The organism is Ruegeria sp. HKCCA5763 (genome assembly GCF_013034545.1).
Classification (GTDB): Bacteria; Pseudomonadota; Alphaproteobacteria; order Rhodobacterales; family Rhodobacteraceae; genus Ruegeria.
In genome coordinates, this window is sequence record NZ_WQGF01000001.1 from 738795 (window position 1) to 852071 (window position 113277).

General features: G+C 56.5%; 106 protein-coding genes, 3 tRNA genes and 2 pseudogenes (1 of these 111 cut by a window edge). 63 read left to right on the forward strand and 48 right to left on the reverse strand.

Going from position 1 to position 113277, the window contains the following annotated elements; all coding sequences use genetic code 11:
• The first annotated feature begins 46 nt into the window (after positions 1-46).
• Entirely contained in the window at positions 47-1591 is a 1545-nt protein-coding gene (locus GOV89_RS03600) for a trimethylamine methyltransferase family protein (protein WP_171237482.1), read from the forward strand.
• On the opposite strand, the gene GOV89_RS03605 is transcribed toward GOV89_RS03600, so the two are convergent.
• The gene (locus GOV89_RS03605) at positions 1592-1891 is read right to left on the reverse strand and encodes a DUF6477 family protein (protein ID WP_171237483.1); all 300 of its coding nucleotides are present in this window, start codon (positions 1889-1891) and stop codon (positions 1592-1594) included.
• A gap of 241 nt (positions 1892-2132) precedes the next feature.
• On the opposite strand from GOV89_RS03605, the pseudogene GOV89_RS03610 reads away from it, so the two are divergent.
• Positions 2133-3214 (forward strand): annotated as a pseudogene (locus GOV89_RS03610) (DUF6456 domain-containing protein).
• 60 nt (positions 3215-3274) lie between these two features.
• Here GOV89_RS03610 and GOV89_RS03615 read toward each other — a convergent pair.
• Positions 3275-3823, reverse strand: a complete 549-nt coding sequence (locus tag GOV89_RS03615) for a peroxiredoxin (RefSeq protein WP_171237484.1) — start codon at positions 3821-3823, stop codon at positions 3275-3277.
• Positions 3824-4084: 261 nt separating this feature from the next.
• Between GOV89_RS03615 and lipA the strand changes: the two genes are divergently transcribed.
• Both lipA and GOV89_RS03625 read left to right on the forward strand, forming a co-directional pair.
• Positions 4085-5035: a lipoyl synthase gene (gene lipA / locus GOV89_RS03620; protein WP_171174363.1), complete on the forward strand. Its 951-nt coding sequence runs from the start codon at positions 4085-4087 to the stop codon at positions 5033-5035.
• Positions 5032-6189 carry an amidohydrolase gene (locus tag GOV89_RS03625; RefSeq protein WP_171237485.1) on the forward strand — a complete coding sequence of 386 codons (1158 nt, stop codon included), beginning with the start codon at positions 5032-5034 and terminating at the stop codon, positions 6187-6189. The genes lipA and GOV89_RS03625 overlap by 4 nt, the downstream gene beginning before the upstream one ends.
• 6 nt (positions 6190-6195) lie before the next feature.
• On the opposite strand, the gene GOV89_RS03630 is transcribed toward GOV89_RS03625, so the two are convergent.
• Together GOV89_RS03630 and hpt are read right to left on the reverse strand one after the other, a co-directional pair.
• On the reverse strand, positions 6196-6552 hold the full coding sequence (locus tag GOV89_RS03630) for a hypothetical protein (protein ID WP_171174359.1): 357 nt from the start codon (positions 6550-6552) through the stop codon (positions 6196-6198).
• 123 nt (positions 6553-6675) lie between these two features.
• Positions 6676-7215, reverse strand: a complete 540-nt coding sequence (gene hpt, locus GOV89_RS03635) for a hypoxanthine phosphoribosyltransferase (protein WP_171234158.1) — start codon at positions 7213-7215, stop codon at positions 6676-6678.
• 72 nt (positions 7216-7287) lie between these two features.
• On the opposite strand from hpt, the gene GOV89_RS03640 reads away from it, so the two are divergent.
• Positions 7288-7734: a type II toxin-antitoxin system RatA family toxin gene (locus tag GOV89_RS03640; RefSeq protein WP_171174355.1), complete on the forward strand. Its 447-nt coding sequence runs from the start codon at positions 7288-7290 to the stop codon at positions 7732-7734.
• 37 nt (positions 7735-7771) lie between these two features.
• Positions 7772-9064 (forward strand): MmgE/PrpD family protein, encoded by a 1293-nt coding sequence (locus GOV89_RS03645; RefSeq protein WP_171237486.1) that lies wholly within the window; start codon positions 7772-7774, stop codon positions 9062-9064.
• Here GOV89_RS03645 and pyrC read toward each other — a convergent pair.
• Complete coding sequence (gene pyrC / locus GOV89_RS03650) at positions 9061-10098, reverse strand: dihydroorotase (RefSeq protein ID WP_171237487.1); 1038 nt, start codon at positions 10096-10098, stop codon at positions 9061-9063. The two genes, GOV89_RS03645 and pyrC, sit on opposite strands and share 4 nt — an antisense overlap.
• Positions 10099-10259: 161 nt before the next feature.
• On the opposite strand from pyrC, the gene GOV89_RS03655 reads away from it, so the two are divergent.
• Both GOV89_RS03655 and GOV89_RS03660 read left to right on the forward strand, forming a co-directional pair.
• Positions 10260-11168, forward strand: a complete 909-nt coding sequence (locus GOV89_RS03655; RefSeq protein WP_171174349.1) for a MoxR family ATPase — start codon at positions 10260-10262, stop codon at positions 11166-11168.
• 58 nt (positions 11169-11226) lie between these two features.
• A complete protein-coding gene (locus GOV89_RS03660) occupies positions 11227-12486 on the forward strand; it encodes a VWA domain-containing protein (protein WP_171174347.1) in 1260 nt (419 codons plus the stop codon).
• 4 nt (positions 12487-12490) lie between these two features.
• Here GOV89_RS03660 and GOV89_RS03665 read toward each other — a convergent pair whose 3' ends face one another.
• Positions 12491-12991 (reverse strand): hypothetical protein, encoded by a 501-nt coding sequence (locus tag GOV89_RS03665; RefSeq protein ID WP_171174345.1) that lies wholly within the window; start codon positions 12989-12991, stop codon positions 12491-12493.
• Positions 12992-13219: 228 nt separating this feature from the next.
• On the opposite strand from GOV89_RS03665, the gene GOV89_RS03670 reads away from it, so the two are divergent.
• Together GOV89_RS03670 and GOV89_RS03675 are read left to right on the forward strand one after the other, a co-directional pair.
• The gene (locus GOV89_RS03670) at positions 13220-14188 is read left to right on the forward strand and encodes an XdhC family protein (RefSeq protein ID WP_171237488.1); all 969 of its coding nucleotides are present in this window, start codon (positions 13220-13222) and stop codon (positions 14186-14188) included.
• Positions 14185-15186 (forward strand): molybdopterin-binding protein, encoded by a 1002-nt coding sequence (locus GOV89_RS03675; RefSeq protein WP_171237489.1) that lies wholly within the window; start codon positions 14185-14187, stop codon positions 15184-15186. The genes GOV89_RS03670 and GOV89_RS03675 overlap by 4 nt, the downstream gene beginning before the upstream one ends.
• 38 nt (positions 15187-15224) lie before the next feature.
• On the opposite strand, the gene GOV89_RS03680 is transcribed toward GOV89_RS03675, so the two are convergent.
• A complete protein-coding gene (locus tag GOV89_RS03680; protein WP_254451492.1) occupies positions 15225-16109 on the reverse strand; it encodes a MurR/RpiR family transcriptional regulator in 885 nt (294 codons plus the stop codon).
• A 103-nt stretch (positions 16110-16212) separates the two neighbouring features.
• On the opposite strand from GOV89_RS03680, the gene GOV89_RS03685 reads away from it, so the two are divergent.
• A complete protein-coding gene (locus GOV89_RS03685; protein WP_171237491.1) occupies positions 16213-16986 on the forward strand; it encodes a 3-keto-5-aminohexanoate cleavage protein in 774 nt (257 codons plus the stop codon).
• Entirely contained in the window at positions 16983-18299 is a 1317-nt protein-coding gene (locus tag GOV89_RS03690) for an aspartate aminotransferase family protein (RefSeq protein WP_171237492.1), read from the forward strand. Before GOV89_RS03685 ends, GOV89_RS03690 begins: the two co-directional genes overlap by 4 nt.
• A gap of 68 nt (positions 18300-18367) precedes the next feature.
• Here GOV89_RS03690 and infC read toward each other — a convergent pair whose 3' ends face one another.
• From infC to cobA, 7 genes are all read right to left on the reverse strand, one after another.
• A complete protein-coding gene (infC, locus tag GOV89_RS03695) occupies positions 18368-18916 on the reverse strand; it encodes a translation initiation factor IF-3 (protein ID WP_171176191.1) in 549 nt (182 codons plus the stop codon).
• Positions 18917-19073: 157 nt separating this feature from the next.
• Positions 19074-19907: a ferredoxin--NADP reductase gene (locus GOV89_RS03700; RefSeq protein WP_171237493.1), complete on the reverse strand. Its 834-nt coding sequence runs from the start codon at positions 19905-19907 to the stop codon at positions 19074-19076.
• Positions 19908-20014: 107 nt separating this feature from the next.
• Entirely contained in the window at positions 20015-20422 is a 408-nt protein-coding gene (locus tag GOV89_RS03705) for a DUF934 domain-containing protein (protein WP_171174330.1), read from the reverse strand.
• Complete coding sequence (locus GOV89_RS03710) at positions 20419-21180, reverse strand: phosphoadenylyl-sulfate reductase (protein WP_171237494.1); 762 nt, start codon at positions 21178-21180, stop codon at positions 20419-20421. Before GOV89_RS03710 ends, GOV89_RS03705 begins: the two co-directional genes overlap by 4 nt.
• Positions 21170-22834: a nitrite/sulfite reductase gene (locus GOV89_RS03715; protein WP_171237495.1), complete on the reverse strand. Its 1665-nt coding sequence runs from the start codon at positions 22832-22834 to the stop codon at positions 21170-21172. Before GOV89_RS03715 ends, GOV89_RS03710 begins: the two co-directional genes overlap by 11 nt.
• 66 nt (positions 22835-22900) lie before the next feature.
• Positions 22901-23215, reverse strand: coding sequence for a DUF2849 domain-containing protein (locus GOV89_RS03720; RefSeq protein WP_171237496.1), 315 nt, complete (start codon positions 23213-23215; stop codon positions 22901-22903).
• Entirely contained in the window at positions 23215-23991 is a 777-nt protein-coding gene (cobA, locus tag GOV89_RS03725; protein WP_171176188.1) for a uroporphyrinogen-III C-methyltransferase, read from the reverse strand. Before cobA ends, GOV89_RS03720 begins: the two co-directional genes overlap by 1 nt.
• A gap of 144 nt (positions 23992-24135) precedes the next feature.
• On the opposite strand from cobA, the gene GOV89_RS03730 reads away from it, so the two are divergent.
• Positions 24136-24618 carry an Lrp/AsnC family transcriptional regulator gene (locus tag GOV89_RS03730; RefSeq protein ID WP_171237497.1) on the forward strand — a complete coding sequence of 161 codons (483 nt, stop codon included), beginning with the start codon at positions 24136-24138 and terminating at the stop codon, positions 24616-24618.
• A 24-nt stretch (positions 24619-24642) separates the two neighbouring features.
• Here GOV89_RS03730 and GOV89_RS03735 read toward each other — a convergent pair whose 3' ends face one another.
• Positions 24643-25824, reverse strand: a complete 1182-nt coding sequence (locus tag GOV89_RS03735) for a cytochrome P450 (protein WP_171237498.1) — start codon at positions 25822-25824, stop codon at positions 24643-24645.
• Here GOV89_RS03735 and GOV89_RS03740 point away from each other — a divergent pair.
• The 7 genes from GOV89_RS03740 (at position 25823) to GOV89_RS03770 (ending at position 33269) form a co-directional block, all read left to right on the forward strand.
• The gene (locus GOV89_RS03740) at positions 25823-27604 is read left to right on the forward strand and encodes an ATP-binding protein (protein ID WP_253284421.1); all 1782 of its coding nucleotides are present in this window, start codon (positions 25823-25825) and stop codon (positions 27602-27604) included. The two genes, GOV89_RS03735 and GOV89_RS03740, sit on opposite strands and share 2 nt — an antisense overlap.
• Positions 27601-28830 carry a sigma-54 dependent transcriptional regulator gene (locus tag GOV89_RS03745; RefSeq protein ID WP_171237499.1) on the forward strand — a complete coding sequence of 410 codons (1230 nt, stop codon included), beginning with the start codon at positions 27601-27603 and terminating at the stop codon, positions 28828-28830. Before GOV89_RS03740 ends, GOV89_RS03745 begins: the two co-directional genes overlap by 4 nt.
• 292 nt (positions 28831-29122) lie before the next feature.
• Positions 29123-30124, forward strand: a complete 1002-nt coding sequence (locus GOV89_RS03750; protein ID WP_171174316.1) for a DctP family TRAP transporter solute-binding subunit — start codon at positions 29123-29125, stop codon at positions 30122-30124.
• 116 nt (positions 30125-30240) lie between these two features.
• Positions 30241-30918 carry a TRAP transporter small permease gene (locus GOV89_RS03755; protein ID WP_171174314.1) on the forward strand — a complete coding sequence of 226 codons (678 nt, stop codon included), beginning with the start codon at positions 30241-30243 and terminating at the stop codon, positions 30916-30918.
• Positions 30918-32294 (forward strand): TRAP transporter large permease, encoded by a 1377-nt coding sequence (locus GOV89_RS03760; RefSeq protein WP_171234173.1) that lies wholly within the window; start codon positions 30918-30920, stop codon positions 32292-32294. The genes GOV89_RS03755 and GOV89_RS03760 overlap by 1 nt, the downstream gene beginning before the upstream one ends.
• 151 nt (positions 32295-32445) lie before the next feature.
• Positions 32446-32757 carry a multidrug efflux SMR transporter gene (locus GOV89_RS03765; protein ID WP_171174310.1) on the forward strand — a complete coding sequence of 104 codons (312 nt, stop codon included), beginning with the start codon at positions 32446-32448 and terminating at the stop codon, positions 32755-32757.
• Positions 32758-32822: 65 nt separating this feature from the next.
• Positions 32823-33269, forward strand: coding sequence for a nucleoside deaminase (locus GOV89_RS03770; RefSeq protein WP_171237500.1), 447 nt, complete (start codon positions 32823-32825; stop codon positions 33267-33269).
• Positions 33270-33278: 9 nt separating this feature from the next.
• Here GOV89_RS03770 and tpiA read toward each other — a convergent pair whose 3' ends face one another.
• Complete coding sequence (gene tpiA / locus GOV89_RS03775) at positions 33279-34028, reverse strand: triose-phosphate isomerase (protein ID WP_171237501.1); 750 nt, start codon at positions 34026-34028, stop codon at positions 33279-33281.
• A 125-nt stretch (positions 34029-34153) separates the two neighbouring features.
• Here tpiA and GOV89_RS03780 point away from each other — a divergent pair.
• Positions 34154-35065: pseudogene (locus GOV89_RS03780) on the forward strand (isopenicillin N synthase family dioxygenase).
• Here the strand turns inward: GOV89_RS03780 and GOV89_RS03785 are convergent.
• A complete protein-coding gene (locus tag GOV89_RS03785) occupies positions 35062-35427 on the reverse strand; it encodes an iron-sulfur cluster assembly accessory protein (protein WP_171176184.1) in 366 nt (121 codons plus the stop codon). The pseudogene GOV89_RS03780 and the gene GOV89_RS03785 overlap by 4 nt on opposite strands.
• A gap of 215 nt (positions 35428-35642) precedes the next feature.
• On the opposite strand from GOV89_RS03785, the gene GOV89_RS03790 reads away from it, so the two are divergent.
• Positions 35643-35984 carry a hypothetical protein gene (locus GOV89_RS03790; protein WP_253284420.1) on the forward strand — a complete coding sequence of 114 codons (342 nt, stop codon included), beginning with the start codon at positions 35643-35645 and terminating at the stop codon, positions 35982-35984.
• Between the two features lie 36 nt (positions 35985-36020).
• On the opposite strand, the gene GOV89_RS03795 is transcribed toward GOV89_RS03790, so the two are convergent.
• The 3 genes from GOV89_RS03795 to GOV89_RS03805 form a co-directional block, all read right to left on the reverse strand.
• The gene (locus tag GOV89_RS03795) at positions 36021-36383 is read right to left on the reverse strand and encodes an SUF system Fe-S cluster assembly protein (RefSeq protein ID WP_171174302.1); all 363 of its coding nucleotides are present in this window, start codon (positions 36381-36383) and stop codon (positions 36021-36023) included.
• A 94-nt stretch (positions 36384-36477) separates the two neighbouring features.
• The gene (locus GOV89_RS03800) at positions 36478-36756 is read right to left on the reverse strand and encodes an NfeD family protein (protein WP_171237502.1); all 279 of its coding nucleotides are present in this window, start codon (positions 36754-36756) and stop codon (positions 36478-36480) included.
• Positions 36756-37646 carry an SPFH domain-containing protein gene (locus GOV89_RS03805; RefSeq protein ID WP_171237503.1) on the reverse strand — a complete coding sequence of 297 codons (891 nt, stop codon included), beginning with the start codon at positions 37644-37646 and terminating at the stop codon, positions 36756-36758. The genes GOV89_RS03800 and GOV89_RS03805 overlap by 1 nt, the downstream gene beginning before the upstream one ends.
• Positions 37647-37821: 175 nt before the next feature.
• Here GOV89_RS03805 and GOV89_RS03810 point away from each other — a divergent pair, with 175 nt between their 5' ends.
• The 4 genes from GOV89_RS03810 (at position 37822) to lon (ending at position 43059) form a co-directional block, all read left to right on the forward strand.
• The gene (locus tag GOV89_RS03810) at positions 37822-38733 is read left to right on the forward strand and encodes a nucleoside hydrolase (RefSeq protein WP_171237504.1); all 912 of its coding nucleotides are present in this window, start codon (positions 37822-37824) and stop codon (positions 38731-38733) included.
• A 63-nt stretch (positions 38734-38796) separates the two neighbouring features.
• Positions 38797-39927, forward strand: coding sequence for a tRNA guanosine(34) transglycosylase Tgt (gene tgt / locus GOV89_RS03815; RefSeq protein ID WP_171237505.1), 1131 nt, complete (start codon positions 38797-38799; stop codon positions 39925-39927).
• An 89-nt stretch (positions 39928-40016) separates the two neighbouring features.
• Positions 40017-40427 (forward strand): DUF6636 domain-containing protein, encoded by a 411-nt coding sequence (locus tag GOV89_RS03820; RefSeq protein ID WP_253286245.1) that lies wholly within the window; start codon positions 40017-40019, stop codon positions 40425-40427.
• A 223-nt stretch (positions 40428-40650) separates the two neighbouring features.
• A complete protein-coding gene (gene lon / locus GOV89_RS03825) occupies positions 40651-43059 on the forward strand; it encodes an endopeptidase La (protein ID WP_171174286.1) in 2409 nt (802 codons plus the stop codon).
• A 48-nt stretch (positions 43060-43107) separates the two neighbouring features.
• On the opposite strand, the gene GOV89_RS03830 is transcribed toward lon, so the two are convergent.
• Both GOV89_RS03830 and GOV89_RS03835 read right to left on the reverse strand, forming a co-directional pair.
• The gene (locus GOV89_RS03830) at positions 43108-44694 is read right to left on the reverse strand and encodes an APC family permease (RefSeq protein ID WP_171237506.1); all 1587 of its coding nucleotides are present in this window, start codon (positions 44692-44694) and stop codon (positions 43108-43110) included.
• A gap of 111 nt (positions 44695-44805) precedes the next feature.
• Positions 44806-44880, reverse strand: a tRNA-Val gene (locus GOV89_RS03835).
• A 180-nt stretch (positions 44881-45060) separates the two neighbouring features.
• On the opposite strand from GOV89_RS03835, the gene GOV89_RS03840 reads away from it, so the two are divergent.
• The 3 genes from GOV89_RS03840 (at position 45061) to uvrA (ending at position 48296) form a co-directional block, all read left to right on the forward strand.
• A tRNA-Asp gene (locus GOV89_RS03840) sits at positions 45061-45137 on the forward strand.
• Positions 45138-45182: 45 nt separating this feature from the next.
• A tRNA-Asp gene (locus tag GOV89_RS03845) sits at positions 45183-45259 on the forward strand.
• A gap of 178 nt (positions 45260-45437) precedes the next feature.
• Positions 45438-48296, forward strand: a complete 2859-nt coding sequence (gene uvrA, locus GOV89_RS03850) for an excinuclease ABC subunit UvrA (RefSeq protein WP_171237507.1) — start codon at positions 45438-45440, stop codon at positions 48294-48296.
• A 16-nt stretch (positions 48297-48312) separates the two neighbouring features.
• Here uvrA and GOV89_RS03855 read toward each other — a convergent pair whose 3' ends face one another.
• The 5 genes from GOV89_RS03855 to GOV89_RS03875 all read right to left on the reverse strand — a co-directional run bounded on the left by GOV89_RS03855 (position 48313) and on the right by GOV89_RS03875 (position 53026).
• Positions 48313-48636 carry a hypothetical protein gene (locus GOV89_RS03855; RefSeq protein WP_253284419.1) on the reverse strand — a complete coding sequence of 108 codons (324 nt, stop codon included), beginning with the start codon at positions 48634-48636 and terminating at the stop codon, positions 48313-48315.
• A gap of 106 nt (positions 48637-48742) precedes the next feature.
• The gene (mmsB, locus tag GOV89_RS03860; RefSeq protein ID WP_171237508.1) at positions 48743-49615 is read right to left on the reverse strand and encodes a 3-hydroxyisobutyrate dehydrogenase; all 873 of its coding nucleotides are present in this window, start codon (positions 49613-49615) and stop codon (positions 48743-48745) included.
• A gap of 3 nt (positions 49616-49618) precedes the next feature.
• On the reverse strand, positions 49619-50659 hold the full coding sequence (locus tag GOV89_RS03865) for an enoyl-CoA hydratase/isomerase family protein (RefSeq protein ID WP_171174279.1): 1041 nt from the start codon (positions 50657-50659) through the stop codon (positions 49619-49621).
• A 7-nt stretch (positions 50660-50666) separates the two neighbouring features.
• Positions 50667-51809, reverse strand: a complete 1143-nt coding sequence (locus GOV89_RS03870; protein WP_171237509.1) for an acyl-CoA dehydrogenase family protein — start codon at positions 51807-51809, stop codon at positions 50667-50669.
• A 101-nt stretch (positions 51810-51910) separates the two neighbouring features.
• Positions 51911-53026 (reverse strand): carboxylate-amine ligase, encoded by a 1116-nt coding sequence (locus GOV89_RS03875; protein ID WP_171237510.1) that lies wholly within the window; start codon positions 53024-53026, stop codon positions 51911-51913.
• Positions 53027-53163: 137 nt separating this feature from the next.
• Between GOV89_RS03875 and GOV89_RS03880 the strand changes: the two genes are divergently transcribed.
• A complete protein-coding gene (locus GOV89_RS03880) occupies positions 53164-54015 on the forward strand; it encodes a class I SAM-dependent methyltransferase (protein WP_171237511.1) in 852 nt (283 codons plus the stop codon).
• A 71-nt stretch (positions 54016-54086) separates the two neighbouring features.
• Positions 54087-54563 carry a fasciclin domain-containing protein gene (locus GOV89_RS03885; RefSeq protein ID WP_171237512.1) on the forward strand — a complete coding sequence of 159 codons (477 nt, stop codon included), beginning with the start codon at positions 54087-54089 and terminating at the stop codon, positions 54561-54563.
• 67 nt (positions 54564-54630) lie between these two features.
• Here the strand turns inward: GOV89_RS03885 and GOV89_RS03890 are convergent, their stop codons facing one another.
• The gene (locus tag GOV89_RS03890) at positions 54631-55215 is read right to left on the reverse strand and encodes a L,D-transpeptidase (RefSeq protein ID WP_171089788.1); all 585 of its coding nucleotides are present in this window, start codon (positions 55213-55215) and stop codon (positions 54631-54633) included.
• 201 nt (positions 55216-55416) lie between these two features.
• On the reverse strand, positions 55417-56916 hold the full coding sequence (locus GOV89_RS03895) for a CoA-acylating methylmalonate-semialdehyde dehydrogenase (RefSeq protein ID WP_171237513.1): 1500 nt from the start codon (positions 56914-56916) through the stop codon (positions 55417-55419).
• A gap of 104 nt (positions 56917-57020) precedes the next feature.
• Here GOV89_RS03895 and GOV89_RS03900 point away from each other — a divergent pair, with 104 nt between their 5' ends.
• The 3 genes from GOV89_RS03900 (at position 57021) to coaD (ending at position 58999) form a co-directional block, all read left to right on the forward strand.
• Complete coding sequence (locus GOV89_RS03900; protein WP_171234187.1) at positions 57021-57923, forward strand: LysR family transcriptional regulator; 903 nt, start codon at positions 57021-57023, stop codon at positions 57921-57923.
• A 61-nt stretch (positions 57924-57984) separates the two neighbouring features.
• Positions 57985-58422 (forward strand): CBS domain-containing protein, encoded by a 438-nt coding sequence (locus tag GOV89_RS03905; protein WP_171174266.1) that lies wholly within the window; start codon positions 57985-57987, stop codon positions 58420-58422.
• An 85-nt stretch (positions 58423-58507) separates the two neighbouring features.
• Positions 58508-58999 carry a pantetheine-phosphate adenylyltransferase gene (coaD, locus tag GOV89_RS03910; protein ID WP_171237514.1) on the forward strand — a complete coding sequence of 164 codons (492 nt, stop codon included), beginning with the start codon at positions 58508-58510 and terminating at the stop codon, positions 58997-58999.
• On the opposite strand, the gene gap (GOV89_RS03915) is transcribed toward coaD, so the two are convergent.
• The 3 genes from gap (GOV89_RS03915) to gap (GOV89_RS03925) form a co-directional block, all read right to left on the reverse strand.
• Positions 58991-59995 carry a type I glyceraldehyde-3-phosphate dehydrogenase gene (gene gap / locus GOV89_RS03915; RefSeq protein WP_171174262.1) on the reverse strand — a complete coding sequence of 335 codons (1005 nt, stop codon included), beginning with the start codon at positions 59993-59995 and terminating at the stop codon, positions 58991-58993. The two genes, coaD and gap (GOV89_RS03915), sit on opposite strands and share 9 nt — an antisense overlap.
• An 82-nt stretch (positions 59996-60077) precedes the next feature.
• Positions 60078-60221 (reverse strand): hypothetical protein, encoded by a 144-nt coding sequence (locus tag GOV89_RS03920; protein ID WP_171174254.1) that lies wholly within the window; start codon positions 60219-60221, stop codon positions 60078-60080.
• Positions 60222-60292: 71 nt separating this feature from the next.
• Positions 60293-61294, reverse strand: coding sequence for a type I glyceraldehyde-3-phosphate dehydrogenase (gene gap / locus GOV89_RS03925; protein ID WP_171237515.1), 1002 nt, complete (start codon positions 61292-61294; stop codon positions 60293-60295).
• Positions 61295-61475: 181 nt separating this feature from the next.
• On the opposite strand from gap (GOV89_RS03925), the gene GOV89_RS03930 reads away from it, so the two are divergent.
• Positions 61476-62438 carry a DUF808 domain-containing protein gene (locus GOV89_RS03930; RefSeq protein ID WP_171174242.1) on the forward strand — a complete coding sequence of 321 codons (963 nt, stop codon included), beginning with the start codon at positions 61476-61478 and terminating at the stop codon, positions 62436-62438.
• Positions 62439-62494: 56 nt separating this feature from the next.
• On the opposite strand, the gene tkt is transcribed toward GOV89_RS03930, so the two are convergent.
• Positions 62495-64519, reverse strand: a complete 2025-nt coding sequence (tkt, locus tag GOV89_RS03935; RefSeq protein ID WP_171237516.1) for a transketolase — start codon at positions 64517-64519, stop codon at positions 62495-62497.
• Between the two features lie 236 nt (positions 64520-64755).
• Here tkt and GOV89_RS03940 point away from each other — a divergent pair, with 236 nt between their 5' ends.
• From GOV89_RS03940 to GOV89_RS03950, 3 genes are read left to right on the forward strand one after another with little or no spacing between them, the layout of a single operon-like run.
• Positions 64756-65610, forward strand: coding sequence for a hypothetical protein (locus GOV89_RS03940; RefSeq protein WP_171237517.1), 855 nt, complete (start codon positions 64756-64758; stop codon positions 65608-65610).
• A complete protein-coding gene (locus GOV89_RS03945; RefSeq protein ID WP_171174235.1) occupies positions 65610-66002 on the forward strand; it encodes a cell division protein ZapA in 393 nt (130 codons plus the stop codon). Before GOV89_RS03940 ends, GOV89_RS03945 begins: the two co-directional genes overlap by 1 nt.
• Positions 66002-66349, forward strand: coding sequence for an MliC family protein (locus GOV89_RS03950; RefSeq protein WP_171237518.1), 348 nt, complete (start codon positions 66002-66004; stop codon positions 66347-66349). The genes GOV89_RS03945 and GOV89_RS03950 overlap by 1 nt, the downstream gene beginning before the upstream one ends.
• 6 nt (positions 66350-66355) lie before the next feature.
• Here the strand turns inward: GOV89_RS03950 and grxD are convergent, their stop codons facing one another.
• From grxD to GOV89_RS03975, 5 genes are all read right to left on the reverse strand, one after another.
• Positions 66356-66718 carry a Grx4 family monothiol glutaredoxin gene (grxD, locus tag GOV89_RS03955; RefSeq protein ID WP_171174231.1) on the reverse strand — a complete coding sequence of 121 codons (363 nt, stop codon included), beginning with the start codon at positions 66716-66718 and terminating at the stop codon, positions 66356-66358.
• Positions 66719-66898: 180 nt separating this feature from the next.
• Positions 66899-67135 (reverse strand): BolA/IbaG family iron-sulfur metabolism protein, encoded by a 237-nt coding sequence (locus GOV89_RS03960; RefSeq protein ID WP_039530494.1) that lies wholly within the window; start codon positions 67133-67135, stop codon positions 66899-66901.
• Positions 67136-67280: 145 nt separating this feature from the next.
• Positions 67281-69440 (reverse strand): phosphoribosylformylglycinamidine synthase subunit PurL, encoded by a 2160-nt coding sequence (purL, locus tag GOV89_RS03965; RefSeq protein WP_171237519.1) that lies wholly within the window; start codon positions 69438-69440, stop codon positions 67281-67283.
• 180 nt (positions 69441-69620) lie between these two features.
• Positions 69621-71861, reverse strand: a complete 2241-nt coding sequence (locus tag GOV89_RS03970; protein WP_171237520.1) for a mechanosensitive ion channel family protein — start codon at positions 71859-71861, stop codon at positions 69621-69623.
• A gap of 270 nt (positions 71862-72131) precedes the next feature.
• Complete coding sequence (locus tag GOV89_RS03975) at positions 72132-73040, reverse strand: LysR family transcriptional regulator (RefSeq protein WP_171174225.1); 909 nt, start codon at positions 73038-73040, stop codon at positions 72132-72134.
• A 169-nt stretch (positions 73041-73209) separates the two neighbouring features.
• On the opposite strand from GOV89_RS03975, the gene GOV89_RS03980 reads away from it, so the two are divergent.
• The 10 genes from GOV89_RS03980 (at position 73210) to GOV89_RS04025 (ending at position 84650) form a co-directional block, all read left to right on the forward strand.
• Positions 73210-76629, forward strand: a complete 3420-nt coding sequence (locus GOV89_RS03980; protein WP_171237521.1) for an indolepyruvate ferredoxin oxidoreductase family protein — start codon at positions 73210-73212, stop codon at positions 76627-76629.
• A gap of 78 nt (positions 76630-76707) precedes the next feature.
• Complete coding sequence (locus tag GOV89_RS03985) at positions 76708-77586, forward strand: lysophospholipid acyltransferase family protein (protein WP_171237522.1); 879 nt, start codon at positions 76708-76710, stop codon at positions 77584-77586.
• Positions 77587-77594: 8 nt separating this feature from the next.
• Entirely contained in the window at positions 77595-78404 is an 810-nt protein-coding gene (locus GOV89_RS03990; RefSeq protein ID WP_171237523.1) for a glutamate racemase, read from the forward strand.
• A 94-nt stretch (positions 78405-78498) separates the two neighbouring features.
• Positions 78499-79527: an N-acetyl-gamma-glutamyl-phosphate reductase gene (argC, locus tag GOV89_RS03995; protein WP_171174217.1), complete on the forward strand. Its 1029-nt coding sequence runs from the start codon at positions 78499-78501 to the stop codon at positions 79525-79527.
• Between the two features lie 7 nt (positions 79528-79534).
• Entirely contained in the window at positions 79535-79981 is a 447-nt protein-coding gene (gene ccmE, locus GOV89_RS04000) for a cytochrome c maturation protein CcmE (RefSeq protein WP_171089834.1), read from the forward strand.
• A 144-nt stretch (positions 79982-80125) separates the two neighbouring features.
• Complete coding sequence (locus tag GOV89_RS04005) at positions 80126-80737, forward strand: holin-associated N-acetylmuramidase (protein ID WP_171174215.1); 612 nt, start codon at positions 80126-80128, stop codon at positions 80735-80737.
• Positions 80728-81306, forward strand: coding sequence for a holin family protein (locus GOV89_RS04010; protein ID WP_171237524.1), 579 nt, complete (start codon positions 80728-80730; stop codon positions 81304-81306). Before GOV89_RS04005 ends, GOV89_RS04010 begins: the two co-directional genes overlap by 10 nt.
• Positions 81307-81381: 75 nt before the next feature.
• Positions 81382-83346: a heme lyase CcmF/NrfE family subunit gene (locus GOV89_RS04015; RefSeq protein ID WP_171174210.1), complete on the forward strand. Its 1965-nt coding sequence runs from the start codon at positions 81382-81384 to the stop codon at positions 83344-83346.
• A complete protein-coding gene (locus GOV89_RS04020; RefSeq protein WP_171174208.1) occupies positions 83343-83798 on the forward strand; it encodes a cytochrome c-type biogenesis protein in 456 nt (151 codons plus the stop codon). The genes GOV89_RS04015 and GOV89_RS04020 overlap by 4 nt, the downstream gene beginning before the upstream one ends.
• A gap of 75 nt (positions 83799-83873) precedes the next feature.
• On the forward strand, positions 83874-84650 hold the full coding sequence (locus tag GOV89_RS04025; protein WP_171237525.1) for an enoyl-CoA hydratase-related protein: 777 nt from the start codon (positions 83874-83876) through the stop codon (positions 84648-84650).
• An 11-nt stretch (positions 84651-84661) separates the two neighbouring features.
• Here the strand turns inward: GOV89_RS04025 and bmt are convergent, their stop codons facing one another.
• Positions 84662-85675, reverse strand: coding sequence for a betaine--homocysteine S-methyltransferase (gene bmt / locus GOV89_RS04030; RefSeq protein ID WP_171237526.1), 1014 nt, complete (start codon positions 85673-85675; stop codon positions 84662-84664).
• Positions 85676-85797: 122 nt separating this feature from the next.
• Positions 85798-86115 (reverse strand): DUF1476 domain-containing protein, encoded by a 318-nt coding sequence (locus GOV89_RS04035; RefSeq protein WP_171174201.1) that lies wholly within the window; start codon positions 86113-86115, stop codon positions 85798-85800.
• Positions 86116-86302: 187 nt separating this feature from the next.
• Between GOV89_RS04035 and purC the strand changes: the two genes are divergently transcribed.
• The 7 genes from purC (at position 86303) to GOV89_RS04070 (ending at position 95853) form a co-directional block, all read left to right on the forward strand.
• Positions 86303-87058 carry a phosphoribosylaminoimidazolesuccinocarboxamide synthase gene (purC, locus tag GOV89_RS04040; protein ID WP_171234202.1) on the forward strand — a complete coding sequence of 252 codons (756 nt, stop codon included), beginning with the start codon at positions 86303-86305 and terminating at the stop codon, positions 87056-87058.
• A gap of 236 nt (positions 87059-87294) precedes the next feature.
• Positions 87295-87525, forward strand: a complete 231-nt coding sequence (gene purS, locus GOV89_RS04045; protein ID WP_171234565.1) for a phosphoribosylformylglycinamidine synthase subunit PurS — start codon at positions 87295-87297, stop codon at positions 87523-87525.
• Positions 87526-87529: 4 nt separating this feature from the next.
• Positions 87530-88573 (forward strand): zinc-dependent alcohol dehydrogenase family protein, encoded by a 1044-nt coding sequence (locus tag GOV89_RS04050; protein WP_171234203.1) that lies wholly within the window; start codon positions 87530-87532, stop codon positions 88571-88573.
• A gap of 11 nt (positions 88574-88584) precedes the next feature.
• Positions 88585-89253: a phosphoribosylformylglycinamidine synthase subunit PurQ gene (purQ, locus tag GOV89_RS04055; protein ID WP_171237527.1), complete on the forward strand. Its 669-nt coding sequence runs from the start codon at positions 88585-88587 to the stop codon at positions 89251-89253.
• Between the two features lie 36 nt (positions 89254-89289).
• Positions 89290-91068 carry an ATP-binding protein gene (locus GOV89_RS04060; RefSeq protein WP_171174196.1) on the forward strand — a complete coding sequence of 593 codons (1779 nt, stop codon included), beginning with the start codon at positions 89290-89292 and terminating at the stop codon, positions 91066-91068.
• A gap of 12 nt (positions 91069-91080) precedes the next feature.
• On the forward strand, positions 91081-92415 hold the full coding sequence (locus GOV89_RS04065) for a sigma-54 dependent transcriptional regulator (RefSeq protein WP_050603452.1): 1335 nt from the start codon (positions 91081-91083) through the stop codon (positions 92413-92415).
• A 507-nt stretch (positions 92416-92922) separates the two neighbouring features.
• Positions 92923-95853 (forward strand): ribonuclease E/G, encoded by a 2931-nt coding sequence (locus GOV89_RS04070; protein ID WP_171237587.1) that lies wholly within the window; start codon positions 92923-92925, stop codon positions 95851-95853.
• Between the two features lie 48 nt (positions 95854-95901).
• Here the strand turns inward: GOV89_RS04070 and GOV89_RS04075 are convergent, their stop codons facing one another.
• Positions 95902-96135 carry a sulfurtransferase TusA family protein gene (locus GOV89_RS04075; RefSeq protein ID WP_171174194.1) on the reverse strand — a complete coding sequence of 78 codons (234 nt, stop codon included), beginning with the start codon at positions 96133-96135 and terminating at the stop codon, positions 95902-95904.
• A gap of 106 nt (positions 96136-96241) precedes the next feature.
• On the opposite strand from GOV89_RS04075, the gene GOV89_RS04080 reads away from it, so the two are divergent.
• The 4 genes from GOV89_RS04080 (at position 96242) to GOV89_RS04095 (ending at position 100572) form a co-directional block, all read left to right on the forward strand.
• Positions 96242-96994 carry a cytochrome c biogenesis CcdA family protein gene (locus GOV89_RS04080; protein WP_171237528.1) on the forward strand — a complete coding sequence of 251 codons (753 nt, stop codon included), beginning with the start codon at positions 96242-96244 and terminating at the stop codon, positions 96992-96994.
• A 62-nt stretch (positions 96995-97056) separates the two neighbouring features.
• Positions 97057-98271: a hypothetical protein gene (locus GOV89_RS04085; protein ID WP_171237529.1), complete on the forward strand. Its 1215-nt coding sequence runs from the start codon at positions 97057-97059 to the stop codon at positions 98269-98271.
• Positions 98268-99617 carry a cytochrome P450 gene (locus tag GOV89_RS04090; protein WP_171237530.1) on the forward strand — a complete coding sequence of 450 codons (1350 nt, stop codon included), beginning with the start codon at positions 98268-98270 and terminating at the stop codon, positions 99615-99617. The genes GOV89_RS04085 and GOV89_RS04090 overlap by 4 nt, the downstream gene beginning before the upstream one ends.
• Before the next feature lie 73 nt (positions 99618-99690).
• Entirely contained in the window at positions 99691-100572 is an 882-nt protein-coding gene (locus tag GOV89_RS04095; protein WP_171237531.1) for a fructose bisphosphate aldolase, read from the forward strand.
• Positions 100573-100699: 127 nt separating this feature from the next.
• Here GOV89_RS04095 and GOV89_RS04100 read toward each other — a convergent pair whose 3' ends face one another.
• Positions 100700-101047: a hypothetical protein gene (locus GOV89_RS04100; protein ID WP_171237532.1), complete on the reverse strand. Its 348-nt coding sequence runs from the start codon at positions 101045-101047 to the stop codon at positions 100700-100702.
• 396 nt (positions 101048-101443) lie between these two features.
• Here GOV89_RS04100 and GOV89_RS04105 point away from each other — a divergent pair, with 396 nt between their 5' ends.
• The 3 genes from GOV89_RS04105 (at position 101444) to GOV89_RS04115 (ending at position 105548) form a co-directional block, all read left to right on the forward strand.
• Positions 101444-102412: a TAXI family TRAP transporter solute-binding subunit gene (locus tag GOV89_RS04105; RefSeq protein WP_171237533.1), complete on the forward strand. Its 969-nt coding sequence runs from the start codon at positions 101444-101446 to the stop codon at positions 102410-102412.
• Between the two features lie 98 nt (positions 102413-102510).
• Entirely contained in the window at positions 102511-105120 is a 2610-nt protein-coding gene (locus GOV89_RS04110) for a TRAP transporter permease (protein WP_171237534.1), read from the forward strand.
• Entirely contained in the window at positions 105117-105548 is a 432-nt protein-coding gene (locus GOV89_RS04115) for a universal stress protein (RefSeq protein ID WP_171234212.1), read from the forward strand. The genes GOV89_RS04110 and GOV89_RS04115 overlap by 4 nt, the downstream gene beginning before the upstream one ends.
• 22 nt (positions 105549-105570) lie before the next feature.
• On the opposite strand, the gene GOV89_RS04120 is transcribed toward GOV89_RS04115, so the two are convergent.
• The 3 genes from GOV89_RS04120 to GOV89_RS04130 are packed head-to-tail and all read right to left on the reverse strand — an operon-like array spanning position 105571 to position 109659.
• On the reverse strand, positions 105571-106611 hold the full coding sequence (locus GOV89_RS04120; RefSeq protein WP_171237535.1) for a lipocalin-like domain-containing protein: 1041 nt from the start codon (positions 106609-106611) through the stop codon (positions 105571-105573).
• Positions 106601-109015, reverse strand: a complete 2415-nt coding sequence (locus GOV89_RS04125) for an FtsX-like permease family protein (RefSeq protein WP_171237536.1) — start codon at positions 109013-109015, stop codon at positions 106601-106603. Before GOV89_RS04125 ends, GOV89_RS04120 begins: the two co-directional genes overlap by 11 nt.
• Positions 109012-109659, reverse strand: a complete 648-nt coding sequence (locus tag GOV89_RS04130) for an ABC transporter ATP-binding protein (RefSeq protein ID WP_171237537.1) — start codon at positions 109657-109659, stop codon at positions 109012-109014. The genes GOV89_RS04125 and GOV89_RS04130 overlap by 4 nt, the downstream gene beginning before the upstream one ends.
• 173 nt (positions 109660-109832) lie before the next feature.
• Between GOV89_RS04130 and GOV89_RS04135 the strand changes: the two genes are divergently transcribed.
• Positions 109833-110267, forward strand: coding sequence for an ion channel (locus GOV89_RS04135; RefSeq protein ID WP_171234216.1), 435 nt, complete (start codon positions 109833-109835; stop codon positions 110265-110267).
• Here GOV89_RS04135 and cls read toward each other — a convergent pair.
• The 3 genes from cls to GOV89_RS04150 form a co-directional block, all read right to left on the reverse strand.
• Positions 110264-111676 (reverse strand): cardiolipin synthase, encoded by a 1413-nt coding sequence (cls, locus tag GOV89_RS04140; protein ID WP_171234217.1) that lies wholly within the window; start codon positions 111674-111676, stop codon positions 110264-110266. The two genes, GOV89_RS04135 and cls, sit on opposite strands and share 4 nt — an antisense overlap.
• A 21-nt stretch (positions 111677-111697) precedes the next feature.
• On the reverse strand, positions 111698-112672 hold the full coding sequence (locus GOV89_RS04145) for an HAD family phosphatase (protein ID WP_171237538.1): 975 nt from the start codon (positions 112670-112672) through the stop codon (positions 111698-111700).
• Between the two features lie 73 nt (positions 112673-112745).
• Positions 112746-113277, reverse strand: the 3' end of a protein-coding gene (locus GOV89_RS04150) for an arylsulfatase (protein ID WP_171237539.1). The gene runs 1079 nt beyond the window's last position; the window shows 532 of its 1611 coding nt (coding positions 1080-1611); the start codon falls outside the window, past its right edge; the stop codon is at positions 112746-112748.

A 113277-nucleotide genomic window follows, 5' to 3' on the forward strand; every position in this document is an offset into this window, starting at 1 on the left:
ACCTGTATCTAAAGCTTCAATCTAACCAACCAGACGGGATTTTCTCATGGCAGAGGCAAACACCCGGCGCAGGGCAAGAGGTGGCGGTGGCGCCGCCCGCCGAGCCGAGCGCACCGCAGTCAGAATAGAGACCGCGAAATACATCGAACGTAACATTCCGAATTTCGAGGTCCTTAATGAAGAGGCGCTTGAAATCATCGAAAACAACGCGGAAACCGTGTTGGAAGAGATCGGTGTTAACTTCGTCGACAACCCCGCTGCGATTGAACGTTGGCGTGAAGTCGGTGCCGATGTTGATGGGGAACGTGTTCGCATCCCGCGCGGCCTTGCGCGCGAGTTGATCAAGACTGCTCCAAGCCAGTTCACACAGCACGCCCGCAACCCCGAGAAATCGGTGGTTATCGGCGGTCGCAACATGGTTCTTGCTCCGGTCTACGGACCTCCGTTTGTGCGCGATGCGCAAGGCGGCCGTCGTTATGCGACCATGGACGACTTCAATAAGTTCGTGAAACTGGCCTATATGTCCAAATGGTTGCATCACTCGGGCGGTACCGTATGCGAACCAACCGACATTCCGGTGAACAAGCGCCACCTGGACATGCTGAAGGCGCATATGACGCTGTCTGACAAACCCTTCATGGGCTCGGTGACCGACCCCAGCCGGGCTCAGGACTCGGTCGAAATGTGCGAGATCCTGTTCGGTAAGGAGTTCGTGCAGGAAAACACAGTGATGACTTCGCTGACCAACATCAACTCACCGATGACCTTCGACGACGTGATGATGGGCTCGCTTGAGGTATATGCCCGCAACAACCAGGCGTGCATCATCTCGCCCTTTATCGTGGGCGGTGCGATGGCTCCGGTTTCGGTTGCCGGTACCCTGACGCAGGTTTTGGCCGAGGTTATGACAGGTGTGGCTTACAGCCAAATTGTCCGTCCAGGCGCACCTGCAATCTTTGGCGCATTTGTCTCGTCGATCGACATGAACTCGGGCGCGCCCACCTTTGGCACGCCTGAAGCAGCCCACATCACCTATGGTGCAGGCCAGTTGGCGCGTCGCCTGAACCTGCCATACCGGTCGTCGGGCTCGTTCTGCGGGTCGAAGCTGCCGGACGCTCAGGCCGCTTATGAAACAGCAAACTCGCTTAACATGGGCCTGTTGTCTGGTGTGAATTTCATGTTGCATTCCTGCGGCTGGCTGGAAGGCGGTCTGGTGGCCGACTTCGAGAAGTTCGTCATGGATGCAGATCAATTGGGCGTTCTGCATTCGCTGGCCAAAGGTGTCGCATATGATGACAACGCGCAGGCCATGGACGCGATCCGCGAAGTCGGCCCAGGCGGTCACTATCTTGGCTGTGCCCACACCCAGGCGAACTTCAAGGACGCCTTCTGGAAATCCGAACTGCTGGACTACAAACCTTATGAAACCTGGCAGGAAGAGGGCGCACGGGATACGCGCACGCTGGCAACTGCGCGGGTCGAACATTTGCTGGCCAATTACCAGCAACCGCAGATGGACCCGGATACAGCTGCGGCGTTGGAAGCCTATATTGGTGAGAAAAAAGCTTCCATGCCGGATGCATTCGCCTGATTACTGAAAAGCGTGGGCGCGGCTGGCTTGATACAGCTGCGCCTCACCCAACAATGCAATAAGCAAGTCCAGATGACGCACCAGTGAATAGGCAGCGTCGTCGTCTTTGCGTTGTGCATCCACTTCCTTTTCCATCTCTATCAAACGAAGCAGCGCCTGACCTGAACCCGGCAGCGAACCGTATCCCAAGATGCGTTGCAGATGTCGGTCCCGATTGTAATCCTGCGCCCCGAATTTGGCGGCCCGCGTCAGCATACGTGGACGGCGAAGGGTTGTGATCATCGTCATCAGGTCCTGCATGTGGTGTATCCCTTTTCGTGAAGAATTCTGGGGGCTTTGTGGCACAACCTAAGCGGGTGTTGCCTGAGTATCAGTCTGGCCGAACGATGGTTTCACGACTGTTTATCTTTTTGAATCAAATCTGGTTCGTGCCTTGGGCGGTTAACGAACGAGTAACGAATGGACCTCTAGTTAGAATTGGTTAACCCGCATTCCGAGGGCGAAAAGTGACAGTTTGTTTTGTCGACGAGGGCAAATAAAGATGGAAAACAACATGGCTTTCACCATTCCGGCATGGGTTCCAGAAGGGGCACAACGATACCTTGCCCATACCGAAACCGGCCGCTCGATCCGCGACATTGCGCGGTCAGCCGGATGCCATGCTTCAACGATCCTCAGGCAAATTCGGCGCATTGAGATGCGTCGCGATGATCCGTTGGTGGATGCGGCTTGCAATCGCTTGCAGAAACGCATTTTTCGGTGTCGTGTGAGGGCGGCAGGTCCTTTGCTGAGCAAGACGAGGCGGCAAAGGAAGGGGAGTTCGAAAACGAAGCCCTACGCATCCTGCGACGTCTGAGCGAGGCCGGATCTGTGCTTGCAGTGGCTGAGGAAATGGACAAGGCCGTTGTTGTCCGCGACACGGGCGATAACGCGGCAACCAGAACAGCGGTTGTCGATTGTAAAATCGCGCAGGCACTGGCTTTGAAAGACTGGATTGCCTGCGACAATCCGGGGCGTATCTCGCGATATCGGATCACGACGGCGGGGCGAACAGCGCTGAGCCACTTGATTGCGCAGGCAGAGAATAAAGCCCGGTCCGGGACAGAACCGGGCTTTGCCGAAGCGCAAAGCGGGTTTCAGACCAAACCGCTCGGTAGTTCCGCGCAGGGCGTCAGTCGCATTCGCTATAGCGCCACGGAAAGCCCCTTGACTGCGTTGGCCCGGCGCAGGGACAGGGACGGAAAACCGTTTCTGGACGACACGCTTGTCAAAGCGGGCGAACGTTTGCGCGAAGATTTTGAGTTGGCGCAAATCGGCCCTCAGGTCTCGCAGAATTGGGATCGTTTCCTGACGGCTGGGGGGCGAAATAATCACGACAGCGATGCGCATGGGGGGCGGGGCTTTTCAGATGCACGCGATCGTGTGGCACGCGCGTTGTCTGATCTGGGTCCAGGGCTAAGTGATGTTGCCTTGCGATGCTGTTGTTACCTTGAGGGGTTGGAGTTGGCAGAGAAACGTATGGGGTGGTCTGCCCGGTCCGGCAAAATTGTCCTGCGCATCGCCTTACAGCGGCTCAAACGGCATTACCTGGAACAAGCCGAACGCGACCGCATGATTGGTTGAGCGTCGTTGAAAACGCGAAAGGCCCGCCGAAAGCGGGCCTTTTCATATTCAAACAGCGGTTCAGGCCAGTTCCGGCTCGGCCGCCTTTTGCAGATGTTCCATCAGGTTTTCCGGCGACGAGACGCCGTAAGGATCTTCGGGGCAGTTGTCCATCAGGCCGGGCTCTTCGAACCAGGCCTCGACCACGCCGTCATTGACGATGGCGGCATAGCGCCACGAACGCATGCCGAAACCCAGATTGTCTTTGTCGACCAGCATGCCCATCTTGCGGGTGAACTCTGCCGAGCCGTCGGGGATGACTTTGACGTTTTGCAGACCCTGGTCCTGCGCCCATTTGTTCATAACGAAACTGTCGTTGACGGACATACAGTAAATCTCGCCAATTCCGTTGGCGGTGAAATCAGCAAAGCCTTTCTCGAATCCGGGCAGTTGGTAGGTCGAGCAGGTTGGTGTGAACGCGCCCGGCAGCGAGAACAGGATCACGCGCTTTCCAGCAAAAAAATCGGCGGTTGTCTTGTCTTCCCAGCGGAAGGGGTTCGACCCCTCGATGTTCTCGTCACGGACGCGGGTGTGAAAGGTCACGTCAGGCAGTTTTGCGCCAGATTTCATGTTCAAGCTCCTGTGATTCACTTGTGATTTTTTCGTGAGTTAAAACAGTTCTAAATCGCATTCAATCGGGGAAATGCTGCAGTCGCGAATTCTTTGGATGCGTGTTAGTTTTTGAAATATCGTATAAAAACCATTAGTGAGGTTGGTTTTGCTGCGGTTGCTTGGATACGGTGCATAGCGGCTATGCGTCGCTGGTGTAACGCTGGTAACAGGTTTATGTTATACGTAACAAAAGTTGACCCAAAGTCAGGACATCTGCCCGTGCGAGATCTCAAGATCCCAGAACAACGCCATCCGGAAAAAGCGCATCGTCCGGATAACACACAACCCAAAAAGCCAAACTGGATCAGGGTCAAGGCGCCGGGTGGCAAGGGCTATGCAGACACGCGAAAGATCATGCGTGACAACAATCTGGTGACGGTATGTGAAGAAGCGGGATGCCCCAATGTTGGCGAGTGCTGGAGCCAGGGTCACGCTACCATGATGATCATGGGCGAGATTTGTACTCGGGGCTGTACCTTCTGCAATATCGCGACCGGTCGTCCTGACGAACTCGATGCTTTTGAACCCGGTCGCGTGGCGCATGCGGTGGAAAAACTGGGGCTGAACCACGTTGTCATTACTTCGGTGGACCGCGACGACCTGAACGATGGCGGGGCTGAACATTTTGCTCAGACTATTCGCGCTGTGCGCCACCGTTCTCCCAAAACCACGATCGAGATTCTGACGCCGGACTTCCTGAAATGTGAGCCCGAGGTGCTTGAGATTGTGGTTCAGGCAAAACCGGACGTGTTCAACCACAACCTGGAAACCGTACCGGGCCTTTATCCCGAGGTGCGCCCGGGCGCTCGGTATTTCCATTCATTGCGTTTGTTGCAGCGTGTGAAAGAGCTGGATCCGTCGATCTTCACCAAATCCGGTATCATGGTCGGATTGGGCGAAGACGAACAGCAGGTCCGTCAGGTTATGGACGACATGCGCGCGGCGGATATCGACTTTTTGACCATCGGTCAGTACCTGCAACCGACCCCGAAACACCATGGTGTGGATCGTTTCGTTACGCCGGAAGAATTCGCTTCTTACGAAAAAGCGGCGTATGGCAAGGGCTTTCTGATGGTGTCGGCAACACCGTTGACCCGGTCATCGTACCACGCAGGTGATGATTTCGCCCGTCTGCGTGCTGCACGGCAAGAGAAGTTGCAGCAAGCGTGAGCCCGGAACTTTTTGCACGGCTCACCAGCCTGCGCCGCGAGCTGCACCAACATCCCGAGCTTTCGGGGCAGGAGGGTGAAACTGCTGCCCGGATCGCTGCTCTGTTGCGCAACGCCAAAGCTGATTATGTGTTAGCCGGAATCGGGGGCCACGGCGTGGCCGGTGTGTTTGAAAGCGGTCGTCCGGGGCCCACCGTGGGTATCCGATGTGAATTGGACGGGTTGCCGATTCAGGAAGTGTCTGACCTGCCTTATGCTTCAAAAACAAAAGGCAAAGGGCATCTTTGTGGACATGACGGCCATATGACGATGGTGCTGGGCGTGGCCGATGCTTTGAAATCCCAACGCCCGACATCTGGCCGCGTTGTTTTGATTTTCCAACCTGCGGAAGAGACCGGCCATGGGGCCATTGCGTTCCGGGCAGATCCCCAGTTTGGTGAGATTTCGCCTGATATCATACTGTCCCTTCATAACCTGCCGGGATTGGAGCTTGGCACCGTTGAACTTTGCACAGGCCCTGCAAATTGCGCCTCGCGCGGAATGCAGATTGTATTGACAGGCAAAACCTCGCACGCGGCCGCGCCTCAGGATGGGGTGTCACCTGCCGGTGCTCTGGCCAAACTGTTGCCGGCTTTGGCGGGGTTAGGGGCAGGCGGCGACCTGGATGATGACTATGCCCTGACCACGGTCACGCATGCCAAATTGGGTGAGCGCACAGTGGGTGTTGCGCCTGGGCGCGCTGATTTATGGGTGACATTACGAACAGTCTCAGACCGGCGGATGACGCGACTGATGACTGACGCCGAAGCGATGGTCCGTGAGACCGCGCAGGCCGAAGGTTTGTCGATCGAGATTACCTATGACGAGGTGTTCGAAGCCTGCGTCAATCACCCAGAAACGGTCTCAATCCTGAAGCAAGCCTGTGTTGATCAGGGCATTGCCTGCACGCTCGTGGAGCAGCCACAGCGATTTTCAGAAGATTTTGGCCAATTCGGCAAAAGCGCAAAAGCCGCGATGTTCTGGTTGGGATCGGGTCGGGATCACCCACAACTGCACAATCCGGACTATGATTTTCCAGATGCGTTGATACCCGCAGGTGTTGGGATCTTCCTTAACGCCATTTACGCTATTCTTGGAAGGCGATCGTCAGTTTGAATTCACTCAGTTGGCGAGATCACCAACGATTCCAATCGCTTCTATGACTGTCTTCGTGTCATCTGATATCGACAAAATCTCGTCGTCCACCCGAATATATCTTTGACCCGGGCCCAGTGGCTTGAGCTTCCAATTGTCGAGATCGTCAATGTAGTCAAATCGCAAGTCATCCGGCAACTTTTGGCCGCGCGTATATCTTTTGATTTGGCCGGGTGGCACCGCCTTGCCGTTTGACTTGATGGCTTTTTCCACCTTGTTTTTGTTGGCCCCTTGCCCTTTGCCTTTGTTGTCCTTTGCAGCCCCTGCACTGGCTAGGGCCACGATCGCCATAACAACACCAACTGTCGCGACAATACGCTTCATCAACAGACCTCCATTGTTTTAAGGAACACTAGAGGAAAAGACGAGCTTATGTCTATTTATATTCTGATAATGGAATGGCTTGTTCGGAATCCGCCCAGCAAGCGGTGAGTGATGGACAACCTATTAACCCGTAAACCGTACCTTGCCGATAAAGGGCAGGTTTCTGTTCCGCTGCGCGTAGTCGATGCCGTAACCGACTACAAATTCGTCTGGAATCTCGAATCCGATCCAGTCTGACCGGAAATCCACTTCACGACGACTGGGCTTGTCGAGCAGGGCGATTGACTTCAAGCGCGCAGGCTTGCGGCTTTGAAGCAGTTTTATGACGTGATTCAGCGTGTGACCGGTGTCAACAATATCCTCCACAACCAACACATCGCGTCCTTCAATAGCGCCGCGCAAATCTTTGAGAATTCGAACTTCTCGGCTGCTTTCCATCGAGTCTCCGTACGAGGATGCCTCAAGGAAATCTACCTCAATCGGCAAATCCAATTCACGTACCAGATCGGCGATGAAGACAAAACTGCCGCGCAACAAGCCCACGACAACCAGCTTGTCGGTGTTGCCGAATTCTGCTGTGATCTCGCGACAGAGTTCTTCAATTCTGGCAGCGATGGCCTTGGCCGAGATCATCTCATCTATCACATATGCGCGGTCAGTCATCGCAGCCCCCTTGATCTTTGGCGCGCAACATACGACATGACGCGCCATTGTCACCTGCAAATACCGGACGCCATGCCTATCCATTCGGAAACTCGTCACCTGCCATATACCGCCCAGCAGATGTATGATCTGGTGGCAGACGTGGCCAAGTATCCGCAGTTTCTGCCGTGGTGCGCTGCAGCTCGTATCCGCAAGACATATGCTGTGGGCGAGGCCGAAGTAATGGAGGCCGACCTTGTGATCTCGTTCAAAGTGTTCCGCGAACGTTTTGGCAGCCGGGTGACTCTGTTTGCAGACCAGAAGAAAATCGATACCGAATATCTGGATGGCCCCTTCAAATACATGAAGTCCGACTGGCAGTTCGAGGACGCACCGGATGGGGGCTGCAACGTCTCGTTCCATGTGGATTTCGAGTTCAAGAATGCGATTCTGCAGGGGATCATTGGCGTTGTGTTCAACGAAGCCATGCAACGGATCGTGCGCGCGTTCGAGGCGCGAGCCCAGGAACTCTACGGCTAGGTCTTTACGCGGCAAGGGCGCACGCTAGACTGCGCTCATGAAGGATTTCACAGCATCATTGGCCGCTTTTGCGGCAGGCCCGATTTCAACGACTTCGCAGGCGCGGATTGTCACATCACTGTCTGTTCTGGATTGGGTGGCTGTAGGACGTGCAGGTGCGACTGAACCTGTCTCATCCATCATTCGCAAGATGGTTTTGGACGAGGGTGGCAAGGCACAGGCCCATCTTTTTGGCGGCGACGCAGCGCCATTGCGCGGCGCAGCGCTTGTGAATGGCACCGTGTCTCATGCGCTGGATTATGACGACACGCATTTTGCTCATATCGGGCATCCGTCTGTGGCCATCTTGCCGGCAGCGCTTGCTTTGGCCGAGTGGGATGATCGTATACTAGTCGATTTGCTCGAGGCCGCTCTGGTCGGAATGGAGGCTTCGATCCGGGTCGGCCTGTGGTTGGGGCGGGGGCATTATCAGGTCGGGTTTCATCAGACAGCAACGTCCGGTGCATTTGGGGCCGCTGTCGCCGCAGGGCGATTGTTGGGCTTCGATATAAACCAGATGCGGTCCGTTCTGGGGCTTACAGCGACACGGGCTGCGGGGCTGAAGGCTCAGTTCGGGACGATGGGAAAGCCCTACAACGCAGGTCTTGCTGCCGCTGCTGGGATCGAAACTGCCTTGTTGGTGCATCACGGGTTTCGGGCCAATGCCGATGCGCTCGAAGGCCCGTTTGGATTTGGCGCAAACCATCAGGGCGCGTCGGATTTAAGCGCGCTGGAGGGTTTGGGTGATGAATGGTTGTTCGAAAGCGTCAGTCACAAATTCCATGCCTGTTGTCATGGCTTGCACGCCGCGCTGGAAGCGGCGCGTGAACTGGACATCGCCGAGCCTGAAGTGGCCGAGATCAAGATCAAAACCCATCCGCGCTGGATGAGTGTGTGCAATCAGCTGACACCTGCAACCGGGTTAGGGGCTAAATTCTCATATCGCACTGTCATCGCGATGCAGGCGCTGGGGTATGATACCGCTTTACCGGGCAGTTATACGGACAAGGTTTGCGCCGACCCACGCATTAAGTCATTGCGTGACCGCATCACGGTTGAAGCGGATGAAAGCTTGTCAGAAACGCAAGCCAAGTTGGCATTGTTGCGCCGCGATGGTATCCGCCGTGAAGCAACCCATGATCTGCTTACCCCTATGTCGTTGTCTGACCGCGAGGATCGCGTGCGCGCCAAAGCGGCCAAACTGATCGGAGCGGATAAGGCGGACGCGATCTGGTCGATGCTGCGCACCGGAGGTCGCGCCCGCGATCTGGCCGCCAAACTGTCGGGCTAGATCACGCGCCAGTGCAATGGGAAGCCGGGGTCAAAAACGGTAACGGGCCCGACTCCGGTTTCTATCTTGTCGGGGTATTCGACCGGTTCGCCCTTGGTCAGCGTAATGGTGCCTTCGTTCACGGGCAGTCGATAGAACGCGGGACCATTCAGCGACACAAAGCCTTCCAGTTTGTCCAAAGCACCTTCGCGGTCGAACATCTCAGCCACCAGTGACATGGTGTTGGTTGCCGTGAAGCAACCCGCGCAACCACATGCCATTTCCTTGTTGTCATCCGTATGCGGCGCGCTGTCGGTGCCAAGGAAATAACGCGGATCGCCCGAGGTCGCGGCTTTTAGAAGTTCCAGCCGGTGCTCTTCGCGTTTGGCGACGGGCAGGCAATAGTAATGCGGTTTGATTCCACCGACGAGAATATGGTTGCGGTTGATGATCAGGTGATGCGCCGTGATTGTCGCGCCCAGGTCTGCCTCATTGGCTTTAACATACTGAACACCGTCGCGGGTCGTGATATGCTCCATCACCACGCGAAGGCCCGGAGTCGCCTTTCGGATTGGGTCCAGAACGCGATCGATGAACACAGCCTCACGGTCGAAAATGTCGATCTCAGAATCCGTCACTTCACCATGCACGCAGAGCGGCAAGCCAATCTCAGCCATACGCTCAAGCACGGGGCGGACATTGTCGAAGTTCCGCACACCCGAATGCGAATTGGTTGTGGCCCCGGCAGGGTACAGCTTGACCGCTTTGACCAATCCGCTTGCATGAGCAGCAGCCAGATCGTCCGGGTCCGTATCCTCGGTCAGATAGAGGGTCATCAACGGCTCAAACGACATTCCGTCGGGCAGCGCGGCCATGATGCGGTCGCGATAAGCCGCGGCGTGCGCGCCGGTGACAACCGGGGGCACCAGATTGGGCATGATGATCGCACGGCCAAAATGGCGCGCGGTTTCGGGCAGAACGGCCTGCAGCATGGCGCCATCGCGCAAGTGCAAATGCCAGTCGTCGGGGCGGCGGATCGTGAGGGTATCGGTCATGGCTTTCCGCTAGCATAGCTGTTGAAAAAGACCAACCGCGACCGCGCTCATTGGCAAAAAAACTTGTCAACCAACCCGAACGTCGTAGCTGTGTCTTGGCGTGAGGTCTTGACGCACAGGTCTGTGCGTGAACTGTTTGAACGCTAAGGAGAGAGGGTTCCATGACGCAACCAAATTCAATTGACGCCGTGCAGCAGATGTTGGGAGCCCAGGGCTATGTATGCGGACGCGCCCTTGCGACGGTTGTTTTCCTGTCGCTGAAACTGGGCCGACCTTTGTTTCTGGAAGGTGAAGCGGGCGTTGGGAAAACCGAAATCGCCAAAGCCTTGGCCTCGGGTTTGAACCGTCGCCTGATCCGCTTGCAATGCTACGAAGGTCTGGACGCCTCTTCTGCCGTCTATGAATGGAACTTTCCCGCGCAGATGGTTGCGATCCGCACGGCTGAGGCGTCGGGCGGGGCGGATCGGGGTGCATTGCAGTCCGAACTGTTCTCAGACGAATACCTGATCGAACGCCCGTTGTTACAAGCCATGCGGCCAGACGAACATGGCGCGCCGGTCCTGCTGATTGACGAGCTGGACAGGACCGATGAACCTTTCGAAGCCTTCCTGCTAGAGGCTCTCAGTGATTTTCAGGTCACGATCCCAGAGTTGGGCACCGTTAAAGCACCAGAGCCGCCCGTTGTCATAGTCACGTCAAACCGCACGCGCGAGGTGCATGACGCCCTCAAACGCCGCTGCCTTTATCATTGGGTCGACTATCCCGATTTCGAGCGCGAGATCGAAATCCTGCACGCCCGCGCACCCGAAGCCGCGGATGCCCTCAGCCGGGAAGTTGTGGCCTTTGTTCAGCGTTTGCGCACCGAAGATTTGTTCAAGAAGCCCGGCGTGGCCGAGACAATCGACTGGGCCAAATGCCTGTTGGCGCTGGATGTGATGAACCTGAGCCCTGAGGTGATCGGCGACACGCTGGGAGCAATCCTGAAATACCAGGACGACATCCAGAAACTACAGGGGTCCGAGGCGAAGCGCATTCTGGACGAGGCTAAGGCCACCCTCGAACCGGCCTGATGCTTCACCTTTTCCCAAATACTCCGGGGGTATGGGGGCAGAGCCCCCATGGGTGCTGATGGCAGAACAACTCCCGCTGGAAATACCGGACAACCCGAAGCTGGCCCAGAATATCACGCACTTCGCCCGTGCTCTCAGAAAGGCTGGTTTGCCAATCGGTCCGGGGCGCGTGATTGATGCCATCAACGCTGTGCAGGCGGCAGGGTTTACCGAGAAACGGGACTTTTACTGGACGCTGCACGCCTGTTTCGTGAACCGCCCGGAACACCGCACGGTGTTTGCGCAAATCTTTCGAATGTACTGGCGCGATCCGCGATACATGGAACACATGATGGCCATGATGCTGCCCGCCATTCGCGGCGTTCAGGAAGAGCGCAAGGCCGATGCCGGTGAAAAACGCGCAGCCGAGGCGTTGCTGGATGGCGTCGAACAGGATCTGCCGGAACCCGTCATACAAGATGAGGGCGAAACCGAAATCGAGATTGACGCTACTCAGACAGCATCATCCGAAGAACGTTTGCGCAATCTCGATTTTGAGCAGATGAGCACGGCCGAAATCGCGCAAGCCAAACGCGTTTTGGCACGGATGACCCTGCCGGTTAAACCCATCGAGTCGCGCCGTGGGCAGGCCAGCCATCTTGGCCACCGTATCGACCGTGCCCGAACGTTGCGCGCGGCAATGCGACAAGGCGGCGAGCTGCGCACTATAGCCAGGCTTCAGCCCAAGCCGCGCTGGCCTAACCTTGTCGCGCTTTGTGATATTTCTGGATCCATGAGCCAATACAGCCGGATCATCCTTCATTTCCTACACACGGTGTCCAACGCCAAGGGGGCGGGGTGGGCCAAGGTTCACGCCTTCACATTTGGCACCCGTCTGACCAATATAACGCGCCATCTTCATCAAAGAGATGTGGACGCAGCGCTTGCCGCCGCTGGGTCCGAGGCGCAGGATTGGGAAGGAGGCACACGCATCGGCGACTGTTTGCACCAATTCAACCGCGACTGGTCCCGTCGTGTCATGGGGCAAGGGGCGGTGGTTCTGCTGATCACGGACGGTTTGGAACGGGGCGACCCGGAGATTTTGCAGAAAGAGATTGAACGCTTGCACCTGTCCGCAAGACGCTTGATCTGGCTCAATCCGTTGTTACGTTGGGATGGGTTCGCCCCGAAAGCACAGGGCGTTGCGGCAATGCTGCCACATGTGGACAGTTTCCGGGCAGGACATTCGATCGCCTCGCTCGAAGACCTGGCCGACGTGATCTCAGAACTCGACGACCAGGGTCAGAAAGCCCGGCTGATGGCCGCGCTTTCCGGTTAGGCACTTACGACAGCTGTTCTGCGTTGCACTTGCGCGCCATTTCCATGGCTTTGTATGTGCCAGTCAAGTCGACCGTGAACGCATACGCGGTTTCGGGGAACACGATCATGACTTTTTTCTTGGCCAGATCATCAGCGAATTGGGGGTTGTCAGACAGAACGTAACCGCCCGAATAGCCCTTGGTGATATTACCCTTCATTCCGGTGGCTTCACCCAGATAGATATTGTCGCCAATCAGGATAGCGACTTCTTGCGTTTCGCCCCGTTTGATATCGGTGTCGGCTTTGGTGAACACACCGACATAGCCAACGCCGCGGTCTTCGGTCAGACCCATCTGAACGACGTTTTCCGCATCGTCCACAGCCTCGATCAGGCAGGATTTCTTTTCATTGTCGATAAAGACCTTCCAGCCTTCGACTTCACCATAGCGTTCGAACGTATCAGCCCATGCTGCGGTCGCGGTCAAAAGACCAACCGCTGCGCCCAGTGTTAAAAAACGTTTCAACTGCTTGTCTCCGATATATAAATTTTGGATACGCGGTCTGGCAAAATACCAGTTGCGTGGGCAGGCTAAAACGCGGCCTCCAAACAATCAATCCTATGATTTATTGAATGAGGCCGAGGTTTAGCCGGGTTCGTGAAACAACCGGTATAGACCATTTGGCAAGACGGTGGCGCTTTTCATCGCGCCAATCCTGCCTATGTTGGAGTCGGACGACATCTGGAGGGTCTGATGGAGCGATTCGACAACAGCCCGGAAACGGCTCTGGACTGGCACCGCAGCGGGCGGGGCGCGGCCTTGGCTACAGTTGTCGAAACCTGGGGCAGCGCGCCACGGCGTGTAGGATCGCAATTGGTGATCGGTGGAGACGGGCGGATTGAAGGCTCGGTTTCCGGCGGTTGTGTAGAAGGTGCGGTGATCGTTGAAGCGCTTGAAGCCTTGGACGAGGGCGAAGCCCGGCTTTTGGAATTTGGCGTCAGCGATGAGGACGCCTTTGCTGTGGGGCTGGCCTGCGGCGGAAAGATCCGTGTTCTGGTCGAACCCATTGGCAAGGTCCTGCCCGAGCCCATGCTGGCAGAATTGGTCGCAGCCCGTGCTGCGCGCGCGCCCGTGGCGTATGAGGTGAACACAAATACTGGACACAGGGCCTTACGTCGCAACGCTTACGCTGATCGGTTGCGCATGGACCGGTCCGGTTTTGAAGAGGACGGCGAGACCTTTGTGGCCGTTCACAACCCGCCTTTGCGTCTGATCGTTGTGGGGGCTGTCCATATCGCACAGGCCCTTGTGCCCATGGCCCGCGTTGCAGGTTACGATCCAGCAATCATAGATCCACGCGATGCCTTTGCGTCCAGTGCACGCTTTCCTGGGGAAACGATTTTGACTGATTGGCCGGACGAAGCGGTCGCCAAGTTGGGGCTGGACGCGCGCACCGCAATTGTACTGCTGACCCATGACCCCAAGCTGGACGACCCGGCGCTGCAGGCGTCACTGGATGCTGGTGTCTTTTACATCGGTGCTCTAGGCTCGACGCGGACCCATGCCAAGCGTGTAGATCGTATGAAAGCCGCAGGGTTCACTGAGGAACAGATCTCCAGAATTCACGGCCCGATCGGATTGGATATTGGTGCTGCGGGACCTGCAGAAATCGCCGTTGCTATTCTGGCTCAGATGACGGCGGTCTTGCGGGGCAAAGCATGAGGTTTGGCCCGGTTCCCGTAGCGCAAGCCGAAGGGGCCATTCTGGCGCATTCGGTGACGGCAGACGGGCGTAAGCTGCGCAAAGGATTGGCATTGCAGCCCGAAGATATTGTGCAGTTGACGCAAGCTGGGCTAAGCGAAGTCATTGTCGCACGGCTTGATCCCGGTGACTGCCATGAGGACGAGGCCGCACGGGCTTTGGCAGCGGCCCTTGCGCCTGAAGCTGCCGCAGCCAACCTGCGCGTGACCGAGGCGTTTACCGGGCGGGTCAACCTTTTGGCCGATGGACCGGGGGTGGCCGTTCTGGATGTCGCTGCGCTTGAGCGGTTCAACCAAGTCAATCCGATGATCACAGTGGCCACGGTACCCCAGCATCAGCAAATGGGACCAGGTGGTATGGTGGCGACCATCAAGGTCATCTCTTACGCTGTGCCCGAAGAGGATGTCCAACGCGCCGCCGCTTTGGCACAGGGCGCAATCCGTTTGGCGCGTCCGGTTCACCAAACAGCCGGACTGATCGTGACGGACATTCCGGGCGGGCCATCGAATGAGAAAGGGATTGCCGCTATTCGGGGCCGGGTCGAGTTGCTGGATATGGAACTGAGTGATGTGCAGATCGTTCCGCACAGGGTCGATGCTCTGGCCAAGGCGGTGTCGCAAAGCGATGGTGATGTTCTGATGATCCTGACAGGATCAGCGACGTCGGACCCGGAAGATGTGGCGCCGTCGGCTGTGCGTCTGGCTGGCGGGCAGGTGGATCGCTTTGGAATGCCGGTGGATCCGGGAAACCTGCTGTTTTTGGGCGCCTTGCGGGATCGCCCGGTCATTGGATTACCCGGATGCGCGCGTTCTCCAGCCTTAAACGGTGCCGATTGGGTTCTGTCTCGGATCGCTTGTGGAATTGAGACTACGGGTGCTGACATAGCAGCGATGGGGGTTGGCGGGCTTTTAAAGGAAATTCCGACCAGACCGCAGCCGCGTGCCAAACGCAAAACCTAGACGTATTGACGTGCGCTGGCCGCATCTCAGCAAGGTTGTCAGAGCTTCCTGAGCTTTGGCAAAACACCGGGCCGCCAATAGGCGCCCGTGTCTTCCCGTGCTTTTTGGTACTGTTCCACGCGTGCCCGGGCGTCCTTGCCACCGGCTTCGAACAAATGCCCGAGCAAACATTCCAACACGGCCATCGCGCCGGAAAAGCTTGAAAATGGGTGCAAAGTTCGGGTGCTGACAGACAGAACCACATCCGGTTCAACCCCGGGCGCGATCACCTCGCTATCCGACAGCAACACGATGCGCATGGACCGGTCGCGGGCAAAGCGCATCGATTGTATCGTATCGGCGGAATAGGGATGGACGGTGATGGCAAACAGACAATCTTCAGCCGTGGCTTCGACCAAATCGTCAATGGCTGAGCCCATGTGACGGGGCACCAGCTGCAATCCGGGATGGGCCATGCGGCCTGCGTAGTGAAAGTAGTAGGCCAGGGCGTGGCTGGACCGTGTCGCCGTCACGTAACAGCGCCGCGCGGAAACCATGTGCCCAATGGCTTGTTGTGTCAGATGCGGATCCATCAGGCGCAAGGATCGCGAAACCACATTCATCTCGTTCTGAGCGAATTTGACCTGCGCCAGATGAAACGGGTCTTGTCCCGACGGAGCCTCCAACCAGCCTTGCCCCAGCCGGTCTTCGCTGTCAGTTGTCAGAGCGCGGCGAAATGGTTGGCGAAATGCGTCGAAGCTGTCAAAGCCCATGCGCTGCGCAAGTCGTACCAACACGTTTGAACTGATGCCGATTCTGTCCGCTGTTTTACGGATAGGGTTCAGTCCAAAGTCGCCGGGATGGTCGACGATATACTTTGCCGCGACCTGCATTTGCGCAGGCATCTTATCAATCTCGCGCCTCAACTGATCCGTGAGTGCCATCAGGGTAGGGGTCATGGCTAAAATAAAACATATGTTTTCTATAGCGTAAATTGAAAACGTATTGAGTGGAGACTAGCTGCAACCTTGTAAGAGGAAAGAACAGATGAATCCCATCCCTGCCGACGACAGCAAAACCCACTATATTCTAGTCGCGCCCAATGGCGCGCGGCGCACTAAAGCAGATCATCCTGCCCTTCCGGTCACGATAGATCAGATCGTCGAAACCGCGCGGGCCTGCCACCTTGCAGGGGCGCAGGGCATTCATGTTCATGTGCGGGACGCGAATGGTCAGCATTCGCTGGATGCTGGATCGTATCTGGAAACGATCGCCGAGTTGCGCCGCATCGCGCCGAGGTTGGATGTTCAAATAACAACCGAAGCGGCCGGAGTATTTGACGTTCCCGCGCAGCTGGCCTGCTTGGAGCAGGTGCGTCCAGACTGGGCCTCGATTTCGGTACGAGAGATTGCGCGCGACCCCAACCTTGCACCGCGTGTCTATGCGCTTTGTGCTGATCAGGGAACGCGGGTGCAGCATATACTTTACGATGAAGAAGACGCGCGGCTGTTGGACCAGTGGCAGCAGGATGACATTGTCCGTAAGGATCAGACGGACCGGCTGTTTGTTCTGGGACGCTATAGCGAAGGTCAGCAATCTGTACCGGCAGATCTGGATGCCTTCCCGAAATGTCAAAACTATTGGATGGTCTGCGCGTTTGGCGCACAAGAACACGCCTGTCTGGCCGAAGCAGCGCGGCGGGGGGGTGATGTGCGCGTTGGATTTGAAAACAGCCTGACGGGCCCGGATGGCACGCCGTGGGCGGACAACGCGGCTTCGGTCGCGGCTTTGGTTGAACTGCTTGGAAAGGCCAGAACATGAGTCACGTATTCCCACGCCACACCAAATCGGACCTACCCATCGCAGCAGGTGGGGAAGGCTGCTATCTGATCGACGCCCAAGGCAAGCGGTACCTAGACTGCGGTGACGCGGCCGTGTCTTGCCTGGGGCATTCCAACCCCGCAGTGATCCGCGCCGTGCAGGATCAGGTGGAACAGATCGCCTTTGCCCACAGCGGTTTCATGACCTCTGAACCGGCTGAGGCGCTGGCGGATCTGTTGATCCAGCACGCGCCGGGCGATTTGGACCGGGTCTATTTTGTATCGGGCGGGTCTGAGGCAACCGAGGCGGCAATCAAACTGGCGCGTCAGTACTTTCTCGAGACCGGTCAGCCCGAGCGTCGGCATGTCATCGCGCGAAAACAAAGCTACCACGGCAACACGCTGGGCGCTTTGTCTGCCGGGGGCAACGCCTGGAGGCGTGCTCAGTTCGCACCGATGCTGATTGAGATGACGCATATTTCGGCTTGTTATGAATACGCCGAAAAACCTGAAAGTGAGGGTAGCTTTGACTATGGTCAGCGCGTTGCCAACGAGCTTGAGGCTGAAATACTACGCCTGGGTCCGGACACAGTTATGGCTTTCATGGCAGAACCCGTGGTCGGTGCAACCCTGGGCGCGGTTCCGGCTGTTGAGGGGTATTTCAAACGTATCCGGGAAATCTGCAACCAATACGGGGTGCTGTTGATCCTGGATGAGGTTATGTGCGGTATGGGGCGCACAGGCCATCTGTTTGCCTGCGATCACGACGATGTTGCGCCGGATATTCTGTGCATCGCCAAAGGTTTGGGGGCCGGGTATCAACCGATCGGAGCTATGCTGTGCACCGGGGCGATATATGATGCAATTCGGGATGGGTCAGGTTTTTTTCAACACGGGCACACCTATATCGGTCACCCGGTTGCTACGGCTGCTGCACTCGCGGTGGTCCGTGAACTGACGGAACGGGATTTGCCAGCCCGAGCCGGGGTCATGGGAGACAAAGTGCAATCAGCCCTTGAGGCTGCGTTTGGACAGCACCCGAATGTCGGCGATCTGCGTGGGCGTGGCCTTTTCCGCGGGATCGAGCTGGTGTCCGATCGGGGCACCAAAGCTCCGTTCGATCCGTCTTTGGGCATTGCCGGAAAGGTGAAGAAGGCTGCAATGGCTGAAGGCTTGATCTGTTATCCGATGGCGGGGACACGGGATGGACGTAACGGAGATCACATTCTTCTGGCACCACCTTTTATCATCGAAGACGCGCGGATTGACGAACTTGTCAGCAAATTGGAACGGGCGTTGAGCGCAGTTATCTAACGGCGGTAGAAACGAAAAGGCTCTCGCGGTACTTGCGAGAGCCTTAGATCTTTCAGCCGGTGTTTGGCCTATTTCTGAGGAAGTGGGCCGATCATCATGATCATCTGACGGCCTTCCATCTTTGGCATGTTTTCAATCTTGCCAAGGTCTTTGACGTCCTCAGCAACACGCTCCAGCAATTCGCGTCCCAAGTTCTGGTGCGCCATTTCGCGGCCACGGAAACGCAGGGTCACTTTGACCTTGTCGCCGTTTTCAAGGAACTTGAACACGTTCCGCATCTTTACGTCATAGTCATGGGTGTCGGTGTTGGGCCGGAACTTGACCTCTTTCACCTCGATGACTTTTTGCTTTTTACGGGCTTCGCTTTCGCGCTTTTGTTGTTCGTATTTGTATTTGCCGAAGTCCATGATCTTACAGACCGGTGGGTTCGCGTTGGGCGAAATCTCGACAAGGTCAAGACCGGCATCTGCAGCAAGTTGCATGGCTTTGGCGGGATGAACCACCCCGACGTTTTCACCTTCGGCACCAATTAGCCGAATTTCGGGGGCACGGATTCTGTCATTGACGCGCGGGCCGGTGTCACGTTGAGGCGGCGCGTTGTGAGGTCTGCGAGCTATGGGTTCATTCCTTTGATGATTGCAGAATTTCGAGCCCGGAATTTAAACCGGGCTGCGCCGCACTTCAAGCGGCATAAATACAGGTTGCAGTGAAAAAACTTGTTTTATCGGGTGTTTTTCGCGTTCGAAGCACCAAAGCTTCGAACGCAAATTGGTATTATCCGACAAAGGCTTTCTCGATCACGAATTCCTTTGGCTCGGAATTTGCGCCTTCGCGCAGACCAAACCCTTCAAGGATTTCCTTGATGTCCAGGTTGAAAGCCAAGGAACCGCAAACCATTGCGCGGTCGGTTTCAGGCTTGATGCCGCCTTCGATGCCCAAATCGGCAAACACGGTGCCGTCCTGCAGCAGGGTGGTGATACGGCCCATCTTGGGGCTGTCTTCCCGCGTGGTGGTTGGGTAATAGCGGATTTTGTCAGCGAACCCTTCGCCCATCAGCTCGGCCAGCAATTCATCCTGACGGATGTTTTCGATCAGTTGGCGGCCATATTCCAGTTCCGCGACTTCGCGGCAGGTGTGGGTGATTATAACCTCGTTATAATCCTCATAGGTCTGCGGTTCACGCAGTAGCGAGGCAAATGGCGCGAAACCGGTGCCGGTGGCAAAGAACCACAGGCGTTTGCCAGGCAGCAGGGCGTCATGCACCAGTGTGCCAACCGGCTTGGGGCGTAAAATGATCTGATCGCCGGGTTTGATATGTTGCAGCTTCGAAGTCAGCGGGCCGTTCTGTACCTTGATGGAATAGAACTCCAACTCTTCATCCCAGGACGGCGACGCAATCGAATAGGCGCGCAGCAAAGGTTTTCCGTTGTCGCCCAGCAGGCCGATCATCACGAATTCACCCGAGCGGAATCGCAGCGAGGCAGGGCGCGACACCTTGAAAGAGAACAGGCTGTCAGTCCAGTGCTTCACCTCGGTGACAGTCTGGGCATCTGGCAGTACGGGGGCCTTAACGGCGGTTGCTTCACTCACGGATTTCATCTCTGTCATCATTTCACTGCCGGCCAGCTAAACCGACATCTCCGTTTAATCTTTGATCCAAGTCAGGAAAAGGGGACAGATTGCCCCCCTTGTATCACAAGCTTGTGCGTGCAGTCTTATCCGCGCAGGCGGGCCTGATAGTTATTATCTTGCCAATTGGCGCGGGCCAGCCATTGATCTTCGGGCTGTCGGTCCGCAAGCGCATGATCTATTTCAACCTCGTCGAACCCGCTGCGACGGGCCATGGCGTATTGGTCTGCCAGAACATGGCCTTTGGCGCGCAGGCGGCCTGTATACCCTTTCAGGCGTAGAACGCGTGCAATTGTAAAGCCGCGCCCATCCGCAGAGGAGGGGAAGTCCACACGCACCATCTTGGCGCTGCCCAAACGGTCAATCAGCTCATCCGGGTCGGTGTCCGAGGCCACATCAAGGGCCACTACGTCATTGGCGGCATCATCCAGGGTGACAAAGCCGTCGGTCCAGTCATCAGGCGAAAAGCCCTCATCCGTTACGATTACGTTCATGTTTTCTCTCCGATGCGGATCATTTTGCCATCGACAAAATGGATGCCACATTCTTCCTTGTTCTGATCGCGCCAACGTCCGGCGCGTGGGTCTTCGCCCTCTTTGACCGGCGAGGTGCAGGGCGCACATCCGATCGAAGGGTATCCTTTGGCCACCAGCGGGTGCCGGGGCAGATTGTTTTCGTCCATATAGGTGCGCACGTCTTCGGGTGCCCAATGGGCAAGCGGGTTGACTTTGATCCGGCCCGTGCCGTCTTCGACTTCAAAAAACTCGAGCGCGGCGCGTGTGCCCGACTGAAACCGCTTGCGTCCCGTGATCCAGCCACAATAGCCCGACAGGGCTTTTTGCAGTGGGAAGGTTTTGCGCAGGTTGCAGCAGGCATCTGTATCGCGTAGGCGCAGAGCACTGTAAGGGTCGTCTCGTTGAACGTCTTCTTCATCCGCACGAATGATCTTGACGTTCTTCAGGCCCAAACGCTCGCTGACCTCATGTTGGTATTCCAGCGTTTCAGTGAACAGCAACTGAGTGTCCACGAACAGCACCGGGGTCGCCTTGTCGACCACCGCTGCCATATGCAGCAAGACCACCGATTCCGCACCGAAGCTTGAGACAAGAGCAAGATCGTCGATTTCCTCGATGGCACCATGCATGACATCATGCGCAGAATGGTGGCGGAACCGGGCGTTCAGCGCTCCGACCTTTTCGGTCAGTTCGCTGCGGTCTTTGCCCAGTTCCGTCTGAATCAGATCAAGCGGCATTCGCCCGAGCCTCGGGGTAGAGGGCTGCCTTAAACGGAGCCATGCCAACTCGGCGATAGGTCTCCAGGAAAGTTTCTTCGGCGCTCTCCCGCTGGTTCAGATAGGTGTCGACGATGCGCTCTACGGCGGGCACGATTTCACTATAGGCAAAGCCCGGACCCGTGCGGTCGCCCACGGCCGCTGTCTCGGTGCCGTCGCCGCCCAGAGTGATCTGGTAGTTTTCAACGCCCGCGCGATCCAGCCCCAGAATGCCGATATGCCCCACGTGGTGGTGACCACATGCGTTGATGCAGCCCGAGATCTTGATCTTCAGGTGACCGATATCATGCTCCAGCTTCAGCTCGTCAAACCGGGTCGCGATTTCCTGCGCAACCGGGATCGATCGTGCCGTGGCCAGCGCGCAGTAGTCCATACCGGGGCAGGCGATTATGTCGCTGATCAGGCCGATATTGGCGGTGGCCAGTTCGTATTCCTTCAGCTTCGCGTGGATCGCAGGCAGATCCGATTTGTGAACATGCGGCAGGATCACGTTCTGCTCATGGCTGATGCGCAGCTCGTCATAGGCGAACTCTTCGGCCAGATCGGCCATTACGCGCATCTGTTCGGCCGTTGCATCGCCCGGCGTTGCGCCATGTTTCTTGATCGAGATCGTGACAATCGCGTGGTCTGCGTTTTTATGCGGCGCGATGTTGGTGTCGACCCACGAGCGGAAAACCGGATCGTTGGTGTAGGCGCTTTCAAAAGACGCAACCGAACCTTCGCGGAAGGCAGGTGCCGCAAAGTGATCCTTGATCTCTTCGAGAAGGTTCATGTCAGCACCCTTGAACTGCGGGCGGACCTGCAGGAAACGCTCGTTGACCTTGGCGCGGATGGCGTCGATGCCGTGCTCGTGCACGGTGATCTTGATGCGTGCCTTATATTTGTTGTCACGGCGACCGATCTGGTTCCAGACGGACACAACGGATTCCAAATAGGCCAGCAGATCGTCAAAAGCGACGAAATCCGACAGTTCTTTGCCGATCATTGGCGTACGGCCCAGACCGCCACCAACAATCACACGGGCCCCCAGAACACCGTCACGCTCGACCAGTTGCAGGCCGATATCATGTGCCTTGATGACGGCACGGTCATTTTCCGAACCGGTGATGGCAATCTTGAACTTGCGCGGCATGAACTGGAATTCCGGGTGGTCGGTCGACCACTGGCGCAGAAGTTCTGCATAAGGGCGCGGGTCCGCAACTTCATCCGCGGCTGCGCCAGCAAAGTGGTCTGCGGTCACGTTGCGGATGGTGTTACCCGAGGTCTGAATGGCGTGCATGCCAACTTCGGCCAGCGCGTCCAGCATATCCGGCACGTCGTTCAGCTTGGGCCAGTTGTACTGGATGTTCTGACGGGTGGTGAAGTGGCCATAGCCCTTGTCCCACTTTTCGGCCAACAGCGCCAGTTGGCGCATCTGCGCGCTGGAGAGGGTGCCATAGGGGATGGCGACGCGCAGCATATAGGCGTGCAGTTGCAGATACAGGCCGTTCATCAGGCGCAGGGGTTTGAATTCGTCTTCGGTCAGCGAACCGTCAATGCGGCGCTCGACCTGCGCACGGAATTGCGCGTTGCGCTCTGCCAGAAACTCGTGGTCAAACTCGGAGTAGCGATACATGTCTAGCTGTCCTTGGTTGCAGCCCCGAACCTTGGGGCCATAGAAGGGGAGAGAGGGGGCCTAAGTTCAGGCCCGGGGCTGCGGGGAAGTTTCCTGTTTGCCGTGGGCATAGTTGGACGGACCAGTCCGGCGGAAAACTTCCCGAAAATGTGTAGGCTCAGGGCCGTTTTCGCCTGCAACAGCGTCAGCCAGATATGCACCCACAATCTTGCTGGCCTGCCGGGCGGCGTCCAGCAGACGCACCTGGGCATGCGCTTCGTCAGTGATCAGTTCGGCATCAGACAGATCACGCGACCAGCGGTCATCTTCGGTTTGATAAATCACGTCACCTTCCAGCAAATCATTTGCGGTGACGACTTTGGGGGTAAAAGCGCGGGCCATCAGGCAAGCTCCTTATTGAATTCGGTCACAGCCTGCGCCGCTTCTCGCGGGGCAAGGCCATAGAAAGTCAGGGCCGGGCCGTTCATTTCGGCGGCGGCCAGATCGGTGGGCAACTGGTCCAAAGTGGTGGCCAGAATGCGTTGGTCAGGGCGCGAGGCGTTCTCGATCAGGGTGACGGGTGTAGCGCGATCTGCACCGTGCATGATCAGGCGGCCTTGAATGAACCGGGCCGACTTCTTGCCCATGTAAATTGCAGCAACCGACCCTGAGCGCGCCAGAGCGGCCCAGTCGTGATCAGCAAAGCCTTTCATGTCGTGCCCGGTCAGAAACCGTACCGAAGAGTTGCGGCCCCGGCGTGTCAGGCTTTGCCCGATGCTTGCTACAGCCGCAGACGCAGCGGTAATTCCGGGAATGATCTGCCAGGAAATACCCGCAGACTGAACCGCTTCGATTTCTTCATCCAGCCGACCAAACACAGTGGGGTCCCCTGATTTCAGGCGCACCACGCGGTTACCCTTTTGGGCACAGTCCACCAAAAGCGCGTCGATATCGCTTTGCTTCCAGGACGGACCAAAACCGGCCTTGCCAACATCAACCAGCTCGGCGTGCTGGCCTGCCATGTCCAGAACAGGTGCGCTGATCAGGCGGTCATGCAAAACGATATCAGCCTGCTCAAACGCGGTGAGCGCCTTGAGCGTCAGCAGATCGGGATCGCCGGGGCCAGCGCCGACAAAGTCGACATGTCCTTTGGATCTGATTGTGAGCATGTCCTGCATTGGATCGTCTCGGGTGTAGTTTGACTTGATCAGCAATATAGGAAATATTCCCGTCAAAGCGCCATATGGGCGTCGAAATAAGAACATTAGTTCCGCATGCGTTGAAAAATGGAACGAAAACCTCGAATTGGAAGGAATACTGGAATGTCGGTTCGAATAGACGAAACGGATCGGAAAATTCTGGCCGAGCTGCAACGTGATGCGGGTCAGTCACTGGACGAAATTGCGGTCCGTGTGGGCAGTTCCAAGACCCCGGTCTGGAATCGAATCCGTAAGCTAAAAGGGGCAGGTATCATTGGGCAGCAAACGGTTTTGCTGGATGCCGAAGCGCTTGGGTTCGAGGCGACATTTTTTGTCTTGATCCGTACGTCGGAGCACGAGGCTGAATGGCAGCGCAAGTTTCTGAAAGCGTTGCGCGATCACCCCGAAGTGCAAGAGGCACACAGGTTGGCTGGCGACATCGACTACATCCTCAAGGTCAGGGTCAAGAATGCACGTGCCTATGACGTGTTCTATCAATCGCTTATCTCTGAAGTGCGGGTCCACAACGTGACGGCGCTTTTGTCGATGGAGGAAATAAAATCCACAACAATGCTGCCGTTGAACGCGTTGGTTGAGAAGGCATAAAAAGGCACAGGCGTTAAAGCGGCCTCAGATTTGCACCAGAACCTGTTGCAAGCCATGGAAGTGATAACTGTCCGAATAAGCCGGAGGTGCGGCCAACCGCAAGTTCGGGCAGCTTTCAAACAGAATTGGCAGAGCGATGCGCATTTCCAACCGCGCCAAAGGCGCACCAACGCAGAAGTGGATCCCGCCACCAAAGCTGGTGTTCACATCGATGGACCGCGTGGCGCGGAAAGCGTTCGGTTCTTGCCAGACAACGGGGTCGCGGTTCGCGGCCCCCAGCAACAAAGCAACCTGATCGCCGCGCTTGAAGCTATGTCCAAAGGTCTCGACATCCTCGTAGGCATAGCGCGTAAACATGTGCAAGGGCGGGTCATAACGCAGGATTTCTTCGATGGTTGAGTCAATCTTGTCTGGTCGTAAGACGCTTGGGTCTGTTTGCGTTTCCAGTAAGGTTTTGACCCCATTCCCCAAGGAGTGCACCGTCGCTTCATGACCGGCATTCAACAGCAGAATACAGGTCGCGACCAACTCCTCGCGTGACAGTTTCTCGCCTTCTTCTTCTGCAACGATCAATCGTGTAATCAGATCGTCACGCGGGTCACGCCGCCTCTGGTCGATATAGTCTTCCAGAAACGTGGTGAATTCCTGCGCCGATTGTGTAGCCTTGTCTTCGGTGTCCCGCGTTCGATTGGCTTGGTACATTGCCACCATGTCGTGCGACCAGCGCAGCAAGTCCGGTGCCATTTCTTCGGGTACTCCCAGCAGACGACAGATCGTAATCACGGGGACCTGAGTGCAATAGGCATGCAAAAGGTCAAACGGCTCTTGTGGGAAGTCCCGGATCAGATCGTGACAAAGGGTTTCAATCGAAGGCTGCAATGCCGAAATCGCCCGCGAGGTAAAGGCCCGCATGACCAGCGCTCTCAGGCGGGTGTGTCTCGGCGGCTCGGCTTCAAGCAGCGAATGAGCTTCGACTGACAACCACGGGGCCAGATGGGCGGGGCCTTGCGTAGCACATTCGGGTGGAACTTCGCGTCCGAACCGACGATCTTTCAGCAAGGTGCGGACGGATCGGCAGGATACAGCGGCAACCATGCCGTAATCAGTCCAATAGAACAGATCTCCGGCTTGTCGGGCTGTGTCATAAAACGGATAGGGGTTCTGGACGAAATCCGGGTCTGTCGGGGATTGTGAGAGAGACTTCATGCGACGCACACTTGCCACGCGGCGCGTTGAATGCAAGACCCTGTATATGCACAGAGTTTGGGTCATCGCCGGTTTTCTGCTTGCCGTTGGGGTACTGTCCGGATTCGTCTGGTCCTATGGCTACCGTCAAGCTTTGTCTCAGCTGAGTGAAAAGGCCGAGGCCGATCTTGAACTGGCGGCTGACCGGCTGAGCACGCAAATGCAAGTGTATCAAGAACTTGCAGTGCTGATGGCGACCCATCCGATTCTGCATGAATTGGATCAACCAGCCGACATACGACAAGCTGAGGCAATGCTGCTGGACATTGCTGACAAAACAGCAGCAGTCAACATGATGTACCTGGACCGAAAAGGGCAGGTCTTGGTTTCAGCGCAACCGGTGTCTCAGCTTAACATGGCCGAACACCCCGCTTTCCGTCGGGCGATGCAGGGGGCCTTGGGCAGCGCGCATGAGGTTACGCCAGTTGGAGATGATCGGATCTACTCCTACGCTGCGCCTGCTTTTGGCCCATTTGGTCAGATCAAAGGTGTACTGATGGTTGTTGCCGATGTTCAGGATGTGGAACAGACATGGCGTGGCAGTACCGAGGCGGTTTTCTTTGTTGATGCAGAAGGCGTTGTGTTCATTTCGAACAGGTCGGACCTGCTGTTCTGGTCTCGCGAGGAAGGAGAGGCGGGGCTTACTCCGCCGAATGGCGCGACCGTTGATTTTGCATCAACGCGCGTTGGTGGGCACGAGCTGTGGCAATTGAACTGGGGGCGCTATCTGCCGCGCGATGCTTTGCACCTTACCCTCGAATTGCCGGTACTCGATATGACTGCCGAAGTATTGGTGGACGTAGCCCCAGCCCTGCAACTTGCGCGGCTTCAGGCAGCAGCAGTCGCAGCGATCTGTTTGGCATTTGGTGCAATGCTTTTTCTTGCGATGGAACGGCGGCGGACGCTGGCCGAAGCCAATGCGGTTCTGGAAAGCCGAGTGGCCAAACGGACCCTCGACCTGACGGTTGCAAACGACAGCTTGCAAAAAGAAGTCGCGGAACGACAGGAAGCCGAAGCGGCCCTACGTCGCGCACAGGCGGATTTGGTTCAGGCCGGAAAGCTCAGCGCGCTTGGTCAGATGTCAGCAGGGATCAGCCACGAACTGAACCAGCCCCTGATGGCGATCCGGCAGTTTGCGGACAATGGCACAGCTTTCCTGGAACGCGGAAAACCTGAAAAAGCGGCCGAGAACTTGGGCCGTATTTCTGAAATGGCTGCGCGCATGGCGCGGATTATCAAGAACCTGCGCGCCTTTGCTCGCAATGAAAGCGAACCTATGGGGCGGGTTGATCTGGTGCAGGTTCTGAACACAGCCGTTGAACTGACCGAAGCCCGGCTGAACACGGAAAACGTCGCCATGGATTGGCAACCGCCAAACGCGCCTGTTTACGCTTGGGGTGGCGAGGTAAGGCTTGTGCAGGTCTTTGTGAACCTGATCAACAACGCCGCAGATGCGATGAGCCAGCAGGATGAACGCCTTATTCAAATAGTGATCAATAATGGCGAGAGGCTTTCTGTCACTGTGCGTGACATTGGCCCAGGCATCGAGAACACGGAAAAGCTGTTTGAACCGTTTTACACCACCAAGGCCGTAGGTTCGTCCGAAGGAATGGGGCTGGGGCTTTCGATTTCTTACGGTCTGGTTCAGAGTTTCGGTGGAAACATTCGCGGGACCAATGCGCCCACTGGCGCGATGTTTACTGTGGAACTGGAATACTATCGGGAAGACGAGGCAGCATGACCCGAAGAGTTCTTTTGGTCGACGATGATGCGGCCGTACGCGAGGCTTTGGCACAAACGCTTGAGCTGGCGGATGTTCAACCAACAACGGCAGGCTCATTTGTCGCGGCCAAGGACCATATCCGAGCGGACTTTCCCGGTGTCATCATCTCGGACATCCGTATGCCGGGTCGGGATGGGTTTCATCTGTTGACCTACGCAAAAGAGGTCGATCCCGATCTTCCCGTCATTCTTCTGACCGGCGAAGGGGATATTCCCATGGCCGTTGATGCAATGGGTAAGGGCGCGTTCGACTTTCTGGAAAAACCCTGTGCCGCGTCCGATCTGCTGGTTGTGCTGGAGCGTGCGTTCGCAGCCCGAGCCGAGGTTATCGAGCAGAGAGCAATGAGATCCGAACTGGAACGTGGAGACCCGGCTGCACGATTGCTGTTTGGCCTGTCGCCCCAAGCAGAGGCGTTGCGAGAAAGGGTTCGCGCCGTTGCGCCCACACAGGCCGAAGTTCTGGTGACTGGCCCTCCTGGCAGTGGCATCTCAAAAGTGGCTGAGGTTGTGCACCTGATGTCCTCAGCCGGGCAGGGGCCATTTGTGAAAAGACCGGCCTCGACCCTCAGTCCCGAAGATCTGGCCCGCAGTTGTGAGGATGCAGCGGGTGGGTCGTTGTTTCTTGATGAGGTTTCGGCCATGCCGCAGGCCACGCAATTTGCAGCGCTTGAACTGATCGAACAAGGGCCGGGTGGTCGGATCATTGCTGGCACCACCGCTGATCTGTCTGTCTTAAGCGCCGACGGCCGTTTCAATGCCGATCTTTTCTACAGACTGGACGTGATGCGTGTGCGTATTCCGTCGCTGGCAGAGCGGCCTGACGATATTCCCGTTATCTTTCGTCACTATGTAGCTCAGGCAGCTGAACAGGCCGGTATTCCGGTTCCTGAAATCTCATCGGAACATCTGGCGGCGTTGATGGCCAACGATTGGCCCGGGAATGCGCGGTCCCTTATGTCCGCCGCCATGCGCTTTGTTTTGGGAATGCCGGAAGAGGTCGCACAGGCCACAGATCTGGGCCTGAGCGAACAGATGGCACGGGTCGAACGATCGCTGCTGATCGCGGCGTTGGGGCGTCATAATGGAAAGGCGTCAGATGCGGCAAAGGCGCTGAAGCTTCCGCGAAAGACCTTTTATGACAAGCTGGCGCGTTACCAAATTCGTCCCGAGGATTACCGAAGGTAATCCGACCAGCGAATGTACGCCGGGTAGTGATTCGCATGAATGATTCGAAAATTGTGCGGAAATCCGCACAAGCAGCATTTTCGGCTGTGCGGATTTTCGCACACAGAAGAATAGGTGATTCTGTTTTGTTTGTTTGATGACATGTAAGGCTTTGTAAATGAGTGATTTTAATGCTTAGCTGCGCGTTCAGAGGGAAAAGTTGTTTGGTTGCGACCGAGTCGCTTCACTGCACGCCATACGGCGCCAACCCGGCGCTGATCGCTTGTTTCTTGGAAGTCTGGGAGGAAAACAGATGAAGATTTTGACAACAGCTGCAACGGCTCTGGCGCTGACGGTCACCGCAACTGCCGGCATGGCGGCCTGTGACGACGGTGAGATTGTTGTGAAGTTCGCGCATGTGACGAACACCGACAAACACCCCAAAGGTATCGCGGCCTCGCTGCTGGAACAGCGCGTCAACGACGAAATGAACGGCGTGATGTGCATGGAGGTCTATCCTAACTCGACCCTCTATAACGACGACAAAGTGCTTGAGGCGATGCTGCAAGGCGACGTTCAACTGGCTGCGCCGTCCTTGTCCAAGTTCGAGAAATTCACCAAGCAGTTCCGCCTGTTCGACCTGCCATTCATGTTCAAGAACATTGACGCGGTGGATGCGTTCCAGGCCTCGGCTGATGGTCAGGCGATGAAGGACAGCATGCAGCGCCGCGGCCTGCAGGGTCTGGCCTTCTGGCACAACGGCATGAAGCAGATGTCTGCGAACAAGCCGCTGGAAGATCCGTCAGACGCAAACGGGCTGAAGTTCCGCGTGCAGTCCTCGGACGTGTTGGTTGCGCAGATGGAAGCGATCGGTGGCAGCCCGCAGAAAATGGCGTTCTCGGAAGTTTACGGTGCGCTGCAGCAGGGCGTTGTGGACGGGCAGGAAAACACCTGGTCGAACATCTACGGCAAGAAGTTCTTTGAGGTTCAGGACGGCATCACTGAGACCAACCACGGTATCATCGACTATCTGGTCGTGACCTCGGTTGACTGGTTGGACAGCCTGGACCCCGAAGTGCGTGATCAATTCCTGACCATTCTGGGCGAAGTCACCGAGACTCGGAACAAAGAAGCCTTTGCCGTGAACGAAGCGGCCAAAGCCTCGATCACGGACGCGGGGGGCATCATTCGTGAGCTTAACCCCGAACAGCGTCAGGCCTGGGTCGATGCGATGAAGCCGGTTTGGGACAAATTCGCCGGTGATGTGGGTCAGGACAAGATCGACGCCGCACAGGCCATCAACGCCGGTTTCTAAACCGGATCGAGGCCGCGCGTCAGGGGACTGGGGAGTAATCGACGCGCTGGCCGGGCGGGCTGACATAGCCCGCCCTCATACACTCTCTCATCATCAAAAAATGCGGGGACAGAAAGATGTCTGGTGCGAATTCCGGCCAAGGCGGGCTGGTCGACCATATCGAAGAAACCCTGATTGCGTTGCTGTTGGGCCTTATGACGGTCGTAACATTTGCCAACGTGATTGCACGGTTTGTTTTCAACTCAAATATCCTATGGGCTCTGGAACTGACGGTTTTCACCTTCGGCTGGCTGGTGCTTCTGGGTGCGTCTTATGCAGTGAAAAAACATGCGCATCTGGGTGTAGACGCCATCCTGAACATGCTGGCCCCAGCGCCGCGCCGTATTTTAGCTCTGATTGCGGTGGGCTGCTGTCTGGTTTTTTCGCTGCTTCTGCTGAAAGGCGCCTATGACTATTGGGCCGTCTTTGCCGATCTGCCGCCCACATCTGGGCGCTGGTTCCCCACGGGTTTCAATTTCGACGCCCGCAGTCAGAGCTTTTATGAGGTCGACGACATCCCGATGGTCGCTCCTTTGCGGTTCCTTGAGGACCTGATCAACTACGGCGAGTACTACGAAAAACTACCCAAGGTCGTACCGTATCTGGTTCTGCCGGTTTCGATGCTGTTGCTCGTGATCCGGTTCGCGCAGGTCGCTGTTCAAATTTGGCGGGGCGAAACCGACCGCCTTGTCGCCAGCCACGAAGTCGAGGACGAGATCGAAGAAGTCCGCGCTCAGCAAGGGATGCATGACTGATGGACGTTGTACTTTTATTCTCGATGGTCATCGGACTGCTGCTGATTGGTGTTCCGATTGCGGTTGCGCTTGGCCTTAGCTCGACCTTGTTCCTGCTGATCTATTCAGACAGCTCGTTGGCCTCGGTCGCAGGTACTTTGTTCGAGGCGTTCGAGGGTCACTTTACCCTTCTGGCGATCCCGTTCTTCATTCTGGCGTCGTCCTTCATGACAACCGGCGGAGTGGCGCGGCGGATCATCCGGTTCTCGATTGCCTGTGTGGGGCATCTGCCCGGCGGTTTGGCAATTGCGGGCGTGTTTGCCTGTATGCTGTTTGCCGCACTTTCGGGGTCGTCCCCGGCAACCGTTGTGGCCATCGGTTCGATCGTCATCGCCGGGATGCGGCAGGTGGGCTATTCCAAGGAATTTGCCGCTGGTGTGATCTGTAACGCGGGGACACTTGGCATCCTGATCCCACCATCCATCGTGATGGTTGTGTACGCCGCCGCCGTCGAGGTTTCCGTTGGGCGCATGTTCCTGGCGGGTGTCATTCCGGGCCTGATGGCGGGTCTGATGCTGATGATTACCATCTATGTTATGGCGAAGGTCAAGAACCTGCCCAAAGGCGACTGGAAAGGGTGGGGAGAGGTCTTTACATCGGCCCGCGAAGCCGGTTGGGGCCTGTTCCTGATCGTCATCATTCTGGGCGGCATCTACGGGGGTATCTTTACCCCGACAGAAGCCGCTGCTGTAGCCGCTGTCTACGCGTTCTTTATCGCCAGCTTTGTCTACAAAGACATGGGGCCGCTCAGCACAGAAGAAGGTCAATCCAACCTGTCATTGCTGAAGAAGCCATATGCGCTGGTGACGGCGTTCTTCCACCCGGACACAAAGCACACGCTGTTTGAGGCGGGTAAGCTGACGGTCACGCTGCTGTTCGTCATTGCCAACGCGCTGATCCTGAAGCACGTGCTGACAGATGAGCAAGTGCCCCAGCATATCGCAAGTGCCATGCTGTCGGCGGGTCTGGGGCCGGTCACTTTCCTGATCGTGGTGAACGTGATCCTGCTGATCGGCGGTCAGTTCATGGAACCCTCGGGTCTGCTGGTCATCGTCGCCCCGTTGGTGTTCCCGATTGCCATCGAACTGGGCATCGATCCGATCCATCTGGGCATCATCATGGTGGTGAACATGGAGATCGGGATGATCACGCCTCCGGTCGGGCTGAACCTGTTCGTGACTTCTGGCGTGGCCGGGATGCCGATGATGGGTGTTGTGAAGGCGGCGCTTCCTTTCCTGGCAGTCCTGTTCGTCTTCCTGATCATGGTGACGTACATACCGTGGATATCGACCTTCCTGCCCAACACCTTCATGGGACCGGAAATCATCACCAACTAGCGGGCCTGACCCGTATCGCCGGGCGGTTGCGACTGCCCGGCCTTTTCATGCCTTGAAACCGCCGCACGGGCGCTTATTTGAAAGGCAGAGGACGACCTCCCCAACACGGGTAAATCATGCGGGACGACCCGCTTTGACAAGAGGTCATATCATGGCATGGATCATGCTGCTTATTGCTGGAATTCTTGAAGTTGTCTGGGCGGGTGCAATGAAGCAATCCGCCGGGTTCACGCGGCTTTTGCCGACCGCGATCATGGGAGTGTCCATGATCGGGTCTTTCGGTTTGTTGGCGCTGGCGATGCGTGAACTGCCGCTGAGCACCGCCTATACGATCTGGGTTGGTATCGGCGCGGTGGGGGCTTTTGTGGTGGGGGTTACCTTGCTGGGCGAGGCGGTGACGCCGCTTCGGGTTCTGGCAGCGCTGCTGATCATTGCCGGAATTGTCACCATGAAGCTGGCCTGATCCGTTGACGGTCGGGGCGTCATTGGGCAGGCTGCCGGTACACGCCCCAACCAAGGATTTTCCCCATGTTGACCGAGACCGACAGCCGCCTGCTGCGCATCGCCTTTGACGAGGCGAAAGCCGGGTATGATGAGGGCGGCTGTCCCATCGGCTCGGCCCTGGCCCGTGGGGGCGAGGTTGTGGCGCGCGGACGCAATCAAAGAGTTCAGGGCGGTGATCCGATTGCCCATGGCGAGATGGACGCCTTGCGCAAGGCCGGACGGCAGAAAACCTATCGCGACACGGTGCTGTATACGTCGCTGTCGCCCTGCATGATGTGTTCGGGCACCATCGTTCAATTCGGAATCCCGCGCGTCGTGATCGGTGACACGAAGAACTTTGGAGGCAACGAAGACTTCCTGCGCGAGCGCGGGGTCGAAGTGGTGATAGCCGACGACCCCGACTGCATCGCGCTGATGCAACGATTTATCGAAGAAAAACCAGAGCTTTGGGCCGAGGATATTGCCGAATAACGACCGAGGTCAGATGCTTTCCAGCGCCTGAATAATGCCCGAGAAATCCGCAGCCTTCAGACTGGCCCCACCGACCAAAGCGCCATCCACATTCGAGACAGCAAAGATGTCGGCCGCATTGCTGGGTTTGACGGACCCGCCGTAAAGCAGTCGTACTGACCGGCCCACGCCTTCGCCAAAACGACGTTCCAGCCGGGCGCGCATGAAGTCGTGAACCTCGCCGATCTCTTCCAGAGTGGGGACCTTTCCAGTGCCGATCGCCCAGATCGGCTCGTATGCGACGATCAGGTTTTCGCCGGTGGACTGATCCGGGATCGAGCCGGACATCTGCCCGCCGATAATGTCGAGCGTGTTGGCCGCCTCACGCTGTTCCAGACTTTCGCCGACGCAGATGACTGCCTTCAGGCCCGCATCCATTGCGGCGCGGGCTTTGGCGCGTACATCCTCGTCATGCTCTCCGTGATCCACGCGCCGTTCGGAATGGCCCAGAATGACCGAAGTCGCACCGGCATCCAGCAACATATCCGCGCTGATGTCGCCGGTATGAGCGCCAGAATGGCCTGAGTGGCAGTCCTGTCCACCAACCGTAACCGCCGATTCTGCCACGGCATCAGCGGCGCGGTGAAGCAATGTCGCAGGGGGGCAGATCAGAATATCGACCGAGGCTTTAGAATAGCTTTGCGACAGCGATGCAAGCTCGCTCAGCGCCGAGCCAGTTCCGTTCATCTTCCAATTTCCAGCCGCCAGCTTGCGCCGCATATCGGTTTCTCCCTGCGTATTCGGTTGTTTAAATCACCGGATAACATCGTTGTCCTCGCCATACAATTCCGGTTACAAGCTCCACGGGTGATTGGCAGGAATGTCGCAAATTCTGGGAGAGCGCCATGATCGACAACCTCGACTTGAAAAAGCTGGACGCCCGAGACGCTTATGAGCTTTCCCGCCTGCGCCAAGCCGTTGGTCAGGTCGGGTTTTTGACCGTTTGCAACACGGGCCTGACGGCTGACCGCATCAACGACGTTATAGCTGCCTACAAGGGTTTCTTCCGTTTACCGGAACACCAGAAGCGTTTGGTGGACATGGCTGCAACGGGATCCAACCGAGGTTGGGGTGCGTCACAGTCCGAACAGGTCGACCCAACAGTTAACCCTGACTTCAAAGAAGTGTTCGATTGCGGATACGAACTGCCGCTGGACAACCCCTACCGTGCAAAGAACCTAAGCGTGTACGCCCCAAATCAATGGCCCGAGCAACCCGATGCTTTCCGTGAAATTGTACAAGCCTATTACGTCGATGCCTGTGGTGTAGCGATGCGGGTGCTGCGTGCGATTGCGGTGGCACTGGGTCGGGAAGCGGACAGTTTCGATCAGGCATTCGATGCGCCAATGGCTCTGCTGCGCGGCAATTATTATCCAAAACGGCCCGCCTGGGCCGGAGAGCAGGATTTTGGTATTGGCGCGCATACAGACTATGGCTGCCTGACTTTGCTGGCCACAGACGGCGCTGCCGGTTTGGAAGTGCGGATGCCTGATGGCGCATGGGAAAAGGTTTAGGCCGAACCGGGCGTGTTTATCATCAACTTTGGTGAGATGCTGGAATTTTGGACAGCAGGGCAGGTGAAGGCGACCGAACACAGGGTTGTTGGTGGATCGCACGAGCGAATCTCGGTCCCTATGTTCTTCAACCCGTCTTTTGACACCAATGTCGCGCCACCTGGGTCAGGCCAAGTGATCTCGGCCGGTGATCATCTGACCAAACGGTTCAACGAAACCTATGTTCACCTGCGAACCAGTTAGGACTGCGACGCGAGGTTTGCGTCGAACTTTATTGATTCACCGCAGCCGCAGGAATCAACAACGTTCGGGTTCTTGAACTTGAAGCCTGCTTCCAACAGGGACACTTCGTAGTCGATCTCGGTTCCAAAAAGGAACATCTGCGCCATCGGTGCGATCATCACGCGCGCTCCGTCTTGCTCGACCACCTCATCATGCGGATCTGCCTGGTCTACATATTCCATGGTGTATTCCATGCCTGCACAGCCGCCTTTCTTGACGCCAATGCGCAAACCAGCATGCCCGCCCGAATTCATCAGGCGTGTAATCTGCTCTGCGGCTTTGGGCGTCATGGTCACAGCCTGTTTGCCGGGGATGCCGAACATGTAAATCTCCGTTGTCACGCGTCAATCCCAATTTAGGGCTCAAACGCCTCGGGCTCAAGGTCACGAGTGTTAAAGAGTGCCTTTTGGCTAAACCAACTTGGTATTGGCTTCCTCCTTGAAACCTTGCATTAAACAGGAAAGCGGGTTTAGCTTTGCTGGAATGGGTGCAACGTCCCGTGTTCCGGAATTCATATTGCAGCAGAAAGATCATAAATATGAATGACTTGATCCGTTTTGTTAAGCTGGTTTTTCAAGGATCTACTCTTACTTTTCTGCTTGCCAGTTTAACTGCAACCGGTGCGTTGGCTATCACAGATGCCGAGAGGCACCCGGTAAACTGTGCGACAGCGGCAGGTGATCTGCGCGCTATTCAGGCCGAAAAGGAACATGCCGAGACCAAGCAGCTTGAAAGCATCGCTTCGATCACGCCCGCCGGTGCTCTGCTGGGTCTGGTTACAGGAACCGAACACAAACACCTGCAAATGTTGTCTGGTGATTACATCAATGAACTGGATGCCCGTGCCGCAGAGATCAAAGCAACCTGCGATCTGGAGTAACTGTGTTCGCAGACATGTTAGTCGCGGGTATTTAGTTTACATAAAGCCCAGTTCCAGACGAGCTTCGTCCGACATCATCTCCATACCCCAGGGCGGCTCCCAGGTCAGTTCAACGTCAACTTCTTTGACGCCGGCTACGGGTTCAATCGCTTCCACGATCCATCCGGGCATATCACCGGCCACTGGGCATCCGGGCGCAGTCAGGGTCATGATCACCTTAACTGCGTTATCCGCAGTAATATCAATCGTGTAGATCAAGCCGAGGTCATAGATGTTGACCGGGATTTCAGGATCATAGACCGTGCGGCACGCCTCAACCACGGCGTCGTACAACGGGTGTTCAATTGTTGACGGCGCAATCAGCGGTGTGCCTTCAAACTGTTCGCTCGGGTGAGTCATCTTTGCCTCGGGTCAGTTGCCTGAGTGATTATATAGGGAATAGCCGTATCAGCGTCCAGTGGGGGCGTGGCGCTCAGACAAGCGCCACCGCGATTCAATCATTGATATCATGTTTGAAGGTTTTGACTTGACCATGCGGCAGCGCAAAGAGCTTGCGCAAGACAAGCCACGCGACAAGCGACAGCACCGCAAAGATCAACGCAAGGACGTGAAGCGACATTGTCAGACCCGGAATGATCAAGAGAAGACCCGTGATTGCTGCGCCAATTGCGAAACCAAGAAAGATGAATCCCGGCAGAACAATCTCGAGGATACCGAGCGCCAGTGCGGCCGCCAGCCAAATCCACCATGTCAGCCAGAAGGGTTCTGCCATCACTTTCCTCCTTTGAGCATTTTGAACGCATCGCCAAAGGCTTCAAGGGCGTTCGCTGGCACAACAATGGTCTGTTTGCCAGACCCGTTGCCCAGCGCATTAAGGGCTTCAACCTGCTTCAAAGCAACCTGATACTGGGCGGCCTCGATACCGTTGTCCTGAATGGCCTTGGCCACGAAGCCCGTAGCATAGGCTTCAGCTTCAGCCTGAATGCGGCGGGCTTTGGCGGTTTGTTCAGCGGCATAAAGTTCAGCATCAGCGTGCAGTTCAACGGCGCGTTTCTGACCCTCGGCCTCGGTCACTTGCGCGCGGCGGGCACGTTCCGCGTTCAGCTGTTGCAGCATGGCATCGCGGGTCGCTTGATCCAGATTAACATCGAGAATCTCGGCGCGAGTCACTTCGATGCCCCAGTCATCGACTGCGGTTTCAACGCTTTCCTGGATGCGCGTGATCAATTGCGCGCGGTTCGACTGAACCTCGTCCAGATCCATCTTGCCGATTTCGGCGCGCACGATCCCGGCGACAGTGGTCGCAATCGCGCCGTCTACGTCGCGGATGCGGTAAACCGTCTTTTCCGGTTCAAGAATGCGATAGAAGACCGAGGTGTCGATCTGCACCAGCACGTTGTCCTTGGTAATTGCGTCCTGCGTCGCATTCGGCAGTTGGCGTTCCAAGATCGAGATTTCGTGGCGTGCAACATCCAGAAAAGGAACGATGAAATTGATTCCGGGGCCAAGCACCGAATGCAGTCGGCCAAACCGCTCAACCACGTATTTTTCGGACTGCGGTACAATCTTGATGCCTTTGAGAATAACGACAACCACCAGCACAGCTGCCAGCAGGTAAATGATGTTTGACGAAAGCAATCCGATAATCTGATCTTCGGTCATTCTGTCCTCTTATTATTGTGTACTATGGTATACATTTGGGGATTGAGTCGCCCGATTTCAACTCTGGTATGAGTGGGTTGGAGCGTTATGCAAATGCCTGAACGCGTGGGCGCGGCCCGGAATATTGTGGCTGTGACCGGTTTGCATCCCACGACGTTTGCGGTATCGGGCGGGGATGAAACTGATTATCGACACAGATCCCGGCGTCGACGATGCAATGGCCATCGCGTATGCTGCCGCCGCGCCAGAAATTGACCTGATCGGTCTGACAACGGTTTTTGGCAACACGTATGTGCACCAATCCAGTCGCAACGCGCGGTTTTTGCTTTACAAGCTTGGGTTGGACTTGCCTGTGGCCGAAGGGGCTGCGGTGCCGCTGGGGGCGGACACGCACGCGCCGTCGGAGCATGTTCATGGCCCCGAAGGTTTTGGTGATCTGACCGAAATCCCGGAGATTGGACAGAACCACGCGTTGCCAGCAGCCGAGTTTCTGGTTGAAATGGCCCGAGCCCATAAGGGTGAACTTGTAGTCTGCGCCGTGGGGCCCTTGACTAACATTGCAAACGCAATGCGTCTGGACCCGGAATTTGCAGGCAATCTGCGCGAATTGGTGGTCATGGGAGGCGCGGTCTACTGCCCGGGCAACATCAACCAACACGCCGAGGCCAATATCTATCACGACGCTCTTGCTGCTGAAGAGGTCTTTTCCGCCCCGGCCAACACAGTTCTTGTTGGATTGGACGTGACCCTGAAAACGCTTTACGAAACGGCGGACTTCGAAGCATTGGCGCAAAAGTCACCCGATATGGGGGCGTTTCTGCGCGACATCTCCAGATTCTATCTGAAGTTTTACAAAGAGATCGGGGGGCTGGAAGGCTGCGGCCTGCACGATTCAACAGCCGTGATTGCGTGTTCCCATCAAGCAATGTTCGATATGGTTGAAACCGGGCTGCGGGTTGTCACCGAAGGCGATCAAATGGGGGCGACACAACCAGATCCCGACCGACCCGCGATCCGGGTGTGCCGCGATGTGGACGGGGCAGGGGTTGTACGTCTGTTCACGGACCGCGTGGCCTCGTTGCCCTGACGGGTTGCAAAGACGGAACGGATCGGGCAAAGCCTGCCCGGTTCGGCGATCCGAGGCGATGACATGACGCAGAAATTCTCATTTGAGCTTAAGGCAACAGACGGCAAGGCACGCACGGGTGTGATCATCACGCCGCGAGGAGAGGTGCGGACGCCAGCCTTCATGCCTGTGGGCACAGCCGCGACGGTCAAAGCGATGATGCCCGAAAGTGTGCGCGCCACCGGGGCGGATATTCTGTTGGGCAACACCTATCACCTGATGCTGCGACCAACTGCGGAACGGATCGACCGTTTGGGCGGGTTGCACAAGTTCATGAACTGGGACCGCCCCATCCTGACCGACTCGGGCGGGTTTCAGGTCATGTCTTTGGCAGGGCTGCGCAAGCTGACCGAAAAGGGCGTGACCTTCAAATCTCATATCGACGGATCAAAACACGAACTGACGCCCGAGCGGTCAATGGAGATTCAGCGCTTGCTGGGCTCGGACATTGTGATGTGCTTTGACGAATGCCCCGCGCTGCCTGCCGACCGGGATCGCATCGCCGAGTCCATGCGGTTGTCGATGCGATGGGCAGAACGGTCGCGTGACGCGATTGGGGATCGTCCGGGTCACGCCCTGTTCGGCATTATGCAGGGCGGTTTGGAACAGGACCTGCGCGAAGAAAGCGCAGAAGCGTTGAAATCTATTGGTTTCGAAGGCTACGCGGTGGGCGGTCTGGCTGTGGGTGAGGGGCAGGAGGCCATGTTTGGCTGCCTTGATTACGCCCCCGATTTTCTGCCTGAAGACAAACCGCGTTACCTGATGGGTGTTGGTAAGCCAGACGATATCGTCGGCGCCGTCGCGCGTGGGATCGACATGATGGACTGTGTGTTGCCGTCGCGTTCGGGCCGCACGGGGCAAGTGTTCACACGTCGCGGTGTGGTCAATATCAAGAATGCCCGCCATGCGGATGACCCGCGTCCGCTGGATGAAAACTGCACATGTCCCGCTTGTTCCAACTATTCGCGCGCGTACCTGCACCATGTTTTCCGCGCCAATGAGATGATCTCGGGCATGTTGCTGACCTGGCACAACCTGCATTACTTCCAAGAGATCATGCAGGGGATGCGAGATGCGATTGCTGCGGGCACGTTTGTCGCCTGGCAGGCCGAGTTTCATGCGCAGCGTGCGCAAGGTGATATCGAACCCTTGTAACCTTTCCCTTTGGGTGACAATTGCGTGGCTTTCCGGTAGTCTAGTGCCACTTCAAGCAATGCCATTTTAGTCTGTGACCCGGAGAGTTTATGATGTTTCGCCTTATTCTCGGCGCAGCAATTTTCTGCGCGACACCTGCCATTTCAGATGTCTGGACCTTCGAAACTCCGTCCGAAAACATTCAGTGCTCGGTCGGGGAAAGTGCTTCGTCCTCGGATATACAATGTACGATCATAGAAAAATCCGGCCCACCTGCGATGCCACGCCCCGCGAATTGTCAATCCGACTGGGGGCATGATTTTCTGATGTTCGACACTGGCCAGGTAGAGATGTTGTGCCAGCCGCTGAATCGTAACAAAGACGGATATGACCGTGCGGAATATGGGGTCACTGGTCAGTTCGGAGGATTCACCTGCAGTTCTTCGACAAAAGGTCTGGAATGTCGCAACCAAGACGGTCACGGGTTTTTCCTGTCTCGCGCAGTACAGCGGGTGTTCTGACCTTTGAAGTGCACGTCGCCTATGCTTGTCGTGCTAATTTCGGTGGATATGTTCCTTGGACGTCTTGCAGTCCCGAAAACCTCGGTTCATGCTGAAACACGATACACGGCGGTAAGGTTGAAAAAGGGCGATGAGGCCCCACCTTTATCGTCCAAGACAGGAGATGGCCAAATGTTGCCTCGATGAGGGACACGTGCCGTCTTGCCAACGATAAGGATAGAGCATGCAAGAGCCTCTGAATTCCTCATACCCCGTCCTGCCGCTGCGCGACATTGTGGTGTTCCCGCATATGATTGTGCCGCTCTTTGTGGGCCGCGATAAATCGGTCCGCGCTTTGGAAGAGGTGATGCAGGATGACAAGCAAATTCTGTTGTCCAGCCAGATCGACCCCGGCGTTGATGATCCCGATGAAGAAGGGATTTATCGCGCAGGAGTTTTGGCCAATGTGCTGCAACTGCTGAAGCTGCCCGACGGCACCGTGAAGGTTCTGGTCGAAGGGCAGGCGCGTGTGCAGATCACTGAGTTTCTTGAAAACGAAGAGTTTTTCGAGGCTCGGGCAGAATATCTGACCGAAATCCCCGGCGACGTTACGACAACCGAAGCCCTGTTGCGTACCGTTGCGGATGAGTTTGAACGCTACGCCAAAGTGCGCAAGAACATCCCCGAAGAAGCGCTGGCGGCAGTGGGGGAAACCACCGAGCCTGCAAAGCTGGCCGACCTTGTGTCGGGCCACTTGGGCATCGAGGTCGAACAAAAGCAAGAGCTGCTGGAGACCCTCAGCGTCAGCGAACGGCTTGAGAAAGTCTATGGTCTGATGCAGGGCGAAATGTCGGTTCTGCAGGTCGAGAAAAAGATCAAGACCCGCGTCAAATCCCAGATGGAGAAGACACAGCGCGAATATTATCTGAATGAGCAGATGAAAGCCATTCAGAAGGAACTTGGCGATGGCGAAGACGGATCGAACGAAGTCGCTGAGCTGGAAGAGAAAATCGCCGAGACCAAACTATCCAAAGAAGCGCGTGAAAAGGCCGAAGGAGAGCTGAAAAAGCTCAAGAACATGTCGCCCATGTCGGCCGAGGCGACCGTTGTGCGCAACTATCTGGATTGGATTCTGTCTTTGCCGTGGGGCACCAAATCCCGCGTCAAAAAGGATCTTGGGCGCGCGCAGGACATTCTGGATGCCGATCACTATGGGCTTGAGAAGGTCAAGGAGCGCATCGTCGAGTATCTGGCAGTTCAGCAGCGTTCGAAAAAGCTGAAGGGCCCGATCTTGTGCCTTGTTGGCCCTCCGGGCGTGGGTAAGACCAGCTTGGGTAAATCGGTTGCAAAAGCCACGGGGCGCGAGTTCATTCGCATCTCGTTGGGCGGTGTGCGCGACGAATCCGAGATCAGGGGCCACCGTCGGACCTATATCGGTTCGATGCCGGGTAAGATCATCCAGGCGCTGAAAAAGGCGAAAACCACGAACCCGCTGATCTTGTTGGATGAAATCGACAAGATGGGTCAGGATTTCCGTGGTGATCCGGCCTCGGCAATGCTTGAGGTGCTGGATCCGGAACAGAACAACACTTTCATGGACCACTATTTGGAGGTCGAATACGACCTGTCCAACGTGATGTTCCTGACGACTTCAAACAGTTACAATATGCCAGGGCCTCTGCTGGACCGGATGGAGATCATTCCGCTGGCCGGTTACACCGAAGAGGAAAAGAGCGAGATCGCGAAACAGCACCTGATCGAAAAGCAGGTCAAGAACCATGGTCTGAAGGCCAAGGAATTTGAGCTGACCGATGAGGCGCTGCAGAAGATCATTCGCACTTATACCCGCGAAGCGGGTGTTCGTAACCTTGAACGTGAAATCGCCAAGGTGGCGCGGAAATCGTTGACCAAGATCATCAAGAAAGAGGCGGAGTCGGTCACCGTAACACCAGACAATCTGGATGATTTCCTGGGTGTGCCAAAGTTCCGTTATGGTCTGGCTGAGCAGGACGATCAGATCGGTGTCGTGACCGGCCTGGCTTGGACGTCCGTGGGTGGCGATCTGCTGCATATCGAGGCGCTGAAACTGCCTGGTAAGGGGCGGATGAAGACCACAGGTAAGCTGGGCGATGTGATGAAGGAATCCATCGATGCGGCTTCGTCATATGTGCGGTCGATTTCACCTCAGATCGGGGTGAAACCGCCAAAGTTCGACACATTGGACATTCACGTTCATGTGCCGGATGGGGCGACGCCCAAAGACGGCCCTAGCGCTGGCCTGGCGATGGTGACATCGATCGTGTCTGTGCTGACCGGCATTCCGGTGCGCAAGGATATTGCCATGACCGGCGAAGTTTCGCTGCGCGGTAATGCAATGCCGATTGGCGGGCTGAAAGAAAAACTGCTGGCGGCTCTTCGTGGTGGCATCAAGACCGTTCTGATCCCGGAAGAGAATGAAAAGGATCTGGCGGACATCCCTGACAATGTGAAGGAAGGGTTGGAGATCATCCCTGTAAAGCACGTCTCGGAAGTTCTGAAGCAGGCGCTGGTGCGTAAGCCTGAGTCGATCGAGTGGGACGAAGCGGCAGAGGAAGCAGCCGCTGCGGCCGCCGCTTCGGCCAAATCTGCGGATGCTTCAGCCACAGCGCATTAAATTGCATTAATAGAAAACGGAAAAAGGCAGAGCAACGCTCTGCCTTTTTTACAGCCCGACAACGGGCAGCTTTGGATCAAGTATCTCTTCTTCCGCTATGTATTTCATGAATTTCTCGTCAGACAGCGCTGAACGTATCGCGAGGGCGAAGATGATCGCGGAAAACACGACACAAAGCAGAATATCCCACCCAAACGGGATCTGCTTCAAAGACCCGGTGCCGAATTGACCCAGAAATGAGATTAACCCGAGTCCGGCAAAATAAGGCATCAACCAAACGGCTTCGGTCAGGTCCATTTCATCAAGGCGCCCTCGGAACCGGATAAGCAGCAGAATTTTTCCAACGATAAGCGCGATCCCAAGGCGCCAGACAGTGTCCCAACCGCTCCAATAGACAATCAGGGTTGCAATGGCGAAGGCAGTCAACGCGACCAGACGCACCGCTGGGATGCGGATTGAACGGGGTTGGTCTGGCAGCAGATCCCGTAGGCAAACGACGGCGATTGGGCCAACTGCGAATGACAAAACAATAGCGGCACCGTTCAGGGCGATGACGGTAGTAAAGGGAACGGTCAAAAGGAACAGAGTCCCGATCAGAAAATTCAACGCCAAAGCCCATACCGGAACCCCAAACGAAGACAAGTTTTGCAAACGTTTTGGTAGAAAACCGTTTTGGGACAGGGCAAGGGCAATACGGGCATTCGACCCGGTTGCGACCAATCCGTTGCCAAAGGGGCCAACGACTGATCCGACATTCAGCAAGCTGATGAACCAGACCAACCCGACCGACATGATTACAGCGTCCAATGGGCCTTCGCCCCCAAAGCTCAGTTGCGACCAGCCATTAGCCAGCAAAGATGGATCCAGCGCGCCGATAAAAGCCACTTGGAGGCCAAGATAGATTGCGGCGCACATGATGATCGACAGGACGAGGGCGGTGGGGATTGCAAATTTCGGATTTCGCACTTCTCCCGCCATATCGACCACATGACGAAATCCTATGAACGAGAAAATGACACCGCCGGTCGAAACTGCAGCCATGACTCCCTGCAAGCCATAAGGTGCAAACCCATCCGGATGTGTAAAATTGTCAGCGTTGAAACGGTTGGAAATTAGTAGAACAGACAGAACGACCGGAATAGCGATCTTGGCCCACGTCAAAGCGGCATTCACATGTGTGAAAAACTTGACCCCAAGCGCGTTGACGGCAACGAAAAGCAGCATGAATACAAGGGCCGCAAATATACCCGCGCCTGTCAGGTCGCCTGTATCGGCGGCATGCAGCCAGGGCGCGTATGGCGCGAGGTATTTCAGCATCGCCTCCACTTCGATGGGGGCAGTGGTGTTGTAGCCAATCCAAGCCGTCCATCCCATGGCCATTGAAACGATATTGCCGTGTGAAAACTGCGGAACCCTGGCAATCCCACCCGGAATAGGCAGCATGGCTGAGATTTCTGCGAAAGTGATTGCCAAAATGAACATCGCAGCCGCGCCGATCACCCACGAGAGGATAGCCGCAGGTCCGGCATGCTGAACCGCCAGAAGGGGGCCGAACAACCAGCCCGAACCGATGATTCCTCCAACCGAAATAAAGGTTAGTCCGATCAGGCCGATGTCTCGCTTTAGCTCTGCCATAACGACCCCTGACTTTGCAATCGGCACACGGTTCGGCCGATGAAGCACGATAGTCGCCGAGGTCGCGCGCTGGCAAGCCCCTCAATTTCAAGCGTAATCTGCGAAAAGGAATGGTGGGTGATAAGAGATTTGAACTCCTGACATCTTCGATGTGAACGAAGCGCTCTACCACTGAGCTAATCACCCATGGGACGCGTTGTTATCTGTCCTGTGGTTCGGCTGCAAGCGAATTTGACGATGGTCTGCGCGCGAAAATCTGCGGGTAAACAAAAAACTGGATTCTGACAAAAAACTTCAAAACGCCGCTTGACGCTGCCCGAGCGTAGCCATAATACACCCCAACGTTCAGCAATGAACGTGCAGCGGGCGGTTGTAGCTCAGTTGGTTAGAGTACCGGCCTGTCACGCCGGGGGTCGCGGGTTCGAGCCCCGTCAACCGCGCCATCGCTGCTTACCTTGGCCCAGGACAACGGCCACGAAAATAGATGCGCGGTTGTAGCTCAGTTGGTTAGAGTACCGGCCTGTCACGCCGGGGGTCGCGGGTTCGAGCCCCGTCAACCGCGCCATTTTCCTCTTACTCTCAACCGATCGGCTTAAAAGCTTCGCAGCGAAGATCCCGATTAAGCAGCTGCGGTTTGATTTGCTCGGCTAAAACTCGTATGTTCACTAAATGTTCTAACTTTTCTGTTGGAGACTCAGGCAAGCTCGCCTATCTCTAAACCACTTGTTTCTTGGGGGCCGGAAATGGCTGAGCTGAAGAATATCGAGGTGCGCGGCGCGCGCGAGCATAACCTCAAAGGCATCGATGTTGATATCCCTCGGGATCAGCTGGTGGTGATCACCGGCTTGTCTGGTTCGGGCAAGTCCTCGCTGGCTTTTGATACCATCTATGCCGAAGGGCAGCGTCGCTATGTTGAAAGCCTGTCTGCCTATGCGCGGCAGTTCCTCGACATGATGGAAAAGCCCGATGTCGATCATATCAGCGGTCTGAGTCCGGCAATCTCCATTGAACAGAAGACAACGTCCAAGAACCCGCGTTCAACTGTTGGGACGGTTACGGAAATCTATGACTATATGCGCCTGCTGTTCGCACGCGCTGGAACCCCCTATAGCCCGGCGACCGGACAGCCGATCGAGGCGCAGCAGGTACAGGACATGGTCGACCGGATCGTGACGATGGAGGAGGGCACGCGAGGTTACCTGCTGGCCCCCATCGTGCGAGATCGCAAGGGTGAGTACAAAAAAGAATTCCTGGAGTTGCGCAAGCAAGGCTTTCAGCGCGTCAAGGTCGATGGTGAGTTCTACGAACTGGATGAACCGCCGACGCTGGACAAGAAATTCCGCCACGACATCGATGTCGTGGTGGATCGACTGGTTGTCCGAGAGGGTATGGAGACCCGCTTGGCCGACAGCCTGCGCACAGCCTTGGATCTGGCTGACGGTATTGCGATTCTGGAAACTGCCCCGCGTGAGGGTGACCCAGAGCGGATCACCTTTAGCGAGAACTTTGCCTGCCCGGTCAGCGGGTTTACCATCCCCGAGATCGAACCGCGCCTGTTTTCCTTCAACGCGCCATTTGGGGCTTGCCCCGATTGTGATGGCTTGGGGGTCGAGTTGTTCTTTGACGAGCGGCTTGTGGTGCCCGATCAGTCGCTGAAACTCTATGACGGGGCCTTGGCGCCGTGGCGCAAGGGTAAGTCTCCGTATTTCCTTCAGACCATCGAAGCCATTGCGCGGCATTACGAGTTCGACAAGAACACACCATGGAAAGACCTGCCCCAGAAGGTGCAGCAGGTGTTCCTGCGCGGCTCTGGCGATGAAGAGATCCAGTTCCGCTATGATGAAGGTGGACGCGTTTATCAGGTGACGCGCAGTTTCGAAGGCGTGATCCCGAATATGGAGCGCCGCTATCGTGAAACTGACAGCGCTTGGATTCGCGAGGAATTTGAACGGTACCAGAACAACCGTCCATGCGGCACGTGTGAGGGGTATCGCCTGCGGCCCGAGGCGCTGGCGGTCAAGATCGCTGGTCTGCATGTCGGGCAAGTGGTGCAGATGTCAATCCGAGAGGCTTTGGCCTGGATTGAGGACGCGCCGAACCATCTGAGCGCTCAGAAAAATGAAATCGCGCGCGCCATACTGAAAGAGATTCGCGAACGTCTTGGGTTTCTGAATAATGTTGGTTTGGAATACCTTACGCTTTCGCGTTCAAGTGGAACACTGTCGGGCGGGGAAAGCCAGCGTATTCGTTTGGCCAGCCAGATCGGCTCGGGTTTGACTGGGGTTCTTTACGTGTTGGACGAGCCCTCTATCGGCTTGCATCAGCGTGACAATGACCGGTTGTTGGGAACGCTCAAGAACCTGCGGGATCAGGGCAACACGGTAATTGTTGTAGAACATGACGAGGAGGCCATCCGAGAGGCCGATTATGTGTTCGACATTGGCCCCGGAGCGGGTGTGCACGGGGGGCAGGTCGTCAGTCACGGTACGCCGGCGGACATTACGGGTGATGCTGCCTCTATCACCGGGCAATATTTGGCGGGGACCCGGGAAATCGCGGTTCCGGCTGAACGGCGCGCGGGCAAGAAGCAGAAAGTGACTGTGGTGAAAGCCACTGGTAACAACCTCAAGAACGTCACGGCTGAATTTCCCTTGGGCAAATTTGTCTGTGTGACAGGGGTGTCTGGCGGCGGCAAGTCCACGCTGACGATTGAGACGTTGTTCAAAACCGCATCGATGCGCCTAAATGGTGCGCGACAGACTCCAGCGCCGTGTGAGACGATCAAGGGGCTTGAGCACCTGGACAAGGTTATCGATATCGACCAACGCCCGATCGGGCGAACTCCGCGTTCGAATCCAGCCACTTACACCGGGGCCTTCACGCCGATCAGAGACTGGTTTGCGGGTTTGCCCGAGGCGAAAGCGCGTGGGTACAAACCTGGTCGTTTCAGTTTCAACGTTAAGGGAGGCCGGTGCGAAGCCTGTCAGGGTGACGGTGTTATCAAGATCGAAATGCACTTTCTGCCTGATGTCTACGTTACCTGCGAGACGTGCAAAGGCGCGCGCTACAACCGCGAGACCCTTGAGATCAAGTTCAAGGGCAAGTCCATCGCTGATGTGCTTGATATGACGGTGGAAGACGCGCAGGAGTTCTTCAAGGCTGTGCCGTCGATCCGCGATAAGATGGACGCTTTGGCCCGCGTTGGGCTGGGCTATATCAAGGTCGGTCAGCAGGCCACCACGCTATCCGGTGGCGAGGCGCAACGCGTGAAGCTGTCCAAGGAATTGTCGAAACGGTCAACCGGGCGAACGCTCTATATCCTAGATGAACCGACCACGGGTTTGCATTTTGAAGACGTACGCAAGCTATTGGAAGTGCTGCATGAGTTGGTCGATCAGGGGAACACGGTTGTTGTGATCGAGCACAATCTGGACGTGGTGAAAACTGCAGATCACATCATCGACATTGGTCCCGAAGGCGGCGATGGCGGAGGTGAGATAGTGGCTACGGGCACACCCGAAGATGTCGCCACAGTCGAGCGCAGTCATACCGGTCGCTATCTGAAATCGATGTTAGACAACGCGCGCGTTGCTGCTGAATAGGCTTAGCGCCTTCAGATCAGTTCAGAATATCGGCAACCGCACCGATCAGGTTCAAGACTTTGCGTGTGTCTGGGTCGACCCGGTACACGTAGTCACCCGCGCGAATGTAGGAATAGTTTCGGTTCAGCCCATAACGGTACGGATTGTCTACCCATCGATAGTCGTTGCGGATGAAATCGCCGTTCCGATAGATCTTTTTTGCTTGCCCGGGAGGCACGCAAGGAATGGACTTCTTGGCTAAACCCGGTGGGCAATGCCCGATTTTGTTTTTTGCCACGGATGTAACAGGTACAAGCGTCACCGCCACAAGCATCGCTGTAGTCACCAGGTATCTTGTCATGTCACTTTCCCTTACGAACAGGCTGAAGACGCCTCGGAACATGACTGGATAGATGGCCCCTTGCCGATTGTCTGTCAAATGGCTGGGCAAGAGGCCGCCGAATTGCCTATTCGCGCCCTCGTTTTTCAAAGCGTGGCAGCATCGCGCTGAAGTCGCGGCCCAATCCGTCTTCATTTTCAACAAATTGTTCATATAGCGAAGTCGCGACCTGACCCATCGGTGTATCCGCATCAGCGCTGTCTGCTGCTTGCTGGCTGAGACGCAGGTCCTTTAGCATGAGCTCGGCGGCGAATCCGGGCGTGTAGTCATTGTCAGCAGGGCTTTGCGGGCCAACGCCGGGGGCAGGGCAATAGGCATTCATCGTCCAGCTATAGCCTGACGATGTACTGACGACATCGAACATCTTTTGCCGGTCCAATCCCAGTTTGTCTGCCAGTGCAAAAGCCTCGCAGGTGGCAATCATGGTGACGCCAAGGATCATATTGTTGCAGATCTTGGCGGCTTGTCCGGCCCCGGCTTCGCCACAGTGAACCGCTTTTTGTCCCATGATCTCGAACAGCGGTGCAGCTTTGGCGAATGCGGCTTCCGATCCGCCGGCCATGAACGTTAACGTACCTGCCGCTGCACCGCCGATACCGCCGGAAACCGGCGCATCCACGGACAAAAGTCCGGCTCCCATAGCCTGATCCGCAACCGCACGCGCGCTGTCCACGTCAACCGTCGAGCAGTCGATTAACACAGCCCCTTTTGACATTGCGGGAATGACCTGATCCGCAACGGCCCTTAGAATAGCGCCGTTTGGCAGCATGGTGATGACCGCATCAGCACCCGCAACCGCGTCAGACGCCGTTTCGACCTGAGTGACACCTTCCACGGTGACGCCAGCCGTATCAAACCCCAGAACCTGATGCCCGGCTTTTGCCAGGTTGGCCGCCATGGGCGCGCCCATATTTCCCAGCCCAATGAAACCGATCTGCATCTTTTAGTCCTCCTCAAATGTCAGGGTATCCGCGCCCAGCGGTTGCAGCATTTTCGAAACGGCCGTCAAAGGGACGTTCATATCGGCAAACTGCCAGTTCGGGCTGCGGTCTTTATCGATGATTTGCGCGCGGATACCTTCCAGAAAGTCACCGTGTTCCATCGACCGGTGGGTGAAACGGTATTCCAACTCCAGGGCGCGCCGTATGGACAAAGCGGGGCCGCGCAGACGGTGCAGCATTTCAACCGTACAGGCCGTGGAAAGGGGGGCGTTTTTTCCCAGAGTCGCTAGGGTTTTCTGCGAAAAATCGTGGTCGCTGTTGCGCAGGCTCGTCACGATGTCGCCAAGTGTTTCGCCCGAGAAATGCTGATCAATGTCGGCCTGCAACTCGGCCAGTTCTCCGGCGGGTGGTGTTTCGGCATGTTGTGAAATCAGCCCTGCGTCGCCAGAGGCCTCAAGCATCTCAGTCAAATCGGACCAGTGTGATTGAGGGATGTAATGGTCCGCGAACCTTGCCAGAATTGCATCCGCAGGGCCCATTCGGAACCCAGTCGTTCCCAAAAACTCGCCCAACCGACCGGGGGCGAGGGCCAGCATAAGCGAGCCGCCCACATCCGGTACCAAACCAATCGAGCATTCTGGCATCGCGATTTTCGAGCTTTCCCCGACAACGCGATGGCTGCCATGGCACCCGATGCCGACACCGCCGCCCATGGTAAAGCCCTGAAGAAAGCTGATGACCGGCTTGGGATATTCGAAGATCATCGCATTCAGACGGTACTCGTCACGCCAGAATGTCTGCCCGTAGGCATAGTCGCCCTTGGTCCCGGTTTCGTAGAGCTCGGCGATGTCTCCACCTGCGCAAAAGGCTTTTTCACCTTCGGCGTCCAGAATGATAAGGTCAACGGCATCGTCTTCGCGCCAGTTGCGCATCGCCGCGTCGATGGCCATGCACATCTCGTAGCTCATTGCGTTCAAAGCATGTTGGCGGGTCAGGGTGATGCGTCCGGCACGGCCTGTGGTGCGGATTTCAATGTCTGACATGTGGCCCTCAGCGGTTGGCAAGCATCTGACGCGATACGATCACGCGCATGATCTCATTTGTGCCTTCCAATATCTGATGCACCCGAAGATCGCGCACAAGCTTTTCAATGCCGTAGTCGGCAAGATAGCCATAACCACCATGCAGCTGCAGGCACTGATCCACCACCTTCGATCCGGTTTCGGTCACGAATTTTTTGGCCATGGCGCAGAACTTAGTGGCGTCGGGCGCGCCGTTATCTAGTTTCCAAGCGGCTTGACGCAGAAAGGTCCGTGCGGCTTGTAGTTCAATCTCCATATCCGCCAGGCGGAACTGAAGGGCCTGGAACTGGTCGATGGATTGGCCAAACGCCTTGCGTTCGGACATGTATTGCAACGTCATATCCAAACCGGTCTGCGCGGCACCAAGGGAACAGGCCGCGATGTTCAGTCGCCCGCCGTCGAGGCCCATCATGGCATATTTGAAACCGTCGCCTTCGGTGCCGACAAGATTGCCTGCCGGGATTTTGCAATCATCGAACTGCACCTGCGCGGTGGGCTGACTTTTCCAGCCCATTTTCTCTTCCAGTGCTCCAAAGCTAAGACCCGGAGTTCCGTCCTCGACATAAACGGTTGAAATACCCTTGGGGCCGTCCTGACCGGTGCGCACCATGCATACATAGGCATCGGAATACCCACCGCCCGAGATGAATGCCTTGGTGCCGTTCAACGTATAGCCTTCGTTCGTGCGTACGGCGCGTGTCTTCAAGGACGCTGCGTCCGAGCCGGAACCGGGTTCGGTGAGGCAATAGCTCAGAACCGTATTGAGGCTCAGAACATCGGGCATGATCCGCGCCTTCAGGTCATCATCCGCGAAATTGTCCAACATCTTGGCGCACATGTTGTGGATCGACAGGAAGGCCGCGACCGAAGGGCAGGCCATTGAAAGGGCCTCAAAAACCAGTGTTGCATCCAGGCGGGTCAGGTTCGAGCCGCCGCTGTTCTCGGAAACATACAAAGCTCCGAAACCAAGCTCGCCGATCTGTGGCCACAAAGTTTTGGGAATGGTGCCATCGGATTCCCACTGCCGCGCAAAAGGTGCAATGTTTTCCTGACCAAATGCATGCGCCATGTCGAAAATGGCTGTTTGTTCTTCGCTGAGTGCGAAATCCATGGCGCTGTCTCCCGTCGGCAATGAATTGAACGGTTGTTTATTTCCGAATTCTTACAGAAATTTTGCAGGTTCAACAATGGGGCGCAAAACGCTGGAGCAGTCTAGAGATCCGCGTGGAATTCCTCGATCAGATGGCGCACGACTGCTTGCCCGGGATCGTCCCCGCGCGCGACGGCCTCGGCGTGAACGCGGCGTTGACGGGTGGCCGAAGTGCCGTTTTCGGCGATCTGCCGTAACCGCGCAAGTTCGGTCATCGTTCCAAGCGCTTCGGTGTCTTCCGCCAACAACCCCATAAGGTCGCCGATCAGTTCGGACATCGGCTTGACCGAGCGGTCGCCGAAGTCAATCAATCCTTCGCCCACGCCATAACGCTGCGCACGCCAACGGTTTTCTCCGATCAGGAAGCGATCATATTGCCGCCAACGCAGGTTGCGGTCTTTCAGTCGACACAACATTCGGGTCAGTGCCTGAACGAGTGCTGCGAGGGACAACGTGTGCTCCAGCCGGGGTTGCACGTCCATGATCCGGGTTTCAAGCGTAGGGAAACGATGCGACGGGCGCAGGTCCCACCATATCTTGGTCGTGTCCTCAATCACGCCCAGTTCGACGAGTATACCTGTGGTGCGCTCATACTCAGCCCAACTGCCAAAAACTGGGGGCAGGCCGGTTCGTGGAAGGTTGTCGAACACGGTCAAGCGATACGATGATAGGCCGGTATCTTCACCGCTCCAAAATGGAGAGGATGTGGACAGCGCCAAAAGATGGGGCAAAAAGTAAGAGAGCTGCGGCATCAGATCGGCGCGCAGGGCGGGGTCTTCGACCCCCACGTGTACATGCATCCCGCAGATCAGCATCCGACGTGCTACGCCGCCTAACGCGTGTTGCAAGGCGTCATATCGTTCCTTGCGGGTGTGATGTTGATCCTTCCAATTGGCGAAGGGATGACAGGATACTGCGATCGGGGACAGATTGTATTCGGCAGCACGTTTTGACACGCAGGATCGCAGGCGTTTCAGGTCTTCCCGCGCCGAGGCGATTGTTGTGTGCGGGCGCGTGCCGACTTCAATCTGACATTGCAGGAACTCGGGGCTTACCTGACCTTCGAAATCATTCTGACAGGCCTCCATCAGCGCTTCCGGGGCCTCTGACAATTGCAGGCTGTCGCGATCCACCAGAAGATACTCTTCTTCAATGCCCAGTGTGAATTCTTGCTGCATGGAGCCCCCTTTGGCTGTCGTAAGTTTCAGTGAATACGGAAATTTGCCTTTTGCCAAGGGTTTGCCCGTCTTGTCCTTGCACTGGCACTGGCGGCAATTGTAAGGAACGGATCAGCACAGACCGTGGAGCCAACGCCGTGAAACCCAGAAAATTCCCAAAGATTAACGCTGCTCTGGACGAGTTGGGGGTGAGGCTGATCGACAAGGTTACCGAACAGGATGAACGCGCGCGGCTTGAGGCTTTTGAAGCTGCCGGAGGGCTGACACGCCCGGCCTACGCGTTATCTCCGGGTATGGAAGGTTTCGATGTCGCGCAACTGGTGGCGGAATATGACCGTCACAAGGCGGAACTGCAGGCGTTGAAAGACCCGGCGCGCAATCAGACTGGCTATCGCACAGGCAACGGCTATTACGACAGCCCGGATGCAGATGCGTTGTATCTGATGATCCGCCGCTTTCAGCCCAAGCGCGTGATCGAGGTGGGGTGCGGGAACTCAACCCGTGTGACCCGGCAAGCGATTATTGACGGCGGGTTGGACACCACGATCACTGCCATTGACCCTTACCCGCGGGCCGACATTGCCCATGTCGCGGACCACTTCGAACAAAAACGTCTTGAAGAAGTTGACCCGTCGCTTTTTGCCGAGCTTGAAGCCGGAGACGTTCTGTTCATCGATTCAAGCCATGTTGTGCGGATGAGCAACGACGTCGCCCATCTGTTCTGCCGCATCATTCCTGCGCTGAAAGCCGGCGTGGTCATTCATGTGCACGATGTTTTTTTACCCTACGAATATCCCAAACGTTTCTTCTATGATTGCCCCGGTTGGGGAGAGCAGTACATGCTGCACGCGTTGCTGCAATCTGGCGCGTATTCAATGCTTTGGCCGGGATATTACCTTCAACAGGAACGCCCGGATGCCGTTGCCGCCTTGCCGTTTCTGACTGAGGGACGAGCGCAGAGCATCTGGGTGCAACTCAAAGAAAAATGATCTCAGAGTGATCCGCTGCGGCAAAAGGTCCGTACCCCTTTTCATAACACGCTGGAGAGGAGAAGACAGCTATGTTCCGTCGCACATTCATGGGCGCAGCCGCCGCACTTGCATTTGCCATGCCGCTGAAGGCGCAGGCCGCTGACATTGTTGACACGGCCGTTGCCGCCGGATCGTTCAACACTTTGGTCGCTGCCGTTCAGGCCGCTGGTCTGGTTGATACGTTGAAGGGCGATGGCCCATTCACCGTATTTGCCCCGACTGACGAGGCGTTCGCAGCATTGCCTGAAGGTACGGTGGAATCCCTGCTGCTGCCCGAGAACAAAGATCAGCTTGTGTCGATCCTGACCTATCACGTGGTTCCGGCCAAAGTGATGTCTGGCGACATCGCTGACAAGCGCGCCAAGGTTCTGACCGTTCAGGGCGACCGGCTGAGCGTTAACGCAAAGAACGGCGTTAAGGTGAATGATGCCAAGGTTGTGCAAGCCGACATTGAAGCCAGCAATGGCGTGATTCACGTGGTCGACGCAGTTATTCTGCCGGAATAAGCCACGGATTAAAAAACAACAAAGCCCCGGCGATTGACCGGGGCTTTTGCTTTTTACGACTGGCAAATCAGACCAGACGCACCTGTGTCCCAATCTGAACCAGTGGATACAGCTCTTCCACGTGCTGATTGTAGAGTCCGATACATCCAGACGAGCTCTGACGGCCAATCTTGCGCGTGTCATGCGTTCCGTGAACCAGGTAAGCTGGCCAGCCCAGATACATAGCGCGGGTGCCCAATGGATTGCCAGGGTCGCCACCTTCCATCCGTACAGGCAACGAGGGATCCCGCTCGCGCATGGACGCCGTTGGTGTCCAGCTTGGGAATTCGGTTTTGCGTACGACTTTTGTGTAACCGCGTTTGGTGAGTTCCTCACTCATCGGAACCGAACTTGGGTAAAGCTTATACGTTCCGTCCGGGCTCCAATAATGCACGGCGCGGCTTGTGATATCGGCCAGCAGGCAGCCAACACCAAGCTCATCAAAGTGATCCTGCCAGTTCTGTTGCGAGAACGAGGACACGTTGCGGCGCACTGGCAATTGCGTGCTGATGGCGTCTTCTGTTTCTGGGAAAGCATCTGTGCTTTGTGCCCGAACAAGGGCAGGGGTTGCCACCAATGATGCTGCGCCCAACAGGGCGGAACGACGGGTCATACGGGAATGGGACAAGACTGCCTCCGATAATTTCACTGCTCGGTACACACTTCCCGACAAAATATTTTGCTTTGATGAGTTTTTCCAGAGTATCAAAGCTGAATTTCTCGTGAGATTGGCACGTGAGCCTGCTTATCGGCGGAAAAATGCAAAACCCGGCCCAAGATAAGGCCGGGTTTGTCAGCGTAATGATCGTTCCAATCAGTCCATGGCTTTGAAGTTGAACTCGCCACCTTCTTTGATGCCCGACGGCCAGCGCGAGGTCACGGTTTTGGTTCGGGTGTAGAATTTGAAGCTGTCAGGGCCGTGCTGGTTCAGGTCCCCGAACATCGATTTCTTCCAGCCACCAAAGGTGTGATAGGCCAGCGGAACCGGGATCGGCACGTTGATGCCAACCATGCCGATATTGATCCGGCTGGCAAAATCACGCGCGGTGTCACCGTCACGGGTGAAAATCGCGGTTCCGTTGCCATATTCATGGTCCATCGCCAGCTTCAGCGCCTCTTCATACGAACCGGCGCGTACGGTGGACAGGACCGGGCCAAAGATTTCCTGTTTGTAGATGTCCATGTCCGGGGTGACATGGTCGAAGAGGTGGGGGCCAACAAAAAAGCCATCTTCATAGCCCTGCAGGCTGAAGTCACGGTTGTCGACAACCAGCTTGGCGCCTTGCTCAACACCCGAGTTGATCAGACCTAGGATGCGTTCTTTTGCGGCCCCGGTGACGACCGGACCCATATCGACATCATCACCGGCCGTGTAAGGGCCGACTTTCAGCTTTTCGACACGCGGGATCAGCTTTTCGATCAGCTTGTCCGCAGTTTCTTCACCAACGGGAACCGCGACCGAGATTGCCATGCAGCGTTCGCCTGCCGCTCCAAATCCGGCACCAACCAGAGCGTCAGCCGCCTGATCTAAGTCAGCGTCGGGCATGACGATCATGTGGTTCTTGGCACCGCCAAAACACTGGGCGCGTTTGCCGTTGGCGGTTGCGCGGCTGTAGATATATTGCGCAATCGGGGTAGACCCCACAAAGCTGACACCCTGGATGATTTCGCTGTCGAGGATCGTATCAACGGCTTCTTTGTCACCGTTCACGACCTGGAACACACCTTTGGGCAGACCGGCTTCGATGAAGAGTTCAGCCAGCATCAGCGGAACCGACGGGTCACGCTCGGACGGTTTCAGGACCACGGCGTTCCCACAAGCCAGCGCCGGTCCAACATGCCAAAGCGGCATCATGGCGGGGAAGTTGAAGGGCATGATCGAACCCACAACACCCAAAGGCTGGCGCATCGAATACATGTCTATGCCGGGGCCTGCGCTGTCGGTGAACTCACCCTTAAGCATTTGTGGCGCGCCGATGCAGTACTCGATCACTTCAAGACCACGCTGCAGGTCGCCCTTGGCATCGGGAAGAGTTTTGCCGTGTTCGCGGCTTAGCGCCTCGGCCAGTTTGTCCATGTCGCGGTTCATCAAGCCAACCATGGCCATCATGACGCGCGCACGTTTCTGCGGGTTGGTTGCGCCCCATGCGGGCTGGGCCGCTGCTGCCGCTTCAATTGCTGCCGTGGTTTCTGCCGCGCTGGCCATTGGGCATTTGTATTGAACTTCGCCCGTCGCCGGGTTGTAAACGTCGTCGAAACGACCGGATGTACCGGCGACCATTTCGCCGTTCAGGAAATGGGTCAGATCTTGCATCAATAGCTCCTCCGATAGATTTGCGCGCAGAATAGGCTTGCAGAAATCCCGCGAACAGAGGCAATGTCTCAAAGGAGTTTTGCAAAAATGCAAAAGAGTGTGAGATGACCCCAAACTGGGACGATATGCGGATTTTTCTGGCCGTGGCACGCGAAGAAAGCTTGTCTTCTGCTGGTCGTATCCTGAAAATTGATCCTGCCACTGTCGGGCGTCGTGTGGCGCGGCTCGAATCCACTTTGGATTCTTCGTTGTTTACCAAGTCCCAGCAAGGCTATGTTCTGACACCGGCTGGGCAACGTCTTTTAGAGCACGGGCTACACGCCGAAGAGGCGATGCGTGCCGCTGCCGGAGCTGTCACCGGACCGACCAAATCACTCAGCGGACAAATCAGGATCGGCGCACCGGATGGCAGCGCCAATTACCTGCTGCCGCAGGTCTGCGCAAAAATCAGCGATGCGAACCCTGATCTGGACATTCAGATTCTTGCACTTCCGCGGGTAATCAACTTGTCCCGGCGCGAGGCGGACATGGCTGTGACAGTCAGTGCGCCAACAGCCGGCCAACTGCGTGTGAAAAAGATCAGCGACTATAAACTGCATATGGTTGCGACCGAAAACTACCTGCACCGACATGGTCCGATCCGCTCCGTCACAGACCTGAAAGGGCACAGGTTGATCGGCTATATCCCCGACATGATCTTCGACCGAGAGTTGGATTACCTCAACGACATTGGTATTGACCGTGTCGCGCTTGCATCGAACTCGGTCTCGGTTCAATTGCGGCAGGTGACGCTGGGAACCGGGGTTTGTGTGGCCCATGATTTCACGCTGCCCTTCCATCCCGATCTGCGGAAAATCCTGACGGAACAAGTGAGTTTGACGCGCAGTTTCTATCTTGTGCGGCATGAAGGTGACCAACGCAACGAACGGTTGAACCGCTTTGCCGAAGCTCTGACGCGCGGCATTCGCGAGGAAGTGCTTCGTTTGGAAGCAGTGGCCGACGCTTGACAGGTCGCGACAATCGCGCAACGCTTTGGAATAAGTGTGATTATTTCCGGAGGTATTCTTCATGCTAGTACAGGCCATCCTGAAGTCTAAGGCGACCGATGGTGTCGTGACCGTGGCGTCGACAGCGACTGTCTCAGAGGCCTCGAAGATTCTTGCGGAGAAGCGTATCGGTACAGTCGTGGTTTCCGACGATGGTGGCGAAACCGCTGCAGGTATATTGTCGGAACGTGACATCGTTCGCGAATTGGCGGCCAGCGGCAGTGGCTGTCTGAACCAGCCAGTAAAGTCTTACATGACGCAGGACCTTGTGACAGCGACGCGTCAGACCACAGTTGAGGACATCATGTCACAAATGACGGAAGGGCGTTTCCGCCATATGCCGGTTGTTGAAGATGGCAAACTTGTTGGCATCGTAACCTTGGGCGATGTGGTGAAGGCCCAGCTTTCCGAATTGGCCATGGAAAAAGACGCTTTGGAAAGCATGATAATGGGCCACTAGCGGCCAGAGCTGCCAAAGCAATCACTTGCACCTGCAGCAAAGTTGTGTTTGCTTGCGCAGAAATTTTGTTGCGCAGGAGGGCGTGATGCGGGTTGGATTGTATCCTGGAACCTTTGATCCCATCACAATGGGCCACATCGATATCATTCGTCGGGCGGCAGCTTTGGTCGACAAGCTGGTCATTGGTGTTGCCATCAACCGGGATAAAGGACCTTTGTTCTCGTTAGAAGAGCGCGTGGCCATGATTGAAGCCGAATGTTCCCAGCTTTCTGAACAGACCGGGACCGAGATTGTCGCGCATCCGTTTGAAAACCTGCTGATCGATTGCGCGCGGGATGTTGGGGCGCAGATCATTGTGCGTGGCCTGCGCGCTGTTGCCGACTTTGAGTACGAATTTCAGATGGTTGGAATGAACCGTGCATTAGACGATTCAATCGAGACCGTCTTTTTGATGGCAGAAGCGCGCCATCAGGCAATTGCCTCGAAACTGGTCAAGGAAATCGCCCGGTTGAATGGGGACGTGTCGAAATTCGTCACGCCCCGCGTCAACACCGCGCTGAAAGAACGGTTAGGCTAGGGCGCCCATTGCGGCGGCCGTGTCCAACATCCGGTTCGAGAAGCCCCATTCATTGTCATACCAGGCCAGTACGCGAACAAGTGTGCCATCGGTGACTTTGGTTTCGGCCAGCGACACGGTCGAGCTGTGCGGGTCGTGATTGAAGTCAACGGAAACCAGCGGCCGGTTTTCAGCAGCCAACACGCCGGGGATTTTTGCTGCGGCATCGATGAACAGCTGATTTACCTCTTCTTCGGTGGTTGGGCGGGATACTTCAGCCACCAGGTCAACAACTGAAACGTTCGGGGTAGGGACGCGGATCGCCTGCCCCGTCAGTTTGCCTTGCAGTTGCGGCAGCACCAAGCCAACGGCGGCAGCCGCGCCGGTTGTGGTGGGGATCATCGACAACGCCGCGGCGCGTGACAGGTAAGGGTCTTTTCCAACTAAGTCATGTACGGGCTGGCTGGCCGTATAGGCGTGGACAGTCGTCATATTACCATGCTTGATGCCAAGCCCCGCATCCAGGGCAGCAGCGACCGGCGAAAGGCAGTTGGTGGTGCAGGATGCGTTCGACACGACCAGGTCTTCGGCGGTCAGTTCGTGATCGTTTACACCAAACACGACGGTCTTGATGTTGCCATCACCGCGGGCCGGGGCCGAGATCAGAACCTTTTTCGAGCCGTTTTTGAAGTGACGCTCAGCGGCCTCTCGCGTACGGAACACACCGGTGCATTCCAGAACGACATCAATATCCGACCAAGGTAGGTCTTCGGGGTTGCGTTCGCTGGTCAGGCGGATCGGCCCACGACCAACGTCCAAACCTGCGTCGCTGAGTGTAACCGGGTTGGCGTAGCGACCATGCACGCTGTCGAACTCAAACAGATGTGCGTTCATGTCAGGTTTGCCCAGATCGTTGATCGCCACGATTTCAACGTCTGTGCGACCGCTTTCCATCACTGCGCGCAGAACCCCGCGCCCAATCCGTCCAAATCCGTTGATGGCAAGTTTCAGGGTCATGGTCTGCTCCGTCGGAAAACCTATATCAGATTAGTTAGCGCTAACAACTCCAGATCAGCGAAAGAGTCAAGAGAAACCTCGATCAGCGCCAGAAGGCGAGCCAGTCCAAAAATTCGTAGAGCTTCTTGGCAAGGAACAGCAGGTGGTCGCCGCCGTACAGGGTCATATCCAGCATTGCGCCCCCAAGCAGTAGGATGCCGAGCCAGATGGCGATAAGATTGGTCATGGCCGTTCCGAACAAAAATGCCCGCCCAGATAACCTGAGCGGGCATTAAGGTACAAGCGAAGTCCGAATGGTCAGTTAAGACGCCCCATCGCTACGGCCACGTCGGCCATACGGACTGAGAAGCCCCATTCGTTGTCATACCAGGCCAGAACACGGACCAGGCGATTGTCTACAACGCGGGTCTGATCCGGTGCGAAGATAGAGCTTTCTTCGGTGTGGTTGAAATCTGTTGAGACCAGCGGTGCGGGCTCAAAACCTAGTACGCGCTGCATTGGGCCTTTGGCAGCTTCTTCGACGATAGCGTTGACTTCCTCGACGGTTACATCGCGCGCGGCACGGAAGGTCAGGTCAACAGCCGAGACATTCGGGGTAGGGACGCGGATCGCGGACCCGTCCAGACGGCCTTTCAGGTTTGGCAAAACTTCGCCCAACGCCTTGGCGGCTCCGGTCGAGGTCGGGATCATCGACATAGCTGCGGCGCGGGCGCGGTACAGGTCGCTGTGGCGACGGTCCAGGGTCGGCTGATCTCCAGTATAGGCGTGGATCGTGGTCATGATGCCGTTTTCGATGCCAATACCTTCGTCCAGAACTTTGGCCAGCGGGGCCAGGCAGTTGGTGGTGCAGGAACCATTTGAAACCATGTTGTCGTTTGCGGTCAGCGTGTTGTGGTTCACGCCGAAGACGATGGTCTTGTCGACATTCTTGCCAGGGGCGGACAACAGAACCTTGCCAGCGCCACGCTCAATGTGGGTTTTCGCCTTGGTGCCGTCGTTGAACTTGCCTGTGCATTCCAGAACGACGTCGCAGCCTTCCCAGTCCAGCTCGTTCATGTCGTAGGTCGAGAACATCTGCATCGGGCCGCGACCCAGATCCATCGTGTTTCCGTCAATGGAGACTTCGCGCGGGAAACGCCCGTGAACACTGTCGTATTTCAAAAGGTGCGCCGAGGTTTCCAATGGGCCGGTGGCGTTGACTTTGATCACTTCGATGTCGTTACGCCCCGAAGCGGCGATGTGCGACAGGGTGCAGCGGCCAATACGGCCAAAACCATTGATACCGACCTTGATGGTCATATGACGTCTCCAGATGCGCTTGCTTTGTGGGCCATATAGCGGCGAAATGGGAATCTCAAAAGGGCAAAAACGGCATATTTTTAAGGTGTTAGCGCAAACCTGCGCCGATTGCGCTAACGCTTGCGCTAGCTGAGAGATCAGGTAGGGTCCCGGTGCGGCAGGTGACAGGAAAGGACACGCGATGAGCGGACTGTTGGCCCTTTTGGACGATGTGGCGGGAATTGCCAAAGTGGCGGCGGCTTCGGTCGACGACGTGGTTGCGGCGGCAGGTAAGGCCGGGGCCAAGACTGCCGGGGTGATCATCGACGACGCGGCGGTCACGCCCAAATATGTTCAGGGGTTTGCGCCTGCGCGAGAGTTGCCGATCATCTGGCGCATTGCGCGCGGGTCGATTTTCAACAAGATCATATTGCTGCTGCCGGTGGCGCTGCTACTGGCCAACTTCGCGCCGTGGCTGATCACACCATTACTCATGATTGGAGGGTCTTACCTTTGTTTTGAAGGGGCCGAAAAGATATTCCACGTCTTGTTCCCGCACGGCAGCCACGCCATTGAACAGGACATGGATGTCCGTGACCCCGGTCACCTCGAGGAACAAAAGGTCAAAGGCGCGATCAAGACGGACTTTATCTTGTCGGCCGAGATCATGACGATTGCTTTGGCGGCGATCGAAGCGCCGAACCTGTGGATGCAGGCGGCGACTCTGGCCGTTGTTGGGATCGGGGTGACGGTGGCTGTTTATGGTTCTGTTGCGCTGATCGTAAAAATGGATGATGTCGGGCTTTATCTGGCGCAAAACGCACCGACCCCGATTGGTCGTGGTCTTGGCCGTGGGTTGGTCAAAGCGATGCCCGGCGTGATGAAAACCCTGTCCATTGTTGGGACAGCAGCGATGCTGTGGGTCGGCGGGTCGATTGTGATCCACGGGATGGAGGTGTTGGGCTTCGGATGGTTGGGCCATCACATCCACGATTGGGCCTACGCCATTGGTCATTCGGTTTCCGATCAATGGGTTGGCGCAGTTGAGTGGATGTCCAAGGCCACGATGGATGGCGTATTTGGTTTGGCTTGGGGATTGGTTTTGATCCCGGTGGCGACCAAAGTGATTGGGCCTTTGCTTTCGAAGAAGTCACAAACACATTGAAACCCAAATGAAAAGGGCGGCCTAAGCCGCCCTTTGCTTGATCAGATGCGTCTGTTTTACAGGCCCAGCAGTTCTTTGACTTTGGCTACGGTTGCTTCGGCGGTGATGCCGAAATGCTTGTAAAGCTCTCCTGCCGGGGCTGAAGCACCAAAGCTTGACATGCCGATGAACCCGGCTTTGGCCTCGCGACCACGCTCACCCAGAAGCCAGCGATCCCAGCCTCCGGCGCGAACGGCGGCTTCGATGCCGACGCGAACCGCACCGGCAGGCAGAACGCGTTTGCGGTAGGCTTCGTCTTGTTCAGCGAACAGTTCCATACAGGGCATCGAGACAACACGGGTTCCGATGCCCTCGGCTTCGAGCATCGCTTTGGCTTCCATCGCCAGGGACACTTCGGACCCGGTCGCGATCAGGATGGCCTGACGTTTGCCTTCGGCTTCAGCCAAGACATAAGCACCTTGTGCAACAAGGTTCTTGGTTTTGTGCTGGGTCCGCACGGTCGGAACACCCTGACGGGTCAGAGACAGGACCGAGGGGCTGTCCTTGAAGGTCAGCGCCATTTCCCAGGCTTCAGCCGTTTCGACTGTGTCGGCGGGGCGGAAGACATAGGTGTTCGGCGTCGCGCGCGAGATAGCCAGATGTTCAACCGGCTGGTGGGTCGGGCCGTCTTCGCCCAGGCCGATGGAGTCATGGGTCATCACGAAGACAGATGGGATTTTCATCAGGGCCGCCAAACGCATGGACGGGCGAGCATAGTCGGTGAAGGCCATGAATGTACCGCCATAGGGGCGGATGCCACCATGCAGCGCCATGCCGTTCATCGCAGCGGCCATGCCGTGTTCGCGAATACCGTAGTGGATGTAGCGTCCTTTGCGGTTTTCCGGCAGGAACACACCCATATCGGCCGACTTGGTGTTGTTCGAGCCGGTCAGGTCAGCCGAGCCGCCAACGGTTTCGGTCATGATCGGGTTTACGACGTTCAGAACTTTTTCCGACGAGGCGCGGGTAGCCAGCTTTGGTTGATCTTCCGAAACTTGCTTTTTGAAAGAACGAATGGCGCCAACCAGCTTTTTAGGGGCTTCAAACGCGTAGGCACGGTTGAACTCGGCCTGCTTGCGTTCAGAAAGTTGCGCGAAACGCTCTTCCCAGGCTGCTCGTTCAGCAGCACCACGTGCGCCAATGGCTTCCCACGCAGATTTAACATTGGCCGGGATTTCAAATGCGTCATGCGGCCAGCCATAGCCTTTTTTGGCGGCTTTCAACTGATCCTGATCGGTCAGAGCACCATGGCCTTTGGATGTATCCTGTGCTGCGTGACCCAAGGCGATGTGGCTTTCGCATGCGATCATGGTCGGCTTGCTGGACTTCTTCGCGTCCACAATCGCTGCGTCGATCGCATTTGGATCGTGGCCGTCAATCTCGATTACATGCCAGCCTGAGGCCGCAAAACGGCGCACCTGATCAGTGCGGTCGGCAATATCGACGGTACCGTCGATGGTGATGTTGTTGTTGTCCCAAAAGACGATTAGTTTGCTCAGTTCGTGGCGACCGGCCAGCGTGATCGCCTCTTGGCTGACGCCTTCCATCAGACAGCCGTCGCCAGCAATCACATAGGTATAGTGATCGACGACCTTCTTGCCGTAATGCGCGCGCTGAATCTCTTCGGCCATGGCAAAGCCCACGGCGTTCGAAATGCCCTGACCCAGCGGGCCGGTTGTGGTTTCAACACCTTCAATCAAAAAGTTTTCCGGGTGACCGGCGGTTTTTGCCCCCAATTGGCGGAAGTTTTTGATCTCGTTGAGGGTCACGTCAGCGTGGCCGGTGAGGTACAGCAGCGAGTAAACCAGCATCGAGCCGTGTCCGGCGGACAGGATGAACCGGTCGCGGTCCGGCCAGCTTGGGTTTGAAGCGTCGAATTTCAGGTGCTTTTCGAACAGTACGGTCGCAACATCGGCCATGCCCATGGGCATACCGGAATGGCCGGAATTGGCGGCGGCGACGGCATCAAGGGTCAGAGTGCGGATGGCCGCAGCTTTGTCCCAGTGTTCGGGGTTGGCTTTGCGCAGCGCAGTCAGGTCCACGGGCGTTGTTCCTTTGGGTTTGAAGCAGATTGCGGGCTCAATACCACTCAGTACCCAAAGTGCAAGCGGAACCGGGGTGAATCGGGCCGCACTGCATGAAGAGCGGGGCTCAAGTGTTTGAAAGCAAACAGTGGGTATTTTCTGTCGCATTCCGCTAGACTGTCTGCAGGCGGGATTCGGTTTTGATTCGGATCGCATCGAAACAGAATGAACCTTGATAAAGAGGTGACAGGGGCATGAGCCAGATAGAAGACTTACAGCACCGCATAATTGCCGCGATGGATCGTATTGGCGCGGGGGTCGAGGCATTGGGCGCTGAATCTCGGGGCACCGGGCCGGATGACGGACTTCAGACTGCGCTGGAAGATGAACGCATTGCCAATGCGCAACTTCAGGAACGGCTGAAATCTCTGAAACAGCAGCACGAAGAGCAAATGGATGGCTTACGCGCTGATCTGGAAGAGCTGCGTGCGGCACCGTCTGACGGTTCGGAAACCGACGCACTGCGCGCAGAGTTGGAAGAAGCCCGCGCCAAGATTGCCTCGGTCGAAGCTGCGCGCGCCGAGCTGGCCGAAGCCAAGGCGGCACTGGACAACAGCACCGAGTTGGACGCATTGAAAGCCGAAAACGAAGAAATGCGGGCAGAGCTTGATGGAAAGGAAGATCCCGAGCCACTGAAAGCCGAGTTGGAAGAGCTGCGTGGCATGTTGGATCAGGCTAAAGCAGTGGAGGCCGAAAACAGCCGCCTCAAGGCCGAGTTAGAAGACACGGAACGTGTCGGTGACCTGAGCGCCGAGTTGGAAATGCTGCGTGCTGAACGCGCAAGCCATGGTGCTGCAATGTCTCGTTTGGACGACGATCTTCAACGTATGCGAAAGGCAAATGAACAATTGCGCAATGCCGTTGACGAGTTGCGCGCGGCCGCAACTGAGGGCCTGACGGATGCAGAGCTTCTCAACAAGGCCACGGTCGCCGAACTTGAAGCCACGCGAGCAGCGCAAGCCTCGGACGCGGCCGAGGCGCAGGCCGTTCTTGCGCGTCTTGAGCCGTTGCTGTCGCAGGCGAAACTTGTAGAAGGTGAGGTAGAATAATGCCCGAAGTGACCATAAATATCGGCGGTCGCGGCTTTGACGTCTCGTGCAGGGACGGTGAGGAGCCCTTTCTGCATTCCGCAGCCAAAATGCTGGACGATGAAGCCCAGGTTTTGTCCGATCAGATCGGCAGGATGCCTGAATCCCGTATGCTTTTGATGGCCGGGCTCATGCTTGCCGACAAAACGGCAGCAACGGAAGACAAGGTCAAATCGCTTGAGGCAAAGTTGGCCGAGGTCGAGGCCCAGCTTCAGAACCTCAGGAACGCTCCTCCGCCGGAACCAGAACGCGTCGAAGTGGCAGTTGTTCCGCCATCTGTCACCGACACACTGGCAGAGCTGGCCGCGCGGGCAGAAGCGCTTGCGGCAGTTGTCGAGGAGAAGAAAGCCTGATGACTGTGTTGCGAAACGCCTTGTTTGCGGCTGCACTGGCTGTGCCTGCGACTTCCGCTTTGGCAGAGATTGACATACTGTCAGTCACATTCACTTGCGAAAACGGGATACCCTTGCCGGTGACCTATTTCAACGCGTCCGACGGTTCGGGTGCCGCAGCGACGATCGTGGACAATACTCTGGTTGCCATGCGCCAAGTGGAAAGCGGGTCAGGTATCCGCTATGAATCCAGCGGAGATCAAGGAACCTATATTCTGCGCTCAAAAGGCTGGAACGCATCGATCAGCTATTTGGCGGCGGGCGCCGCCAATGAGCAGGCAATTTTTCAGGACTGTTCCAGCCGATAAGCAGGCTTACGCGTTTGCTTCACGAATTTTGTCGGCTGCATCTTTGTTGTAGCCGACACCGTTTTCGTCAAACAGCGTGTCCAGCTCACCCGACAGGGTCATTTCGGTGATGATGTCGCAACCGCCAACAAATTCGCCTTTGACGTAAAGCTGAGGTACGGTCGGCCAGTCAGAGTAGTCCTTGATACCCTGACGAACTTCCTCGTCGGCCAGAACGTTCACGTCAGCGTAGTCAACGCCCATATAGTTCAGCACACCGGCCACGCGGGAGGAGAAGCCACACTGAGGCATCTCCTTGGTGCCTTTCATGTACAGCACCACGTCATTGGCTTTGACGGTTTCGTCGATCTGGGTCTTCACATCGGTCATTTCGCGTTTCCTTCAAAGATCGCGTCTTTGGCTGTCGATTACTACTTGCCGCCACGCGTGTCGTCGTTTGTTTTCTTTACTAGATTTAGGTCAGTTGCTTCTATTCCCAATGGTGGTTTTTCATTAGGATCGGGCGGTTGCCATCCACCCATTGATTTAAGCACATTCCTAAGAAATATATTATTCCGGTACTTTGGTGGTCAGCGCCAGCGCGTGCAGTTCACCATCTGGGCCGTCCATTTTGCCTTTCAAGGCCGCGTAGACAGCGCGCTGCTGCTGTACGCGGTTCTTGCCGCGAAAGCTTTCGTCCACGACCATGGCGGACATGTGAACGCCATCGCTGCCGCCAACCTGAATTTCCGCGTTGGGAAAGCTCTCGCGCAGCAGGGTTTCAATTTCGTGGGCGCTCATCGGCATGTAGGTTTACTCCTAAAGGTCTTTATCAAGATGTAGAGCGGTGGGGCGGGGCGTGCAAGATGGCACGTGCGGACAAATCCGGTAAATCCTGCGCCTTTTTAGACGCGCAGGATTTCCGTATTTGGGACGAGAAGAAGCCTGTATTTTAGGCCACTGCGGCGGCAAAGCTGGTGCGGAAGGTCTCTGTAAGCTCGGCTAGCGGTGCCTCGGAACCGCCGACCTTCACGCAATCACCTGTAAAGCGACCGACAGAGACAAGCGGTACACCGGTTTGGCCGGCTGCAATCATAAGTGCCTCTGCCTGGTCAAAGTTGCAGGCGACCAGATAGCGCGCCTGATCTTCGCCAAACAGGAATTCGGTTGGGGCTTCGTCGAGATGGACACCAACGCCAGCCGCTTCGGCCAGTTCAAAGGCGGCCAATGCAAGACCGCCATCGCCAAGGTCGGTACAGGCTTTGATCATCTCGCGGTTGGCGCGAATGAAGTCACCGTTGCGCTTTTCGGCATCCAGATCAACACGCGGCGCATCACCGTCTTCACGGTTGAACACCTCAGCCAATAGTGCGGACTGGCCCAGATGGCCCTTGGTTTCACCGATGACCAGGGCGACGTGACCCTCACGGACTTCATTGCCGATAATCTCATCTGAATGGTTCAGCAGGCCAACCGCACCGATTGTTGGGGTGGGTAGGATCGCCTGACCATCGGTTTCATTGTAAAGCGACACATTGCCCGAAACGATCGGCATATCCAACGCGCCAACGGCGGCACCGATGCCTTGAATGGCACCGACGAACTGGCCCATGATTTCGGGCTTTTCGGGGTTTCCGAAGTTCAGGTTATCGGTGGTGGCCAGAGGTTTGGCACCAACAGCGGTCAGGTTGCGATAGGCTTCGGCCACAGCTTGTTTGCCGCCTTCAACCGGGTTTGCGCGTACATAGCGCGGTGTCACGTCTGAGGTAAAGGCAAGCACCTTGTCGGTGCCGTGGACACGCACCATGCCAGCGCCCAGACCCGGTGTGCGGGCGCTGTCCGCCATCACCATGGTGTCGTACTGTTCGTACACCCACTGCTTTCCAGCGTAGTTGGGCGAAGAGAGCAGGGCGCGCAGCCCATCGATCGGGTCGATCTGAGGCACATCGGCCAATTCTTCGGCAGCAGGCGTCGGCTCCCACGGACGGTCATATTCTGGCGCGGTGGAGGAGAGCTTGGACAAGACAAGGTCCGCCTTGACTTCGCCGTTATGCATGATCAGGAAGCGGTCTTCGGCGATGGTTTCACCGACGATGGCGAAGTCTAGATCCCATTTTTCGAAAACAGCGCGGGCCTCGGCCTCAAGTTCCGGCTTGAGAACCATCAACATACGTTCCTGAGATTCCGACAGCATCATCTCATAGGCTGTCATATTCTCTTCGCGCTGGGGTACGTTTTCCAGATCGAGGCGTACGCCCAGACCACCCTTGTCACCCATTTCCACGGCAGAACAGGTCAGACCCGCCGCGCCCATATCCTGGATCGAGATCACTGCTCCGGTCCGCATCAGTTCGAGCGTCGCTTCCATCAGGCGTTTTTCGGTGAAGGGGTCGCCAACCTGTACTGTCGGGCGCTTTTCTTCGATGGTGTCGTCGAATTCAGCAGAGGCCATCGTCGCGCCGCCAACGCCGTCTCGACCGGTTTTAGCGCCCAGATAGACGACGGGCATCCCGACGCCGGACGCGGCGGAGTAGAAAATCTTGTCGCTGTCGGCCAGACCAGCAGCAAATGCGTTCACCAGACAGTTGCCGTTATAGGCCGGATGGAATCGGACTTCGCCGCCGACGCATGGCACGCCAAAACAGTTGCCATAGCCGCCGATGCCTTCGACCACGCCATTCACCAGCTGACGGGTCTTGTGGTGGTCGGGTTCGCCGAATGACAACGCGTTCATCGATGCAATGGGGCGCGCGCCCATGGTGAAGACGTCGCGAAGAATGCCACCAACGCCCGTTGCCGCACCCTGATAGGGTTCGATGTATGACGGGTGGTTATGGCTTTCCATTTTGAAAACAACAGCCTGACCGTCGCCAATATCAACAACGCCTGCGTTTTCACCAGGTCCGCAAATCACCTGAGGCCCCGATGTAGGCAGGGTGCGCAGCCATTTCTTGGACGACTTGTACGAGCAATGCTCGTTCCACATCGCGGAAAAGATGCCCAGTTCGGTAAAGGTCGGTTCACGCCCGATGATCTCGAGGATCATGTCGTATTCCTCGGGCTTGATCCCGTGTGCAGCAATCAGATCGGGTGTGATGGCGGGCTCTTGCATCTTCTGTCCTGTGTCCAAGTGGGCCGAGATTGCGCGCCTTGTAGGGCAAGCGCGCGCGTGTGGAAAGGGTCAAGACGGCGCAGGCTGCGTCTTTCAAAGAAAAACGGAACCGACGGCGGCGCCGGTTCCGTATGAAAGCACCGAAGCTTTGGTGCAGATCGCAGGAACAAACCGCGAAGGTTACGCCTGTCCCTGGTCCTTGTTGAGTTCAGCTGCCGCGGCGGCACCAACAGCTGTTTTCTGTTCGGGGGTCAGGTTTTCAGCATCATCCAGGCCCGGGATTGCAACGCGCACCTCACGGCGGGCAAAGTCGATGCCGTTCTCCTTGAAGGCGGCCTTGACCCGGTTGAAGATTTCCTTGCGCAGGGTGAACTGCTTGCCCGGCTTTGCCATGAACTTGCCGCGGATGATCATGCCGACATCGTCAAAGTCGAACACGCCCTGAGACTTGAAGGGCTGAAGGAAACCATCCTTGTGAGTTTCGTCTTCCATCATCTCGGCACCGATCTTCTTGAAGATCTTTTTGACCTTGTTGGGGTCAGTGTCGAAAGGCACGGTGAACTTCAGCTTCATGATCACCCAGTCGCGACTGAAATTGGTCAGTTTCTGAATCTCACCATAGGGAATGGTGTGAACGGGACCGCGGTGGTGGCGTAGTTGCATCGAGCGGATCGAGATTTTCTCAACCGTGCCCATTGTGCCGCCCACATCCACATACTCACCTACGCGGAAGGCATCGTCGATCAGGAAGAAAATCCCGCCCACGATATCGGCGACCAGTTTCTGTGCGCCAAAACCGATGGCCAGACCCAGAACACCGGCACCGGCCAACAGAGGTGTGATGTTGATACCCAACGCACCCAAAGCCAGAAGAACAAAGATAACGGCAATGGCTACTTGTGCAGTAACGCGTAGCAGTGGCAGAACAGTCGCCAGACGTGATCCGCCGGAACCTCCGCCTTCACCGGCTTCTTCATCCGGGCTTTGTTCGGCGGCTGTTTGTTCTTTTGCGAGGCGGCGGTTTATCCAAAGTGAAACGATTTCGTTCAGGATGTACCCGACCGCGATTATAATAAAGAACTGGATCACTTTGCTGCCGGACTCAGTTCCACCGCCTGCGATTTCCTGAAGGTCAAGGTCCCACGCATTGGCGATCATAAGAATGACCAAAACACCGGCCAGAACCCGCCCGATACGAATGTAGCTTCGCTTGGTGGACTTATAGGCGCGCTCTGCGACAGGGCCGTCGCCAAGCATAGGTGGTTGAAGGTGACGTACCAGGCCACGGATCAGCGTATCCAAAGCAGGAGCGATCAGCAGCCAGAACATGGTGACGAAGTGTGCTCCATGTGCCAGAAGGCCAAATACCACAGGGTTGTTCTGCGCTGCGAGATACTCGACCAGCAGCCAAGTGCCGGCGGAAACACCGATAGCAATGTAAGGGTAGAGCCTCGCTACCTCTTCATCAAACCGTGTACGATCAGGGTCTGAACCACGCATCATGTCGGACAATCCATCACGTGCCGTCCAGGCAATCACCGCGATGTAGATGTGAATCGCTGTATTCAGCCAGAAACCCAAACGGGATTCACCCGGTGGGACGCCGTTGATGGCGTTGAAGTCCAAAATGAACATGGTGAACCCAATCAGCAGGAATAAGCCGATCAAGTTGCGATGCAGGTAGCTCGCCCAGTGGTCGCTAACATTGACCATACGAAGATCGTGCTGTTGCGGGGCTAGAATGAAACGCGAAATGGCTGCACCCAAACGAGGGAACCAAATTAGGAAGAAAACAAATGGTGCAGCCTGCGCGATCTGAGGCTCGTCCAAAAGCCGACGCCCTACAAAAACCAGAGTGTAATAAAAGACCAGAAGGCCAAGAAACTCACCGCAAAAGCGTTTGAACAAATAGGTGGCCGCACCTCGAAGGTTTGTAGAAGCATCTCCATCAACTACTTTAAGCCATCGGCGCGTCCACAGCCCAACGATCTTCTCGGCGGCAAAACCAACCGCTAGGGCGATGAAAGTGAAGCCAAAAAGACTAACTAGCCCGCTGGACCCAAAGCTACTTCCGAAATTCGAGAATGCTTGAACCTGAGCTGAAATTAACAGAGGGATCTTTCTGATAACATCCATCCAGGACGCGGCCATGGTGCTAACGGTGTCCGAGATGGCCTGAAATATACCCTTTTCGGTCGTGCCACTTTCGGCCCGCTTTTCTGCAACAGCATCAAGCCGCTCCAACAGAATCGCGCGCACCTGGTCGTCAGACATCCGCGCAACAAGGTCGTCGACCTGTTCGGGTGTCAGATCTTCGGGAATCGTCACTGAGGGCGGCGTGCTGGTGCCTTGTGCCAGAAGTGGGGTCGCTAAAAATAAAGCGGAAATGATCGCCAGCATGAGGCGGAGTGGGTGGAACATTGATTTTCCCTCGAACACGAAATTGTTTCGTTTTTTGGGGATCATATGCCTATGCGTGTATTTTTCCCAGAGCTTTCGCTGGCTAAATGCTTTTGGCCGCGCAAAAAAAAGGCCGAGCTATAAGCTCGGCCGTAGTCCAACAGGGAGGTATGAAGATGATGAGCGTTTCAGCATCACCGCCTTCGAGTGCTCATTTAGGTGTCAGTTTGTGAAGGTTCAAGGAGTTTAACCCTGTTAAGACCTCATGCCCGATATGCTATGGGTGCATATCTAGAGTTTACCCATCTGTTTCAATTGCTTGCGCTGCGCAATGATCTCATCCTGAACGAAATCACGGAACGCGCCGACGCGCTTCGAATGCCTGAGCTCTTCGGGATAGGCCAAGTATACAGGAACATCAGCGGTTTCGATGTCGGACAGTACCGGCACCAGATGCGGAAAATCCTGCGTTACATAATCAGGAAGAACCCCAATACCCAGATTGTGCAGAACGCCCTGAAGTACTCCGAAATAGTTGTTCACGGTCAGTAACGACCCTGGATTGTAGGTCATCAGGTGGCGCACCATCGCTGCGCTGGCTCCGACTTGCGGTGCTGCGGGGGTTTGGCAAATCAGTCGATGGTCTTTGATTTCGTCCAACGAATTCAACGTTCCACCATGAGCCTCGATATAGTCCTGCGTCGCGTACAGCATCATTTGCACCGTCATCAAACGCTTGCGAACCAAGTCGGCTTGACTGGGTTCTTTCATGCGAATGGCGACGTCCGCCTCACGCATAGGAAGGTCCAAAACGCGTTCTTCCAGCATCAAGTCGATGTTGAGATCGGGGTACTGCTCGTACAGTTTAGGCAGGCGCGGGGCCAGCCAGAGAGTTCCGAAGCCGAATGTGGTCGTAACCCGCAGGACGCCAAAGACCTCTTCTTCGCTGTCCCGAATGCGCGCGGCTGCAGCGTCCAGTCGTTTCGACATGGCAGATGTGGCGTCAAACAGCAATTCACCTTGTTCGGTAAGAATCAGTCCCCGCGCATGACGATGAAAAAGGGTCGCATCCAGCGATTCTTCCAATGCACGGATCTGTCTGCTCACGGCGGATTGAGACAGATTGAGCTTGTCACCCGCGTGGGTCAGGCTGCCTGCATCGGCCACTGCGTGAAATATTCTAAGCTTGTCCCAATCCATCACCGCAACTTTCGTTATCCTTTTGGATGCCTATATGAAAGAGGTGACAAGTTCCACATTCAAAGGGCGAAATCGTTACTTATCAGTGGATAAATCCTATACAGGTCAGAAATTATGACCTAAAATGCATCGAAATGAAGCACACTGATCTGACGAGGGGAGACGTCTGATGAGTCAGCCACAGATAACGTTAAACGACCGGTTTGATCTTGAGAAAAACCCCGTTCTTTTGAACGGAACTCAGGCGCTTGTCCGGTTGATGCTGATGCAGAAAGCAAGGGACCGGCAAGCGGGCCTGAACACGGCGGGCCTAGTTACCGGTTATCGAGGTTCGCCCCTTGGTGCGGTCGATCAGCAGATGATGCGCGCCCAAAAGCCGCTGGCTGAAAACGATGTGACGTTTCAGTTCGGATTGAACGAAGATCTGGCTGCAACTGCGCTTTGGGGCAGTCAGCAGGCGGGATTGCGCGCGGATGGCAAGTTCGATGGCGTTTTCGGGCTTTGGTACGGCAAAGGTCCTGGCGTTGACCGGTCCGGCGACGTTATGCGCCACGCGAACATGGCCGGAACGGCCAAACATGGCGGCGTCCTTATGGCGATGGGTGATGACCATACCGGTGAAAGCTCGACGGTTTTGCATCAGTCCGAATGGTCGCTGGTTGACATGTATATGCCGATTGTCAGCCCCGCTGGCGTTCAGGAAATTCTGGACTACGGCATATACGGCTTCGCACTCAGTCGCTTTGCTGGGGTCTGGGTCGGTTTGAAAACGATGAAAGACACAATCGAGGTCACTTCGGTTGTGGATGGCAGCCCGAACCGGATGCAGGTCGTTGTGCCTGAATTCGACATGCCGGAAGGTGGGTTGAACATTCGGTTGGGTGACACTCCGCACCTGCAGGAAACGCGCGTCATCGACTACAAAAGGTTCGCGGCCGAAACGTTTTCCCATGCCAATAAGCTCGACAAGCGGATGTGGGGCAAACCCGGTGCCAAGATCGGCTTTGTGGCTGCAGGCAAGAACTGGCTAGATCTGACACATGCTCTTTCGCTTTTGAATATCGACGAGGCCGAGGCCGAACGGCTGGGGATCACCACTTACAAGGTGGGGCAGACTTTCCCGTTGGATATGGCCGGGTTCCATGACTGGGCCGAAGGGCTGGACTTGATTGTGATCGTAGAGGAAAAGCGCAAGCTGATTGAGGTTCAGGTCAAGGAGGCCATCTTTGACGATCGGCGTGGTCGCAGGGTTTATGGCTGGTACAAAGGTGGGGCAGGGGCGCTGCACCGGGAAGAACTGTTCCCGACGCGTGGTGCGCTTGATCCGATCATGATTGCCGAAAAACTGGGCGAAATCCTGATCGAAGAGGGGCGCGAAACTGAAGGCATCAACGCCGGGCTTGCATCGTTGTCCGAAGCTCGCCGGGCCGATAACGCGCAGGAAATCGCGACAAGGCTTCCGTATTTCTGCTCGGGCTGTCCGCATAACAGTTCGACGAAAGTGCCGGATGGCAGCCGCGCCTATGCCGGTATCGGCTGTCACTACATGGTTCAGTGGATGGACCGCGAGACGACAGGTTTCACCCAAATGGGCGGTGAAGGCGCGAACTGGATTGGTGAAGCTCCGTTTTCGACCACCAAACACGTGTTCCAGAACCTTGGCGACGGCACTTATAACCATTCGGGCGTTCAGGCGATCCGGGCGGCGTTGTCGGCAGGAACGAACATCACCTTTAAAATCTTGTTCAACGACGCGGTCGCCATGACCGGTGGGCAGGACAACGAAGGCGACCTGACCGCAGAACGGATCGTTGCAGAGGTCAAAGCGATGGGGGTCCGCGAGGTCGCTCTGGTTTATGACGAAAAGGAAGACGTTAACTTCAAGGCTCTGCCAGCCAGCGTTCAGACATATGAGCGCGCGGATCTTATGCAAGTGCAGGAGAAATTCCGCGAGATCGAAGGCGTTTCGGTCATTGTCTATGTTCAGACCTGCGCGGCTGAAAAGCGCCGCCGTCGCAAACGGGGCACGTTCCCGGACCCGGACAAACGAGTGTTCATCAACACTGATGTCTGCGAAGGCTGTGGCGATTGTGGGGTGCAGTCGAACTGCGTATCGATCGTGCCGAAACAGACCGAACTGGGCCGTAAGCGAGCCATTGATCAGTCAAGTTGCAACAAGGACTTTTCCTGCCTGAACGGGTTTTGCCCCTCGTTCGTGACGCTTGAGGGCGCGAAAATCCGCAAAGAGGCAACGACCGAGATCGACCTGCCGGATTTGCCGATGCCGGAGCTTCCCGAGATCAAGGGAACGCACAACGTGGTAATTACGGGTGTTGGTGGAACAGGCGTCGTCACCCTTGGTGCAATTCTTGCTCAGGCCGCGCAGATTGATGGCAAAGGCGCGGGCATGATGGAAATGGCGGGCTTGGCACAGAAAGGTGGTGCGGTTCATATCCACTGTCGTCTGGCCAATCGCCCCGAAGATATCAGCGCGATCCGCGTTGCCACCGGTGAAGCCCACGCGCTGATCGGCGGCGATTTGGTGGTTTCCGCCGGGGCGAAGACCTTGGGCCTGACGCGCACCGGACGCACCGGCGCAGTCGTAAACAGCCATGAAACGGTCACGGGCGACTTCACACGCAATACGGAGTTTCGCATTCCAGCCGATCAGTTGGAACTGGCCTTGCAGGCGCGGCTGAAAGAAGATGTCTCATTGTTTGACGCAACCGATCTGGCGCGCGCCGTGATGGGGGATTCGATCTATTCCAACATGATGATCTTTGGCGCGACCTGGCAGCGCGGGTTGTTGCCCGTCAGCCATCAGGCGATCTTTGACGCCATTGAGTTGAACGGAACGGCGGTCGAACGAAACAAGCGTGCGTTTGATATCGGCCGCTGGGCAGTACTGCATCCAGATGAAGTGCAGTCTATTCTGTCCCCAACCGTGGCGGAGATGCCGAAAACGCTGGACCAGATCATCGAGTTCCGTGCACAGCACCTGACCGATTACCAAAGTGCGCGGCTCGCGAAACGGTATCGTAAGTTGGTCGACAGCGTTGAGGACGCTGAGGTGCGCGAAGCAGTGGCAAAGGGCTATCACAAGCTGTTGTCCTACAAGGATGAATACGAGGTTGCCCGCCTTCTGCTGACCAGTCGGGAAAAGGCGGCGGCCGAGTTTGATGGCGATTTCAAGATGACGTTTCATCTGGCGCCGCCGATTTTCGGAGGATCGGGCAGCAACGGCAGGCCCAAGAAGCGCGCATTCAGCGAATCTGTCATGGGCCCATTGAAGCTGCTGACCAAGTTGAAGGCCCTGCGCGGCACACCGTTCGATGTTTTCGGATATTCGTCCGAACGCAAGATGGAGCGCGCTTTGATCCGGCAGTACGAAAAGGACATGCGCGAAGTGTTGCCGTTATTGTCGCAGGACACGCGTGATGCGATCTCTGCCTTGGCTCGACTGCCATTGGATATCCGTGGTTTCGGACCTGTTTTGCAGGAAAACGAGGCCAAGGCAGCCAAAAGGCGCGAGGAGTTGCTGGCATCCATCCGAAGCGGCGGGCCCGAGTTGCAGGCAGCGGCGGAGTAAATCGTCACAAGGGCGTCACGATAGCTAGGCAAAATTGTTACTTACACCTATTTTGCAGGCAACAAACCGGAGACCCACATGCCATCGCGTCGTGATGCCGTTCGTGACATTTCTTATGCCCATTCTGCCGAGACCAAAGGCGGGCGAATGGTTATTAAGCTTATGGAGAATACGACTGGCCGTATGCGCCTGATCAAACGCGCCGACGGATACGAGAAAGACGTTGCCAACGGGCGCGACTTTTGGGCCGTTATGGTCGAACGCTATGGGCTGACATTGGATGTTGAGGGGGGATCGCTTGCAAACGTTCCGACGGATGGCTCCCTGATCCTGATCGCCAATCATCCCTATGGCATTCTGGATGGCCTTATGATGGGGCACATTCTGTCTGAGACACGCGGAGATTTCCGAATTCTTGCGCATCGGGTTTTTCGCAAGGCCGAGGATCTGAACCGTATCATTCTGCCTATTTCGTTTGATGAGACGAAAGAAGCGATGAAGCTGAATTTGGAGACGCGCAAAACGGCTCTCAACTATCTGGGCGAGGGCGGGGCGATTGGTATTTTCCCCGGAGGCACGGTCAGCACCGGCGTCAAGCCGTTTGCCCATCCTATGGATCCGGGTTGGCGCGGCTTTACCGCTCGGATGGTGGCAAAGTCCAATGCCACCGTGGTGCCGGTTTTCTTTGATGGGCACACGTCGCGCCTGTTCCAGATCGCAAGCCATTTGCACAACACGCTGCGCATGGGCCTGTTGATCAAAGAATTCAAAAAGCGCGTGGATACGCCTGTCAAAGTGGTGATCGGAGAGCCTATAGGGCGCGACGTTCTGGATCCATTGGGTAAGGATACGCGCAAGATGATGGATTTCCTGCGCAAAGCCACGTATGAGCTGTCTCCGAAGCCGTTGGAGTCCTATGACTACGGCTATGAATTTGAGGAACGGCATCGCGCCTGAAGGGGCTAATGGCAGTAGGTATCTTTGATTCCGGTTTGGGCGGTTTGACCGTCCTGAACGCCGCGCAGCAACGGCTGCCCGACGTGGATTTCCTGTATTTCGCGGACAGCGCACATGCGCCCTACGGTGTACGCGACGCCGAGGATATTTATCAGCTGACCCGCAAGGCCGTGCACAGTCTTTGGGGTCGCGGCTGCAATCTTGTGATTCTGGCCTGCAATACCGCAAGTGCCGCCGCGCTGCGCAGGATGCAGGAAGAGGGCGTGCCCGAGGGTAAGCGAGTGCTAGGCGTCTTTGTTCCCTTGATCGAAGCGCTGACCGAGCGGCAATGGGGCGACAACTCTCCACCACGCGAAGTGGCCGTTAAGCATGTGGCCTTGTTCGCGACGCCTGCCACTGTGTCCAGCCGCGCCTTTCAGCGGGAACTGGCATTCCGCGCGATTGGCGTGGACGTCGAAGCGCAGGCCTGTGGTGGTGTGGTTGATGCTATTGAAGATGGCGATATGATCTTGGCCGAGGCGCTGGTGCGGAGCCATGTTGATGCGTTGAAACGCAAAATGCCGGACCCGCAGGCCGCAATTCTGGGCTGTACGCATTACCCGTTGATGGCCGAGACGTTTCAGGCGGCCCTGGGTTCGGATGTTCAGGTCTTTAGCCAAGGGGATCTGGTGGCCGAAAGTCTGGCCGATTACCTGCAACGTCACCCCAACATGCTGGGCGACGGCGGCGGTGGTTTTCTGACCACGGGCAAGCCAGGGTTTGTCAGTGACCGAGCGACGCAGTTCCTCCGACGACAAATATCGTTCGAGGCGGCCTGATTTAGGTCAAGGACGCACTTCCCCGAATTTTCTAGTTCAAAGACCGTCACATCGGCGGTCGTGATATGTGACACACGTAAAGAAGAGGTCTGACATGACCCATAAAATCGCAATTCTGGGCGCTTCTGGTTACACCGGCGCTGAACTGGTGCGGCTGATCGCCGAGCACCCGAACATGGACATCGTTGCTTTGGCCGCCGAACGTAAGGCTGGGATGAGTATGACGCAGGTCTTTCCGCATCTGCGGCACATGGACTTGCCGGATCTGTGCAAGATTTCCGAGATCGATTTTTCCAATGTTGATCTGTGTTTCTGTGCTTTGCCGCACAAAACCAGCCAAGAGGTGATCCGGGACCTGCCGAAAGACTTGAAGATCATTGATTTGTCAGCGGATTTCCGGCTGCAAGACCCGGATGAATATGAGAAGTGGTATGGCAACCCGCACAGCGCTTTGGAACAGCAGGGCGAGGCCGTTTATGGCCTAACTGAGTTCTATAGGGATGAGATAAGGTCGGCGCGCTTGGTCGCCGGTACAGGCTGCAACGCCGCGACAGGGCAATATGTGCTGCGGCCGTTGATCTCGGCCGGGGTTATTGATCTTGATGACATCATTCTGGACCTGAAATGCGCAGTTTCCGGGGCCGGGCGGTCGCTCAAGGAAAACCTGCTGCACGCTGAGTTGAGTGAAGGGTACAATGCCTATGCGGTCGGCGGTGCACACCGGCATCTGGGTGAATTCGATCAGGAATTTTCGAAGCTGGCCGGGCGGACAGTGCATGTGCAATTCACACCGCATCTGGTCCCGGCTAACCGGGGCATTCTGGCAACGACCTACGTCAAGGGCGACCCGCAAAGCGTCTATGAAACGTTGGCAAAGACCTATGTGGATGAGCCTTTCATCCAGATGCTGCCGATGGGACAGGCGCCGTCGACCCATCATGTACGCGGGTCGAATTTCTGTCATATCGGTGTGGTGGCTGACCGGATCGAACGGCGCGCGATTGTGATTGCCGCGCTGGATAACCTGACAAAAGGTAGCAGTGGCCAAGCCTTGCAGAACGCCAACCTGATGTTAGGTGAAGATGAAACTGTGGGTCTGATGATGGCCCCTCTATTTCCGTGAGGACGGTATGAAAACGCTTAAGAAACGTCGTCGAGTACAAGTCATTTTGGTAGCGGTCGTTGCCTTGGTGGCATCGACGGCGTTGATTGGGTGGGCCTTGCAGGATGGCATCAATTTCTTCCGTTCGCCCAGCGAGGTAATTGCGGAGCCGCCCAAACCGACCGAGGTGTTCCGCATAGGCGGGCTTGTTGAAGAAGGCTCGATCATTCGTGGGCAGGGCGAAACCGTTCATTTTGTGGTTACGGATGGGGGGGAGAGTGTCCCGGTCTCGTTCACGGGCGTTCTGCCGGATCTGTTTACCGAGAACCAAGGCATGGTTGGCACCGGAAGCTACGTAAACGGCGTGTTTGAAGCAACTGAAATCCTTGCCAAACATGACGAAACTTACATGCCGAAAGAGGTAATGGACGCGCTGAAAGAGCAAGGTGTTTACAAAGAAGCGGAAGGCAGCTGATCGTCGGGCTTCTCGGGCAAATGTAGCCATTGAACAAAAGAATAAAGGGCGTTGCACGTGTTCAAACTGCAGCGCCCTTTGTCGTTTCTGGATGTTAACAGGTTTGTCGGACCGTTGCCGCGATTGTTAAAATTGGGGGATGTCATGCAAACGGTTCGGCAGATCGCAGAAGACATCGTTGCACGAGAAGGCGGGTTTGTGGATGATCCGGACGACCCCGGCGGTGCCACGAAATACGGTGTGACCATTCACACAATGCGACGTCTGGGATTGGATTTGACTGGCGATGGTGCTGTGGATGTTGCCGACGTGCGGTTGCTCACGCGGCAAAAAGCGGTCGACATCTTTGTTCAGCATTACTTTGATAAGCCACGTGTTTCGTCGTTGCCGAATGTGCTGCACGCTTCGGTCTTTGACATGTATGTGAACGCCGGATCTCAGGCAGTGAAAATCTTGCAACGACTTTTGCGAGACATGGGCTTCAATGTGGCAGTGGATGGCGTGATTGGTCCAAAGACCGCAGCAGCTTGTGTAAGTGCAGCCCAGCCGGACCCATCCACACTGCGGGATGCATACGGGATTGCGCGGCGGAATTACTACTTTCGTCTGGCGGATCGACGACCGGCGTTAAGAAAATATGCGCAAAGCCGGTCAGGGGGCAAAGGTGGCTGGATTAAACGCGCCGAAGAATTTCTGTCGCACCGCTATCACATGTCAGATGACGCGTTTCAAAGAAGGGTGGAAGCATGGGATTGATCTCGGGCGTCTTGGCGCTGTTGTTTGGGAATGGACGCAATGCGGTAAGAGAAACCGTTGAGCTTTACCGCGAAAACGCCGAAGCAGGCGCGCAGAGAGGAGCCGAGGTTCAAGCGCAAGCCATGTTGCAATTTGGTGGTGAATTCCAAACTGCGCAAAAAGGTTCATTTGACCGGTTTATGGATGGTGTGAATCGACTGCCACGTCCGGCTTTGGCCTTGGGGACGCTGGGGTTGTTCATCGCGGCCATGGTCGATCCGCTGTGGTTTGCGGCTAGGATGCAAGGCATGGCTTTGGTGCCGGAACCTTTATGGTGGTTGTTGGGCGTTATCGTTTCCTTTTACTTTGGAGCACGGCATCAGGTGAAGATGCAGGAGTTTCAAAGGGATATCGGTGTTTCAATGCTGCGATTGCCTGCCGTCCTGAACAATATCGAGCAGTTGCGCGCCCTGCGAGCCGACAGCCCGGGGGCTGCGGATCCTGGCCCGGATTCAGCTTTGACGCAAGACATCACGCGCCCTGATGCCAACCCTGCGCTGGAAGACTGGCGCAAGCGTCGCGGGACCTGACCCGCGACACTATGTGCCCCCGGATCTGGCGAAAGTTATTGGCCCCCGGATTGGCCCCGGAGTATATTCCGGAGCATGATTACAGAACTCGGCCACTTTGCCCTAATTCTCGCCTTCTTTGTCGCAATCGTGCAAAGCGTGGTGCCCCTGATCGGTGCCTCGAAACGTTGGACCGGATGGATGGCATTTGCCGAGCCTTCGGCCATTGTTCAGTTCCTGCTAACGGCATTTTCCTTCGGTGCTCTGATCTGGGCTTTCGTCGTGTCCGACTTTTCCCTGAGGATCGTGGTTGAGAACAGCCACTCGGCCAAGCCGATGATCTACAAGATAAGTGGGACATGGGGGAACCACGAAGGGTCCATGTTGCTTTGGGTGCTGATTGTCACCTTGTTCGGTGCGATGGCTGCGTTTTTTGGGGGCGGTTTGCCGCCAACGCTTAAGGCACGTGTGTTGGCCGTGCAGTCTTCAATTGCTGTCGCATTTTTTGCCTTCATTTTGTTCACGTCAAACCCGTTTGATCGGCTTGCAATTGCGCCGTTTGACGGGCGCGACCTGAACCCACTGCTTCAAGACCCCGGTTTGGCCTTCCATCCACCGTTTCTCTATCTCGGATATGTGGGGCTGAGTATGGCGTTCAGCTTTGCCGTTGCCGCCCTGATCGAAGGCCGCGTCGACGCTGCGTGGGGGCGGTGGGTGCGGCCTTGGACACTGGCAGCATGGGTCTTTCTGACGATCGGGATCGCGTTGGGTTCCTGGTGGGCGTACTACGAACTCGGCTGGGGCGGTTTCTGGTTCTGGGACCCGGTCGAGAACGCCTCTTTCATGCCGTGGCTTCTGGCAGCCGCGCTGTTGCACTCTGCTATCGTTGTGGAAAAGCGCGAGGCGCTGAAGAGTTGGACCATTTTGCTGGCAATCATCGCATTCGGATTTTCACTGATCGGTACATTCATTGTGCGGTCTGGGCTTCTCACGTCTGTTCATGCCTTTGCAACCGATCCCGAACGTGGCGTGTTTATCCTGATGATCCTGGTGTTCTTTATCGGCGGGGCATTGACGCTGTTTGCCGCGCGCGCCCAAGCGATGGAGGCCAAGGGTGTGTTTGGTATGGTCAGCCGCGAAAGCGCTTTGGTGGCGAACAACGTGCTGCTGGCTGTCAGCTGTTTTGTTGTGTTCGTAGGCACCATGTGGCCGATGGTGGCTGAGATGATGTTCGACCGGAAGCTCTCGGTCGGTGCTCCGTTCTTCAATGCGGCGTTCTCTCCGTTCATGGTGCTGCTCGGGTTGATCCTGCCGATTGGGTCAATGTTGCCTTGGAAGCGGGGAAGGATTGGCAAGACCGCGTGGTCGCTGCGCTATGCCTTTGGTCTTGCGCTGGCAATTGCTCTGCTGGTTTGGGCGATGCAAACCGGACGAAGCGCGCTTGGGCCGGTTGGGCTGTTCCTTGGGGCCTGGATCACCTTTGGTGCAGCGCTTGATTTGTGGAGCCGCACAGGCCGCAATGGCAGCCTTAAGCGCCTGTTCCGTTTGCCGGGCGCGGATTGGGGAAAAGCGGTTGCTCATACCGGTTTGGGCGTCACCATCTTCGCGGTCGCTGGTCTGACTGCGTGGGAGGCCGAAGATATTCGCGTGGCGCAACCCAACAAGCCGTTCGTGGTGGGGCAGTTCACGCTGACCCTGCAAGATGTGCGGCAGGTTGAGGGGCCGAACTATTTCTCGACCACGGCAGATGTCCTGGTTGAAAAGAATGGACGTCTGATTGGCACCCTGCACCCGGAAAAACGCGACTATCCGGTGGCGCGTATGCCCACGACTGAGGCTGCGATCGACTATCGTTTCCTGGGCGACCTTTACGTCGTGATCGGCGATCAGCAGGCCGATGGGGGCTGGGTCATGCGGACCTATATCAAACCGCTCGCAAACTGGATCTGGGGTGGCTGCATTCTAATGTCGCTAGGCGGTATCCTAAGCCTATGTGACAGACGATTCCGTGTTGCGGCTGGGGCCAGAAAAACCCCGGTTGGCGGAGTGCCCGCAGAATGAAACGCCTTGTACTGATCCTAATGCTGCTGGCGACACCCGTGTTTTCGGTGCAGCCCGACGAGGTGCTGGATGATCCGGTCCTCGAACAGCGGGCGCGCGACCTCAGCACTGGCCTACGCTGCCTTGTTTGCCGGAACGAGAGCATCGACGAAAGCAATGCAGATCTTGCGCGTGACTTGCGCCTGTTGCTGCGTGAGCGTTTGGTCGCGGGTGACAGCGATGAAGAGGCAATTGCCTTTATCGTAGATCGCTATGGCGAATACGTTCTGCTGAAGCCGACGACCAGCGGTTCGAACCTGTTTCTATGGCTCGCCGGACCCATCATGTTGCTGATTGCAGCCGGGGTCGGGCTGAACTTTCTGCGCAACCGCGCCAAAGCCCACGCTTCAGTTGAGAGCACGACGCTGAGTGAGGACGAAAAGGAACGCCTGCGCCGAATTCTTGAAGACTGACGTTTGGTTCTGCTTTTCCCATCCCGTTTGGGTCAGTAAGTGTGCAAAAACGCAAGGCGCGACGGGAGGGTTTTAATGAAATACGAAACGGTTGTTCTGGATATTTCTGACGGGCTGGCAGTTCTGACATTGAACAGACCTGACAAGATGAACGCTCTGACAACTCAGATGCGAGCTGAAATCACTCACGCAATGAAAGATGCGGCGACCCGAGCCCGGTGCATCGTGATCACCGGCGCTGGACCTGCTTTTTGCTCGGGACAGGATTTGGGTGATGCGTCGTCAACCGGCAAGATTGACTTGGAACGTTCGTTGCGGGACGAATATGAGCCGATGCTGGAGACGATTCACAGCTGTCCGGTGCCCACGATTGCGGCCGTGAACGGAGCTGCGGCTGGGGCAGGAGCCAACCTTGCCCTGTGCGCGGATGTAGTGATTGCTGCCGAAAGCGCCTATTTCCTGCAGGCCTTTTCGCGGATTGGGTTGCTGCCCGACGCCGGCGGAACGTGGTTCATGCCGCGTCAAATGGGGCTGGCCAAGGCGATGGGGGCGGCCTTGTTTGCCGACAAGATCAGCGCACGGCAGGCAGATGATTGGGGTCTGATCTGGGAGGCCATCCCTGATGAAGGCTTCGCTGCGCATTGGCGCAAACGGGCGGAATACCTGGCCAAAGGTCCGACCGCCGCCTATGGCGCGATCAAGCAAGCTGTTCGTGGGACATATGAAAACACCCTGCCTCAGCAGCTTGCGACCGAAGCGCATCTGCAAGGCGAATGCGGTCGCTCGCGCGATTTCGCCGAAGGTGTGGTGGCATTCATGGAAAAACGCCCTCCGAAATTCGAAGGGCGCTGAATAGGTCGAATTTAGGCGCGGCGGCGGCGGCGCGCTCGGCGCTCGGGTGCAGCATCATCGCCGGTTCCGTCCGAGGCCGAAGTAAACGGACCAAGCGCATCAGTGATTTGTTCCAGGGTGGGGCGCTCGCCGCGGGATGTGGTGTCCAGCGCCTCGCGCATCTTGCGCAGGTGATCGGGCATGGTCCCGCAGCAACCGCCAATGATCGTAGCACCTGCGTCGCGCGCCATAGCTGCATACTGCCCCATCAATTCGGGTGTACCGTCATAGTGGATGTGGCCATCCACGTATTTCGGAATGCCCGCGTTACCTTTTGAGATCAGAGGACGTTCCGTGCCCTGTGCGCCAAAGCCCAGAACAGTGCGCAGAATATCCGATGCGCCGGTTCCACAATTGGCTCCGAATGCGATGGGCGGGTTTGGCAGCGTTTCAATCAGTTGCGCCAGATCAGCCGAGGTGACACCCATCATTGTGCGACCCGCTGTGTCAAAGCTCATGGTGCCACACCAGGGCATATCGGCCAGCGCAAACGCTTCGGCGGCGGCGCGGAATTCTTCGGGCGCGCTGATGGTTTCGACCCACAGCACATCCACTCCGCCTTCTTTCAGTGCTGCGGCTTGTTCGTGGAACATTTCCACCGCTTCGGAATGAGACAAGCTTCCGACGGGTTCCATGATCTCGCCGGTCGGGCCAACGGATCCAGCGACCACAACGGGGCGTCCCGCCTTGTCCGCAACTTCACGCCCAAGTTCCGCACCGATGCGGTTCAGTTCGCCCACGCGATTCTGTGCGTTATGCAATTTGAGCCGCGCCGATGTGCCACCGAACGTATTGGTCAAGAAAAGATCGCTGCCCGCATCGACGGAACCCTGATACAGGGCTTTGATTTTTTCGGGAGCGTCCACGTTCCAGAGTTCAGGCGCATCGCCGGATTGCAGGCCCATGTTGAACAGGTTTGTTCCAGTCGCTCCATCCGCCAGAATGGCATCATTGGTGTCCAGAAGCTTGCTCAGCGCATTTGTCATTGGGGTATTCCAGAAAAAGGCGCAAATCGCCGTTAAAAAATAGAGACGCCCCATGTCACACGACAGGGGCGTCAAATCAAATTCATAAAACTCATGAAGATCATGAGTCAGGCGCTAATCGTTTAGTCGGTCTCGCTCAGAACCTGCGCTTTGGCCTCTGGCAAAAGCTCGGCCATTTTCGCCCGAATTTCGTCATCCGAGGACAAGCTACCCAAATCGCCTGAAACCTTGCGCACAACATCCTCGTGCCCGGCTTCTTCAAAATCGGCGATTACAACCGTCTTTGCGTATTCTTCGGCATCGGCACCGGTTTTGCCCAGTTTCTCTGCCGCCCATAGGCCCAGTAGTTTGTTGCAGCGGGCCTGGGCCTTGAACTGCATTTCTTCGTCATGAGCAAATTTGGCTTCAAAGGCGTTTTCGCGTTCGTCGAACGTGGTCATTGGGTGAGGACCTCTTGGGTTACATCTTGTTTCCTGATGATATGACCATACGACGTCCCGTGCGCAAGGTATTTGCGCTGCGTCAAAGCCTCTCGGGTACATGAACTTGCGAGAAAACGGGGCTTGCACTAAGAGAACGCCAACGAGAGGGGACTCAATCCCTCTGCTCAGACTGGAAAGGTCGCTTATGGCGCGTCGCAAAAAAATTTACGAAGGTAAGGCCAAGATTCTGTATGAAGGTCCCGAACCGGGCACAATTGTGCAGTATTTCAAGGATGACGCCACCGCGTTTAACGCGGAAAAGAAGGACGTTATTGACGGCAAGGGCGTATTGAACAATCGCCTGTCCGAGTTCTTTATGAACGGCCTGACCCAAATCGGTATTCCGAACCACTTTATTCGCCGCCTGAACATGCGCGAACAACTGGTGCGCAATTGCGAAATCGTTCCGTTGGAAGTGATCGTTCGAAACTATGCCGCCGGATCGATGTCAAAACGTCTGGGCATAGCAGAAGGGACACAGCTGCCGCGCCCGATCGTCGAATATTGCTACAAGGACGACGCGCTGGGTGATCCTCTGGTTACAGAAGAACATATCGCGGCCTTTGGTTGGGCCAGCCAGCAGGACATGGACGACATCCTCAGCATTGCTCTGCGGGTGAACGATTTCATGAGCGGCGTGATGCTGGCAGTTGGTATTCGGCTGGTGGACTTCAAGATCGAGATCGGACGCGTGTTCGATGGCGACTATCAGCGCCTGATCGTGGCTGACGAAATCAGCCCCGACAGCTGCCGCCTGTGGGATATTGAGACCGGCCAGAAGCTGGACAAGGATGTGTTCCGCCGCGATCTGGGCAACCTGACCGATGCATATTCAGAAGTCGCGCGCCGGTTGGGTGTGCTTCCGAATACCAATGTCACCAAGCCGACACTGATCAACTGATCCGTTCCGGAGACTTATGTGTCAACTAAACTGCGCTGCGGCAAAAACCGCGGCGCATTTTGGTTTTTGCGTTATCGGAAGGTTCATCTGTTGGTGATTAACCGAAAGAGTCGCTTCGCTTGATGACAACTGCGGCAAACTGCTTGGGAAACAGGGTTGTCGAAAACGGTCAGGCACGCTATCCCCCGCGCAACGAAATGGGCCATGGATTGCGGCCCGAAGGTGGAGTTGCCAAAATGAAAGCACGGGTGCATGTGATGCTCAAGAACGGGGTACTGGACCCGCAGGGCGAAGCTGTTCGGCACGCATTGGGCGCAATGGGCTTTGATAAGGTCGAAGGTGTACGTCAAGGCAAGGTGATCGACCTTGAACTGACCGAAGGTGCAACCGAAGCGGATGTCACCGAAATGTGCGAAAAGCTGTTGGCCAACACGGTCATTGAACGCTACGAGATCGAACTGGTCTGACCGAATGCGGGCCGCGCGTCTGATCACCTATCGCCAACCACTTGAGGTTACGACGGTACCCGACCCCGAACCCGCCGAAGACGGTGTGGTGGTTCGGGTTCTGGCCTGTGGCGTATGTAGGTCTGACTGGCACGCGTGGTCCGGCGCAGATCCAGACGTTATTCTGCCAATGACACCTGGTCATGAATATTGTGGCGAGGTTGTTGCGGTCGGCGCGCGCGTTACCCGGTGGCGGGTTGGCGACAGGGTGATTGCTCCCTTCATTCTGGCTTGCGGGCATTGCGCGGATTGTGCGCAGGGGCATCAGACAATCTGCAACGATCAGATTGTGCCTGGGTTCACCTGCGATGGCGCCTTTGCCGAATACATTGCTGTAGCCCATGCGGATGCTAACCTTACATTGTTGCCCGACAGCATTGCGCCCGAAGTGGCGGCCGCCCTTGGGTGCCGGGTGACGACAGCATGGCAGGCATTGGTCGGACGGGCGCAGGTTCAGGGTGGGGAATGGATTGCGGTCTTTGGTGGCGGTGGCGTTGGAATCTCGACCCTGCTGTTGGGCAAGGCCCTTGGTGCACGGGTTGTGGTGGTCGATATCGCAGACGACAAGCTGGATTATGCCATGTCTCTGGGCGCGGACGCGGTCGTGAATGCGACGACCTGTGATGCGTCGCAAGCCGTGAAGGACATCACTGGCGGCGGCGCGCACGTTGCAATTGAAGCCTTGGGCATTGAAGTGACGACTGTCTCCGCGATGCGGTCCCTTCGCAAACTGGGGCGCATGGTGCAGATCGGAATGCCTGCGGGGGATCACACCCAGATGGCACTGCCAATGGATGTGCTGTACTCTGGCCAGCTTTCTGTTTTCGGTACACGGGGAATGCCAAGCTGGCGTTATCCGTCCTTGTTGTCGATGATCGCAGGGGGCGGGATCGACCTGAGCCCACTGGTCACGCGTAAAATATCTCTCAACCAGGTAAGCGCTGAGCTTGCCGCCTTTGATCATCCGACCCCTCCGGGCGTTGCGGTGGTTACTGATTTTGTCTCGTAGGAGGGCCCGCCATGCGCGCAGCCGTAATCGTATTCCCCGGATCCAACTGTGACCGAGACCTCGCCGTCGCTTTTGAGCAGGCCGGTTTCAAGGTTGATATGGTCTGGCACAAAGACGCAGCGTTGCCCGACGGTGTAGATATCGTGGGCGTACCGGGCGGCTTTTCGTATGGCGACTATCTGCGCTGCGGGGCCATCGCTGCCAAGTCACCGATCTGCAAAGCGGTTGTGAATCATACCGAACGTGGCGGATATGCAGTTGGTATCTGTAACGGTTTCCAGGTTTTGACAGAAACGGGCATCCTGCCAGGCGCGTTGCTGCGCAATGCCGGGCTGAAGTACATTTGTAAAACAGTGGGCCTGAAGGTTGAAACCAGCGATAGCGTGTTTACCGCCGGCTACAATGCGGGTGACGTGATCGGCATTCCGATTGCACATCACGACGGCAATTACTTTGCGGACGACGAAACGCTGTCGGCATTGCAGGATCAAGACCGTATCGCGTTCACCTATACCGAGAATCCCAACGGCTCGGTGGGTGATATTGCTGGCATTCTGTCGGAAAACCGCCGTGTGCTGGGAATGATGCCGCACCCCGAACGGGCCGCTGACGAAGGTCACGGTGGCACCGACGGGGCGGCGCTGTTCCGCGCATTGTCGGGCGTGTTTGAAGCGGCGTGACTTGAGGTCACGCGCGCCCGCGCTTAACGTCTGGACATGAACTCGGACGTGCGATCAGCCTGGTCAAATCTGTTGAAACCGTTTCGTGGTGCGCCACTGGGCTGGCGGCTGCGCCTGTCTGTGCTGGTGTTGCTAGTCGCAACAATCGCAACGGTCTGGATTACCAACCGCCTGTTGACTGACAGGTTCACGGAATCCACCCGAAACCGGGCTGAACTACGGCTGGCCTTGTATTCCGGAAACTTGCTCAGCGAATTGCGACGAAACTCAATCGTGCCGCAGTTGCTGGCTCGTGACCCAACCTTGATTTCCGCCCTACAATCCAGTGACTACACGCTTTCAACGCAGCGGTTGATCTCTTTTGTAGAAGAAATCGGCGCCGCATCCTTGATGCTGCTGGACAGCGACGGTCGGACAGTCGCGGCGACCGATCGGAACAGACTAGGCGAAGGGCACAGAAATACCGCATATTTTGTGGACGCCGTCCGATCAAACGCGACAATTTTTTCCGTCATTCCGAAGGAATCCGGCGGATACAGTTTTGTGTATTCCCGGCGACTGGAAAATGGATCGGAAATTCTGGGTGTCATCGTTGTTGAGGTGGATCTTCAGAAATTCGAGCGCGCATGGGCCGGTATATCAGACGCGGTGATGGTCACGGACAGCACCGGAACGATCATCCTGTCCACCGAGCCACGTTGGCGCGGCTTGGAAGAAAGCACGGCAATGCTGCGCCAGCCGCCGCAGGGCGCAATTCAACGCGCCATTCGGGCCACAACCGACTGGACGGCTTTGCCACCTGACGCGTACCTGCAAGGCGAGGCGGTGATGCGGATGGAAACACGCATCCCGTTCCGGGGTTGGCAGATGACATCTTTCACCACCTTTGAGTCGATCCGCGAAAAGGTGAACAGCGTTCTTGCGCTGGAAATCATGGGTTTTGCGATTCTTCTGGCGCTGACGTTCTATGCGCTCAGCCGTCGGGCCACCTTGCGCATGGCCCTGTTTCAGCGCGAGTCGGCAGAGCTTCGCGCATTGAACGCGCGGCTACAGCGAGAAATTGCTGAGCGGGAACGGGTTGAAAAGACGCTGGATTTGGCAGAACAGACCCTCGCGCAAAGCTCGAAATTGGCGGCGTTGGGCGAGATGTCGGCTGCGGTCAGTCACGAGCTCAATCAACCTCTGGCTGCAATGAAAACATATCTCGCCGGGGCGCGTCTGTTGTTGCGGCGCAACCGACCGGAAGAGGCGCTGGCCAGCTTTGGGCGCATCGATGGCCTGATCGAACGGATGGGTGCGATCACGCGCCAGCTTAAGTCTTATGCACGCAAAGGGGCGGATGCGTTTTCGCCTGTAAATCTTGGTGAAGCGCTGGCCTCGGCCTTGTCTATGATGGAGCCCCAACTGCGTCAGCGTCATGTGAAGATCACTCAGATCCTGCCGGAAGAACCTGTGATGGTGATGGGGGACCGGATGCGGATCGAGCAGGTGATGGTCAACCTCTTGCGAAATGCGCTGGATGCCACCAAATCAGTAGCAGAGCCGGATGTGGAAATCATCCTGGCGGCGGGCGACATGGCGGTCCTGACCGTGCGCGACAACGGGCATGGTATCGAGGATATCGAGAACCTGTTCGAGCCGTTCTATACCACCAAACAGCCTGGAGATGGCGTAGGTCTGGGGCTTGCTATCTCGTCTGGGATCGTGAACGACCATGGGGGACGGCTGACTGCGCGCAATGCACAATACGGCGGCGCGGTGTTTGAAATGCAGTTGCCAGCACTGGGAAGCGACGGCCTTGAGGCCGCGGAATAACGAGGAATGACTATGGCACAGGCCATGAAAATTGCCATTGTGGATGACGAACAGGACATGCGCCAGTCGATCAGCCAGTGGCTTGCTTTGTCCGGATATGACACTGAAACCTTTGCCAGTGCGGAAGATGCGCTCAAGGTTTTGGGGCCGGATTACCCGGGGATCGTGATTTCGGATATCAAAATGCCGGGGATGGATGGCATCCAGCTTCTGAAAAAATTGATGGGCGCCGACAGCACCCTGCCTGTGATCATGATCACCGGACATGGTGATGTTCCAATGGCGGTCGAGGCGATGCGTGTCGGTGCGTTCGATTTCCTCGAAAAGCCATTCAATCCCGATCGCATGTCCGAACTGGCCAAGCGCGCCAGCAATGCCCGTCGCCTGACATTGGACAACCGTGCACTGCGACGCGAGCTGTCGGGTGGCACGCAGATCATGAATAAGCTGATCGGTGCCAGCCCGGTGATGGAGCGGTTGCGAGAGGATATTCTGGACCTTGGGCAGGCCGACGGACATGTGTTGATCGACGGCGAGACCGGAACCGGCAAGACGCTGGTGGCGCATGCGCTGCATGCGGTGGGCAGCCGCGCGGGCAAGAAGTTTGTTTTGGTATCCTGCGCAGCGCTCGAGGAAGATGCGCTGGCCAAACGGTTGTTTGGCCCGATGATGCCCGAGGATGCGCAATTGCCCGCAATCGAAGAAGCGCGCGGTGGCACGCTGGTGCTGGAAGATGTTGAGGCGCTGAGCGATACGTTACAGGCCAAGCTGCTGAGCGTGATGAACGAGCAGGGCACGCCTGCCGAGACCCGGATCGTTGCGATTTCGAATCTGCAGGAAGCGGGAAAAACCTCTGAGGATGTTCTGCGCCCTGATCTGTTTTACCGACTGGCCGCGTTGCGGATCACGATGCCGCCACTGCGTCAGCGAGGTGAGGACATTCTGACCCTCTTCACGCGCCTCAGCGAGCAGTTTGCCGAGGAATACGGTTGTGATGCGCCTCAGGTCAGCGCTCAGGAAGCAGCGCAGCTGTTGCAAGCGCCCTGGCCGGGCAACGTGCGCCAATTGATCAATATTGCCGAGCGCGCCGTGCTGCAATCGCGCCGTGGATCGGGAACGATTGCGTCGCTGTTGATGTCGGACCATGAAGAGATGCAGCCGGTGATGACCACCGAAGGTAAGCCGCTGAAGGAATATGTCGAAGCGTTCGAGCGGATGCTGATCGACAATACGATGCGCCGCCACAAAGGCTCGATTGCGTCTGTTATGGACGAACTCTGCCTGCCGCGCCGGACGCTGAATGAAAAAATGGCCAAATATGGTCTTCAGCGTTCAGACTATCTTTAAGTGACGCGAATGGGGGCGCTGCCCCCGTCGCCTTGGGCGACTCCCCCGAGGTATTTTTAGCCAGATGAAAGGGATCCGCCCGCGCGCATTTTCGCGGAATGCAGTTTGCCCATTGTCTTTTCCACAGGGTTGCTTTTATGGTGTGCGAACGGGCCAGGCGAATTTGACGCCCATAAGACCCGAATTTTTGAGTTTCGCTGCTGATCTGTTGATGAGGATCAAGCCCTCGCGGTTCAGCAGGCCGATTGTGCCCCGAACGGGGCAGTGTAGTACCTGAGCCCAGGACCCTTGGGCGAAAGGAATAAATGGGCAGGCAGCGGTCATACGCGCCTGTCGGAGAAGAACCGCGATGACGCGCGCGCAACGATTGAGAGAACGGGCAGGGGGCCACAGCGCCAGACCTTGCCGCGCGCCGTCCGAAATCGCCCTGACAAGACACCTCCCCAAATGCGCCTGTCCGCCTGGACAGGTCAGGACAACGCGTTTGGCGCGGTGCACCAAGGAAACATGGCTAAGAAAATGCTTATCGATGCCACCCACTCGGAGGAAACCCGCGTCGTGGTGGTCGACGGAAACAAGGTCGAGGAGTTCGATTTTGAGTCCGAAAACAAGCGCCAGCTTGCTGGCAACATCTATCTTGCAAAAGTAACACGGGTTGAGCCGTCGCTTCAGGCGGCGTTTGTCGATTATGGCGGGAACCGGCATGGATTCCTGGCGTTTTCGGAAATTCATCCAGACTATTACCAGATCCCCGTCGCCGACCGTGAGGCATTGATGGAGGAAGAACGCGCCTACGCCGAGGCGATGAAGGCGCGTGATGAAGCCGAAGAATCCAAGCCCAAGAAACGGCGGTCTCGGTCGCGGTCCAAGGCGGCCGATGTGAAATCGGACGATCCGGTTGAAACGATGGAAGTTTCATCCGAGCCGACTGGTATGGAAACCATCGATCTGGCCGACGGCGAAGATACGGATGCAGAGGTGCCCGAGGGAACCTCGCCCATGGAGATTGTCGCGGAAACACCGGTAGAAGAGCCGGAAGACAGCGATGCGACCCCGTCGGACGCTGTATCTGACGACGCTGAGCAAGCGGCTGTTGTTGAGGTCGATGACGCGACTGATGAAGCTGAAGGGGTCAACGACGCTGCTGGTGAGACCACCGAAGAGCCTGCTGAAACCTCGGATGAGGCGTCAGCAGATGTCGTAGATCAAGCCGAGGAAGCTTCGGACAAAGCGAATGAGGAAGCGGCAGAGGCTTCGGCTGTTGAAGATAATGATACCTCGGTTGAAACCTCCTCAGACTCCGCCGATGATCAGGACGCGGATGAAGAAGGCGCCGAAGGCACGGGGGCCGATGCGTCTTCGAAGGATGATTCAATTGAATCCGTAGCGGATGAGGATGACAGCGAAGACATCCGTCCACCGCGCAAACCTCGACCGCGTCGCTATAAGATTCAGGAAGTTATCAAGGTTCGTCAGGTCCTGCTGGTGCAGGTGGTCAAGGAAGAGCGCGGCAACAAGGGCGCTGCACTGACAACCTACCTGTCTTTGGCCGGTCGCTATTGCGTATTGATGCCGAACACTGCGCGCGGTGGCGGTATCAGCCGCAAAATCACCAACGCCGCCGACCGCAAGAAACTGAAAGAAATTGCCGCGGACATTGATGTCCCGACCGGGGCCGGTTTGATCATTCGTACAGCGGGCGCCAAGCGCACCAAGTCCGAGATCAAGCGCGACTACGAATACCTGCAGCGCTTGTGGGAGCAGATCCGCGCCCTGACACTGGAATCGATTGCGCCTGCAAAGATCTATGAAGAAGGCGACCTGATCAAACGGTCGATCCGCGATCTTTATAACCGCGATATCGACGAGGTCCTGGTCGAGGGTGAGGGCGGATACCGCATCGCCAAGGACTTCATGAAAATGATCATGCCGTCTCACGCTAAGAACGTGAAACGGTATGAGGATGCCCTGCCTCTGTTCGCGCGGTATCAGGTCGAAAGCTATCTGGCAGGGATGTTCAACCCGACGGTTCAGCTGAAATCCGGTGGCTACATTGTGATCGGTGTCACTGAGGCTTTGGTGGCGATCGACGTGAACTCGGGTCGGGCGACCAAGGAAGGCTCGATCGAGGAAACCGCGCTGAAGACCAACCTGGAGGCCGCCGAAGAAGTTGCCCGTCAATTGCGTCTGCGTGACTTGGCCGGTCTGATTGTCATCGATTTCATCGACATGGACGAGCGCAAGAACAACGCAGCGGTTGAAAAGCGTCTGAAGGATAAGCTGAAAACTGATCGGGCGCGTATTCAGGTTGGCCGGATTTCGGGCTTTGGTCTGTTGGAGATGAGCCGTCAGCGCCTGCGCCCTGGTATGATCGAGGCCACGACTCAGCCATGCCCGGCCTGTCATGGAACCGGCTTGATCCGTTCGGACGACAATATGGCCCTGTCGATTCTGCGTCAGATCGAAGAGGAAGGAACCCGCCGTAGGTCGCGTGAGGTTCTGGTGCGCTGCCCTGTCAGCATCGCCAACTTCCTTATGAATCAAAAGCGCGAGCACATTGCACAGATTGAGGCGCGGTACGGTCTGTCGGTGCGGATCGAGGGTGACGTTCATTTGGTCAGCCCCGATTTCTCGATGGAGAAATTCAAGACCGCCAGTCGGATTGTGCCGGAAGCCACTGCGCCTGTTGTATCCGTCGATGCATCACTGATGGATTTGGTGGATTCGTCGGACGAAGAAGTCGCCGAAGACGAAGTTGCCCAGGCAGAGGAGGAATCCAAGCCCAAGCGCAAGCGCCGTCGTCGTCGCCGCAAGAAGGGCGGGGGCAATGGGGATGCGACAGAGCAATCCAGCGACGGCAATGACGACGAGACACAGGAGGCTTCTGAGGGCGAGGCCACCGATGAAGAAGCTGCGACTGAGGTTGTCGAGGCAGAAGCCGCTGACGAAGAAAAACCTGCCAAGCCCAAGCGCAAGCGCGCGCCACGTCGTCGGAAGAAAGACGCAATAGCAGAAGAAACGGTCGAACAGGCTGAAACAGCAGTTGCCGAAGCTGAGACGGTAACGGATGCACCTGCGGCAGAAAAAGGTGCCGAAACCCCTGAGGGTGACGTGACAGAGGTCGCTCAGGAGCAAGGCGAGGCGTTTGTTGCGGCACCTGAACCTGCGGTTGAAGAACCGGTGATTGCCGAAGAGGCCAGCGTTGCGGATGCGGCCGACAAAGCCATCGTTGCGGATGCAACCGTCGAAGAACCCGCTGCGGATGTGGAATCAACCGCAGCAAAAGCGGTTGAAGAACCTACTGCGAATGAGGTTGAGCCCGCCGCAGAAGCGCCAGTGGAAGAAACGCCCGAACCCGTGCTGGAAACCGTAGCGGAAGAACCGGAACCGGGACCTGCCAAGCCGAAACGGCGCGGATGGTGGTCATTGGGTAAATAATGAAAGGCGGGCTGATGGGCCCGCTTTTTTTCGTTGGCGCAAGGGTTTTCAGACAGATTTTTGAATCAAGTAAATCTGATGCGCACCATCAAGATCTTGCGACAACAATGTATGCCCAGCCTCGGCGCAGAAATGCGGGACATCGACGATAGCCGCCGGGTCATCGGCCAAAACACGCAGTACGGCCCCTGCAGGCAAGGATTTAAGCCGTTTGCGGGCTTTGAGGACGGGCAGAGGACACAAAAGCCCAAGGGCGTCCAACGTTTCTGTAATCTCGGTCATGTCATTCGGGATAGGACCAAGTTGAAATATTGTCCAGATTCCAACCACGAGGATGTGACTGAATGGCCCCGTGACGGATCGACCTTCATCACTTATGTGCAGAGACATGTTCGGAATTGAAATCATAGACGCGGGATTGATCCCCGCCATGTTCGTCGCCCTTCTGGGCGGCTTGATCAGCTTTCTATCGCCTTGCGTGCTGCCCATTGTGCCGCCCTATCTGGCGTATATGAGCGGCGTCACAATCAACGAGATGCAGGATGAAGCCCGCGCGCGGCGTAAGGCAACCCTGTCGGCGTTGTTTTTTGTGATGGGGCTGTCGACCGTCTTTCTGCTTTTGGGCTTCACCGCGTCGGCCTTTGGGGCGTTTGTTCTGCAAAATCAGGTGCTTTTCGCCAAGCTCTCGGGCGCGGTGGTGATCGTGTTCGGCCTGCATTTTCTGAACGTTTTCCGCATCCCGTTTCTGGACCGCGAGGCGCGGATTGATACCGGTGAATCCGGTGGCTCGGTTTTTGGCGCCTACATTCTGGGTCTGGCGTTTGCTTTTGGCTGGACACCCTGCATTGGGCCTCAGTTAGGTGCAATCCTTTCGCTAGCAGCAAATGAGGCGTCAGTGGCGCGTGGTACAGTGTTGCTGGGCGTCTATGCGGCAGGCTTGGGCATTCCATTCCTTCTGGCGGCCATGTTCCTGAATCGCTCCATGACCGTCATGAACCGCATCAAGCCTTACATGGGCACGATCGAAAAGGTTATGGGCGGCTTGCTCTTGTTCGTGGGTATCATGCTGATCACAGGCCTCTTTACCCGGTTCAGTTGGTGGTTGCTGGAAACCTTCCCGGCTTTGGCAAATTTTGGATGAGCCGCTGACCCCCTTACCTTGACCTCAAGCCTGCGTTAACCTGCACGACAGAAGGTAAGGGCATGAGCAGTCAGACAAATCAGCCTCGGGTGCGCAAACGTCGGGTGTTTTACATACCCGGTTATGATCCCTTTCCGCCCCGACGATATCGCGAGTTGTATCGGTCTGAGTCACAGGCCCAGGCCGAGATTTCCGGCTACGAGATTTCTGTCTCAGCCAAGCAGCGGTCCGAGGTTTTTGGCTGGCATGTCACGTCGCTTCAGGATGGTGAACGGGTGCACACGGATGTTGATGTGCTGGTCTGGTCGGACATCGTGCGGGACAGCATGACGGGATCGATCCTTTCCACCTATCTGCAACTGGCTCGAACCGCTTGGACCTACATCTCAACGGGTACTCTGCGTCGGTTGATGGGGCTGAGGAAAGGGCCGGTGATTGCTGCGCTGTATCCGGTTGGCATGTTGCTTTTGCAATTGCTGGCCGCGCTGCTGGTTGCGTGGGCGATGGCGAAACTGCTTGCCCCAATGGTCGGGCCGTGGGCTTTGGTTCCGGTGGGTGTCCTAGCTTATGCCGTGTTGCGTTGGTTTCGCACAATCGACAACCGGCTGTTTGCCTATTACCTGATGCATGACTACGCGTATTCTGCGCAGTTGAAGGGGGAAACTCCGCCGCAGTTGCAGGCGCGGCTGGACACATTCCAAGACCTGATCAAAGACGCTTTGACTGAAGAGGTAGACGAGGTTTTGGTGATCGGCCACAGCTCTGGCGCGCATCTGGGGGTGTCGGTTCTGGCCGATTTGATCCGCGATTGTGGCGTGTATGACCGAGGCCCGGTTTTGTCGTTTCTGACTTTGGGGCAGGTGGTTCCCATGGTTTCCTTCCTGCCAAACGCACACCGTTTACGCGCGGATTTGCAGTTTCTGTCCCAGCAACCCACTGTGACATGGGTCGATTTTACCGCCCCCGGCGATGGCTGCGCCTTTGCGCTATGCGACCCGGTTGCGGTCAGCGGTGTGGGCGGCCCAGAAAAGAAATGGCCCTTGGTTTTGTCGGCAGCGTTTACTCAGACACTGTCCCCTGAGCGCTGGAAGGCGGACCGCTGGCGGTTCTTCAAGCTGCATTTTCAGTATCTCTGCGCCTTTGACCGTCCGGGTGCATACGATTATTTTCGGATCACCGCGGGCCCCCAAACCTTGGCTGCACGATTTGCCGGGCGCGCGCCTTCACCGTCACGTATTGATCAGCCCGTTTCAAAATACACTACGGTTCACGCATGATCCCGCCAAAACCGACCCCACGCCCAAACAAAGTTTCGCTTTGGCAGTATCTGAGACTGTTTCGGAAAGACCTGCTTTCAGCACAACCCCATCGTCTCTATCGCGCGTGGATGGCGGAATTTCGAACGCCGTTCTTTAGATCTTACATGATCAATCAGCCGGAACTTGTTGATCTGGTGTTGAAAAAAAGATCTGATGATTTCCCGAAATCCAACCGGATCAGCGAAGGATTGCGACCGCTTTTGGGTGAGTCTGTTTTTCTGACAAACGGTGAAGCATGGAAGCGACAACGTCGTATCATTGACCCAGCTTTCGCAGGAGGGCGGTTGAAAGACACGTTTCCGGCGATGCGAGACGCCTCACAAGCCTGCGCGGGTCGGCTGCACTCCTGTGCTGGAGCGGAGATTGAAGTAGAAGAAATCACCAGCCATGTCGCCGCAGATGTCATTTTCAGAACACTGTTCTCGGTACCCATTGAGCATGAAACAGCGGCGAAAGTGTTTCAGAAGTTTCGTGCCTATCAACGGCAGCAACCACTTTTGAACCTTGCGGCCTTTGTGCCTCTGCCGCGTTGGGTTCCCCGTCTGCATTCCAGAGACACACGGCGGAATGCGCATGATATCAGGAAATTGATCCAGAAACTTACAGCGGATCGTGCTGCAGCCATTGCTGATGGGACGGCACCAAACGACCTGGCCACGAAAATCATGACAACTCCCGATCCCGCCACGGGGAAGTGTTTTGAAACCGACGAGATGATTGATCAGGTCGCGATCTTCTTTCTGGCGGGCCATGAAACCAGCGCCTCGGCCCTAGCCTGGGCGCTTTATCTGCTGGCTCTGTACCCCGACTGGCAGGAGAAAGTCGCGGAAGAGGCCCAGGCATTTCAGAATCCGTCTTTTACAGCCATGTCCAGGCTGAACGTCACCCGAGATGTGTTTCGAGAGGCGTTGCGGCTTTATCCACCGGTGCCGATGATGGTGCGCCAGTCGCAATGTCCCGAACGGTTCCGGGACAGGGACGTTCCAAAAGGCTCTCCAATTGTCGTCAGCCTCTGGCACCTGCATCGGCAAGAAAGGCTTTGGGACAATCCCGACGAGTTCGATCCCTCGCGCTGGAAGACAGAGAACGGCAAAACATGTCAACGCAATGCCTACATTCCGTTCTCTGCCGGACCAAGAGTGTGCACTGGGGCGGGGTTTGCGATGGTTGAGGGGCCCTTGATCCTGTCGATGCTGTTGCGCCAATTCAAATTCGAAACAATCCCCGGAAAAACACCGGTTCCGGTGGCGCATCTGACCGTTCGGTCCAAGGACGGGATATGGTTGAGGTTGGTTGAGCGCTAACAAACTACCATCGTCCATCGCCGTGCTGTATGCGAGGAATGAAATCGGAATCATTCTTGAACGGGAAATCATTATGTCCAAAGCAGAACAGCGCGCGCAGATGTCCAACGGAGCAGGCTTTATCGCCGCACTGGATCAAAGCGGTGGATCGACCCCCAAGGCGCTGGCGCTTTATGGGGTGGACGCGTCGGCTTACGCGTCGGAAGAAGAGATGTTCGGCGAAATCCAGAACATGCGCGCGCGGATCATTCTGGCGGACGATTTCACCAAGGACAAAGTGATCGGTGCGATCCTGTTCGAACGTACGCTGGGTGAAGAAATCGACGGCCGCAAGGTTGCAGATTACCTTTGGTCGGTCAAAGGTATCGTTCCGTTCCTGAAAATCGACAAAGGTCTGGAAGAGACTGCCAATGGCGTCCAGATGATGAAACCGATCCCGGGTCTGGCCGAAACGCTGGCCAAGGCAGAGGGTGTGTTTGGCACCAAGGAACGTTCGGTAATTCATGAAGCCAACGCCGAAGGCATCGCTGCCGTTGTGGCACAGCAATTTGACGTGGCCCGCGAGGTTGTTGCGGCAGGGATGGTTCCGATTGTCGAGCCCGAGGTCAATATCAACTCGGAAACCAAGGCCGAGGCGGAAGAGATGCTGAAGGCTGAAATCCTGAAAAACCTGGATCAGTTGACCGAGGGACAGGACGTCATGTTGAAACTGACGATCCCGAGCACGGCAAACCTTTATGATGAAGTGGCTGATCACCCGCGTGTCGTGCGCGTCGTTGCTTTGTCAGGTGGGTATTCGACCGAACAAGCGTGTGATCTGCTGGGTCAGAACGGCAAGATGATCGCGTCGTTTTCGCGTGCGCTGACAGAAGGTCTGTCGAAACAGCAATCTGATGCCGAGTTCAATACAGCTTTGGGTAGCAACATAGATAAAATCTTTAAGGCATCGGCCTAACTTTCAGAAATAAATGATAAAAGCGGCGCAGTTGCGCCGCTTTTTCCGTTTCAACCGTGCGTCTGAATTCCACCAGTTGAAATCAACACAGTGTAAGAGAAGTATAGACTTCGGCCTTGTGCGTGCTTCAGGACGCGGGGCAGGTGCCGCGATCAAATTTCTGGGCCGCACCTTTGACCATCATGTCGTATTTCAAACTGTCGTAGTTCACCACAAATGTGACGACCTGTCCGTCCTGCATCAACAGAAATGTCATCGATTCTCCGACAGGGTAAATTGCAGCCTCGCCTTCAAGATCACCTGTGGAAATGAAACCTTTGTCCGAACCACCTGACCTTTTCAATGTAACGTTGCTGCCATCTACATCCGAGACACATTCCATCGAAAAATCATCGTCGTGTAGTGTGCTCTTGGCCAAAGCCGGAGTGGCCGCCATCGCTGTTATTGCGAGCACGCAGAGGTATTTCTTTGCCATTTCGAGTTCCAAATTTGGGGGTTTTCTGTTCGCTCGGTCCGGCAAAATGGGCAATCATTATGACCGAACCTGGCGTGCAGGTGCCTGTTATTTGCGCCAGGAATGAGGCGTATGTTTGAACTTAAAGTGTTGCCAGGAAAACAGGATGGTTTCTGGCAGGCCGAAGGGGAAACTTTGGAAATTAAGCTCATATATGCGGATTGGCGGGATCAATCTTGGCGCTGGCCTTGACAATCGGTGTCTCTGAATGAAACCTCTTAAGGGTTGGGAGACAATGGAAAATTCAAAGAGTTGTACCTGTTGCGGGACGGGCCGGTTTGTATTATCGGCACGCTTCCCTGAGCAGGACGACTTATTTGGGTTCCAACTGCCAGATAAAAAAGTGGGAGTTAACACATGAAAAACAGCAGCAAACTGAGCCTCGGCGCGTTTGTGACCGCAGCCATGATGGCGCCGGCCGCATATGCGGAAGAGTTCATCACAATCGGCACCGGTGGCGTAACCGGCGTGTATTACCCGACAGGGGGCGCAATCTGCCGTCTGGTGAACAAGGGCCGCAAGGAACATGGCGTGCGCTGCTCGGTCGAATCGACCGGTGGTTCGGTCTACAACATCAACACCATCCGCGAAGGCGAGCTGGAGTTTGGTGTGGCGCAGTCCGACTGGCAGTACCATGCCTATAACGGCACCTCGAAGTTTGAAGAGGCTGGCCCGTTCGAAAACCTGCGTGCGGTATTCTCGGTTCACCCCGAGCCGTTCACCGTTGTGGCCCGCGCAGATTCCGGCATCACCAAATTCGAAGATCTGAAAGGTAAGCGCGTCAACATCGGCAACCCCGGTTCCGGTCAGCGGGGCACAATGGAGGTTCTGCTGGGTGAAATGGGCTGGACCACGGGCGATTTCGAACTGGCGACCGAACTGAAGGCGGCTGAACAGTCGGCCGCACTGTGCGACAACCAGATCGATGCGATGGTTTACACCGTCGGTCACCCTTCGGGTTCGATTCAAGAAGCCACCACCGCGTGTGACTCGGTTCTGGTGAATGTCAGCGGGGAAGCTGTGGACAAACTGGTCAACGACAACTCGTTCTACCGCACCGCAACCATTCCCGGTGGCATGTACCGTGGATCTGACGGCGACACGTCGACCTTTGGTGTGGGCGCAACCTTTGTGACTTCGGCGGACGTGTCGGAAGACGCTGTGTACGCGGTTGTCAGCTCGGTCTTCGAGAACTTCGATGACTTCAAAAAGCTGCACCCTGCATTTGCCAACCTCAAGCCTGAAGAGATGATCGCGGACGGCCTGTCGGCACCGCTGCATCCGGGTGCCGAGAAGTACTACAAAGAAAAAGGCTGGATTCAGTAAGCCAGACCTGACGCAGGGTGCCCTCGGGCGCCCTGCACGCAACCCGTGTTAAACGGGGTTCCAAAAGGCCGAAAAAGGCCGTGACGGGGAGACATTGCATGAGTTCCGACACACAATCCAATCGTCCGCTATCCGAAGAAGAGCTTCAGGATCTGGTCGCATCTTCCGACGCCGGTGGGCGTAATCCAGTCGGGAATGTAGGGATATTTCTGGCCATCGTGGCGGCGATCTGGTCGATTTTTCAGGTTGTTCTGGCCTCACCAATCTCGAACTATGTTCTTCCCGGAAGCGTTGTGAACAACTCGCGTCAGTTCCATCTGGCCTTTGCGATGTTCCTGGCCTTTGCGGCTTACCCGGCGTTAAAATCAAGCCCGCGCGGTTATATCCCGATCCAGGACTGGATTATGGGTCTTTTGGGCGCGTTCGTCGCACTTTACGGCTATTTCTTCTACGACAAGATCGTCAATGCGGGTGGGCTGGCCGATGATACGGACAAGTGGGTCGCTTTGGGCGGTTTGCTGTTGCTTTTTGAGGCCGCGCGTCGTGCGCTTGGCCCAGCCATGGCGATCATCGCGACGATCTTTCTGGCCTATGTTTTCTTTGGTTCATCCGAATACGTTCCCGAGGTGATCCGCTGGAAGGGCGCGAGCCTTAAAAAGGCCATGAGCCATATGTGGATCACGTCCGAAGGCGTGTTTGGCATCGCACTTGGCGTTTCCACGAAATTCGTCTTTTTGTTCGTATTGTTCGGGGCCTTGTTGGATAAGGCCGGGGCAGGGAACTATTTCATCAAGATGGCCTTCGGGGCGCTTGGCCATCTGCGTGGCGGTCCTGCGAAGGCGGCTGTTGTGGGCTCGGCTGCTACTGGTCTGATCTCGGGTTCATCAATTGCCAATGTTGTAACCACCGGCACATTCACCATTCCGTTGATGAAACGCGTGGGTTTTTCCAGCGAACAAGCTGGCTCGGTCGAGGTCGCGTCTTCGGTGAATGGCCAGATCATGCCACCGGTTATGGGCGCTGCGGCCTTCCTGATGGTGGAATATGTGGGCATCTCGTATGTCGAGGTCATTACCCACGCCTTCCTGCCTGCTGCGATTTCCTACATCGCTCTGGTCTATATCGTCCATCTTGAAGCGGTTAAGCGGAACATGCCAACTCTGGGCGATCGGGATGTGCATCTGGCGCGGACCGTAGTCGGTATGTTGTCTTTCTTCTTGGTGTTTGCCGGTCTGTGCTATAGCTCGCAATTCCCGGTGGATGCGGTGACAAGTTGGGCACCTTCCGCGGCGGGATTGATCCTCAGCCTGATCGTTTGCGCGATCTATGTTGTGCTGCTTTATCTGGCCGCTCAGGTGCCGGATCTTGAGCCCGACGATCCAAACGCCAAAGAAGTCACACTGCCGGTCATTGCTGACATCTACAAGGCAGGTCTGCACTATCTGTTGCCGATTATCGTGCTGGTCTACTTCCTGATGATCGAACAGAAATCTCCCGGTTTGTCGGCCTTTTGGGCAACCGCGTTACTGTTCGTGATCCTGCTGACGCAAAAACCGCTCAAGGCGATCTTCCGCGGCGAAAGCGATGTGTACAATCGCTTTATCGACGGTGTGGCTGACCTGTGGCAGGGCCTGATCGACGGGGCGCGGAACATGATCGGGATCGCTTTGGCCACCGCCACGGCGGGTGTGATCGTGGGTACGGTGACGCTGACCGGTGTAGGACAGGTTATGGCCGATCTGGTCGAGTTCCTTTCGGGCGGCAATCTGATCCTGATGCTGATCATGGTCGGTATCCTCAGCCTGATCCTGGGCATGGGCCTGCCGACCACGGCGAACTATATCGTCGTCAGTTCGCTGATGGCGGGCGTTGTGGTCGAACTGGGTGCGCAAAGCGGGCTGATCGTTCCTCTGATCGCCGTCCACCTGTTTGTCTTTTACTTCGGCATCATGGCGGACGTGACGCCGCCTGTGGGTCTGGCCAGCTTCGCGGCCGCTGCTGTCTCGGGCGGGGACGCGATCAAAACCGGCTTCACGGCGTTCTTCTACAGCTTGCGCACCGTGGCCTTGCCGTTTGTGTTCATCTTCAACACGGACCTGTTGTTGATCGATGTGACATGGGTCGAAGGCATAATCGTCGCCATATTCGCGACCATAGCCATTCTGGTCTTTACCGCCGGTACAATGGGTTACTTCCTGACGCACAGCCGGATCTATGAAAGCATCGCGCTGATCTTTGTGGCCTTTGCCTTGTTCAGGCCGGACTTTTTCATGGACCGCATTTCACCTCCGTTCCAGACGGTTGAGCCTGCTGCGTTCGAAGAAACAATCGGTCAGGTTCCACCCGGTACAGAGATGCGGCTTGTGGTGTCCGGGCCTGACTTCGATACGCTTGAAATGGTGGATACAACCGTTGTCGTCACTGTGGGCGAAGAAGAAGGTGGTGCTGCACGGGTCGAGGCGATGGGCCTGCTGCTGTTCCCCGAGGACGGTCTGGTTAAGTTGGAAGAACCGCTGTTTGGCACACCTGTTGCGGACGATTTGGGCAACTTCGACTATTATGGGGATGAGGCCGTGCGTTTGACCTCGGTCAGCCTGCCATCCAGCCAGCCACCTAAGCAGCTGATCTATATTCCCGCGATGGTTCTTCTGGGCCTTATCGCGCTGTTGCAACGCGGCCGCGCCGCAAGACAAGAGGTGCTTGCATGACACGTTCGGTTCTATGTGCCATTGACATCAGCAATGGCGAGATTGATGTGCCGGTCCTCCAAAAGGCGGCCGCGCTTGCGGATTTGGAAGGCGCGCAGTTGGATGTTGTGACAGTGTTACCGGATTTCGGTGAGAGCTGGGTGTCGGGTTTCTTTGAGCCCGACTTCCACGACAAGGCACTGGAAGAGGCGCAGACCACTCTGACCGCCCTGTGTATCAAGGCTCTTGGGGCAGAGCAGAATGAGCATATTCGCCACGTCGTCGCGACAGGAACGGCCTATCAGGAGATCCTGAAAACTGCTGAAAGCGCTGGATCAGATCTGATTGTGATCGGCGCGCATAAACCGGATTTCAAGGATTACCTTCTTGGCCCCAATGCCTCGCGCGTGGTGCGACATTCGACGGTTTCGGTTTACGTCGTGCGCTGAGCCGATTGCGTAGCTTGACGTTTCAATACCCTGTCATCTCAAGGTATCCGATACCTTCATGACTGCCGGTTACGATGACAGGGCCTTCCCAATACTCAAAGCGGGTTCCCATCCATGCGTTGGGGGTCAGGGCTGAGACCTCGATTTCGACACCTCGATCCGGCAATACAACGCGCCACTGTGTTGGAACCTCGCGCCCTGCGACCTGATCGGTTCGCAGTGGGATCAATTGGACGGTGCCGTTGGGGATAGCTTCGGTACTGCCATCGGCATTGATCCATGTGGCCGAGGTGAAATCCCCACGCCCCCCACGCAACCGAAAAGCCATCATCTTGTCGCCCCCCTCGAAGCTGAGCGAAAACCAATCCCATCCACTTTGATCTGCGGCAAGCGGCTGCGAAGACCACTCGCGGTCCAGCCACCCCTGTCCGGTGACGCGTACATCACCGCCCGCCAGTCTAAGGACACCTTCAACCGCGTAAAAGGGCTGCGAATAATAATAGCTGGCTTGACCATCGGCTGACTTCACGGAATAGCCAGCATCACCGTGAAACACTAATGGCCCTTGAGCAGTCAGTGACAGGTCATAGCCAAAATCCTCTCCGTTGGCCGTGAGAGTCAGGGTGTCGAAATCTGGACCGGCCATACGCCATTCGTCGATCCACGCCTCAAAGGGTTGAGAAATTACGCCTGCCTGACCGATTCCACCGCGCGAAAGGCGCTCGGCAAAGAAATGACCGTCGGGCGTTGTGGTGGCTGCGTGACCCATCCAGATTTGTGGACTTTGCCAGTCATCTGTTTCAAACGGTTTCAGTGCTGACCGGAACAGGGTCCACTGAATTCCATAATCGCGCCCGTCCTCACCTTTGAGGTTGGCCGTCAGATACCACCATTCAATCCGATAAGAGGGGTGAGGTCCGTGATCCTTCGGGAAATCAAACGCATACCCCGCTTTGGGCACGTCAAAGCCCTCGGCGGACCCACCCAATCCGGCATACCCCTGGGCCCAGAGCGGTAGCGGGAAAAAGGTCATCAAGCAAAGTAGAAGGGTTTTAACGTTCATTCGCGAACACTCTCAGCAAATCAGCAGGGGGTAGGCGCAGCATTCGTAACGCGGGCAGGGCGGCAGCGATAAGCGCAGCCAGCAAGGTCAGCACGAACAGCCACAGCCAGTCCCAAGGGAACAAGAACATCGGCAGACGCCAGCCAAACGCTTGTACATTGATCACCGCCAGTAGAACCCAGGCCAGAACCAGCCCCAGCGGCAGGGCCAGACAGGCGGTCAGTGCGGCCAGCAGCACGCTGCGCAATAGCTCCAGCCGCGCCAATTGCGCCCGATTCAGCCCCAAAGCCCAAACCGGGGCGATTTGCGGCAGTCGTTGGGTCCATAGGGTCAATAGGCTGGTCAGAATGGCAAAGCCAGCTACGCCAAGGGTCAGAACGTTAAGCGCCGAGGTCACAACAAAGGTCTTCTCGAAAATCGCACGCGATTGCGCCTTCATCGCGGCTTGCTGCACGACCATGCGCGGTGACAGGGCAAACTGTTCTCGTACGTTTCGAGCCATCGCAGTCGCGCCCTCTGGGGGCATTCTGACGCCAAACCGCCGCATCTCGGCCCCTGGTGCGATTTGGTCCAGCTGCGCCATTGACACGATCGCCTGCCCGGTTGGGTTGCCGTAGTCGGAATAGACGCCAGCAATCGGCAGATAGTGTTTAGAGGACAGTTTCAGTTCATCACCAGGCCAAAGAGACGCGCGTCGCGCCAGTTGTTCGTTGATAAGCACTGCGTTTCCGGCCATCACGTCATCCCAAACGGAGTAGGTTGAGGCAATCAACGGCCAGTGCTGCCGGTACACGGGATCATCGACCACGCCGTATAAGAAAAGAGGACCCGTTTCATGGAACAGTTCCACGTTTCGGATCGGCAGGATGGCATCGACTTGTGGGCGTAACCAAGTGGTGATCTCGCGCGCTTGGTCTTCATCTCGCGCGGTCACGTAGAGCTCGGCCGTCAGTCGTTGGTCCAGCCAGCCTACAAATGTTAACCGGAAGCTGGAAACCATTGTGCTCACGCCGATATTTGCCGCCAGCGCCAGCAAAAGCGCCATCAAGGCCAATGACAGACCAGGCAATTGCGCCCGCATATCGGACCAGACCCATTGCGAAACAGGTTCGCGCGCCGTGCGAGCCAACGCAGACAGCGCCATGGCCAACAGCGCGGGCAGCAACAGCGCGGCACCAGTCAGCAGCCCGGCCAGCAGCACGAACCCTGCGACCAGCCCTCCGACACTGATGTAAGCCAACGCCCCGCTGGCGATCAGGACCAGACCAATTGCTCCGACGATGTTGCGTGCGCGAGAATTGCTCTGCCACGCTTGGACGCCCGGTCCTTCGAGCAAAGGCATGTTGGACAAGCGCCATAGCGCATGGCCGCTGGCCAGCAACGTCCCAAATACGGCCATAGCGAGCCCGGCCAAAACCCATTTAGGTTGGAGCGTAAGCTGTCCTGTTACAGGCGCACCATAAAGCCCGCGTAGGGTGGCCGCGACGTCTGGCAGCAGCGCTCCGGCCAGAAAGAAACCCAACAGCAACCCAAGGCTGCCGCCAATCAGGGCCAGCACGGTCAGTTCCGTCAGGATCAGCCAAACCAAACGCCGCATCGAAACGCCCAACGCACGCAAAGTGCGGATCATCCCGCGCCGCTGGGCAAAGGCCAGACCAACGGTGCCGTTCACAATGAATAATCCAACGGCAAAAGACAGCAAGCCAAAGGCCGACAGGTTCAGGTGGAAACTGTCGGTCAGCCGTGCGGTGTCAACTTGTGTTGTAGGGCTGATCCGCTCTAGCTCGGGTGCGATCTGGTTCAAAGGCAAACGATCACGAGGTTGGTTCGGCAACACGACCAGCCTCGAGATTGCGCCCGGTTGGTTCAGAAGTCGCTCGGCCACACCTATATCCGTCAGGATAACGTCCGGGGGCAGGGCCGATGTGATTAGAACAGGCGGAAGGTTAGTTTGCCCTCTCAGCAAAGGCTGTAATTCCGGGGATGCAAGTAGGCGACCTGGAGCGGTAAGCATGTCGGCGGGCTCGGTCGCTTCTGCGCTTTGTTCCGCTTCGATCACGGCGGGTAAGGCCGGATAGGCTACCATGTCCACGCCCATCAGGCGCAAGGTTCGCCCACCTACGCGGTAGGGGCCTTCAAGTACGGCGGCAACCTGCCAACCCGCACGACGCAGTTCGACATAGCGGGACATCGGAATAGGCCCCGAGGGGTCACGCAGTTCGTCAAATTGCCCAACAGCCAGTTGCGCATTGGCACGGGCATAGCTTGCGCGCGCCTCAGCATTGATGGCTTGGACGGCTGACCACAAACCGGTGGCCAAAGCGATGCCGATTAGCAAAGTCGCCAATTGCAAGCGATGTACCCGCCAATGAGACAGCAACGCCTGAACAGTGGCCCATGTCATTGGATACGCCCGCCACTCAGCTTGACCTGGCGATCCAACCGACCGGCAATTTTCTGTGAGTGCGTCACCAACAGAAGCGCGGCGCCGGTATCTGCCACTAGCGACAACATCAAGTCCAACACAGTTTCGCTGGCGGTTTCGTCCAGATTACCCGTTGGTTCATCTGCTAGCAACAAATTGGGACGCGCGGCCATGGCCCGCCCGATGGCGACCCGTTGTTGTTGACCGCCCGACAGGTTTTCGGGGAAGCGGTCCAGCAAATCGGACAGGCCTAACCGTTCGGCGAGATGACTGTTCCAAGTGGTATCTTCTACACCGGCAAGACGGGCGTGAAACGACAGGTTTTGCGCAACGTTCAGAGACGGGATCAAATTGAACTGCTGAAACACCAGCGACACTTGATTCCGGCGCAAACGCGCCCTGCCAGCATCATCTAGCGTGGAAAATCGTGTGTCGCCCAGCGTGATCTCACCACCGTCAAAGCTGTCTAAAGCTGCGGCAAGGTTCAAAAGGGTACTTTTCCCGCTTCCGCTTTCACCGGTCAGGGCCAGCGTTTGACCTTGATCCAGATCCAGTGAAACATCGCGTAGCACCGGTCGTCCGCCGGGATAGGTTTTCTGGACACGATCGATGGTCAACAACATGATCTGCTTTCTTTTCTTCCAAGAATTTGCGGCGGAAATCCAAACTGTCCAGTGCAGACCATCACCCGGTTCCATTCGCCGCAGGTGAACTTGGTATTGGCCGGGGTTGTGCCTTGTAACTCAAAAGGTCATTCTGCCCTGACGATCCACTGCCGTAAATCAGGATGAAAAACATGACGTTGCTGCATCAGATCATTTGGGGCAGTACCTTTCTCGGGCTCTGCTTTGTGATCGAAATCCTGTTGCTGACCTGGTGCACCGTCACGATTATCAATTGGGACAAAAAATGGGCGGACAAAGGTGTGTATGTCGGAACCGCTGCGCCCATTGCAGTATCTTTGGCGTTCATCGTCGCGACGCACACGATACAGGTCTGGATTTGGGCGATCGTGTGGGTACTGCTTGAGGTGCTGCCGGATTGGAATACGGCCATTTACTTTTCATTGGTGACATTCACGACATTGGGCTACGGCGACATCGTGCTGGGTGAAGGGTTGCGTATCTTTGGCTCTTTCGCGTCGGTCGCCGGACTGTTGGCCTTTGGTCTGTCGACGGCTTACCTAGTCGCAATGATGACACGGGTCTTTCAGGAAAAGTTCTTTTCCTAAAGGATCGGTGCAAACAACCGTGCCAGGGGAGAGCCAAAGCGAATGTGAGCAGGTTGCTGGGCCAGCGTGCGCGTCAGTTCATAACTGTTCTCGAAATCTGCTTGCAGCATGTCTGCGACCCGGTTCGCGGCCCTGACATCAAAGAACAGGGCCATCGCCTCGAAATTCAGCCGGAATGAGCGGTTGTCCAGATTGGTGGTGCCTACCGCCGCAAGCGTGTCATCAACCACAAAGGCCTTTTGATGCATGAAGCCGTCGGTATAGCGAAAAATACGCGCGCCGCAGTCACGGACCTCGTCAAAATAGGCGAACGCGGCCAGCCAGGGTAAGCGGTGGTCGATCATGTCCGGTACCAGAATTCGTACGTCCACGCCGCGCATTGCCGCGTGTTGCAGGGCAGTCGTTACGTCGATATCCGGCACAAAATAAGGCGAAGCGATCCAGAGCCTTTCCTTGGCTGCGGCAATGGCGGCAAAAAACATCATCGCACCGGTTTCCGTTTCATCACCGGGGCCGGTGGCAACCAATAAGGCGTTCATGTCTTGCTCGGCCTCTGAGCCCGCCCAGTCCAATTCGTCGATCAGATCTTCGTTACGGGCCCAGTGCCAGTCTTCGGTGAAGATCAGCTGCAGTTGGCGGACGATATGGCCGGTCATTTTCAGATGCGTATCGCGCCAATGACCGAAATGCTTGTCCTGTCCCAGGTATTCCACGCCAATGTTGTGGCCGCCTATGAATCCGGTTTCCCCATCGATGACCACGGTTTTGCGGTGGTTTCGATAGTTGAGTTGAAATCGGAAATTGGGGCCGCGCTGATCCTTCGGATTGGCCACGTCAATCCCGGCCTCCTGAAGTGCCCCAAGATAATCCGAGGGGAGGCCGTAACTGCCCACTGCGTCGGCCATGAAACGGACGCGCACCCCGCGTTTCGCCGCAGCGATCAGCTTTTCCTGCAGCCTCAGCCCCAATTCATCAGCGCGCACGATATAAAATTGAATAAGGATATAGCTTTTGGCTGAGTCAATGGCGTCAAAAATCGCATCAAATGTGGCTTGCCCATCAATTAGCAGCTCGGCCCCGTTCCCGCGTGAAACTGGTAAATGCGCCAGAACTTCGAACGGGCGCGGGTTGATCGACATGCGCGACGGATCGGGTTTTGAATAATCGGCGAAGGTTTTGATGCCTTCGACAACGCGTTCGCTTTCCTGACGTGCGATGCGGTATCCGCGAAAGCGATGGTGGCCTAGAAACAGGTAGGCAGGCACTGCGATAAAGGGGGCTGAGGCCAGAAACACGACCCACCCAACGGCACCTTGAGGGGTCCGCGCTGTTTGCGCAGCGCGGACGACAAACACCGCTGCCGTCGCATAGAGGGCAAAGACGACGGCAGAAACAAGCAATGTCCACATAGGGTTAAGGCTCCGGGTTTGTCAGTTTGCCCCAGTGTAGACCCGAGTCCAATCCTGCGCCATATCCACAATGACCCAACCCATATTCGGGCCTTTGTCCAGCCCGTCAGCCAACTTGCCAACAAGGCCTTCACGATCATAAGCCCATTCGCGGTCTGCATCTGTGTGGTGGATCAGCACGCCCAGTCGGGGGCCGTCACCAGCGGTCACCCACTCCATCATCGCAAAATCACCGTCCGAGTTGCCCCCGGCCAGAATCGGGCGCTTGCCAATTGTGCGTTCGATGTTGATGGGTTTGCCTTCTTTGTCATCAATGAACGCGATTCCCGGCGCCTTGACGATCGTCGGCTTGCCATCAATCACCTCATAGCTGGTGTTACCATAAGTGCCCAAAACCTGATTGGGTGGAATGCCATAGGCTTCTTCGGCAAAGACACGCATGAAATGCAGGCCACCGCCTGAGACGACATAGGTAGTGAACCCTTCATCTCGCAAATAGCGCAAAAGTTCTACCATTGGTTGATAGGTCATCTGGTCATAGGGCAGGCCGGTATCCGGGTGGCGCTCGGTGGCCAGCCAGTTCGACACGGAAGATTGAAACGCGTCGACGCTGTTGCCTGAGTGCGAGGCGTTTACGACTTCAATCAGGGCGTCATGGCCGCCTTGCAGAACCGTGGCCAAATCCCCTTCGGCCGCAGCTTTCAAAGCAGGCGTTGACAGGATCGATGGGTCTTGCTCGGCCATTTCTGCAAGACGGTCCATGGCATAGATGAACTGGAAATATACCGGCTGCTCGGCCCAAAGCGTTCCATCATTGTCGAACACGGCAATCCGGTCGGATGGGGTAACATAGTAGGGACTGTCTTGGCTGGTCACGCCGTCAACAAAAGCGACAATCTGATCTTTGGCATGACTATTGGTCCAACTAGGCAGCGGGTCGGCAAGCAGTGACAGCGGGGCGAAGGCAAGAACTGCGCTGAGAACTAGGTATCGCATGAATTGCTCGTTTAGTTTCAAGAAAAAAAGGGCCGCCATCGAAGTGGCGGCCCGGTTTGGATTTACACGCGACTTAGTTGTTTGTCGGTGTCGTCAGCTTCTCCATAACCTGATCCAGGTTGAAGCTTGCCGCTTTCTGGCGCGGTGGGAATTCCTCGAAGGTTGAGAGGAAATTGCCCACGTATTGCTGTGCCGGCACTAGGAAATACGCGCGATCCAGCAGCCAGTCATAGTAGGTGTTGGACGTGCGATAGGCGCGCTCATACGGGTCGCGACGCAGGTTCACGATCAGCGGGATGCGCAACTCGGTCCAAGGTTCAATCCATGCGCGTAGCGTGGCCCAAGCTTTCTGCTCAAGGAAGATCAGCTTCCAGTCGTCGTAGCGCAGCGCTGTCAGGTCGCCGTCATCCGAGAAATAGAATATCTCGGCGCGCGGGCTTTCTGTCGTCTCACCGGTCAGCAGGGGCAGGATGTTGTAGCCATCCAGATGCACTTTGTAGTCACGCCCCATGCCGGACGAGCTATAACCTGCTTTCAGCTTTTCCTTGATGTCAGGATCGCCAGCAACCGCCAGATAGGTCGGCAACCAGTCCATATGGTGCACG

What these genes read in the sequence shown, in the direction of transcription:
- GOV89_RS03790 (WP_253284420.1), top strand. Translation starts at nt 35,643, where the DNA reads ATGAATGACTTGATCCGTTTTGTTAAGCTGGTTTTTCAAGGATCTACT.
- pyrC (WP_171237487.1), bottom strand. Translation starts at nt 10,098, where the DNA reads ATGACCGATACCCTCACGATCCGCCGCCCCGACGACTGGCATTTGCAC.
- GOV89_RS04095 (WP_171237531.1), top strand. Translation starts at nt 99,691, where the DNA reads ATGTCCAAAGCAGAACAGCGCGCGCAGATGTCCAACGGAGCAGGCTTT.
- GOV89_RS03765 (WP_171174310.1), top strand. Translation starts at nt 32,446, where the DNA reads ATGGCATGGATCATGCTGCTTATTGCTGGAATTCTTGAAGTTGTCTGG.
- purS (WP_171234565.1), top strand. Translation starts at nt 87,295, where the DNA reads ATGAAAGCACGGGTGCATGTGATGCTCAAGAACGGGGTACTGGACCCG.
- GOV89_RS04035 (WP_171174201.1), bottom strand. Translation starts at nt 86,115, where the DNA reads ATGACCACGTTCGACGAACGCGAAAACGCCTTTGAAGCCAAATTTGCT.
- GOV89_RS03755 (WP_171174314.1), top strand. Translation starts at nt 30,241, where the DNA reads ATGTCTGGTGCGAATTCCGGCCAAGGCGGGCTGGTCGACCATATCGAA.
- GOV89_RS04060 (WP_171174196.1), top strand. Translation starts at nt 89,290, where the DNA reads ATGAACTCGGACGTGCGATCAGCCTGGTCAAATCTGTTGAAACCGTTT.
- GOV89_RS03820 (WP_253286245.1), top strand. Translation starts at nt 40,017, where the DNA reads ATGATGTTTCGCCTTATTCTCGGCGCAGCAATTTTCTGCGCGACACCT.
- purC (WP_171234202.1), top strand. Translation starts at nt 86,303, where the DNA reads ATGGCGCGTCGCAAAAAAATTTACGAAGGTAAGGCCAAGATTCTGTAT.
- GOV89_RS03830 (WP_171237506.1), bottom strand. Translation starts at nt 44,694, where the DNA reads ATGGCAGAGCTAAAGCGAGACATCGGCCTGATCGGACTAACCTTTATT.
- GOV89_RS03715 (WP_171237495.1), bottom strand. Translation starts at nt 22,834, where the DNA reads ATGTATCGCTACTCCGAGTTTGACCACGAGTTTCTGGCAGAGCGCAAC.
- GOV89_RS03700 (WP_171237493.1), bottom strand. Translation starts at nt 19,907, where the DNA reads ATGACAGAGATGAAATCCGTGAGTGAAGCAACCGCCGTTAAGGCCCCC.
- lon (WP_171174286.1), top strand. Translation starts at nt 40,651, where the DNA reads ATGCAAGAGCCTCTGAATTCCTCATACCCCGTCCTGCCGCTGCGCGAC.
- gap (WP_171174262.1), bottom strand. Translation starts at nt 59,995, where the DNA reads ATGACCCTGAAACTTGCCATCAACGGATTTGGACGGATTGGGCGCGGG.
- gap (WP_171237515.1), bottom strand. Translation starts at nt 61,294, where the DNA reads ATGACCATCAAGGTCGGTATCAATGGTTTTGGCCGTATTGGCCGCTGC.
- GOV89_RS03710 (WP_171237494.1), bottom strand. Translation starts at nt 21,180, where the DNA reads ATGCCGCTTGATCTGATTCAGACGGAACTGGGCAAAGACCGCAGCGAA.
- GOV89_RS03655 (WP_171174349.1), top strand. Translation starts at nt 10,260, where the DNA reads ATGACGCAACCAAATTCAATTGACGCCGTGCAGCAGATGTTGGGAGCC.
- GOV89_RS03950 (WP_171237518.1), top strand. Translation starts at nt 66,002, where the DNA reads ATGACTGTGTTGCGAAACGCCTTGTTTGCGGCTGCACTGGCTGTGCCT.
- GOV89_RS03855 (WP_253284419.1), bottom strand. Translation starts at nt 48,636, where the DNA reads ATGACAAGATACCTGGTGACTACAGCGATGCTTGTGGCGGTGACGCTT.
- GOV89_RS03870 (WP_171237509.1), bottom strand. Translation starts at nt 51,809, where the DNA reads ATGGATTTCGCACTCAGCGAAGAACAAACAGCCATTTTCGACATGGCG.
- GOV89_RS04065 (WP_050603452.1), top strand. Translation starts at nt 91,081, where the DNA reads ATGGCACAGGCCATGAAAATTGCCATTGTGGATGACGAACAGGACATG.
- argC (WP_171174217.1), top strand. Translation starts at nt 78,499, where the DNA reads ATGACCCATAAAATCGCAATTCTGGGCGCTTCTGGTTACACCGGCGCT.
- GOV89_RS03795 (WP_171174302.1), bottom strand. Translation starts at nt 36,383, where the DNA reads ATGACTCACCCGAGCGAACAGTTTGAAGGCACACCGCTGATTGCGCCG.
- tgt (WP_171237505.1), top strand. Translation starts at nt 38,797, where the DNA reads ATGACGCAGAAATTCTCATTTGAGCTTAAGGCAACAGACGGCAAGGCA.
- GOV89_RS03785 (WP_171176184.1), bottom strand. Translation starts at nt 35,427, where the DNA reads ATGTTCGGCATCCCCGGCAAACAGGCTGTGACCATGACGCCCAAAGCC.
- GOV89_RS04120 (WP_171237535.1), bottom strand. Translation starts at nt 106,611, where the DNA reads ATGAACGTTAAAACCCTTCTACTTTGCTTGATGACCTTTTTCCCGCTA.
- GOV89_RS03720 (WP_171237496.1), bottom strand. Translation starts at nt 23,215, where the DNA reads ATGGCCCGCGCTTTTACCCCCAAAGTCGTCACCGCAAATGATTTGCTG.
- GOV89_RS04075 (WP_171174194.1), bottom strand. Translation starts at nt 96,135, where the DNA reads ATGACCGAGATTACAGAAACGTTGGACGCCCTTGGGCTTTTGTGTCCT.
- GOV89_RS03690 (WP_171237492.1), top strand. Translation starts at nt 16,983, where the DNA reads ATGAGTCACGTATTCCCACGCCACACCAAATCGGACCTACCCATCGCA.
- GOV89_RS03745 (WP_171237499.1), top strand. Translation starts at nt 27,601, where the DNA reads ATGACCCGAAGAGTTCTTTTGGTCGACGATGATGCGGCCGTACGCGAG.
- GOV89_RS04025 (WP_171237525.1), top strand. Translation starts at nt 83,874, where the DNA reads ATGAAATACGAAACGGTTGTTCTGGATATTTCTGACGGGCTGGCAGTT.
- GOV89_RS03760 (WP_171234173.1), top strand. Translation starts at nt 30,918, where the DNA reads ATGGACGTTGTACTTTTATTCTCGATGGTCATCGGACTGCTGCTGATT.
- GOV89_RS03810 (WP_171237504.1), top strand. Translation starts at nt 37,822, where the DNA reads ATGAAACTGATTATCGACACAGATCCCGGCGTCGACGATGCAATGGCC.
- GOV89_RS04020 (WP_171174208.1), top strand. Translation starts at nt 83,343, where the DNA reads ATGAAACGCCTTGTACTGATCCTAATGCTGCTGGCGACACCCGTGTTT.
- GOV89_RS03900 (WP_171234187.1), top strand. Translation starts at nt 57,021, where the DNA reads ATGACCCCAAACTGGGACGATATGCGGATTTTTCTGGCCGTGGCACGC.
- GOV89_RS03960 (WP_039530494.1), bottom strand. Translation starts at nt 67,135, where the DNA reads ATGCCGATGAGCGCCCACGAAATTGAAACCCTGCTGCGCGAGAGCTTT.
- GOV89_RS03750 (WP_171174316.1), top strand. Translation starts at nt 29,123, where the DNA reads ATGAAGATTTTGACAACAGCTGCAACGGCTCTGGCGCTGACGGTCACC.
- GOV89_RS03735 (WP_171237498.1), bottom strand. Translation starts at nt 25,824, where the DNA reads ATGAAGTCTCTCTCACAATCCCCGACAGACCCGGATTTCGTCCAGAAC.
- GOV89_RS04050 (WP_171234203.1), top strand. Translation starts at nt 87,530, where the DNA reads ATGCGGGCCGCGCGTCTGATCACCTATCGCCAACCACTTGAGGTTACG.
- cobA (WP_171176188.1), bottom strand. Translation starts at nt 23,991, where the DNA reads ATGCAGGACATGCTCACAATCAGATCCAAAGGACATGTCGACTTTGTC.
- GOV89_RS03685 (WP_171237491.1), top strand. Translation starts at nt 16,213, where the DNA reads ATGAATCCCATCCCTGCCGACGACAGCAAAACCCACTATATTCTAGTC.
- GOV89_RS04070 (WP_171237587.1), top strand. Translation starts at nt 92,923, where the DNA reads ATGGCTAAGAAAATGCTTATCGATGCCACCCACTCGGAGGAAACCCGC.
- GOV89_RS04115 (WP_171234212.1), top strand. Translation starts at nt 105,117, where the DNA reads ATGACACGTTCGGTTCTATGTGCCATTGACATCAGCAATGGCGAGATT.
- GOV89_RS03705 (WP_171174330.1), bottom strand. Translation starts at nt 20,422, where the DNA reads ATGAACGTAATCGTAACGGATGAGGGCTTTTCGCCTGATGACTGGACC.
- GOV89_RS04135 (WP_171234216.1), top strand. Translation starts at nt 109,833, where the DNA reads ATGACGTTGCTGCATCAGATCATTTGGGGCAGTACCTTTCTCGGGCTC.
- purL (WP_171237519.1), bottom strand. Translation starts at nt 69,440, where the DNA reads ATGCAAGAGCCCGCCATCACACCCGATCTGATTGCTGCACACGGGATC.
- GOV89_RS03885 (WP_171237512.1), top strand. Translation starts at nt 54,087, where the DNA reads ATGTTCCGTCGCACATTCATGGGCGCAGCCGCCGCACTTGCATTTGCC.
- GOV89_RS03940 (WP_171237517.1), top strand. Translation starts at nt 64,756, where the DNA reads ATGAGCCAGATAGAAGACTTACAGCACCGCATAATTGCCGCGATGGAT.
- GOV89_RS03800 (WP_171237502.1), bottom strand. Translation starts at nt 36,756, where the DNA reads ATGGCAGAACCCTTCTGGCTGACATGGTGGATTTGGCTGGCGGCCGCA.
- mmsB (WP_171237508.1), bottom strand. Translation starts at nt 49,615, where the DNA reads ATGCAGATCGGTTTCATTGGGCTGGGAAATATGGGCGCGCCCATGGCG.
- GOV89_RS04090 (WP_171237530.1), top strand. Translation starts at nt 98,268, where the DNA reads ATGATCCCGCCAAAACCGACCCCACGCCCAAACAAAGTTTCGCTTTGG.
- GOV89_RS03675 (WP_171237489.1), top strand. Translation starts at nt 14,185, where the DNA reads ATGAGGTTTGGCCCGGTTCCCGTAGCGCAAGCCGAAGGGGCCATTCTG.
- hpt (WP_171234158.1), bottom strand. Translation starts at nt 7,215, where the DNA reads ATGACTGACCGCGCATATGTGATAGATGAGATGATCTCGGCCAAGGCC.
- GOV89_RS04005 (WP_171174215.1), top strand. Translation starts at nt 80,126, where the DNA reads ATGCAAACGGTTCGGCAGATCGCAGAAGACATCGTTGCACGAGAAGGC.
- coaD (WP_171237514.1), top strand. Translation starts at nt 58,508, where the DNA reads ATGCGGGTTGGATTGTATCCTGGAACCTTTGATCCCATCACAATGGGC.
- GOV89_RS03660 (WP_171174347.1), top strand. Translation starts at nt 11,227, where the DNA reads ATGGCAGAACAACTCCCGCTGGAAATACCGGACAACCCGAAGCTGGCC.
- GOV89_RS03890 (WP_171089788.1), bottom strand. Translation starts at nt 55,215, where the DNA reads ATGACCCGTCGTTCCGCCCTGTTGGGCGCAGCATCATTGGTGGCAACC.
- ccmE (WP_171089834.1), top strand. Translation starts at nt 79,535, where the DNA reads ATGAAAACGCTTAAGAAACGTCGTCGAGTACAAGTCATTTTGGTAGCG.
- GOV89_RS04105 (WP_171237533.1), top strand. Translation starts at nt 101,444, where the DNA reads ATGAAAAACAGCAGCAAACTGAGCCTCGGCGCGTTTGTGACCGCAGCC.
- GOV89_RS03930 (WP_171174242.1), top strand. Translation starts at nt 61,476, where the DNA reads ATGAGCGGACTGTTGGCCCTTTTGGACGATGTGGCGGGAATTGCCAAA.
- GOV89_RS04110 (WP_171237534.1), top strand. Translation starts at nt 102,511, where the DNA reads ATGAGTTCCGACACACAATCCAATCGTCCGCTATCCGAAGAAGAGCTT.
- GOV89_RS03600 (WP_171237482.1), top strand. Translation starts at nt 47, where the DNA reads ATGGCAGAGGCAAACACCCGGCGCAGGGCAAGAGGTGGCGGTGGCGCC.
- GOV89_RS03920 (WP_171174254.1), bottom strand. Translation starts at nt 60,221, where the DNA reads ATGACCAATCTTATCGCCATCTGGCTCGGCATCCTACTGCTTGGGGGC.
- GOV89_RS03670 (WP_171237488.1), top strand. Translation starts at nt 13,220, where the DNA reads ATGGAGCGATTCGACAACAGCCCGGAAACGGCTCTGGACTGGCACCGC.
- GOV89_RS03640 (WP_171174355.1), top strand. Translation starts at nt 7,288, where the DNA reads ATGCCTATCCATTCGGAAACTCGTCACCTGCCATATACCGCCCAGCAG.
- GOV89_RS03875 (WP_171237510.1), bottom strand. Translation starts at nt 53,026, where the DNA reads ATGCAGCAAGAATTCACACTGGGCATTGAAGAAGAGTATCTTCTGGTG.
- GOV89_RS04085 (WP_171237529.1), top strand. Translation starts at nt 97,057, where the DNA reads ATGAGCAGTCAGACAAATCAGCCTCGGGTGCGCAAACGTCGGGTGTTT.
- GOV89_RS04080 (WP_171237528.1), top strand. Translation starts at nt 96,242, where the DNA reads ATGTTCGGAATTGAAATCATAGACGCGGGATTGATCCCCGCCATGTTC.
- GOV89_RS03805 (WP_171237503.1), bottom strand. Translation starts at nt 37,646, where the DNA reads ATGACCGAAGATCAGATTATCGGATTGCTTTCGTCAAACATCATTTAC.
- GOV89_RS04145 (WP_171237538.1), bottom strand. Translation starts at nt 112,672, where the DNA reads ATGCGATACCTAGTTCTCAGCGCAGTTCTTGCCTTCGCCCCGCTGTCA.
- GOV89_RS03990 (WP_171237523.1), top strand. Translation starts at nt 77,595, where the DNA reads ATGGCAGTAGGTATCTTTGATTCCGGTTTGGGCGGTTTGACCGTCCTG.
- tpiA (WP_171237501.1), bottom strand. Translation starts at nt 34,028, where the DNA reads ATGCGGCGCAAGCTGGCGGCTGGAAATTGGAAGATGAACGGAACTGGC.
- GOV89_RS03895 (WP_171237513.1), bottom strand. Translation starts at nt 56,916, where the DNA reads ATGCAAGATCTGACCCATTTCCTGAACGGCGAAATGGTCGCCGGTACA.
- cls (WP_171234217.1), bottom strand. Translation starts at nt 111,676, where the DNA reads ATGTGGACATTGCTTGTTTCTGCCGTCGTCTTTGCCCTCTATGCGACG.
- uvrA (WP_171237507.1), top strand. Translation starts at nt 45,438, where the DNA reads ATGGCTGAGCTGAAGAATATCGAGGTGCGCGGCGCGCGCGAGCATAAC.
- bmt (WP_171237526.1), bottom strand. Translation starts at nt 85,675, where the DNA reads ATGACAAATGCGCTGAGCAAGCTTCTGGACACCAATGATGCCATTCTG.
- GOV89_RS03680 (WP_254451492.1), bottom strand. Translation starts at nt 16,109, where the DNA reads ATGGCACTCACGGATCAGTTGAGGCGCGAGATTGATAAGATGCCTGCG.
- GOV89_RS03970 (WP_171237520.1), bottom strand. Translation starts at nt 71,861, where the DNA reads ATGTTCCACCCACTCCGCCTCATGCTGGCGATCATTTCCGCTTTATTT.
- GOV89_RS03980 (WP_171237521.1), top strand. Translation starts at nt 73,210, where the DNA reads ATGAGTCAGCCACAGATAACGTTAAACGACCGGTTTGATCTTGAGAAA.
- GOV89_RS03605 (WP_171237483.1), bottom strand. Translation starts at nt 1,891, where the DNA reads ATGCAGGACCTGATGACGATGATCACAACCCTTCGCCGTCCACGTATG.
- GOV89_RS04125 (WP_171237536.1), bottom strand. Translation starts at nt 109,015, where the DNA reads ATGACATGGGCCACTGTTCAGGCGTTGCTGTCTCATTGGCGGGTACAT.
- GOV89_RS03645 (WP_171237486.1), top strand. Translation starts at nt 7,772, where the DNA reads ATGAAGGATTTCACAGCATCATTGGCCGCTTTTGCGGCAGGCCCGATT.
- GOV89_RS04100 (WP_171237532.1), bottom strand. Translation starts at nt 101,047, where the DNA reads ATGGCAAAGAAATACCTCTGCGTGCTCGCAATAACAGCGATGGCGGCC.
- GOV89_RS03905 (WP_171174266.1), top strand. Translation starts at nt 57,985, where the DNA reads ATGCTAGTACAGGCCATCCTGAAGTCTAAGGCGACCGATGGTGTCGTG.
- GOV89_RS03985 (WP_171237522.1), top strand. Translation starts at nt 76,708, where the DNA reads ATGCCATCGCGTCGTGATGCCGTTCGTGACATTTCTTATGCCCATTCT.
- GOV89_RS04130 (WP_171237537.1), bottom strand. Translation starts at nt 109,659, where the DNA reads ATGTTGTTGACCATCGATCGTGTCCAGAAAACCTATCCCGGCGGACGA.
- GOV89_RS03770 (WP_171237500.1), top strand. Translation starts at nt 32,823, where the DNA reads ATGTTGACCGAGACCGACAGCCGCCTGCTGCGCATCGCCTTTGACGAG.
- GOV89_RS03975 (WP_171174225.1), bottom strand. Translation starts at nt 73,040, where the DNA reads ATGGATTGGGACAAGCTTAGAATATTTCACGCAGTGGCCGATGCAGGC.
- GOV89_RS03865 (WP_171174279.1), bottom strand. Translation starts at nt 50,659, where the DNA reads ATGTCAGACATTGAAATCCGCACCACAGGCCGTGCCGGACGCATCACC.
- purQ (WP_171237527.1), top strand. Translation starts at nt 88,585, where the DNA reads ATGCGCGCAGCCGTAATCGTATTCCCCGGATCCAACTGTGACCGAGAC.
- GOV89_RS03630 (WP_171174359.1), bottom strand. Translation starts at nt 6,552, where the DNA reads ATGAAGCGTATTGTCGCGACAGTTGGTGTTGTTATGGCGATCGTGGCC.
- GOV89_RS03730 (WP_171237497.1), top strand. Translation starts at nt 24,136, where the DNA reads ATGTCGGTTCGAATAGACGAAACGGATCGGAAAATTCTGGCCGAGCTG.
- GOV89_RS03740 (WP_253284421.1), top strand. Translation starts at nt 25,823, where the DNA reads ATGCGACGCACACTTGCCACGCGGCGCGTTGAATGCAAGACCCTGTAT.
- GOV89_RS03615 (WP_171237484.1), bottom strand. Translation starts at nt 3,823, where the DNA reads ATGAAATCTGGCGCAAAACTGCCTGACGTGACCTTTCACACCCGCGTC.
- grxD (WP_171174231.1), bottom strand. Translation starts at nt 66,718, where the DNA reads ATGACCGATGTGAAGACCCAGATCGACGAAACCGTCAAAGCCAATGAC.
- GOV89_RS03945 (WP_171174235.1), top strand. Translation starts at nt 65,610, where the DNA reads ATGCCCGAAGTGACCATAAATATCGGCGGTCGCGGCTTTGACGTCTCG.
- GOV89_RS04010 (WP_171237524.1), top strand. Translation starts at nt 80,728, where the DNA reads ATGGGATTGATCTCGGGCGTCTTGGCGCTGTTGTTTGGGAATGGACGC.
- GOV89_RS04015 (WP_171174210.1), top strand. Translation starts at nt 81,382, where the DNA reads ATGATTACAGAACTCGGCCACTTTGCCCTAATTCTCGCCTTCTTTGTC.